Origin of the sequence: Sinorhizobium prairiense, from assembly GCF_029201645.2 — a bacterium.
GTDB classification, from domain to species: Bacteria; Pseudomonadota; Alphaproteobacteria; order Rhizobiales; family Rhizobiaceae; genus Sinorhizobium; species Sinorhizobium meliloti_A.
Window position 1 is genome coordinate 283957 of record NZ_CP104133.1, and the last position, 115343, is coordinate 399299.

97 protein-coding genes and 8 pseudogenes (2 of these 105 only partly in view) are annotated in these 115343 nt (G+C 63.8%); 44 read left to right on the forward strand and 61 right to left on the reverse strand.

The window, feature by feature from the left end; genetic code table 11:
* The 6 genes and pseudogenes from N0Q91_RS24710 to xth all read left to right on the forward strand — a co-directional run.
* Positions 1-474, forward strand: a pseudogene (locus N0Q91_RS24710) (bifunctional allantoicase/(S)-ureidoglycine aminohydrolase); it begins 362 nt to the left of the window's first position.
* Between the two features lie 37 nt (positions 475-511).
* Positions 512-2967, forward strand: a pseudogene (gene ligD / locus N0Q91_RS24715) (DNA ligase D).
* Positions 2968-3057: 90 nt separating this feature from the next.
* On the forward strand, positions 3058-3942 hold the full coding sequence (ku, locus tag N0Q91_RS24720) for a non-homologous end joining protein Ku (RefSeq protein WP_275599386.1): 885 nt from the start codon (positions 3058-3060) through the stop codon (positions 3940-3942).
* Positions 3942-5026: pseudogene (locus tag N0Q91_RS24725) on the forward strand (tetratricopeptide repeat protein). The gene ku and the pseudogene N0Q91_RS24725 overlap by 1 nt, the downstream one beginning before the upstream one ends.
* 1 nt (position 5027) lies before the next feature.
* Positions 5028-5668, forward strand: a pseudogene (locus tag N0Q91_RS24730) (alpha/beta hydrolase family protein).
* Positions 5669-5675: 7 nt separating this feature from the next.
* Positions 5676-6449, forward strand: coding sequence for an exodeoxyribonuclease III (gene xth, locus N0Q91_RS24735; protein ID WP_275599387.1), 774 nt, complete (start codon positions 5676-5678; stop codon positions 6447-6449).
* 1 nt (position 6450) lies between these two features.
* Here xth and N0Q91_RS24740 read toward each other — a convergent pair whose 3' ends face one another.
* The 19 genes from N0Q91_RS24740 to N0Q91_RS24830 form a co-directional block, all read right to left on the reverse strand.
* Positions 6451-7632 (reverse strand): nuclear transport factor 2 family protein, encoded by a 1182-nt coding sequence (locus N0Q91_RS24740; RefSeq protein WP_275599388.1) that lies wholly within the window; start codon positions 7630-7632, stop codon positions 6451-6453.
* Positions 7633-7662: 30 nt separating this feature from the next.
* Positions 7663-8400, reverse strand: coding sequence for an alpha/beta fold hydrolase (locus N0Q91_RS24745; protein ID WP_275599389.1), 738 nt, complete (start codon positions 8398-8400; stop codon positions 7663-7665).
* Between the two features lie 272 nt (positions 8401-8672).
* Positions 8673-10067, reverse strand: a complete 1395-nt coding sequence (locus N0Q91_RS24750) for an amidase (protein ID WP_275599390.1) — start codon at positions 10065-10067, stop codon at positions 8673-8675.
* Positions 10064-10255, reverse strand: coding sequence for a hypothetical protein (locus tag N0Q91_RS24755; protein WP_275599391.1), 192 nt, complete (start codon positions 10253-10255; stop codon positions 10064-10066). The genes N0Q91_RS24750 and N0Q91_RS24755 overlap by 4 nt, the downstream gene beginning before the upstream one ends.
* Before the next feature lie 12 nt (positions 10256-10267).
* Positions 10268-10963 (reverse strand): RraA family protein, encoded by a 696-nt coding sequence (locus tag N0Q91_RS24760; RefSeq protein ID WP_275599392.1) that lies wholly within the window; start codon positions 10961-10963, stop codon positions 10268-10270.
* 79 nt (positions 10964-11042) lie between these two features.
* Positions 11043-12014, reverse strand: a complete 972-nt coding sequence (locus N0Q91_RS24765) for a cupin domain-containing protein (protein ID WP_275599393.1) — start codon at positions 12012-12014, stop codon at positions 11043-11045.
* A 72-nt stretch (positions 12015-12086) separates the two neighbouring features.
* Positions 12087-13115: a LacI family DNA-binding transcriptional regulator gene (locus tag N0Q91_RS24770; protein ID WP_275599394.1), complete on the reverse strand. Its 1029-nt coding sequence runs from the start codon at positions 13113-13115 to the stop codon at positions 12087-12089.
* Positions 13115-13879, reverse strand: a complete 765-nt coding sequence (locus N0Q91_RS24775) for an SDR family NAD(P)-dependent oxidoreductase (protein WP_275599395.1) — start codon at positions 13877-13879, stop codon at positions 13115-13117. The genes N0Q91_RS24770 and N0Q91_RS24775 overlap by 1 nt, the downstream gene beginning before the upstream one ends.
* A gap of 72 nt (positions 13880-13951) precedes the next feature.
* Positions 13952-15268 carry a histidinol dehydrogenase gene (gene hisD / locus N0Q91_RS24780; RefSeq protein ID WP_275599396.1) on the reverse strand — a complete coding sequence of 439 codons (1317 nt, stop codon included), beginning with the start codon at positions 15266-15268 and terminating at the stop codon, positions 13952-13954.
* 57 nt (positions 15269-15325) lie between these two features.
* Positions 15326-16390, reverse strand: coding sequence for an ABC transporter ATP-binding protein (locus tag N0Q91_RS24785; RefSeq protein WP_275599397.1), 1065 nt, complete (start codon positions 16388-16390; stop codon positions 15326-15328).
* Positions 16391-16395: 5 nt separating this feature from the next.
* On the reverse strand, positions 16396-17277 hold the full coding sequence (locus tag N0Q91_RS24790) for a carbohydrate ABC transporter permease (protein ID WP_275599398.1): 882 nt from the start codon (positions 17275-17277) through the stop codon (positions 16396-16398).
* A gap of 12 nt (positions 17278-17289) precedes the next feature.
* The gene (locus tag N0Q91_RS24795) at positions 17290-18318 is read right to left on the reverse strand and encodes a carbohydrate ABC transporter permease (protein WP_275599399.1); all 1029 of its coding nucleotides are present in this window, start codon (positions 18316-18318) and stop codon (positions 17290-17292) included.
* A 99-nt stretch (positions 18319-18417) separates the two neighbouring features.
* The gene (locus tag N0Q91_RS24800) at positions 18418-19665 is read right to left on the reverse strand and encodes an ABC transporter substrate-binding protein (protein ID WP_275599400.1); all 1248 of its coding nucleotides are present in this window, start codon (positions 19663-19665) and stop codon (positions 18418-18420) included.
* Between the two features lie 181 nt (positions 19666-19846).
* Positions 19847-20653 (reverse strand): glucose 1-dehydrogenase, encoded by an 807-nt coding sequence (locus N0Q91_RS24805; protein WP_275599401.1) that lies wholly within the window; start codon positions 20651-20653, stop codon positions 19847-19849.
* Between the two features lie 260 nt (positions 20654-20913).
* A complete protein-coding gene (locus N0Q91_RS24810) occupies positions 20914-22608 on the reverse strand; it encodes a M20/M25/M40 family metallo-hydrolase (RefSeq protein WP_275599402.1) in 1695 nt (564 codons plus the stop codon).
* Positions 22609-22759: 151 nt separating this feature from the next.
* A complete protein-coding gene (locus tag N0Q91_RS24815; protein ID WP_275599403.1) occupies positions 22760-24412 on the reverse strand; it encodes an MFS transporter in 1653 nt (550 codons plus the stop codon).
* Positions 24409-25506, reverse strand: coding sequence for an HlyD family secretion protein (locus N0Q91_RS24820; RefSeq protein ID WP_275599404.1), 1098 nt, complete (start codon positions 25504-25506; stop codon positions 24409-24411). Before N0Q91_RS24820 ends, N0Q91_RS24815 begins: the two co-directional genes overlap by 4 nt.
* 87 nt (positions 25507-25593) lie before the next feature.
* Positions 25594-26007 carry a cupin domain-containing protein gene (locus N0Q91_RS24825; RefSeq protein WP_275599405.1) on the reverse strand — a complete coding sequence of 138 codons (414 nt, stop codon included), beginning with the start codon at positions 26005-26007 and terminating at the stop codon, positions 25594-25596.
* Positions 26008-26083: 76 nt separating this feature from the next.
* Entirely contained in the window at positions 26084-26836 is a 753-nt protein-coding gene (locus N0Q91_RS24830) for an SDR family oxidoreductase (protein WP_275599406.1), read from the reverse strand.
* Positions 26837-27091: 255 nt separating this feature from the next.
* Between N0Q91_RS24830 and N0Q91_RS24835 the strand changes: the two genes are divergently transcribed.
* Entirely contained in the window at positions 27092-28687 is a 1596-nt protein-coding gene (locus N0Q91_RS24835) for a winged helix-turn-helix domain-containing tetratricopeptide repeat protein (protein ID WP_018096219.1), read from the forward strand.
* A gap of 51 nt (positions 28688-28738) precedes the next feature.
* On the opposite strand, the gene N0Q91_RS24840 is transcribed toward N0Q91_RS24835, so the two are convergent.
* Positions 28739-29200, reverse strand: coding sequence for a YbhB/YbcL family Raf kinase inhibitor-like protein (locus N0Q91_RS24840; protein ID WP_275599407.1), 462 nt, complete (start codon positions 29198-29200; stop codon positions 28739-28741).
* 322 nt (positions 29201-29522) lie between these two features.
* Here N0Q91_RS24840 and glgA point away from each other — a divergent pair.
* From glgA to N0Q91_RS24855, 3 genes and pseudogenes are all read left to right on the forward strand, one after another.
* Positions 29523-30982 (forward strand): annotated as a pseudogene (gene glgA / locus N0Q91_RS24845) (glycogen synthase GlgA).
* 313 nt (positions 30983-31295) lie between these two features.
* The gene (locus N0Q91_RS24850; protein WP_026168730.1) at positions 31296-32207 is read left to right on the forward strand and encodes a DMT family transporter; all 912 of its coding nucleotides are present in this window, start codon (positions 31296-31298) and stop codon (positions 32205-32207) included.
* A 133-nt stretch (positions 32208-32340) separates the two neighbouring features.
* The gene (locus N0Q91_RS24855; protein WP_275599408.1) at positions 32341-33117 is read left to right on the forward strand and encodes an ABC transporter substrate-binding protein; all 777 of its coding nucleotides are present in this window, start codon (positions 32341-32343) and stop codon (positions 33115-33117) included.
* Between the two features lie 51 nt (positions 33118-33168).
* Here N0Q91_RS24855 and N0Q91_RS24860 read toward each other — a convergent pair whose 3' ends face one another.
* Positions 33169-34434 carry an adenylate/guanylate cyclase domain-containing protein gene (locus tag N0Q91_RS24860; RefSeq protein ID WP_275599409.1) on the reverse strand — a complete coding sequence of 422 codons (1266 nt, stop codon included), beginning with the start codon at positions 34432-34434 and terminating at the stop codon, positions 33169-33171.
* A 1-nt stretch (position 34435) separates the two neighbouring features.
* Positions 34436-34987, reverse strand: coding sequence for a methylated-DNA--[protein]-cysteine S-methyltransferase (locus N0Q91_RS24865; protein WP_275599410.1), 552 nt, complete (start codon positions 34985-34987; stop codon positions 34436-34438).
* 210 nt (positions 34988-35197) lie between these two features.
* Here N0Q91_RS24865 and N0Q91_RS24870 point away from each other — a divergent pair, with 210 nt between their 5' ends.
* Both N0Q91_RS24870 and N0Q91_RS24875 read left to right on the forward strand, forming a co-directional pair.
* A complete protein-coding gene (locus N0Q91_RS24870; protein ID WP_275599411.1) occupies positions 35198-35755 on the forward strand; it encodes a DNA-3-methyladenine glycosylase in 558 nt (185 codons plus the stop codon).
* A gap of 219 nt (positions 35756-35974) precedes the next feature.
* Entirely contained in the window at positions 35975-37237 is a 1263-nt protein-coding gene (locus tag N0Q91_RS24875) for a DUF2254 domain-containing protein (protein WP_275599412.1), read from the forward strand.
* A 73-nt stretch (positions 37238-37310) separates the two neighbouring features.
* On the opposite strand, the gene N0Q91_RS24880 is transcribed toward N0Q91_RS24875, so the two are convergent.
* The 9 genes from N0Q91_RS24880 to N0Q91_RS24920 form a co-directional block, all read right to left on the reverse strand.
* Positions 37311-38009: an SDR family NAD(P)-dependent oxidoreductase gene (locus N0Q91_RS24880; RefSeq protein WP_345774945.1), complete on the reverse strand. Its 699-nt coding sequence runs from the start codon at positions 38007-38009 to the stop codon at positions 37311-37313.
* Position 38010: 1 nt separating this feature from the next.
* A complete protein-coding gene (locus tag N0Q91_RS24885; RefSeq protein ID WP_275599413.1) occupies positions 38011-39060 on the reverse strand; it encodes a glycerol dehydrogenase in 1050 nt (349 codons plus the stop codon).
* Between the two features lie 4 nt (positions 39061-39064).
* Positions 39065-39907: a carbohydrate ABC transporter permease gene (locus N0Q91_RS24890; protein WP_275599414.1), complete on the reverse strand. Its 843-nt coding sequence runs from the start codon at positions 39905-39907 to the stop codon at positions 39065-39067.
* On the reverse strand, positions 39904-40764 hold the full coding sequence (locus N0Q91_RS24895) for a carbohydrate ABC transporter permease (RefSeq protein ID WP_275599415.1): 861 nt from the start codon (positions 40762-40764) through the stop codon (positions 39904-39906). Before N0Q91_RS24895 ends, N0Q91_RS24890 begins: the two co-directional genes overlap by 4 nt.
* A 57-nt stretch (positions 40765-40821) precedes the next feature.
* Positions 40822-42150, reverse strand: coding sequence for an ABC transporter substrate-binding protein (locus tag N0Q91_RS24900; RefSeq protein WP_275599416.1), 1329 nt, complete (start codon positions 42148-42150; stop codon positions 40822-40824).
* A 54-nt stretch (positions 42151-42204) separates the two neighbouring features.
* Positions 42205-43263, reverse strand: a complete 1059-nt coding sequence (locus N0Q91_RS24905; protein WP_275599417.1) for an ABC transporter ATP-binding protein — start codon at positions 43261-43263, stop codon at positions 42205-42207.
* Positions 43263-44759, reverse strand: coding sequence for a xylulokinase (locus N0Q91_RS24910; RefSeq protein ID WP_275599418.1), 1497 nt, complete (start codon positions 44757-44759; stop codon positions 43263-43265). Before N0Q91_RS24910 ends, N0Q91_RS24905 begins: the two co-directional genes overlap by 1 nt.
* Positions 44752-46212, reverse strand: a complete 1461-nt coding sequence (locus N0Q91_RS24915; protein ID WP_275599419.1) for an FAD-binding oxidoreductase — start codon at positions 46210-46212, stop codon at positions 44752-44754. The genes N0Q91_RS24910 and N0Q91_RS24915 overlap by 8 nt, the downstream gene beginning before the upstream one ends.
* 112 nt (positions 46213-46324) lie before the next feature.
* Entirely contained in the window at positions 46325-47341 is a 1017-nt protein-coding gene (locus N0Q91_RS24920) for a LacI family DNA-binding transcriptional regulator (RefSeq protein WP_275599420.1), read from the reverse strand.
* A gap of 279 nt (positions 47342-47620) precedes the next feature.
* On the opposite strand from N0Q91_RS24920, the gene N0Q91_RS24925 reads away from it, so the two are divergent.
* The 5 genes from N0Q91_RS24925 to N0Q91_RS24945 all read left to right on the forward strand — a co-directional run bounded on the left by N0Q91_RS24925 (position 47621) and on the right by N0Q91_RS24945 (position 53476).
* Positions 47621-48508, forward strand: coding sequence for an NAD(P)-dependent oxidoreductase (locus tag N0Q91_RS24925; RefSeq protein ID WP_275599421.1), 888 nt, complete (start codon positions 47621-47623; stop codon positions 48506-48508).
* A gap of 196 nt (positions 48509-48704) precedes the next feature.
* Positions 48705-49517: a TIM barrel protein gene (locus N0Q91_RS24930; protein ID WP_275599422.1), complete on the forward strand. Its 813-nt coding sequence runs from the start codon at positions 48705-48707 to the stop codon at positions 49515-49517.
* 239 nt (positions 49518-49756) lie between these two features.
* Positions 49757-50686 carry a sugar ABC transporter substrate-binding protein gene (locus tag N0Q91_RS24935; RefSeq protein WP_100671316.1) on the forward strand — a complete coding sequence of 310 codons (930 nt, stop codon included), beginning with the start codon at positions 49757-49759 and terminating at the stop codon, positions 50684-50686.
* Positions 50687-50816: 130 nt separating this feature from the next.
* Positions 50817-52358 (forward strand): sugar ABC transporter ATP-binding protein, encoded by a 1542-nt coding sequence (locus N0Q91_RS24940; protein ID WP_275599423.1) that lies wholly within the window; start codon positions 50817-50819, stop codon positions 52356-52358.
* A 92-nt stretch (positions 52359-52450) separates the two neighbouring features.
* Positions 52451-53476: an ABC transporter permease gene (locus N0Q91_RS24945; RefSeq protein ID WP_018096205.1), complete on the forward strand. Its 1026-nt coding sequence runs from the start codon at positions 52451-52453 to the stop codon at positions 53474-53476.
* A 383-nt stretch (positions 53477-53859) separates the two neighbouring features.
* Here N0Q91_RS24945 and N0Q91_RS24950 read toward each other — a convergent pair whose 3' ends face one another.
* Positions 53860-54348 carry a GNAT family N-acetyltransferase gene (locus N0Q91_RS24950; protein WP_275599424.1) on the reverse strand — a complete coding sequence of 163 codons (489 nt, stop codon included), beginning with the start codon at positions 54346-54348 and terminating at the stop codon, positions 53860-53862.
* A gap of 102 nt (positions 54349-54450) precedes the next feature.
* On the reverse strand, positions 54451-55341 hold the full coding sequence (locus N0Q91_RS24955) for a LysR family transcriptional regulator (RefSeq protein ID WP_275599425.1): 891 nt from the start codon (positions 55339-55341) through the stop codon (positions 54451-54453).
* Positions 55342-55509: 168 nt separating this feature from the next.
* Here N0Q91_RS24955 and N0Q91_RS24960 point away from each other — a divergent pair, with 168 nt between their 5' ends.
* Positions 55510-56406: a DMT family transporter gene (locus N0Q91_RS24960; RefSeq protein WP_100671306.1), complete on the forward strand. Its 897-nt coding sequence runs from the start codon at positions 55510-55512 to the stop codon at positions 56404-56406.
* A gap of 82 nt (positions 56407-56488) precedes the next feature.
* Here N0Q91_RS24960 and N0Q91_RS24965 read toward each other — a convergent pair whose 3' ends face one another.
* The gene (locus N0Q91_RS24965) at positions 56489-57514 is read right to left on the reverse strand and encodes a LacI family DNA-binding transcriptional regulator (RefSeq protein ID WP_018096200.1); all 1026 of its coding nucleotides are present in this window, start codon (positions 57512-57514) and stop codon (positions 56489-56491) included.
* 267 nt (positions 57515-57781) lie between these two features.
* Here N0Q91_RS24965 and N0Q91_RS24970 point away from each other — a divergent pair, with 267 nt between their 5' ends.
* The 3 genes from N0Q91_RS24970 (at position 57782) to N0Q91_RS24980 (ending at position 61412) form a co-directional block, all read left to right on the forward strand.
* Positions 57782-59308, forward strand: a complete 1527-nt coding sequence (locus tag N0Q91_RS24970) for a sugar ABC transporter ATP-binding protein (protein WP_275599731.1) — start codon at positions 57782-57784, stop codon at positions 59306-59308.
* A 76-nt stretch (positions 59309-59384) separates the two neighbouring features.
* On the forward strand, positions 59385-60395 hold the full coding sequence (locus tag N0Q91_RS24975) for an ABC transporter permease (protein ID WP_018096198.1): 1011 nt from the start codon (positions 59385-59387) through the stop codon (positions 60393-60395).
* 66 nt (positions 60396-60461) lie between these two features.
* Positions 60462-61412 (forward strand): substrate-binding domain-containing protein, encoded by a 951-nt coding sequence (locus tag N0Q91_RS24980; protein ID WP_026168723.1) that lies wholly within the window; start codon positions 60462-60464, stop codon positions 61410-61412.
* A gap of 153 nt (positions 61413-61565) precedes the next feature.
* On the opposite strand, the gene N0Q91_RS24985 is transcribed toward N0Q91_RS24980, so the two are convergent.
* Together N0Q91_RS24985 and N0Q91_RS24990 are read right to left on the reverse strand one after the other, a co-directional pair.
* Complete coding sequence (locus N0Q91_RS24985) at positions 61566-62957, reverse strand: sensor histidine kinase (RefSeq protein ID WP_275599426.1); 1392 nt, start codon at positions 62955-62957, stop codon at positions 61566-61568.
* Complete coding sequence (locus tag N0Q91_RS24990) at positions 62954-63631, reverse strand: response regulator transcription factor (RefSeq protein WP_275599427.1); 678 nt, start codon at positions 63629-63631, stop codon at positions 62954-62956. Before N0Q91_RS24990 ends, N0Q91_RS24985 begins: the two co-directional genes overlap by 4 nt.
* Before the next feature lie 77 nt (positions 63632-63708).
* Here N0Q91_RS24990 and N0Q91_RS24995 point away from each other — a divergent pair, with 77 nt between their 5' ends.
* From N0Q91_RS24995 to N0Q91_RS25015, 5 genes are all read left to right on the forward strand, one after another.
* A complete protein-coding gene (locus N0Q91_RS24995; RefSeq protein ID WP_275599428.1) occupies positions 63709-64776 on the forward strand; it encodes an ABC transporter substrate-binding protein in 1068 nt (355 codons plus the stop codon).
* A 234-nt stretch (positions 64777-65010) separates the two neighbouring features.
* On the forward strand, positions 65011-65955 hold the full coding sequence (locus N0Q91_RS25000; protein WP_100671294.1) for a Bug family tripartite tricarboxylate transporter substrate binding protein: 945 nt from the start codon (positions 65011-65013) through the stop codon (positions 65953-65955).
* Entirely contained in the window at positions 65952-66443 is a 492-nt protein-coding gene (locus tag N0Q91_RS25005) for a tripartite tricarboxylate transporter TctB family protein (protein WP_275599429.1), read from the forward strand. Before N0Q91_RS25000 ends, N0Q91_RS25005 begins: the two co-directional genes overlap by 4 nt.
* Positions 66444-66568: 125 nt before the next feature.
* Complete coding sequence (locus N0Q91_RS25010; protein WP_018096191.1) at positions 66569-68086, forward strand: tripartite tricarboxylate transporter permease; 1518 nt, start codon at positions 66569-66571, stop codon at positions 68084-68086.
* A gap of 164 nt (positions 68087-68250) precedes the next feature.
* On the forward strand, positions 68251-68415 hold the full coding sequence (locus N0Q91_RS25015) for a hypothetical protein (protein WP_198516669.1): 165 nt from the start codon (positions 68251-68253) through the stop codon (positions 68413-68415).
* A 114-nt stretch (positions 68416-68529) separates the two neighbouring features.
* On the opposite strand, the gene N0Q91_RS25020 is transcribed toward N0Q91_RS25015, so the two are convergent.
* Together N0Q91_RS25020 and N0Q91_RS25025 are read right to left on the reverse strand one after the other, a co-directional pair.
* Entirely contained in the window at positions 68530-68823 is a 294-nt protein-coding gene (locus tag N0Q91_RS25020) for a DUF6065 family protein (RefSeq protein ID WP_275599732.1), read from the reverse strand.
* Positions 68824-68876: 53 nt separating this feature from the next.
* Positions 68877-69911, reverse strand: coding sequence for a glutamine synthetase beta-grasp domain-containing protein (locus tag N0Q91_RS25025; protein ID WP_018096189.1), 1035 nt, complete (start codon positions 69909-69911; stop codon positions 68877-68879).
* Positions 69912-70471: 560 nt separating this feature from the next.
* Between N0Q91_RS25025 and N0Q91_RS25030 the strand changes: the two genes are divergently transcribed.
* On the forward strand, positions 70472-70657 hold the full coding sequence (locus tag N0Q91_RS25030; protein WP_275599430.1) for a DUF2735 domain-containing protein: 186 nt from the start codon (positions 70472-70474) through the stop codon (positions 70655-70657).
* Between the two features lie 18 nt (positions 70658-70675).
* Here the strand turns inward: N0Q91_RS25030 and N0Q91_RS25035 are convergent, their stop codons facing one another.
* On the reverse strand, positions 70676-71350 hold the full coding sequence (locus N0Q91_RS25035; RefSeq protein ID WP_275599431.1) for an HAD family hydrolase: 675 nt from the start codon (positions 71348-71350) through the stop codon (positions 70676-70678).
* 154 nt (positions 71351-71504) lie between these two features.
* Positions 71505-72569 carry a glycosyltransferase family 2 protein gene (locus N0Q91_RS25040; RefSeq protein ID WP_275599432.1) on the reverse strand — a complete coding sequence of 355 codons (1065 nt, stop codon included), beginning with the start codon at positions 72567-72569 and terminating at the stop codon, positions 71505-71507.
* A gap of 338 nt (positions 72570-72907) precedes the next feature.
* Between N0Q91_RS25040 and N0Q91_RS25045 the strand changes: the two genes are divergently transcribed.
* The 3 genes from N0Q91_RS25045 to N0Q91_RS25055 all read left to right on the forward strand — a co-directional run bounded on the left by N0Q91_RS25045 (position 72908) and on the right by N0Q91_RS25055 (position 75395).
* Positions 72908-73045: a hypothetical protein gene (locus N0Q91_RS25045; RefSeq protein ID WP_275599433.1), complete on the forward strand. Its 138-nt coding sequence runs from the start codon at positions 72908-72910 to the stop codon at positions 73043-73045.
* Positions 73033-74508, forward strand: coding sequence for a mannitol dehydrogenase family protein (locus N0Q91_RS25050; protein WP_275599434.1), 1476 nt, complete (start codon positions 73033-73035; stop codon positions 74506-74508). Before N0Q91_RS25045 ends, N0Q91_RS25050 begins: the two co-directional genes overlap by 13 nt.
* Positions 74509-74645: 137 nt before the next feature.
* Positions 74646-75395, forward strand: a complete 750-nt coding sequence (locus tag N0Q91_RS25055; RefSeq protein WP_275599435.1) for an SDR family oxidoreductase — start codon at positions 74646-74648, stop codon at positions 75393-75395.
* 35 nt (positions 75396-75430) lie between these two features.
* Here the strand turns inward: N0Q91_RS25055 and mmsB are convergent, their stop codons facing one another.
* The 4 genes and pseudogenes from mmsB to N0Q91_RS25075 all read right to left on the reverse strand — a co-directional run bounded on the left by mmsB (position 75431) and on the right by N0Q91_RS25075 (position 80130).
* On the reverse strand, positions 75431-76327 hold the full coding sequence (gene mmsB / locus N0Q91_RS25060; RefSeq protein ID WP_018096180.1) for a 3-hydroxyisobutyrate dehydrogenase: 897 nt from the start codon (positions 76325-76327) through the stop codon (positions 75431-75433).
* A gap of 45 nt (positions 76328-76372) precedes the next feature.
* A pseudogene (locus tag N0Q91_RS25065) lies at positions 76373-77433 on the reverse strand (3-hydroxyisobutyryl-CoA hydrolase).
* Between the two features lie 12 nt (positions 77434-77445).
* Positions 77446-78588, reverse strand: coding sequence for an isobutyryl-CoA dehydrogenase (locus N0Q91_RS25070; RefSeq protein ID WP_275599436.1), 1143 nt, complete (start codon positions 78586-78588; stop codon positions 77446-77448).
* 123 nt (positions 78589-78711) lie between these two features.
* A complete protein-coding gene (locus N0Q91_RS25075) occupies positions 78712-80130 on the reverse strand; it encodes a helix-turn-helix domain-containing protein (protein WP_275599437.1) in 1419 nt (472 codons plus the stop codon).
* Positions 80131-80281: 151 nt separating this feature from the next.
* Here N0Q91_RS25075 and N0Q91_RS25080 point away from each other — a divergent pair, with 151 nt between their 5' ends.
* The 3 genes from N0Q91_RS25080 (at position 80282) to scpA (ending at position 86202) form a co-directional block, all read left to right on the forward strand.
* A complete protein-coding gene (locus tag N0Q91_RS25080; RefSeq protein ID WP_275599438.1) occupies positions 80282-81814 on the forward strand; it encodes an acyl-CoA carboxylase subunit beta in 1533 nt (510 codons plus the stop codon).
* Between the two features lie 12 nt (positions 81815-81826).
* Positions 81827-83839, forward strand: a complete 2013-nt coding sequence (locus tag N0Q91_RS25085) for an acetyl-CoA carboxylase biotin carboxylase subunit (protein WP_275599439.1) — start codon at positions 81827-81829, stop codon at positions 83837-83839.
* Between the two features lie 224 nt (positions 83840-84063).
* Complete coding sequence (gene scpA / locus N0Q91_RS25090) at positions 84064-86202, forward strand: methylmalonyl-CoA mutase (RefSeq protein ID WP_275599440.1); 2139 nt, start codon at positions 84064-84066, stop codon at positions 86200-86202.
* A gap of 19 nt (positions 86203-86221) precedes the next feature.
* Here the strand turns inward: scpA and phnF are convergent, their stop codons facing one another.
* Entirely contained in the window at positions 86222-86956 is a 735-nt protein-coding gene (gene phnF, locus N0Q91_RS25095; protein ID WP_275599441.1) for a phosphonate metabolism transcriptional regulator PhnF, read from the reverse strand.
* Between the two features lie 125 nt (positions 86957-87081).
* Between phnF and phnG the strand changes: the two genes are divergently transcribed.
* The 7 genes from phnG to N0Q91_RS25130 are packed head-to-tail and all read left to right on the forward strand — an operon-like array spanning position 87082 to position 92274.
* Complete coding sequence (phnG, locus tag N0Q91_RS25100; protein WP_198516666.1) at positions 87082-87546, forward strand: phosphonate C-P lyase system protein PhnG; 465 nt, start codon at positions 87082-87084, stop codon at positions 87544-87546.
* Positions 87546-88148 (forward strand): phosphonate C-P lyase system protein PhnH, encoded by a 603-nt coding sequence (gene phnH / locus N0Q91_RS25105; RefSeq protein ID WP_275599442.1) that lies wholly within the window; start codon positions 87546-87548, stop codon positions 88146-88148. The genes phnG and phnH overlap by 1 nt, the downstream gene beginning before the upstream one ends.
* A 4-nt stretch (positions 88149-88152) precedes the next feature.
* On the forward strand, positions 88153-89259 hold the full coding sequence (locus tag N0Q91_RS25110) for a carbon-phosphorus lyase complex subunit (RefSeq protein WP_275599443.1): 1107 nt from the start codon (positions 88153-88155) through the stop codon (positions 89257-89259).
* Positions 89256-90149, forward strand: a complete 894-nt coding sequence (locus N0Q91_RS25115) for an alpha-D-ribose 1-methylphosphonate 5-phosphate C-P-lyase PhnJ (protein ID WP_275599444.1) — start codon at positions 89256-89258, stop codon at positions 90147-90149. Before N0Q91_RS25110 ends, N0Q91_RS25115 begins: the two co-directional genes overlap by 4 nt.
* Positions 90146-90922: a phosphonate C-P lyase system protein PhnK gene (phnK, locus tag N0Q91_RS25120; protein WP_010976255.1), complete on the forward strand. Its 777-nt coding sequence runs from the start codon at positions 90146-90148 to the stop codon at positions 90920-90922. Before N0Q91_RS25115 ends, phnK begins: the two co-directional genes overlap by 4 nt.
* 33 nt (positions 90923-90955) lie before the next feature.
* Positions 90956-91663: a phosphonate C-P lyase system protein PhnL gene (phnL, locus tag N0Q91_RS25125; RefSeq protein WP_275599445.1), complete on the forward strand. Its 708-nt coding sequence runs from the start codon at positions 90956-90958 to the stop codon at positions 91661-91663.
* Positions 91660-92274, forward strand: a complete 615-nt coding sequence (locus N0Q91_RS25130) for a DapH/DapD/GlmU-related protein (RefSeq protein WP_275599446.1) — start codon at positions 91660-91662, stop codon at positions 92272-92274. Before phnL ends, N0Q91_RS25130 begins: the two co-directional genes overlap by 4 nt.
* A gap of 105 nt (positions 92275-92379) precedes the next feature.
* On the opposite strand, the gene N0Q91_RS25135 is transcribed toward N0Q91_RS25130, so the two are convergent.
* From N0Q91_RS25135 to N0Q91_RS25160, 6 genes and pseudogenes are all read right to left on the reverse strand, one after another.
* Complete coding sequence (locus tag N0Q91_RS25135; protein ID WP_275599447.1) at positions 92380-94098, reverse strand: dihydroxyacetone kinase family protein; 1719 nt, start codon at positions 94096-94098, stop codon at positions 92380-92382.
* 16 nt (positions 94099-94114) lie between these two features.
* On the reverse strand, positions 94115-95056 hold the full coding sequence (locus N0Q91_RS25140) for a sugar phosphate isomerase/epimerase family protein (protein WP_275599448.1): 942 nt from the start codon (positions 95054-95056) through the stop codon (positions 94115-94117).
* Between the two features lie 58 nt (positions 95057-95114).
* A pseudogene (locus tag N0Q91_RS25145) lies at positions 95115-96654 on the reverse strand (tripartite tricarboxylate transporter permease).
* A 34-nt stretch (positions 96655-96688) separates the two neighbouring features.
* Positions 96689-97189, reverse strand: coding sequence for a tripartite tricarboxylate transporter TctB family protein (locus N0Q91_RS25150; protein ID WP_100671613.1), 501 nt, complete (start codon positions 97187-97189; stop codon positions 96689-96691).
* A gap of 106 nt (positions 97190-97295) precedes the next feature.
* Positions 97296-98282, reverse strand: coding sequence for a tripartite tricarboxylate transporter substrate binding protein (locus tag N0Q91_RS25155; protein WP_018096162.1), 987 nt, complete (start codon positions 98280-98282; stop codon positions 97296-97298).
* Between the two features lie 75 nt (positions 98283-98357).
* Entirely contained in the window at positions 98358-99404 is a 1047-nt protein-coding gene (locus tag N0Q91_RS25160; RefSeq protein WP_275599449.1) for a 4-hydroxythreonine-4-phosphate dehydrogenase PdxA, read from the reverse strand.
* 197 nt (positions 99405-99601) lie between these two features.
* Between N0Q91_RS25160 and N0Q91_RS25165 the strand changes: the two genes are divergently transcribed.
* Positions 99602-100288 (forward strand): GntR family transcriptional regulator, encoded by a 687-nt coding sequence (locus N0Q91_RS25165; RefSeq protein ID WP_275599450.1) that lies wholly within the window; start codon positions 99602-99604, stop codon positions 100286-100288.
* Positions 100289-100356: 68 nt separating this feature from the next.
* Here N0Q91_RS25165 and N0Q91_RS25170 read toward each other — a convergent pair whose 3' ends face one another.
* Complete coding sequence (locus tag N0Q91_RS25170; RefSeq protein ID WP_275599451.1) at positions 100357-100902, reverse strand: Pycsar system effector family protein; 546 nt, start codon at positions 100900-100902, stop codon at positions 100357-100359.
* A 128-nt stretch (positions 100903-101030) separates the two neighbouring features.
* Between N0Q91_RS25170 and N0Q91_RS25175 the strand changes: the two genes are divergently transcribed.
* The 3 genes from N0Q91_RS25175 to N0Q91_RS25185 all read left to right on the forward strand — a co-directional run bounded on the left by N0Q91_RS25175 (position 101031) and on the right by N0Q91_RS25185 (position 107689).
* A complete protein-coding gene (locus N0Q91_RS25175; protein WP_275599452.1) occupies positions 101031-104651 on the forward strand; it encodes a FecR domain-containing protein in 3621 nt (1206 codons plus the stop codon).
* Positions 104651-106600: a CHASE2 domain-containing protein gene (locus tag N0Q91_RS25180; protein ID WP_275599453.1), complete on the forward strand. Its 1950-nt coding sequence runs from the start codon at positions 104651-104653 to the stop codon at positions 106598-106600. Before N0Q91_RS25175 ends, N0Q91_RS25180 begins: the two co-directional genes overlap by 1 nt.
* A 423-nt stretch (positions 106601-107023) precedes the next feature.
* On the forward strand, positions 107024-107689 hold the full coding sequence (locus tag N0Q91_RS25185; protein ID WP_275599454.1) for a hypothetical protein: 666 nt from the start codon (positions 107024-107026) through the stop codon (positions 107687-107689).
* 42 nt (positions 107690-107731) lie between these two features.
* Here the strand turns inward: N0Q91_RS25185 and N0Q91_RS25190 are convergent, their stop codons facing one another.
* From N0Q91_RS25190 to N0Q91_RS25230, 9 genes and pseudogenes are all read right to left on the reverse strand, one after another.
* A complete protein-coding gene (locus N0Q91_RS25190; protein ID WP_275599455.1) occupies positions 107732-108439 on the reverse strand; it encodes an ABC transporter ATP-binding protein in 708 nt (235 codons plus the stop codon).
* The gene (locus N0Q91_RS25195) at positions 108420-109184 is read right to left on the reverse strand and encodes an ABC transporter ATP-binding protein (protein ID WP_275599456.1); all 765 of its coding nucleotides are present in this window, start codon (positions 109182-109184) and stop codon (positions 108420-108422) included. Before N0Q91_RS25195 ends, N0Q91_RS25190 begins: the two co-directional genes overlap by 20 nt.
* Positions 109181-110182: a branched-chain amino acid ABC transporter permease gene (locus N0Q91_RS25200; RefSeq protein WP_275599733.1), complete on the reverse strand. Its 1002-nt coding sequence runs from the start codon at positions 110180-110182 to the stop codon at positions 109181-109183. Before N0Q91_RS25200 ends, N0Q91_RS25195 begins: the two co-directional genes overlap by 4 nt.
* A 6-nt stretch (positions 110183-110188) precedes the next feature.
* Positions 110189-111052 (reverse strand): branched-chain amino acid ABC transporter permease, encoded by an 864-nt coding sequence (locus tag N0Q91_RS25205; protein ID WP_100671240.1) that lies wholly within the window; start codon positions 111050-111052, stop codon positions 110189-110191.
* A 126-nt stretch (positions 111053-111178) separates the two neighbouring features.
* Positions 111179-112351, reverse strand: coding sequence for an ABC transporter substrate-binding protein (locus N0Q91_RS25210; protein ID WP_275599457.1), 1173 nt, complete (start codon positions 112349-112351; stop codon positions 111179-111181).
* Positions 112352-112529: 178 nt separating this feature from the next.
* Complete coding sequence (locus N0Q91_RS25215) at positions 112530-113300, reverse strand: ABC transporter ATP-binding protein (RefSeq protein ID WP_275599458.1); 771 nt, start codon at positions 113298-113300, stop codon at positions 112530-112532.
* 10 nt (positions 113301-113310) lie between these two features.
* A complete protein-coding gene (locus N0Q91_RS25220) occupies positions 113311-114303 on the reverse strand; it encodes an ABC transporter substrate-binding protein (RefSeq protein WP_275599459.1) in 993 nt (330 codons plus the stop codon).
* Positions 114304-114399: 96 nt separating this feature from the next.
* Positions 114400-115245, reverse strand: a complete 846-nt coding sequence (locus N0Q91_RS25225) for an ABC transporter permease (RefSeq protein WP_100671232.1) — start codon at positions 115243-115245, stop codon at positions 114400-114402.
* Between the two features lie 16 nt (positions 115246-115261).
* Positions 115262-115343, reverse strand: a pseudogene (locus tag N0Q91_RS25230) (LLM class flavin-dependent oxidoreductase); it runs 1267 nt beyond the window's last position.

A 115343-nucleotide genomic window follows, 5' to 3' on the forward strand; every position in this document is an offset into this window, starting at 1 on the left:
GGGCACCGAATGGAGCCTCAGAAACGAATCCGGTGCGCCGACGCGATTCCATTGGATCCGCAAGGCCTATGAGGAAGTCGACGGGGTTCCCCTTCCCGAACCGATCGTCACCAACGAGCGCGACATCCCCCCTCGCCCATGCCGGAAACGGACGGGCGCTGGGCCACCACCCGCTTCGTCGATCCTTCCGACATGCGCCACGACATGCATGTCACGATCGTGACCTTCGAGCCCGGCGGCGTCATCCCGTTCATGGAAACCCATGTAATGGAACACGGACTCTACGTGCTCGAAGGCAAGGCCGTGTACCGCCTCAACAACGACTGGGTGGAGGTGGAAGCCGGCGACTATATGTGGCTCAGGGCCTTCTGCCCGCAGGCCTGCTATGCCGGCGGACCGGGCAAATTCCGCTATCTGCTCTACAAGGACGTGAACCGCCATATGACGCTCGGCAATCCGGGCAGGCTCGCCTGATATTGCAGCCCGCCGTGATCCGCCATAGCTTGGGTGCATGGCGACGCCGAAGCTGGAGGCCTACCGCAAGAAGCGGAATTTTTCGAAGACGCCGGAGCCGGTCGGAAATCTGACCGGCGGCGGCAACCGATTTGTCGTGCACAAGCACCATGCGACCGCCGACCATTACGATTTGCGGCTCGAGGTCGACGGCGTCCTGAAAAGCTGGGCGGTGCCGAAGGGTCCGTCGCTCAACCCGGCTGACAAGCGGCTGGCGGTGGAGACGGAGGACCATCCCCTCGACTATATCGACTTCGAGGGCGTGATCCCCGAAGGCGAATATGGCGGCGGTCCGATGATCGTCTGGGACGAGGGCGTCTGGGCGCCGATGGGCGATGTGGAAGACGACCTGCGCAAGGGCGCCTTCAAATTCCGCCTGGCAGGGGAGAAACTCAACGGCGGATGGATGCTGGCCCGTCTAAAGCCTCGCCCGGGAGAAGAGGATCAGCGCAACTGGCTCCTTTTCAAGGAGCGCGATCCGGCCGCCGACACTTCGATCGACATCCTTGCCGCCCGGCCGGAAAGCGTCAAATCCGGCCGTCGGATCGAGGAACTGGTGGAGAAGCCGAAGGCACCGCCAAAGCCGGTCAAGCTCAATCCCGGCGCGCTGGCCGGTGCGGCCAAGGGCGCACCACCCGAACGCATCGAACCTCAACTCGCAACACAGACGATTCTCCCCCGGAAGCCGAAAAGAACGCGAAAAAGCCCGAGCTCTGGCTGCACGAGATCAAGTTCGACGGCTATCGCACCATGGCCCACATTGCGGAAGGAAAGGTGCGCCTCGTCACTCGCGGCGGGCTCGACTGGACGAAGCGCTACGGAGACCTGCCGGAGGCTTTCCGGCGGCTGCCGTGCCGCGATGCCGTCATCGACGGCGAGATCGTCGTGCTGGACGAGACGGGGGTCAGCCGCTTCGCGCTGCTGCAGGATGCGCTTTCCACCGGCGCCGGCAACAGCCTCGTCTTCTACGCCTTCGACCTCCTGCATCTCAACGGCTGGAATCTTTCGACGTCCCGCTCGAGAAGCGCAAGGCACTGTTGAAGAAATTGCTTGCAGGGCAGATCCCAAGCCGCTCGGCGATCCAGTTCAGCGATCATGTGGTGGGCGAAGGGCGCGCGCTTTACGACCGGGCCTCCGAGATGGGTCTGGAAGGGATCGTCTCCAAACGCATCTCCGCCCCCTGACCGAAGCGGCCGGTCGAAGACCTGGACCAAGACGAAGGCGCTGAAGGCGGAGGATTTCGTGATCGTCGGCTACACCGTTTCGGAGGCGGCCGAGGGCATTGCGTCGCTTGCCCTCGGAGAGTGGGCCGACGGCGAGCTGGAATATCGCGGCAAGGTCGGAACCGGTTTCGACGCGCAGATGCTGAGAGAATTGCTTGTGCGGCTCGAGCCCTTGCGGGCCGGCGCCGCAACGCTCGAAGGGGCGCCCCGGGAGATCATCTGGGTGCGGCCCTTGCTCCGGGCGCATATCCACTATGGCAACCGGACGACCGACAACGTCCTGCGGCACGCCGTCTTCAAGGGGCTGCGCGACGTCGAGCTGTCGACGCCGGTTTCCATGTCGAGAAAGCGCCTGATCTCGGACGCGGACCTCGCAGGCATATCGATCACCAACCCGACCCGGCGGCTCTTCGGCAGGTCCGGCCCGACCAAGCTCGACCTCGCCGTCTACTACGCGATGATCGGGGATTTCATGCTGCCGCATATTCTCGGCCGTCCCGTTTCGCTGGTACGCTGCCCTACCGGCCGGACGCAGGATTGCTTCTTCCAGCGGCATCCCTTTACCGGCATGCCGCCTTCGGTCGCGACGTTCCAGGCAACCAACTCGGAAGGCGAGGCGAAAACATACCTGTCGGTCGAGGACGCGAGAGGATACCTGGCGCTGGCGCAGTTCGGCGTCGTCGAATTCCACAACTGGGGGACGACACGCAAGCTGCTCGGCAAGCCGGATCGCATCGTCTTCGATCTCGATCCCGGCGAGGGCATCGCCTGGCGCGAGGTGGTCGAGGCCGCGATCCACATCAAGGCCGAACTCGAGGCGCTTACCCTCGTGCCCTTCGTAAAGACATCGGGCGGCAGGGGAGTGCACGTCGTCGTACCGGTCGCGCCGAAGCTCGACTGGAAAAAATTCCATCAGGCGGCGAGCGCGCTCGCGACCCGTCTCGCGGCCACCGCTCCGGACACCTTCACCACCACCATGGGCAAGGACAACCGCGTAAGGCGCATTTTCATCGACTTCCATCGCAACGCCCGCAGCCATACCTGGGCGGCCCCCTATTCGCTGCGCGCCCGCACCAATCTGCCCGCTTCGACCCCGCTCAGCTGGGCGGACCTGGAGACTATCGACGCTCCGGCGGATTTGAACTATTCTTCGCTGCCGGGCCTTCTGGCCACGTCCGGCGATCCCTGGGCCGATATCGACGACTTCGCGAGGGATCTGTCTATACTGTAGTCGTTGAGCGCGGGATGCAGGCGGAGACCGCATGCATTTTCCTCATCCCGCTCTGGCAGATGTGATCGTAGTGCCGCGTAGGAGACAACCATGGCACCCAGGGCAAGTTGGAAGGGCTATATCAGACTGAGTCTCGTGAGCTGTCCGGTGAGGCTTTACCCCGCCACCAGCGCAAGCGAGCGCATTTCCTTCAATCAGCTTCACAAGGACACCCATAACCGGATCAACATGAAGCCCGTCGATCCGGAGCTCGGCCTCGTCGAGCGTTCGGACCTCGTGAAGGGCTACGAATACGAAGACAAGAAATACATCATCATCGAAGACTCGGATCTGGAAAGCGTCCGGATCGAATCCAATCACACCATGAACATCGAGGCTTTCGTCGATGCCGATTCCGTCGACGTCATCTACCAGGACGCCCCTTATTATCTGGCGCCGGACGGGGCCATGGCCGAGGAAACCTTCGTCGTCCTGCGTGAAGCTCTGCGCCGAAGCGGGAAGCTCGCGATCGCCCGCCTCGTGCTGTCCAGCCGCGAAAGGGTAGTGACCATCGGTCCGCGCGAGACCGGAATGTTCGTCTGCACCTTGCGCAATCCCAACGAGGTGCGCGGCACGGCGGATTATTTCGGCAACATTCCGGTGGGCAAACCGGATCCCGAGATGCTGCAGCTTGCCGAAGCGCTCATCGAGCAGAAGACGACGACCTTCGATCCGAAGCAGTACGAAGACCGCTACGAGGTCGCGCTGATGCAGATGATCCGCGAGAAGCTCAAGGGTCACAAGCCGATCATCGCGCAGGCGCCCGAACGCGGCAACGTCGTCAATCTCATGGATGCCCTCAAGGCGAGCCTTTCGCAGGCCAAACCGCCGGCCAGGAGCAAGCCCAAGGCGGAGCCCGCAGCAAAGGAGCCCGCTGCCAAAGCCGCGGCGGCGAAACGCGTGACGGCAAAACCCGCGACCAAGAAGAAAGCCTGATGGCGGTTGCCGGTAGGACATTCGGTATCGTGGGCGCGCTCGCCGCCTTTCCGCGGCGGCTGGCGGCGCGCGAGGTCGAGCGCCAGGGCGGACACCTCAGGCGCGGTGTCAACAGGCAGACGAAGTTCGTGGTCTTCGGGCGCGGGCTGCTCGCAAAGGCGTCCGAAGCGGAGATCGAGGCCCGCTTCGACAGCGAAAGCGGGCAGCGTCGGTGCGTGCTCAGCGAGAACGGCTTCCTCCGCCTGCTCGGACTGGCGAGCGCCCCGGAAACATCGGCGCTGACGCGGCAATCGCTCGTCGACCAGTCCGGCATCTCCCCGCGCTACCTCGATCTTCTGTCATTGTTCGACGCTTTCGAGCATGACGGCGAGCCCTATTCCTTCCGCGATCTGATCCTCGCCAGAAAATATGCCGGCCTGATGGCCAGCGGCGCGGGCTGGAGCGCGATCGCGCGCTCGGTCCACCGCTCCGGAAACGTTGCCTCCCTCACGGCGCTCTCGCTGCACCATGAACGCAAGGATGCGATCTATGCGCGACGCGCCGAAGGCCTGAGCGAGCTCGACGGTCAATTGCTGCTCGACATCGGCTCTCCCGACGAGGAGGCGCTCGAAGATCTGTTCGCTCAGGCCGAAGCGGCCGAAGAAGCGGGGAATACGACCAGGCGGCCGCGTTCTACCAGCGCTATCTCGGCATCGACCGCACCGACGAGGTTGCAGCCTTCAACCGAGCCAACTGCCTCAGGGCCGCGGGGCGGGAGGCCGAAGCGGCCCAGGACTATGTCCGCGCCATCAAGCTCGATCCTTGCTTCGTCGAGGCCTGGTTCAACCTGGCCGGGCTGATGGGCGAACGCGGCCGCACGGACACGGCCAGGCGGCATCTGAGGAGAGCGATCGAAATCGATAGCGATTACGCCGATGCCATCTTCAATCTGGCGAAGCTGGAGTTCGATGCCGGCAATCTCGCTGAGGCCCGCCGCTGGTGGACGCGTTACCTCGAGCTCGATCAGCATTCCGAATGGGCACGCGCCGCAGAACGCGGCGTGCAGTTCGTGAACCTGCATCTCCTCTCCAGAACGGCTGGCTGACATGCACGGAAAATTCCTGTTCGATGGGCCGGGCGATGCGGCCGTCACCATTCTCCTCGCGCACGGAGCCGGCGCGCCGATGGATTCGACCTCGATGACCGCGGCCGCCCTGGCGCTTGCAGGGGTGGGCTTTCGCGTCGCCCGCTTCGAGTTCGGCTATATGGCAGCGCGGCGCACTGCCGACGGACGCAAGCCCCCGCCGCGTGCGGAAACCCTCAATCCGGAGTATCGCGCGGCCATTGCCGAACTCGGCGCCCAAGGCACTCTCGTGATCGGCGGCAAGTCCATGGGCGGTCGCGTCGCCAGCATGGTCGCCGACGACCTTCATGCCGAAGGGAAGATCGCCGGGCTCCTTTGCCTCGGCTATCCCTTCCATCCCCCGGAAAACCGGAGCAGTTGCGCACCCGGCATCTCGCCGATCTCAAGACCCCTGCACTGATCTGCCAAGGGACCCGCGACGAATTCGGCACCCGCGACGAGGTTTCGCGATACGCGCTCTCCGACAGGATCGAACTTCTCTGGCTGGAGGACGGCGACCACGACCTGAAGCCACGCAAGAAGGTCTCGGGCTTCTCGACCGCGGATCACCTGAAGACGCTGGCCGAGGCGGTAGCGCGATGGGCGGATCGCCTCGCCCCTTGAGCTCCTCATGAAGATCGCGAACTTCAACATCAACGGGGTGAACAAGCGGCTCGACATCCTCTTGACCTGGCTCGCTGCGGCCGAGCCGGACGTGGTCTGCCTGCAGGAGCTCAAGGCGACGGACGGACAGTTTCCGAAGGCCGCGATCGAAGAAGCCGGCTACGGCGCCGTCTGGCGGGGCCAAGCGGCCTGGAACGGTGTTGCCATTCTCGCTCGCGGTTGCGAGCCGGTGCTCACGCGAACCGGATTGCCCGGCGACCCCTCGGATACGCAGAGCCGCTACATCGAGGCGGCGGTGAACGGCATCCTCATCGCGTCGCTCTATGCGCCCAACGGAAATCCGCAGCCCGGGCCGAAATTCGACTACAAGCTCGCCTGGCACCTGCGCTTCAACCAGCATGCCGCCGCGCTGCTCGAGACGGGGGTGCCGGTGGTGTTCGCCGGCGACTACAACATCGTTCCGGAACCGCGCGACATCTATCCGACCCGCTCCTATGACGACAACGCCCTCGTCCAGCCGGAAAGCCGCGCAGCCTTCCGGAGCCTTATCGATCAGGGCTGGCTCGACGCGCTGCGCAAGATCCACCCGAAAGATCAGCTCTTCACTTTCTGGGACTACCGCCGCAACCGCTGGCAGCGCGACGCCGGCCTTCGCCTCGACCACATTCTCTCGAGTCGCAAGCTCCGGCGCCGCCTGACCGGCGCCGGCATCGACCGGGAGATCCGTGCGCTTGAAGGAGCGAGCGACCACGCGCCGGTATGGGTGTCGCTGCGGGATTAGTCTAGCTGTCCCTGTAAGCCTGCGATGCATCCGCAGCGCCCGACTGGCGAGCCAATGCGGCGAGCTTGACCTGTACCAGCAGCGAAAGCTCGTCATAGACATTCCATTCGTCGACGATCTTCCCGTCCTTGTAGTGGTAATGGGTCATGCCCATGACCTGCAGTCGGGCACCTGTCGGTTCGCCGAGATCCTGAAGAATACCGTAGCCAAGGTGATGACCTTCCATCAGCCAACGCACCGCGACCTTGACGCCGCCTTCCTCGCAGGGGTTTGAGCAGATGTGCTGCGCCGTGTAGGCGGCATCGGGAATCGACCCGATAAGGCCAAGATGCTGGTGGGTGACGGCTGCGACCCCGTAGAGCTCCTTCATCAGCGGGCCGTGATATTGGCAGGTCGGGGCGTAGACATCCTTGATCTTTCCGAACATGCGCCCGTTGAACATCTCGTGGAGCCAGCGCAGCGTATAGGCTTCGATATCGTTATGCGCGAGCGAGACGTCCGCTTCCGCCTCGGGCGGATATTGACCGAGCAGACGGCGGTTCTCGCCGATATCGAGCGAGAGGAGCCCCTTGTCGAACGAGGATCGGGCAAGCTTTTCGGCAAAGGCATGGGGATCGAGACCGAGCTGCTTGATGATAGCCATCGTGTCGGCGACCACCCATTCGCGATAGATCTTGTTGCGGTGGATCATGCAGTCGGCGATCGTGCGCGCCACGAAGGTGCGGCCGGTGGGCGGCCCGAAATGACCAGATTGCGTATGCCGGCCAGAACCGGTGACGAGATGCGACGTGTAGAACCCCTCGACATCGTTGCCGCGCCAGAGCACCTGGGTGGCCATGCCGCGCCGCTCCGGCAGCGACACGAGCCGCTGGATCGTGTCGCGGACAACGTCCTCGCGATTGTAGATGGTGCCGAGGGTGCCGTAGAGGACACAGTTGTGGGTGTAGTGCGTGTAGATCAGACCGATATCGCGCTCGTCCCAGATCCGATGGGTGCATCGTACGATGTAGTCGACGATATCAGTGTATATCTCATCGAAACCGTCGAGCGACTGGCTGCGGGGGCGGTCGACCGGGGCGAGTTCGGTGTAGTCGCGGCGCTCGACCTGCAGAACCTGCTCCACCGGCTCCTTTCGCTGGCTCTGCGCCATGGATTTTGCTGCCTTGGTAGTGTCGTCGCTCATGAGATGTCCTTCCATTGGAATTCCGTAGGGTTACGATAGGGGGGCGGAAACGGCTGCAAGCCAGCGCTTCATGACGAGCGCCACGGGTTCGGGGTTCTCAAGCGGTGCGAAATGGCCGGCATCCGCGATGAGGTGGAGCTCCGCGCCGGCAATGCCGGCGGCGAGCTCCCGTTGCGCATCGAGCGGGCATACTTCCTCGTCCTCTCCGGCAAGCACCAGTGTCGCCTGCGTGATGGAAGCAAGCCTCGGGCGGCTGTCCGCGCGGTTTATGGCGACGTCTGCCTGTTCGGAAAGCCGGTCGGGGCCGCAGTCGCGTGCCATGGCGACGATCGTGTCGCGCAAGCCCGTATCATGGACATTCGCGGGCGCCACCAGCCGCGGCCAGGCATCGAGGATGAAGCCGTCCATGCCCTTTTCGCGCGCATCCGCGACCGCCTTGCGCCGCACCGCCGCATTGGCGGGCGGATCCGGACGCGCCGTCGTGTCCATCAGGGCGAGCTTGCCGATCCGTTTCGGCTGCTGTGCTACCATCTCGAGCGCACAGATACCTCCAAGGGAAAAGCCGGCGAGCAGAAAATAGGGCGGCGCGTCCGCAAGAATGGCCTCGGCCAGCGCCGCCATGGTGCGGGCGCCGCCCATACTGCCTATCAGAACCGGGTAATCGCCAAGCCTTTCGATCAGCGGAGCAAACACCCGGCGGTCGCAGGCTGTGCCCGGCAAAAGCAGGAGCGGCGGTCGCGGATCGTCGATTGACTGAGAAGTCTTCATTGTCGGGTTGCCCGGAGAGATTGCTCGCTTCGCCATCACGATCCGGCCTCCAGGGGTACCCAAGTAAGATTGTGAGGCCGTGCCTGAAAAATGATTGGCAGATTTTGAATACGTATGCAATAGAATTTGTGCTTGGACATTTTCGAACCTCCCGGATGCCTCTTCCTGTGTGACGCAAGCTCGCCACGCATCAGTGCCTGGACGAACGGGGCGTCGCTGGCTGCCCGCTAACCTTCGTGCCGGCAGGCGTCATTTCGGAGCGAGGAAGTGCTCTAAACTCCGGAATTGGACCACAGTCGCGGCGGCTTGGACGCGGCGAAGTCGCTCGCCTCTTCATAGGCATGGCCGATCTGGCAAAGGGTCGCCTCGCCCCCTGCCCGGGCGGCAAGCTGAAGCCCGAGCGGGAGGCCGCCGGCAAAACCACAAGGGACCGAGAGGGCGGGGTGGCCCGTGACATTGAAGGCGATGGTGCGCATGGGTGTCCACCGCGCCGCATCCCCGGTAAAATCGGCAAAGGGTATCGCCGGCGTCAGCGTCGTTGCCGTCAGGATCGCATCGAAGTCCGCGAACGCCGTGCGGTCGATCCGATTGCGCAGGCGCGCGGCAGCCTGACGAGCCCGGGAAATATCCTCCGGCGTCAAGCAGAGGCCCGACACGATGTTCTGGAAGACCTTGCGGCTGTAGCGGTCGCCGGCCTCGGCAAGCTGCCGCCGGTGCGCCTCGAAGGCCTCGGCATGGATGATGACGGCGCCGACGGCCTCGAAATCTGCCGCGGCTGGCAGTGTCACCTCCTCGATCCTCGCGCCGAGTAGCGACAAGAGCGATGCGGCTCCGTCGACGGCCTCGAGAAGCGCCGGCAGGGTCTCCGGATCACCGGCAAACCATTCGCGAGCATAGCCGATGCGCAATCCCGTCAAAGGCCTGCCCAGGCACGCGGCGGCAGGATTACCGTCCCTACCTGGAGGGTCCGCGACAGCGTCGAAGGTGATCGCCGCTTCGGCCACCGAGGCGCTGACGAAACCAACGTGGTCCATGCTCGGCGAAAGCGGAAAGACACCGCGCATGGGTATGCGGCCACAAGTCGGCTTGAAGCCGACAGCGCCGCAATAGGCGGCAGGGCTGCGCACCGAACCTCCCGTATCGGAGGCGACGGACGTGCGCAGCAGGCCGCCGGCGACCGCCGCTGCCGAACCGGATGACGAGCCGCCGGTAAAGCGCCGCACGTCCCAGGGGTTGGCGGCCGGTGGAAAGGACCGGTCGAAGACCGGGCCGACCATCGCGAATTCGTAGGTTTCCAGTTTGCCGATCAGGACGGCACCGCCCAGCCTCAGTCGACGTACCACCTCCGCATCCTCGGCCGGGATTTGCCGGACATATACATCCGAGCCATAAGTCGTCGGCATATCCGCCGTGTCGAAGAGATCCTTGACGGCAACAGGGATGCCGTGCAGCGCACCCCGATCCTCGCCGCGCTCGAAGGCCTCGTCGGCCCGCGCCGCAGCGGCGAGCGCGCTTTCCGCAGCCACATGCAGGAATGCATGATAGGTGCCGTCCCGCTCCACAATTCGGTCGAGATGCGCTTCGGTCAGCGCCACGGAGGTCAAGCTTCCGTCACGAAGCCGCGCGGCAGCCTCCGGGATCGGGAGGTCGGCTGGGTTCTCCGTCATCGGCCGTCAGCCTCCGGCGGCGCTTCGTCATCGTCTGCGATGTGGTCGAGGCGTTGCGCCGCACCATGAAGATGCACCGCACCGGCCAGAACGGGTGCCTCCCGCTCGGCTGCAATCGAGATGCCGAGGACGCGGGCCCGCTTCCGGATGATGGACAGGGTCGGCCGCGTGGATTCGGAATGTGCCATGGCGTGCTCCAGTCAGGTCCGGGCAGCCTCGAACCGCGCCCAGGCTTCCTCGAATTTTGCGAGATTGAAGCCTTCCTGTCGAGCGGGCTCCAGGATCAGCCGCTCAGTGGCGCGGAGCTTCGCGATCGAGGCCGCAAGCACGGGAAGGACGTCCTGCGGCACCACGACTGCGCCGTGGCGGTCCGCGTGAACGAGATCGCCCGGCGCAACCGTCAGGCCGAAGACGGTGACCGGGACGCCGATCGCCTCCACATGCACGAAGGCATGGCTGGGTCCGATCGAGCCGGCGATCATCGGGAAGTCCTCGGGCACGTCTCCAAGATCGCGCATGACGCCATTGGTCAGCACGCCGGAAAGGCCCAGCCCTCGGTGGACGGTCGCGTTGATCTCGCCCCAGAAGGCACCGACGCAATGGGGAAAATCCGTATCCTCGACGACGGCGACGGAAGGCGGACCGCCGCTCGCCATGTGGCGGTAGTAGTCCATGCGCCGCGCCCTTATAATGGCCGGGTCCTCGCTCGGAGGCGCGGCGGCGGCTATCTTCGCTGTGCGCGCATATCCGACGACCGGCGGGGACGCCGGAGCCGAACTGACGACCGTGCCGCGGGTAAAAGCGTCAAAGCCGCGCTTGCCCTGCGCCACCTCGATCGCGTTGCAGACGGTGGGCGTGTCGACCATGCGCAGCAGGGACAGGAGTTCGTCGTCCAAGTCTTTTCCTCCGGTAATCTGGGCCTCGAGCCGTAACCTCAGGGGTAATGAAGGGCGGCCCGCCGCCCTTCACTGGAGATCAGCCGCGCCAGGTCTGGCCGGCCTGGTCGCCGGTCGAGACGACGCGGTAGAGGCTCGCCTCGCCGGTCATCGCGGGCGCGAGGCTGCGCTTGAGGCCCGGCGGAACGGCGCAGGTGTCGCCCGGCGCCAGCACGGATTGGCCGCCGTCCCAGGCGAGCTTCCAATGGCCGCGCATGACCATCAGCACCTCGTGACGTTCGTTCACATAGGCCTCTTCCGGAATCGAGCCGCGCGTGAGCAGTTCGACCTCGAAGCCCGGCTTGTCGCGCAACAGCGCCTTCTCGCCGATCACCTTTGCCGGCGCCTTTTGCGCCAGCGCCATCAGATCCCAGTAACGGGCGACATAGTCGCGTACCACGTCCTGAACCGGCGTTTCCGGGAAGGCCCTCAGCTCTTCCTCCGTCAGAAGCGGCATCGGCCTGATGCCATCGGGCAGCGACTGACCCTTCTTGGTATCGTAGAGCTTGCCGTTTTCGCCGAGAACCAAACCGTGATCCTTGGCATCCTCGATCACCTGCGGCGCCCAGATCACGCCGCCGCCGGCGTCGTCGCCGCCGAGTATGGCCATTATCATTCCATAGTCCGTACCGATATTCTCGAAGCCGCGGAAGATGCCGGTCGGAATGTTGAAGATGTCGCCCTCTTCGAGCACGACCTCGCCGGCCTTGCCCCAGCGCCCCCAAAAGAAGCGCCAGCGACCCTTGAGCACGAAGAAGACTTCGGCCGTGCGGTGCGAATGCAGCGAATTGCGGCACTTCGGCGGCTGGCCGGCAGCCCCGATGTTGAAGCCGGGCGTGTCCTTGATATGGACGTGCTGGTCAGCGCTTTCCGAGACGCCGCCCCCGATTATGGTGAAGTTTTCCTTCTGGTTCGAGCCCGGCGTATGAGCGTCGATGAAGGCGGTCCGGCATGGTTTCAATTCGCCATAGCGAACGATGCGTTTTTCCATTTCCGTCTGGGAGATGTGCATTTGTAATGCCTTTCATACGTATGCAAAATAGATTGCGGTCATGGCTTCGCCCTCAAGAGTCGGGCGATGTGGCTAGCGTGTCTCTCCTGTCTGCGCTTTTGCGCGGGTCGAGCCGCGCAGGACCAGGGCGCCATCAAGGGCGATGCGGCGCGCGGCCCCCTCCCCCTCTTTGATGTTCTGCATGAGCGTGGCCACCGTCTCGGCGACCATGTGGTCGACGTTCTGGCGGATCGTCGTCAGGTCGTAGGCGGGCCAGCGCGCCGGCGGCACGTCGTCGAAGCCGACGACGGAGACATCGTCGGGAACGCGCAGTCCCAGTTCGAAGCGCAGCACGTCCATTACCGCGAAGGCCATATGATCGTTGCAGACGAAGACGGCGTCGGGCCGCTCCGGTCCTGCAAACATGCGTCGGGCCGCCGACTGCGCCTCTTCATAGCGGAAGTTTCCGACCTCGCGTGCAAATAGCGCGAGCCCCGCCGCCTCCAGCCCTTCGCGAAATCCCTGTTCGCGGTCGCGCTGCGTCGAGGCGCCCTCGAAGCCTGCGATGTAGCCGCAGCGTCTGTGGCCAAGTGAAACGAGCAATTCCGCCAGCTGGCGGCCACCGCCGCGGTTGTCCGAAGTGACGGCCGAGAGCCGCTGGTCGTCCTGCAGGCGGTTGAACAGCACGATCGGCACGCCGGAGGCGTGGCAGCGCGCTGCCAGCTCAGAGGACATGTTCGCCGAGGCGAGCACGATGCCGTCCACCTGATAATCGAGGATTTCCTGGGTAATCTGGTCGACGTTCTCAGATGCGATCGAGGAGATGAAGACCAGCACATGATAGCCCTGGTCCTGCAACGCCTTCGACAGACGCTCGACTACCTCCGGATAGAAGTAATTTTCCAGATAGGCGACGACGAGGCCGATGATGCGGCTGCGGCCCGTGATCAGCGATCGGGCGAGCACGTTCGGCCGGTAGCCGAGCTCTTCGGCAGCCGCCCTGATCTTCTCCGCCGTCTTTTTCGAAACAGACGTCCCCGGCGTGAAGTAGCGCGACACGGCCGATTGGCTTACCCCCGCCAGGCGGGCAACATCGTTCGAGGTGACCTTCTCGTTTGCCATCAGTCCGCTGTCCACCCCCCATCAACCATCAGCGCGGTCCCCGTCACCATCGCCGAGGCATCGCTCGCAAGATAGGTGACGGCAGCCATAATGTCTTCCACGCGCCCGAGGCGCCCGAGCTTGATTTTCTCCTTTATCCACTGGACCCGATCGGGTCGGGAAAAGGTCTGCTCCGTCAGCGGCGTGCGAATGAATGTCGGGCAGATCGTATTGACCCGAATGCCCTTCGGGCCCCACTCGATCGCCATTGATTTGGTGAAGCCCTCGACGGCGTGTTTCGTGGCGCTGTAGACGGCCCTGTCGATGCCGCCGACATGGGCCATCTGCGAGGAAATGTTGATGAGCGAGCCCGGCTCGCCGGCGGCAATCAACCCCTTGGCGACAGCCCGCGTGAGGAAATAGGCGCCGCGCACATTGAGCGCGAAGACCGCGTCGAAGTCCGCCGGAGCCGTATCCTCCGCCGGGCCATGGCGGGCGGTGCCCGCACTGTTGACCAGAACATGGAACGCTCCGTGGCGCGCGATTGCAGCCTCGGTCGCCTCGACATTGGCGACATCGAGCACCAGGGTTTCGGCCGAGAACCCCTGGGCGCGGATCGCCGCCACCGCTTCGGCAAGCCTCTCCGGCGAGCGCGCCGATAGTACCACATGGGCGCCCGCCTCCGCGAGCGCGACAGCGCAACCGAAGCCGATGCCCGACGAAGCTCCAGCGATCAGGGCACGCTTGTCGTCCAGGCGGAAGGAAGGCGTGCGGGGCAGGATCAATGCAGAAGCCTCCCTTGCTGCATCGCCGGGGCGGGCACGCGCGGGCCCACGCCGGGGGTTGTGTGAAGCGATCTATTCAAGCGCCGCGCCCTCCCCGTAACCGATGCTGCGCCCGCCATAGCGGCGAACCCGGACATTTGCCTGTTCGGCATGGCCGACGAAGCCTTCCAGAAGGCACAGGCGCGAGCAATAGGCGCCGATCTCCGCTGCGGCTTCGTCCGTCAGTACCCGTTGGTAGGAATGCGTCTTCAGGAATTTTCCGACCCAGAGGCCGCCCGTATAACGGCCGGCCTTCCTGGTCGGCAGAGTGTGATTGGTGCCGATTACCTTGTCGCCATTGGCGACATTGGTTCGGGGTCCAAGGAAGAGCGCACCGTAGGAGTGCATGTTCTCCAGGAACCAATCGTCGCGGTCAGTCATGACCTGCACATGCTCGGAGGCGAGGTCGTTGGCGACATCGAGCATTTCCTCATAGGTATCGCACAGTATGACCTCGCCGTAATCGCGCCAGGAGGCACCTGCGGTTTCCGCCGTCGGCAGGATCGCAAGGATGCGATCGATCTCCGCAATGGTCCGGTGGGCGAGATCGTGCGAGTTGGTAACGAGCACCGCAGGCGAATTGTAGCCGTGTTCGGCCTGGCCAAGCAGGTCGGTTGCGCACAGCTCGGCGTCGACCGTCTCGTCGGCGATTACCATTGTCTCGGTCGGGCCGGCGAAGAGATCGATGCCGACGCGCCCGTACAACTGCCGCTTGGCTTCGGCGACGAAGGCGTTGCCAGGGCCGACCAGCATGTCGACCGGGTCGATCGTCTCGGTGCCGAGTGCCATCGCGCCCACCGCCTGCATGCCTCCCAGCACGTAGATCTCGTGGGCACCGGCCTTGTGCATCGCCGCCACGATCGCCGGGTGCGGCTCACCCTTCTGCGGGGGTGCGGAGGCAACTATGCGTGGCACGCCCGCGACCGCAGCCGTCAGCACCGACATATGGGCGGAGGCGACCATCGGGAACTTGCCGCCGGGCACGTAGCAACCGACCGACTGCACGGGAATGTTGCGATGCCCCAGGATCACGCCCGGGATCGTCTCGACCTCGATGTCCTTCATCGAAGCACGCTGGGCTTCGGCGAAGCGGCGGATCTGTTTCTGGGCGAAATCGATATCAGCCATGTCGCGGGCAGAGACCTTGGACATCGCGGCCTCGATCTCGGAGTGGCTCAGCCGGAAGGACGGCGGCGAAAATCCGTCGAACTTCTCCGAAAGTTCCCGAACCGCTTGATCGCCTCGCGTCTCGATGTCCTTCAGTGTCGCTTCGACGATCGCGCGAACCTTCGCGTCTTCCTCCGATCGCTGGGCCTCGGGCTTGCCGCGCTTGAGGTAGGTCACCGTCATGTTGTTCCTTCCCTTGGGACATGCCGGCCATGCGAAACCGCATGCCGATCGTATGTTTCAGTTTCCGGGTGTCCGCGCGATCCGCACACCCGTATCGGTATCGAACAGGTGGCAGATCGAGGCGGGAATCGCCGCATGCACGACATCGCCGATCTCGGCGCGGTATTCCTTGCCGGATTTGATGGAGACGAGCTGGTCGCCGATTCGGAAGCTTGCCATGGTGGCTTCGCCGAGAAGCTCCATCGAATAGACCTCGGCGCCGAACTCGCCGCCCTCGGAAACGAGCGAGGCGTCCTCGGCGCGGAAGCCGAGCGTCACCGGGCCCCTCACATTCGTCTGCAGACCGCCGACGGTGATGCCCGGCCCTCGGAAAGTGCCGTTGTCGATGTCGCCGGAGACAAGGTTCATCGCCGGCGAGCCTATGAAGGACGCAACGAACGTATTGGCGGGATTGTCATAGATATCCGTCGGAGTGCCCGCCTGCTGGATGACGCCCTTGTTCATCACTACCACCCGATCGGCAAGCGTCATCGCCTCGATCTGGTCATGAGTGACGTAGATCGTCGTGACTTTCAGCGTGTGCTGCAGGTTCTTGATCTGAGCACGCGTCGAGACGCGAAGCTTTGCATCAAGATTCGAGAGCGGTTCGTCCATCAGGAAGGCTGCCGGCTGGCGCACGATGGCGCGCCCGAGCGCGACGCGCTGCCGCTGACCTCCGGAGAGGGCTGCAGGCCGGCGCTCCAGGAAATCCACCAACTCGACCATGCGGGCGGCCTGCATGACCTTCTCGTGGTGCAGTTCCTTCGGGACCTTGCGTACGCGTAGCGGAAAACGAATGTTCTCGTAGACGGTCATGTTGGGATAGAGGCCATAGCTCTGGAAAACCATCGAGATGTCCCGATCCTTTGGCTCCAGATTGTTGACTATGCGGTCGCCGAGCCAGATCTCGCCTTCGCTGATGTCGTCGAGCCCGGCGATCATGCGCATCGTCGTCGTCTTTCCGCAGCCGGACGGCCCGAGCAGCACCAGGAACTCCCGGTCGGCGATGTCGAGATCGAAATTGTTAACACCGACGAAATTGTGCCAACGCTTCGACACGTTCTTCAGGCGGATTTCAGCCATTGCGATTATCCCTTGACTGCGCCCGCGGTAAGCCCGCTGACGATCTGACGTTGGAAGAACATGACCAGCACGAAGAGCGGTGCGGTCGCGGAAACGACGGCTGCGACAGCGAACATGACGTTACCCTCCTGCTGTATCGTCCCGAGGAAGCTCGCGATTTTCGGCACCATCGTTTGGTTGGGCTGCGACAGGAGCATCGCGGTGACGGCGAAATCGTTATAGGCAAGCAGGAAGGAGAACAGGCCCGTTGTGATCACGCCTGGCCACATGACGGGGATCACCACCATGCGGAAAGCCTGAAACCGTGAGCAGCCGTCGACCATCGCGCTTTCGTCGAGATCCTTGGGGATCGACAGGAAAAACGAATGCAGCATCCAGAGGGTGAAAGGCTGGTTGATCGCCACCAGCACGATGATGGCGGTTGGCAGATGGCCCCAGATGTTCATTTCGAAAAAGGGCAGCAGATAGCCAGAGACCAGCGTGATGTGCGGCATGGCGCGGAACACCAGGGCCAGCATCAGCAGCCAGAAGGTATAACGGTAGCCGGAGCGCGCCAGCGCGTAGCCGCCGAGCGTGCCGAAGGTAAGCGAGATGACGACAACGGACACCGTGACGATGATCGTATTGAGGACCGAGGAGAAGAAGTCGCGCAGCACCCAGGCGCCGTAATAGCCGTCGCCGGTAAAGGCGGAACCGGTCTGGGCGATTGTGCGTGTGCCCTCGATGGCAAACCACCAGCTGTCGCGCGAGAAAAAATCCTGCTCGACCTTGAACGATCCCCAGACCGTCCAGATGAAGGGAAAAGCCGCCATCAACACCCAGAGCAGCACGAAAGTGGTGGAAAGGACCGTCAGCGGCAGGGGCCTTCTGCGTTTTTTGACAATCATCGCTGCTGCACCTCATCGACGGTTGAATTCGCGCCGGGTGCGCACGAGCACCGGCGATAGCAGGATCACGACGCCGATTATGGTCAGCATCGAGGTGGCCGCGGCCGAGCCGAAGAGCTGATCGACTTGGCCGCGCAGGTCGTTGAAGATCGACCACGAGAGCGAGGTCGCATTTGCCTCGGCGCTGAAGCCGACGATCGGTTCGAAGACGCGGAAATTGTCCATTAGCTGCACCAGCGCGACGAAGGTGGCGAGCGGCATCAGATGTGGAATGACGACGAAACGGATGCGCTCCCACCGGTTGGCGCCGTCGATCATCGCGGATTCGAGCGTATCGTGCGGCACGGTTTGCAGGCCGGCATAGAAGACGACGAAAGAGAACGGTGCATTGTGCCAGATGCCGTAGACGAGAAGGGTGGCCCAGGTCAGGACCGCCGAGGATTTCAGAGACAATGTCGGATCGTTCAGCAACGATTGCAGCGTCGCGCCGAGGATGCCCTGCGGCGACGACATCCAGTAAAGGATCAGCGCGCCGACGAGCGGAGTCACGATCATGGGTAGCAGCGAGAAGAAGATGACCGGCCCCTTGTAGAACGGCGGAATGGCGTTCACCCCGAGCGCGATGCAGAAGCCGAGCAGCATGGCCAGCGGCGTGACCACGAAGGTGTAGGTCAGGGTGAAGGCGAGTGCCCTGTAAAAAGGCAGGTTGTAGATGCGCGAAGCGATATCGGCGAAGCCCGCATTGTCTGACAGGATCGCGCCGATTTCGGCGGTGGCCAAGTGATTGCGGTCGAGATAGGTGCCGAAGCCGTTGAAGCGGCCGAGCGGCTCGGCATGGCGCAGCTTTTCGGTCGCCTCGGCGTCCACGCGCGTTTCCGTGGTGCAGCCGGCGAAGGGAGCGCAGGTCTCGACTTCGGTCACGACCCGCTCGTGCTGGACGTAGAGCGACTGCACCGCGACCGAGACGATCGGCAAGGCGATGAAGAGCAGCATCGCCAGCAGCGACGGCATGATGAAGGCAAAGAAAGCCTTGTGAGGCATGCGCCCTCTCCTTGCTCATTTTGCGTGTTGCATCTCGTCCCACGAGGCGGGACATTCCGACTGGCCACGGAGCGCGCGCGAAGCGGCGCTCCGTGTGCGTTATTTGAGGAATCCGCCCTCTCTGGCGGCCGCGCTGTAGGATGCCTCTACATCCTTCAGCGCCTCCTCGGCGCTTTCGCGTCCCTGCATGAACTCCGCCAGTTCGGAACCGAGAGCCGAGTGCAGCAGGCCCATATAGGGCAGCATCGGATAGGGCTTCGCGCCGCCATTTGCCGTTGCAAGCACGCCGACCGCATTGGGGCCGGGCTCGTATCCCTTAGTCAACCAGGTCGCAAGAGCCGGATGCTTCTGACCGACCTCCGGTCGGACGCCGTAGACCATGGCACGGAAGGATGCTTCTGCATCCTCGTCGGAGATGTTCTTGGCGATGGAGAAGCCGTCCCACCAGAGCGCTGCCGCAGGGGTCGAGCCGCCTCCAACGGTAGGCGCGGCGGCGAGAACCGTGTTGTCGGCAATCTCCGCCGGGGTCTTTGCCGGGTCGATCACGCCGCCGGCAAGCGACCCCCAACCGTTGATGATTGCCGTCTTTCCGGCCGCATAGCCCTTGACGATCTCGTCGGCATTGTAGGTCATGAAGTCGGGGTTCATGTACTCGGTCATCGCCTTCATGGTCTTCAGCGTGGCGAGGCCCTTTTCGTTGTTGATGGTCGGGGCTGCCGAACCCGCTTCGAAGAGCTCCCCGCCGTAACCGAGATACATGTTGACGAATTCGGCGGCGAGGTCCCAGCCGGCCTTGTTGGAGGCGGCGAGCGGATAGTCCATGAGACCCTTATCCTTGATCGCCTTGGCCGCCGCGAGAATATCCTCGTAGGACTTCGGCTGTTGAAGCCCCGCCTTTTCCAGAATGTCCTTGCGGAAGAAGAGATGCTGGGAGTTGCCCATGAAGGCGACCGCCATGATCTTGCCGTCGAGCTTGATAAGCTGGGTCGGCTGGAGATCCTGGCCGTATTTGGCGACGAGGTCGTCCAGCGGGCGCAGAAGACCCTCATTCAACAGTGGAACGATCGAGTTGTTGGCGATGACGGCGACGGTGTATTGCGCCGGATTCGTCGTCAGCGCGGGCACCTGCAGGTTCTTGTGCTCGCTCGTCTGGTTCTTGCTGACCTTCACGGTCGCAGAGGCGCATTTCTCGGCCTCCGACGCGACAAGACGCAGCGCCTCGAAGTCGTTCGAAAGAATGCGCACCGTGCCTTTCTCTATGCCGCATTCCGCCCTGGCAGGCTGAACTGTGCCAAGGCCTGCCAGAATGATGGCAGCGGTTGACGCGAATAATGCCGGTTTTCTCATGTTCCCACCTTCTTTCTTGACGGCGTTTTCGTTCCAGGCGCCGCGTCTGCTCCCAACATCCTCGGCGTCGTTTAGTGCATCATATGTATTCTGCATACGTATGCAAGCTATTTTGCAGGCGTATGCAAAAATGCTGTGGGATATGGCTGGAAGCACGCTGCTCGCTGCAAAAATGCGCGTTTCAAAGGCAGCTGGTGATGCCACCGTCGACGTAGAGGATGTGACCGGTGACGAAGCTCGATGCGGCCGATGCCAGGAATACGGCGGCCCCTGCCAGCTCGACGGTATCGCCCCAGCGGCCAAGCGGCGTTCTCTGCTCGAGCCATGTCGAGAACTTCTCGTCCGAAACCAGCGCACTGTTCAGTTCCGTCTTGAAGTAGCCCGGGGCAAGCCCGTTGACGCGGATGCCGTAGCGGCCCCAGTCGAGCGCCATGCCTTTGGTCAGCATTTTCAGCCCGCCTTTAGACGCAGCATAGGGCGCGATCGAGGGACGCGCGAGTTCGCTCTGCACCGAACAGATATTGATTATCGTCCCCTCGCGGCGTTCGATCATCCCCTGAACGACCGCCTGGCCGACGAGAAAGGCACTCGTCAAATTGGTTTCGATGACGCGCCTGAAGGCGTCTTCCGGGAATTCGTGAAGCGGCGTGCGGTGCTGTATTCCGGCATTGTTGACCAGAATGTCGATACGGCCTCGCTCGGCGAGAATATCGGCCACCGCTTGGCCGATCTCGGCCGACTTGGTGACGTCGAAGGCCGAGGCTCCCACGGTGAAGCCGCGCTCTTCGAGTTCCGCCCGTGCACCGGCAAGGCGCGCCTCGTCGCGACCGTTGAGGATGACTGACGCCCCCGCCTCGCAAAGAGCGCGCGCCATGGTGAGGCCGAGCCCGCCGCTCGATCCGGTAATAAGGGCGATCCGGCCGCTCAGATCGAAAAGCGCGGGAAGGCCGTTTATCCGCGGCGCGGCGTTTGAGGCACCATCTATCATGTATCGGGCTCCTTGGGCGGGCGTGCCACTCTCGGCACGGGGGGCATGGCGCAGCTTTGGCTCCGCTGCCACCCGGAACATAGGAGCAAACAGGGCGGCGGTACAGTTCCTGACCGGCGGGCCGGCAAAGTCCTCAGGTCGGCCCCAGAGGCCGGCGGGGATGAGCGCGAGAAAGCAGAACATTCCCAAAGGCTTGCTGTCGCGCGGCGGGAATCCTCGCGAGGGTTGGCTGACGATTTCCTGCCGATCTGCGTGCAGCGTCAGTCTCGGTGACCGTGGTCGTCGAGGAAGGTCCTGGCGATTTCGGAGACGATATCCGGGAGAACCCCGAAGGCATAGGGTTCATGGACGCGCTCGAACTTCTGGTGGAACTCCCGTCCCCAAGGCCCGAGATTGACTGTCGGGAACCGCAGCGCGTTCTCGGGTGGCCGATCGACCAGACGCGCGATCGGGGTGTTGTCCGAAACGACCTGGCTGCCGCTTGCGGCAAGCCCGAGGAAACTCATGTCCGAGATTCCGTAGAAATGCGGCTTCCAGACGAGGCTTCGCGCGGGATCGTTGCCAAGACCGGCACGGGCTTTCTCGATCGCCTGATGAAGGGAGCGGTCGTTCCCTTCGGTCAGGCGCAGATGGCTGGGCGGATACTGCAGGCCGGAGAAGCCGATGACGATGGCGGGGCCGGAAAGGCGCGCGAGACCGACCAGCCACTCCGTCAGTTGCCGCGTAGCGACGAGCGGATTGTCGCTCTGAGAGAATTCTCGTTCCTTCTCGGCATAGAGGGCTTCAAAGCCGTCCCCGAAGACGCGTGCTGCCGCCGCCCGCACTTCCTTGAAGGACAGGAGGCGCGGCCTGGCCGGTATGGCGCCCGCACTTCCGCCGACGAGCTTGCCGTATTCCGCCGACTGTGCCGCAAACTTCTCGACGGCCTCGTTCGCCCCGGTCAGCACTTCCTCTCGGAAGCGCGCAAAGAGTGCGTCCGCCGTCATCGAATGGTAGAGCCAGTTGAAAGCTATCCAGAAACGCTCCGGCGTCGTCACTTCGTAACCGTCGCGCAGATCCTTCGCCTCAAGGCAGATCGGCGGCGGCGAGATGTCGTTGTCGTCTCGATCCGCCAGAGAGGCGTTCCCTTCCAGGCGTGCCAGGATCCCAGCCGCGATGGCCTGTGCGCTCACCCCTTCGAACGGATAGCTCGCATGAGAGCTGCAGCCGATCACCAGGGCAAAGGGTAGAAGCTTGCCGATCGTGCCGGCGTAGACGGCCCGTCCTTCGCTGCCGTCGCCCTGATCCGAGGTCACGTCGAGGTTGATGCCCCCGGCGATTTCGATGTCGAAATCCCTGACCAGACCGGGCAACGCATCCCGGAGCGATCGCATTCCCCGGCTTTCGCGTTCCTCGTCGGGGGTGGCGACCAGCATGAGATTGCCCTGTCGGTCCGTGTCGGCCGCGAATTGTTCGAGACAGGCGATGGCCACGGCGAGTCCGCTCTTCATGTCGAGCAGACCGCGGCCGGGGAGGAAGTCGCCACTCGCCAGATCCGCCAAGGCCCGCTCTTCCTGTTCGGATCGGTCGGTGCGCGCCGACAGGCTTTCGATGAGTGCATCCTTGAGCGCCAGGCTGTCGCATGCGAGGGCCTTGAGCTCGTGATAGTTGTCGGTCGAAACCGTGTCGAAGTGGCCGGCCATGACCAGCGTTCGCTTACCCGTGCCGCGAACGAGCGCAACGACATTGCGGGTCAGCGGTTCGCCGTGACTTGCGACGAGGCGCAGGTCCTGCGGATGCGCCCGAAAATAGGGGAGTTCGCCAAGAAGACCATGGAGGCGATCCGCGAAGGATGCTTCACCCCGCGTGCCGGTTTCGCTCGGCCAGGACGTCATGCGCAGAGCTAATTGCCGGACGCGCTTGCTGTCGATCCGGCTTCCAGCCCGAGAGGCAGTCTCTTCTTGTGCACTCGTCATTGCAATTCTCCGTCTTCAGTTCGACAGGTGCCTTTGAAAGAGCCCACGCGTTCGGTCTTCACCAACGGTGCGGGGGACATGATTGCGTTGGAACTGAACGAGCTGATCACGACGGTACGGGTAACTGACGGTGTCTCGAAAAGCGAGACCTTTATGATGCCGGGACGCGCTTGGTCGGAAAGGTCCGGTGACCCGATGGCCTGGCCGCCACACCGGCGCGGCCTTTTTCAGCACGCGCTTTCGCATAGCGCGAGAGGCCGATCTTGATGCCGACCAGCACGGGGGCGGCGATGACGAAGAGGAGGGCGATCGCGCTGAAGGCGGTGTCGAAGGCGATCACGGTAGACTGACCTGCCACGGCCCGGCCGAGGAGGTTCGCCGCCCCGCGGCTTGCGGCAGCCGCGTCCATCCCTTTTGCCGTCAGCATGGCAGCGGTGGTCGTCAGCCGCTCGGCGACCCTGGGGGCTCCTGCGGTGACGCTGGCGCCGAGGACTGCGAGGTTGTGGGAGACGTTGTGCTCGATAAGCGTCTGGAGTGCGCCGACCCCGGCGAGGCCGCCGAGCTGGCGGCCCGTATTGAAGAGGCCGATGCCGGAGGCGAGATTGCGGCTGTTGAGATTGCTGAAGGCGATCAGGGTGATGGACAGGAAAAGGAAGCCAAGGCCGGCACCGCGCAAAAGGAGGGCAGCCATCATGTCGCCCGCGCCGCTTTCGCTGGTCGATCCGGACAGCATCCACATCGCCGCCATGATCATCAGGATGCCGAAGGGCACGGTGGCGACCGGAGGAACACGGCGGAGCTGCATGAGAAAGGCTGCGATGAGGAGCGCGCCGATGAAGAGCGCACCGCTCGGCAACAGGAGCTGCCCGGCGTCTGTCGGCGTGAAGGCAAGGACGGCCACGGCAAAGGAAGGGATCAGGAACGCGCTCCCGAACAATGCGGCGCCGGCGACGAAACTGACGATGAAGGCGAAGCAGAAATCCTCCGTTTCGAACAGGGTAAAGTTCAACAGGCCCTGTCCTTTGGCGAGCACCTGCTGACCGAGAAAGGCCAGAAGCGTGGCTGTACCGATCACGGCCAGCCACAGGATCCGGGGCTCTTCCAACCAGTCCCACCGGCTGCCCTGGCTGAACACGTAGGTGAAGCAGAAGAGCGCAATGGAAATCAGGCAGAAGCCGATCCAGTCGAACGGCCGCCGCCCGCCTCGTGCGGGCATCGGGGCTTGCGCGATCAGCAGAATCCCGGCAGCCGCCAGCGCCAGCGGAACGATGCCGAAGAAGATCCATGTCCAGGACTGGCTATCGAGCAGCCAGCCCTGGAGCGCCGGGGCGATCGTCGCGGGGGCGACGACGGACCCCATCGCGAACAGGGCCTGGAGAACCGGCTGTCGGGACCGCGGAAAAGCGAGAAAGATGATCGCCTGGCCGCCAACGAGCAGGGTGCCGCCGGAAAAGCCCTGAATCATTCGCAGGCCGACGAGAAGGTCCAGCCGGGCCGTCATGGCGGCGATGCCGCACGCCATGCCCATTGCCAGGGTCGAGCCGACGATAAGACTGCGCGGATCGAAGCGGTTCATCAGCCACGAGGCGGCCATGAACCCGATAAGCTTGAAAGCGGTGTAGCCGACATCCAACCAGGCGAACTCGTCGGGCGTCGCATATGTGTCGCCGATGATATCGCCGCGCCCGAGCGAGAGCACGGTGCTGGCGATCGCCTCGGTCAGCGTAGCAAGGACTATGCCGGCGACGAGAAGGCCCCCTGCCACGGATGTGTCGCGGCCCGTCGTGGCGGTGGCGACGGTCATGAACCGCTCTCCAGATCGATCTCGACGCGCGCCGACAGGCCCGGCACGAGGCGGCCCGACAGCGGATTGCCGGCAAACCGGATCTTCACCGGAACGCGCTGGACGACGCGGACGAAGTTGCCCGTGGCGTTGTCTGCGGGCAGCAGGCTGAAGGCAGAGCCGCTGCCGGGCGCAAAACTGTCGACCACGCCTTCAAGCCTTCCGCTCGGGTAACCATCGATGGTGATGCTGGCGCGCTGACCGGGCCGGATATTTTCGAGCTGGGTTTCCTTGAAATTTGCGACGATCCATACATTGTCGAGCGGAACGATGTCGAGCAGCGAAGCGCCCGGCGCGACGAGCCGGCCGACACGGACCTGCCGGTTGCCGATGACGCCGCCGACGGGCGCGCGCACCACGGTGCTCTCGAGATCGATCTGGGCGAGATCGCGCGCGGCCTCCGCCTGCGCCACCGCAGCAACCGCGGCTTCGCGCTGTGCGGCAAGCACGGCGATGCGCTGCTGCTGAGCCTCCACCGTTGCGGAAGCCGCCAACAGGTTCGCCTCGGCGCTCGATTTCGCCGCGTCGCTTTCGTCGACATGTGCCTGGCTGATAGTGTTGCTGCGGATAAGCTCGCGGCGGCGGTCGGAGGCCTTGGTCGCCAGGTTCAGCTCGGCCACGACCGAACGTCGCTGCGCTTCGGCCTGGCGGATCAGGGAATGCTGAAGCGCCATCTCCGCATCGACGTTGGCCAGCCGCGCCTTGGCCGCTTCGACATTGGCCACCGCTTGCGCAAGCTTTGCGCGGTAGTCCCGATCGTCGATCCGGAAGAGCACCTCACCCGCCCGGACCGCCTGGTTGTCCTCGACTTCGACCGCCGTGACGTAGCCCGCGACTTTTGGGGCAAGCGCAGTAACATCCCCCCGCACATAGGCGTTGTCGGTCGACGCCGCTCCGCTCTCGCGGGCCCAGGCCCATCCGGCAACCACGACGACGGCCGCCCCCAGGCACAGCGCCAGGCCGATCATCTTTTTCCTGTCGGGTCGCGCCACGGCGACACCGTTCCCGGACCTTGCGCCGGTGATGATCGCGACCTTGTCCTCGAGCGATTTCATCTTCTCAATTCCTGTTGGTGCCGGTTGCCGCAGCCCCGGCGCAGGGGTCTGCGCCAGAGCTGCAGCGTTGATGAGCGCTCTTCCCGTTCACTCCTTGAGGGGTGTCGTCAGCTCCGTTTCCTCGGTGTCGAGAACGAACACCGCCAGCAGCCGTGCAGGTTCGGTATCGCTGGCATTCGCGCTGACTTGATGTCGGGAGCCCGGATCTTCGTAGAAGTTTTCGCCGGCCTGATAGACCTTTTCCGGGGAGCCGTTGACGCTGCTGCGGATCGCACCTTCGAGCACCGTCGCATAGATGAAGGCGGACTTCGGATGCGTGTGGGCGGGCGACCCGCCGCCCGGTCCGTATTCGACAAGGACGCCCCGCATGCTTTTGCCGGGGACGTTCGGAAGGGCGTGATCGAATACGACGGTCACCTTGCCGGCAGGCCGGTCGCCTGCCGAGGCTGCAGTGAACGAGAGCGCTGCAAGAGCAACGGCCGTGAGGAATCGCGTGAACATTTCAGTTCTCCTTTGAGAGCGCTTGTGGTGTCGGCGGCCCGGTGCCGCGTCGGCTTTTCGATCGTTCGCGGGAGCCTCAGCCCGCGGCCTGGCGGCCGAGCCAATCCTCGAAGCGGATCGCGCCGAGGCGCGGGTTCTTGCCGGGGGTCAGCGATTGATCGTCAAGCACGGCGCCGAAGTAGCGCGCGTGGACATCGGGCAGGACCTTGCGCGGGTCCTCGATCTGCCTCAGGAAGCGCCTGACCAGTTCATCGAGCGGTATCGCCTCAGGCCCGGCGACTTCGAGCGTGCCGTTGACCGGCGGTGCGACCGCAACCTCGGCGAGCGCTGCCACCACGTCGTCGGAGGCGATCGGCTGGATCAGCGCCGGCGACAGGCGTATCTCGTCGCCGACGGCGGCCGACTGGGCAATGCCGCCGACGAACTCGAAGAACTGCGTGGCACGCAGGATGGTGTAGGGAATGCCGGATGCCTTGATGAGGTTTTCCTGCGCGACCTTCGCACGGAAATATCCGTTGTCGGGAAGACGTTCGCTGCCGACGATCGACAGGGCGATGTGGTGGCGGACGCCGGCGGCAGCTTCCGCAGCCAGCAGGTTGCGGCCCGACGTCTCGAAGAATTCGAGGACGGCCTTGTCCTCCCACACCGGTGCATTCGCCACATCGACGACGACATCCGCACCGTCCAGGGCCCCCGCGAGGCCCTCGCGGGTGATGGTGTTCACGCCCGTGTTGGGGGAGGCGGCGAGCACATCGTGGCCGCGCTCGCGAAGGTTCTTCACAAGTTTCGATCCGATGAGGCCGGTGCCTCCGATAACGACGATCTTCATCGCTAGTCTCCGCTTCTCTCGACTGCAACCATTGCCGTCGGTCTGAAGAAAGAGTGCCTGCGCGCGTCGGGGAAGTCCCTGTGGCGGGCTTGAATTGCCCTTCAAGGAAGCTTGAATTTTCGTCCAAAGAACGGTTGCTCGACCGGCATGCCTTGCTGCCGGCGGAGCAGCCAGTTACGCGATGGCGTGCTATCAGATATTATTCGCCGGTTGCCCGGATAGCGAACCGAAGGCAATCGGCCAGGGGATGCCGAAGTGCAATTCATGTTTGGAGACTACGTGCTCGACCAGGAGCGCCGGGAACTCACCCGGCGCGGAGAGGTCGTGTCCGTCGGACCGCAGGTCTTCGACCTCCTGCTGCATCTCGTCGGCACCCGCGACCGCGTCGTGAGCAAGGACGAGTTGCTCCAGGCGGTGTGGGGCGGCCGCATCGTCTCGGAATCGACGATCACCAGCCACATCAATGCGGTTCGCAAAGCCGTGGGCGACACCGGCGGGGAGCAGCGCCTGATCCGGACGGTCGCCCGCAAGGGCTTCCGCTTCGTCGGCGACATCAGGGTCGGCGGGATCGCAGAAGTCCGACAGCCCGTCGGTGCAGGCGTCGCCTTAGAGGCCTCCGGCGGATCGGGAGAAACGCCCTCCGCGCTCGTCCTTCCGGACAAACCCTCCATCACCGTCCTGCCCTTTCAGAATCTCAGCGGCGATCCGGAGCAGGAATATTTCGCCGACGGCATCGTGGAGGACATCATCACCGCCCTTTCGCGCATCCGCTGGCTGTTCGTCATCGCGCGCAATTCGAGCTTTAGGTACAAAGGCCGGGCGGTGGAGGTGAAGGACGTCGGCAGGGAGCTTGGCGTGCGCTACGTGCTGGAAGGCAGCGTGCGCAAATCCGGAAACAGGGTGCGCATAACCGGGCAGCTCATCGACGCGACGACCGGGACGCACCTCTGGGCGGAGCGCTTCGAGGGCACCCTGGACGATATTTTCGAGCTGCAGGACCGGATGGCGGAAAGCGTCGTCGGCGCTATCGCACCGCAGGTCGAGCGGGCGGAAATGGAGCGCGCCAAGCGCAAGCCGACGGAAAGCCTCGACGCCCACGACTATTATCTGCGCGGAATGGCAAAACTGCACAGCGGAACCCATGAAGCAATCGAGGGCGCACTGCCGTTGTTCTATCGGGCGATCGAACTCGATCAGGAATTTGCGTCTGCCTATGCCGGGGCAGCCTGGTGTTACTTCTGGCGCAAATTGAATGGCTGGATGGTCGATCGGGGCGAGGAAATAGCCGAGGGAGCGCGCCTGGCGCGGCGGGCGGTCGAACTCGGCCGGGACGATGCCGTAGCGCTGACGAGAAGCGGGCACGCGCTCGGACATCTCGTCGGAGACCTGGACGGCGGCATCGCGCTCATCGACAGGGCACGGCTGCTCAATCCCAATTTCGCCCCCGCCTGGTTTCTAGGCGGCTTCCTGCGCGTTTTCCGCGGTGAACCGGAGAGTGCGATCGAGCATATCGAGCACGCAGCCCGTCTGAGCCCGTTGGACCAGGAAATGTTCCGGATGCAGGCCGGAACGGCACTCGCGCATTTCTTCGCCGGCCGTTTCGATTCCGCTCTGGTCTGGGCGGAAAGGGCGCTGGGGAACCTGCCCAGCCTGCTGGTCGCGGTCGCCCTGGTGGCGGCGAGCCATGCCCTTGCCGGACGCACGGAGGAAGCGCAACGGGCGATGCAGCGCCTGCGCCGGCTCGACCCGTCGCTGCGCCTTTCCGACCTCCAGGACTGGCTGCCGATCCATCGCCCGGAGGATCTCGCGCGCTTCGCGGACGGACTGCGGCTGGCCGGGTTGCCCGAGTGACCGGATGCGGCGGAAAGCCGCTGGACACCCCGTTTCTGGAAGTGCTTACATCTAGCCTTCGTATGTGCCGACGATCTCCGCTTCTCCAACGAGATGTTTGCGGGCCCTCTCCCAGGCTTCCGCCGCGCCCACGTCGTCGGGGATCGAAAGATTGGCCGCGTCGAGGGCGGCGAGCCTGAACCGGTAACGGTGCACGCCTGTTCCGGAAGGCGGCTGCGGCCCGTCGTAACGGGCGTTACCGAAATCGTTCTTCATGAACTTGATCCCACGTTCGGGGCCGGTGTCGACGGCCTGCGGAAGCTCGGTCCAATTGCCGGGAATGTTGATAATTCCGCAATGGCGGAACAAACCGCTCACCGCATCCGGATCCTCCACGATCAACGCGAAACTCTCAGTTCCCTCGGGCGTGCCCGTCCATTTCAGCGGGGGAAACAGGTTCTCGCCGAAACGGGTGTATTTCTGCGGTATCGGCTGGCCGTCGGCGAATACGGGACTGATCAGACTGAAGGTCATCAGTTGCCTCCTTCCATGTACAAGCAAATGCCGCAGCAATCTTTGCAGGTCCGGCGGGACGCACGGCGCGGCGGCTACGGAAACGAGAGCGCGGGGCATTGCCCATCGGCGCCTCCTCGCGCGAATAGGAGAACCAAGAGCCGCGACTTGTGTTCCCGAAGGCGGCAGGCGCCGCAAATCCGGGCCGCGCGGACGGCGCCCCATAAAGCGGATAAAATTTCGCCGGACGACCGGAACTTTGATGCTCGTGATTGTGTTGATGGAGGGCACATCGGCGGCGAGTGGGCCGGTTGCAGTCAACACGTTTCCCGGAACATGAGCGATGCAGATACTGTCTGTCACGGCCGAAATTTTTCCGCTCGTCAAGACCGGCGGCCTGGCAGATGTAGCGGGATCGCTCCCAAAGCACTCAGGGCTCACGGCATCCACACGCGCAGCTTCGTTCCGGGCTACCCCGGCGTCATGCGCGCGCTCAGCAACGCGACCCCCGTCGCCGCGTTCGAAAACCTGTTCGGCGAACGCGCCACCCTTATCGCGGCCAGGGCTCAGGGGCTGGATCTCTTCGTGCTCGATGCGCCGGCCTTCTATGACCGGGAAGGCGCTCTCTACGTGGACAGGCATGGCCGGGAATATGCGGACAACTGGAAGCGCTTCGCCGCCTTTTCGCTGGTCGCATCGCAAATCGCGGGCGGGCTCGTTCCCAACTGGCGGCCGCATATCATTCACGCACATGACTGGCACGCGGCGATGAGCCTCGTCTATCTGAAATACGCAGGCGACGACATCATTCCTCGCGTCCTGACCGTGCACAACCTCGCGTTCCAAGGGCAATTCCCGGCCCACTACTTCCCCGAGCTCGGCCTGCCGGCGGACGCCTATTCGATCGACGGCGTCGAATATTACGGCGATATCGGGTTCCTCAAGGGCGGCCTGCAGGCAGCCGATGCGATCACGGTCGTCAGCCCCACCTATGCGCGGGAAATCATGTCTCCGGCCTTCGGCATGGGGCTCGAAGGCGTGATGAACGAGCGGCATGCGGATGTCGTGGGCATCGTCAACGGCATAGACCTGGAAGTGTGGGATCCAACCTCGGATCCCTGCATCGAGCATCACTATTCGGCACGCGTGCCGCTGCGCCGCCTGCCCAACCGGCAGGTGTTGCTCCGGCATTTCGGCCTGCCGAACACCTGCGGGCCGGTCTTCGCCAGCGTCAACCGACTGACATGGCAGAAGGGCATGGATATGCTCGCCGCGACCGCCGGCGAGATTGTCAAGAATGGCGGCACCCTGATCATCCATGGGCAAGGCGAGGAGAAGCTGGAGGCCGCATTCATGGATCTCATGCGACGGTACCCGCAAAACATAAGCGTAAGCATCGGTTATGACGAGCAGCTTGCCCACAGGATCCATGCCGGCGCGGATGCGATGCTCGTTCCGTCCCGGTTCGAGCCCTGCGGCCTCACGCAGCTTTACGCTCTGCGCTACGGCTGCGTTCCGGTCGTCGCCCGCACGGGCGGCCTGTCGGAGACCATCATCGATGCCAACGATGCCGCGCTCCATGCCCATGTCGCGACGGGCATCCAGTTTGCGCCCATCGACGAGGACGGGCTACGCCATGCACTGCGCCGCACCTTCCGGCTCTACCGGCTGCGACGCGTCTGGGAGGGACTTCGCCGGCAAGGCATGAAAACCGACTGCTCGTGGCATCGCAGTGCGGCCCGCTATGCGGAGCTTTACAGCGAACTCCTCAATCCCGACATGCGTCTGGTCGGCAGCGCCTGACCTGGAAACTCCAGGAAAACTGCGCAGCGGTTTTCCGTCCGGAGCTTCGAAAGCAAAGGGCTGAGCATTCGGAGGAAAGCGGAAATGCGCCAGCGCGATACCGGGCGCGTGCCCCGCCTTTCCCGCAATCCGCAATTTCGCGGAATGCTATCATTCGCAAAGGTGATGAATTGATAAGCAGTGCGGCATGGATTGCGCCGCCCGAATATGCGAATGGCTGCGGCAGGCCAGAACGCCGGATTCGCTGAAGCCCGAGCTCCTGTCCGCAATGTTCCGCGGAAAACGCGGTCCCGCTCTGAAGGAATTCGCACCCATGGCCGTCGACAGCGTCCCCGGCAACCTTTCCCGTGAAAACGGCGCCGCCCGCGCCGGCGTGGTCGTCATGCTCCTCGGCATGTTGATGTTCTCGGTGAACGACGTCATGGGCAAGTGGCTCGTCGCCACCTACTCGGTCGGGCAGGTGGTGCTGATCCGCAGCATCGCCGCTGCCCTTCTGCTGGCGCCCTTTCTGTGGGTGAGCGGCCCGAGAAAGCTCTTTACCCTCGAGCGGCCCGGCCTTCAGTTTGCCCGCGTCGTCGCCTCGACGGCCGAGGTGGTCGCGTTCTATTTCGCTGTCGTCTACCTGCCGCTGGCCGACGTCATGACCTATTGGCTGGCGGCGCCGATCTATGTCGCGGCCGTTTCGCCGCTGGTGCTGAAGGAACCTGTCGGCTGGCGGCGCTGGACGGCGATCGGCATCGGCTTTGTCGGCGTCGTCGTCGCGCTCGAACCGTCGTCACAGGCCTTCACGCTGCCGGCCGTCATTTCGATTCTCGGCAGCATGACCTTCGCCTTCATGATGATTTCCGGGCGGTCGCTGCGCGGCACTCCGGATACGACGCTTGCCTTCTGGCAGATCGTCGGCGCCGCTGTCGCCGGCCTCGTCTGGGCACCCTTCGACTGGACACCTCTCAAACCGGTCGACACCGCGCTCATCTGCCTGCTGGGCGCCGTCGCGATGATCGCCCATGTGCTCGTCAACCGGGCGCTGAAGCTCGCCGACGCCGCAACGGTCGCCCCGCTGCAGTACACGCTGCTCTTCTGGGCAATCTTCTTCGGCTGGCTGATCTTCGGCGACACGCCGCGGCTGTCGATGGTGATCGGCGCCGCCCTCATCGTCGCTTCGGGCCTCTTCATTTTCTTCCGCGAACAGCAGCTGAAAAGGCAGGGGCGGCTGAAGGGCTGAGTCCCGCCACCGTTCCCCGCCCGCATCAACGCGAAGAATATCGATTATCGCGCCTATCGATTTCGCTTATGTAACATCTGTCCCTAAAGTTCTTTGGAAGCGCCGAACAAAGGCGCAACCGAGGGGAACGAACATGCGAAAGCTCATTCTGGCACTGGCACTCGCCGGCACTGCACTGTCTTCTTCCGCCGTTGCTGCGGAGAAGCTGAAGATCGGAACCGAGGGCGCCTATCCGCCCTTCAACTTCGTCGATTCCAGCGGTAAGATCGGCGGTTTCGACGTGGAAATCGGCCTCGCGCTCTGCGAGCGCATGAAGGTCGAGTGCGAAGTCGTCGCCCAGGATTGGGACGGCATCATTCCGGGCCTGCTTGCCAAGAAGTACGATATGATCATCGCCTCGATGTTCATCACCGAGGAGCGCAAGAAGCAGGTGGCTTTCAGCAATCCCTATTACCTCGCCGCGATGACGCATGCGGCACCGAAGGGTGCCGGCATCACCAACTTCAGCAACGAGGCGCTGAAGGGCAAGGTGATCGGCGCCCAGGCCGGCACGACCCAGGCCGACTATATCGCCGCCGTCTACCCGGATGCCGAGATCAAGCTCTATCCCACCCAGGACGAAGCCAATCTCGACATGGTCAACGGCAGGCTCGACCTGCAGGTCGGCGACATGCTGCCGCTGCTCGATTGGGTCACCAAGAACGACGACGGCAAGGGTTGCTGCGAGCTTATCGGCGAGCCGATCACCGACAAAAAATTCGTCGGCGACGGCGTCGGCATTGCTGTCCGTCAGGAGGACAATGAGCTGCGCGAGAGGCTGAACAAGGCACTTGACGAGATCCGCGCCGACGGGACCTACAAGAAAATCAACGACAAGTATTTCACCATCGACGTCTATACGATGAAGTGACGGCGCATGCCTCTCATCCGGCCTGCCGGCAGGCCGGATGAGAGGCAGAATCTATTTTTTCCCCGAAAACGCGAACACATCGACCGGCTCGTCGAGCCCCCGCAAGACATAGGAACCCAGATTTTCCATCTGGCCTCTACAGCCTGCCTTTTCGACGAAGGCTCTTGAGAGCAGCACCGGACGCTTCAGCTCCTTCGTAAGGGTTTCGAGCCGCGAGGCGATGTTGACCGCCGGTCCGATCACCGTGAAATCGAGACGCCTGCGCGAACCGATATTGCCATACATCACATCGCCGACATGAACGCCGATGCCGTAGCCGAGCGGATCGTGGCCCTTGCGCAGGTTCTCCTCGTTGAGAACGGCAAGAGCGGCCTGCGCCTCGCCGATGGCTCCGAGAAGCTGACTGCAGGCACATGGATTGCTGAGCGGAAAGATCGCCAAAAGCCCGTCGCCCATGAATTTCAGGATCTCCCCGCCGTGCCGTTCGATCGGTTCCGACATGGCATCGAAATAGCCGTTGAGGAGTTCGATGACGTCGTCGCGGGGCCACAGGTCCGACAGCTTCGTGAAGTCGCGCAGATCGCAGATGAGGATCGCGGCACCCACCGTCACGCCGCTGCCCCGCGTGGTCGCTCCGGCAAGGATCTGCTCGCTCGCATGCGGCCCGACATAGGTCTCGAGAAGCGTGCGGGCGAAGCGGTTTTTCAGCCGGATCTCGCTGACAAGCGCCAGGGCCGGCAGAATGTCCTTCAGGAAGGCGAGATCATCGGGGCTAAATCCGCCCGGCCTGTCGCTCGCAAAGGTCACCGCGTGCCGCTTGCCGAGCGTATGGAGCAGCGGCCAGATGATGTATTCGGTCAGTCCCTCCGCGCGCAGTTCATCATAGAGCGGGTAATCCGGACCCGCGGCCATCGGGTCATCAAGGCGTCTGCGCACCTCTTCCGCCCCCTCGTTGAAATCGCGCAAGGGGCTGCTCAGATATTGGGTGGTGTCCTCGACGCCATAGGCATAGGTATCGAGCTCCGCATCCGCCAGGCCCTTTCGCCACAGAATCCGTGCACCGATCCACTGCGGGTGGTGAATTCTGAAATGAAGCGTGGCGCGGGCGACGGGCACGCCCGCCTCCACCAGCCTATCGCACATCTCCACGAAGATGTTGTCGATGAAGCGTTCATCGCGCGTCTCGATGACGAGCCAGTCGATGATCCGGCGCCGCCGCGCCGGCCATGTTCCCTCGCTTTCGCCTGGCAAAGGCGGGTGTGGCTCCGTCGGAGACTGAACCGCGACGTTCGCCTCGCTCGGATTCGTGATGGCCATTTCAAAACCCCAGGGATTGCTGCGCGGGCTCCGGCGGAGCGACCTTGACGCCTTCCATTTCGAGCATTCCGAGCTTCGTGGATGAACCGCCCGGCGCCGAGAAGCCGCCGATCTTGCCGCCGGCCGCGAGAACCCGATGGCACGGGATGATCAGTGCCACGGGATTCTTCGCCATCGCCTGGCCGACATCCCGGGCCGCCTCCGGGCCTGCGCCGAGCTCCTTTGCAAGCGCGCCGTAGGTCGTCGTGCTTCCCCACGGGATCTTTCGCGCGGCCTGATAGACCTTCTCGAAGAAGGCGTCCTGTCCCTGCAGATCGAGATCGAAGCGGGAAAAATCGGTCTCCCTTCCCTCGAAATAGGCCTTCACCGCCGCAACCGCTTCGGCAACCCTCGGCGGTGGCTCTTGCGGGGCTCCGTCCGGCAAACGCCGCAGAAGCAGTCGCTCGGTGGATTCGGCGCTTCGCGTCGGCAGCTGGAAGCGCGTGATGCCCGCATCGCTCCAGGCGATGCCGCAGAAACCGCGCACGGTTTCGAAAATATGGTAGTGGCTCATGAGTTCGCTCTCCTCCAGCACGGCATGGCCGATTGAGCACGCCGGGTCGCTGTAGCGCTTCGAATTCCTTCATGGAGAATCGTGCGCCCGGGCCTTCAATTCAACCCGTTTTCCCTAGGGGGCGGCTAAAAAAGACCATCTGATTTTCGTCATTCGTGCCTTGGCGCTCGCCGGATCTCTTGCGAGGATGCGAATAACTCGAACCGACCGGTGCATCGCTTGACCTCAGATGTCGATTTCTTCGCGCGCAGCGCAGTCCAGGTGGCGGCTGAGTTGATCGGCGCCGCTTTCACCGTTTCCGGTGTCGGCGGCATTATCGTCGAAACGGAGGCCTATCTTCCAGACGACGCGGCGTCACACAGTTTTGCGGGCACCACGGCGCGCAATCGCGCCATGTTCGGTCCGCCGGCGCATGCCTACATCTATCTCTCCTACGGCCTGCACTGGTGCCTAAATTTCGTCTGCCTGCCCGGCAGCGCCGTCCTGATCCGCGCGATCGAACCGAAATGGGGCATAGAAACGATGCGGGCGAGACGTGGCGTCCGCGAAGAGAGGCTGCTGTGTTCCGGGCCGGGACGTGTCGGACAGGCGCTGGCGATCAGCCGGGAGCTGGACGGAATGCCGCTCGGAGAGGATCCGTTCCGCCTCACCCCGCCCTCCACGAAGCCGCCGGTCGCCACCGGCATCCGCGTCGGCATAACCAAGGCGGCAGAACAGCCCTGGCGGTTCGGGCTGGCCGGCTCATCCTTCGTGAGCCGCAAATTCTGAAGCAGCTTCGCCGGTCCGGTGAAGCCGTTCCCCGGTTCCCGTTCAAGTTGACACGGAGACCCGCTTCTGTCCTTAAGCTACACCCCGGCGCGCCTTATCGGACGCGAAATATCGCTGTAGCACTTTGATCTTCTGCATGTCGTTGTCCTCCGATCGGATAGATTAAAGGACAAATGTATCGACGGTTCGATCAGAGCTGATCGTAAGTGGACGAGTTTGATGACATCACGATGGACATGGTTGTTTTCGCAGATCACGCGGCGGATCTGGTTTCGAGCCACGCTTTTCTCCATTCTTGCGATTATAACCGCACTCATCGCAATTTTCCTTGGCCCGTTCATTCCGCGAGACCTTCCGAACCGAATAGGAGCACACGCAGTCGACAACGTGCTGGGGATCATCGCTTCCAGCATGCTGACGGTCTCGACATTTTCGCTAAGCACGATGGTATCGGCCTACTCGGCGGCAACCAATAGCGTTACGCCACGGGCAACGAAGCTTCTCATGGAAGACAGCACGACACAGAACGTGCTCGCGACCTTCATCGGGTCGTTTCTGTTCAGCCTCGTCGGCATCATCGCTCTCAGCACCGGCGCCTACGGCGACCAGGGCCGCCTTATTCTGTTCGTGGTGACGATCGGCGTCATCGTCCTGATCATCGTGACGCTGCTGCGCTGGATCGATCATCTCTCGCGCCTCGGACGCGTTACCGAGACGACGGAACAGGTCGAGGCGGTCACGATCGAGGCAATGCGATCGCGGCGGCTACGACCTTACCTCGGCGGAAACCGGTTGGACGATGCCGCACGCATCCCCGCATCCGCCACGCCGGTCTTTATCGACAGGATCGGTTACATCCAGCATCTCGACGTAAGCGGGCTTTCCGCCATCGCGAGCGATAGGAAGACCTGCATATTCGTCCGATTGATACCCGGCCAGCTTGTCGATCCAAACCGGCCCGTCGCTTCCGTCGACGGCGCACAGGACGAGCATGTCCTTGCCGAGATCGCCAGGTGCTTCTCGGTGGGAGATACGCGTTCGTTCGATCAGGATCCGAGGTTCGGAGCGGCGGTGCTGGCTGAAATAGCGTCGCGCGCCCTGTCGCCGGCCGTCAACGACCCCGGGACCGCAATCGACGTCATCAGCCGTGCGTTGCGCGTGTTGGCCGTCTGGACCGAGCCCGTGGAGAAGGCATTGCAGGACGAGGTGCTCTATCCAAAGGTCTACGTGCCGGCGATCGAGCTCGACGAAGTGTTCGACGATCTGTTCACGCCGATCGCGCGGGACGGCGCTGCTATCGTCGAAATAGGAGTCCGCCTCCAGAAAGCGTTCGGCACGCTCGCCAAGTTCAACCAGGACCGGTTTCGCTATGCAGCCATGCGGCATTCGAAAGAAGCGCTCGAGCGAGCGGAAGCGGCACTTGGCATTGCCAGCGATCTGCAGAGGCTGAGGCGGGAGGCTGACAAGGTCGGGAATGGCTGAATGAAACGCATTCACCCGTAGCGCCACGCGTCATATCGGGCGCACAAGGCCGCTTTGACACGGCTGCATGTGTTCAGGCCGCCAGATAGCCGCCGTCGACCGGCACGATGGCGCCGTGAACATAGGAGGCGTCTTCGGAGAGAAGGAACGCCACCACCCGGGCTATCTCGGCCGTGGCAGCCCAGCGCCCCAAGGGAATGCGCGCATCGATCCGAGCGCGGCGCGCAGCATCCCTCCGCGCTCCCTCCGAAATGCGTGTCTCTACCCAGCCGGGCGCAACCGCATTGACGCGGATTCCGCTCGCGCCCCAGGCCACGGCCAGCGAACGCGTCAGCGCCGCGACCGCGCCCTTGCTGGTGCCGTAGCCGGGTGCGACGGGATTGCCGAACCAGCTCCACATCGAGGCGACGTTGACGACCGAGCCGCCGCCACGCTGGAGCGCGTCGCGGGCCGCGGTGCAAGAGGAAAGGACTCCGGTGACGTTCACTGCCATTACTTTCTCGAAAACCGCTGCGTCCCATTCCTTGCCGTACTGAATGGTTCCTGCGCAAGTCACGAGCCCGCCGAGGGATTCCGAGCCTTCGAAGACGCGAGCAAGGGAGGCGGCGTCGGTGACGTCGCATTCAATGAAACGGGCCGTCTGCGGAAACCCGTCTTCCTGCTCCAGCCCCGCGGCCGTCACCTGCCATCCGCGTTCGGCGAGCACCTGCGTCGTGGCAAGCCCGATGCCCGTACCCCCTCCTGTAACCACCACGTTCCTCATCTCTCCCATATCATCTCCTTTCATCGAGGGACCGCATCGCGCGCACCAGATCGACGACCCCGAGTTTGCGGTAATAGTTGGGGGCATAGGGTGCGCCGAGCGCCACCTCGGCCATACGCTCGAAATCCTCCTGCGCCGCGATGCCGAAGGCCGCAAAGGAGGTGGGCAGGCCGAGGCGGCGGAAGAAGGCGGCAAGCACGCGGATCTCCTCCGCGCTGCCCTGCCCGGCAGCAAGCTGAGTGAGCGTTCCGAGCGCTACCATTTCGCCATGCAGCAGACCGGATAGTGCCGGGATGATGGATAGACCGCGCACCATGGCGTGGGCGATCGAGAGCCCGCCGTTTTCGAAGGCGAGGCCGCTCAGCAGGACCGTCGCCTCGACCACGCGCTCGAAGGCATCGTCGGGCGCGCCTGCCGCCATAGCCGCCTCGCCATCCGCCAGGAGGATTTCCCGGGCGCGTGCGACGATGGCCTGGGTGAGTTCGGTCGGCCGACCGGAAAAGAAGTTGAGTCCGCCGCCGGCAAGCGCGCCCGCCAACTCATAGGGCTTCGACATCGCATCGCCGATACCGGCGGCAAGAAATCGGCGCGGCGCCGCCGCGATGACCGCGGTATCGACCAGTACCAGCGCGGGATTCGTCTTCATATGACGCACGCCCTCGACCGCGTGCTCCGGCGTGTAAACGACGGCGATATGGCTGGTCGGACTGTCGTTGGAGGCGATGGTCGGCACGATGGCGACCGGCACGCCGCGTTCGATCGCAGCGCCCTTGGCCGTGTCGATCGCCTTGCCTCCACCTATGCCTATGAGGAGCCGAGCGTCGCCGGCCTCCCTGGCGCACGCGGCTATTTCCGTCGCGGTGCATTCGCCGCCAAACTCCATGACGCGCGCGTCAGGCAGTTGGCGGGTAATGCGCTCGCCAAGAAGACTGCGGGCGACCGGATCGATCACCACGGCCGCCGGACCAACGCCGACGATCGATACCTCCTCTGCCAACCGGTCGATGGCACCGGGCCCCTGCACATAACGCAGCGGCGCGCCCAGAATACGCATCGTCATGACATCACCCTTTCACTGCGCCGGCCGTCAGACCCTGGACAAAGTAGCGCGACAGCGCAAGGAAAGCGGCGAAAAGAGGCAGGGCGATCAATGTAGAGCCCGCCATCACGTCGCCCCAGCGCAGGTCGAAGGCACCGATCATTGAGGCGAGGCCCAGCGGCACAGTCTTGTTGGTATCCGAGCCGATCATGACGAGAGCGAAGGTATAGTCCGTCCAAGAGAGCAGAAAGGCGAAGATCGCGACCGTTACGAGACCGGGCACCGATAGCGGTAACACCACCCGCAGAAATGCACCGAGCCGGGTGCAGCCGTCGACCATAGCGGCCTCCTCCAGTTCGAAGGGCATGGTCTTGAAGAAGCCCCAGAGGAACCAGACGCCGAGCGGCATGGTGATCGTCAGATGCGAAATGATCAGAGAAAGCAGCGTGTCGTTGAGCCCGATCAGAGAGAACATCGCATAGAGCGGGATGGCAAGCAGCAGCGGCGGGAACATATAGGCATAAAGCATCCCGGCGATGATCATCTGCTTGCCGCGAATGCGCTGACGCGTGACGCCATAGGCGATCATCACCGAAAGGACCATGGTCAGCGCGACCGTAGCGACGGCCACGACCAGGCTGTTCAGGAACTGCCGCGGATAGTCGGTTTGCGCCAGCAGGCTGGTATAGTATTCCAGCGTCCAGCGCTCGGGCATGAGCGACGGATTCATCAGCATTTCCTGTGTCGGCCTCAGGGAAGAGACGATCATCCAGTAGATCGGAAAGGCGCTGTAGACGGCGAGAACAATCGCCGCGAAATAGAGCCCTGCGCGGCCGGCGATCCGCCGGCTTCGGAGTTGCCCGCTCATTTGCCTTCCTCCATCGGAAATACGCGGAAATAGATCGCCACGGCGACCATGAGAACCAAGAAGGAGAGCGTCGCGATGGCCGCCCCGCTTCCGATATCGTAAAGCGCAAAGGCTTCCCGGTAGGACAGAACCGGCAGATGCTCCGTGCCCCCCAGCGGCCCGCCGCCCGTCGTCAGCCAGACGACATCGAACTTGTTGAACATCCAAACGCCGCGAAGCAGGATGATGACCGTCAGGATCGGCCGCAGCGACGGCAGCGTGACGTGGAGGAAGCGCCGGATCGGCCCCGCGCCGTCAACGCGAGCGGCCTCATAGAGCTGGCTCGGCACCGTCTGCAGACCGGCGAGGAAAGTCGTGGTGACGAAGGGCGTCCACAGCCAGACCGATATCAGAATGACGGAAACCATCGAGGCCGTTTCCGTTTCGAACCAGTAGATCGGGGGCAAACCCCAATCGTCCATCAGAATGGTGACGATACCGAGCGAGCCGTCCACCATCCACTTGAATACCAGCACGGCGACGACCGTCGGCAACAGGTAAGGCAGGAAGGCGAGCCCCCGCAGCAGCGAGCGGCCGATGAAATTCTGGTTAAGCAGCAGCGCGAAACCGATGCCGAGCACAACCTGCAGCACAATCGCCAGCCCGGCATAGACGATGCCGTTCCACAGCGCGTTCCAGAACTCGGCACTCGCCAGAACCTCAGAATATTTTGACAAGCCGACCCAGACAGGGTCCGCCGTCAGCGATGGCATGTCGTAGAAGCTGAGAGATACCGCGTAGAGCGCGGGGCCGACGATCAGCAACAGGGTCGCAAGGACCCCGACGCCGAGAAAGCCGGGCAGCAGCCAGCGAGTCATTCGAAAACTCCTGTGGAAACGAGGCCAGGGGAGGCGTTCCCTCCCCTGGCCGTCCCGTCACTCGGTCACGTCACGCATCTTGGCTGCGGCCAGACCCACGGCTTCGTTTGAATCCATCCCGCGCAAAATCTTGTTTTGCAGCATTTCCGGCATCACGAAGGCCTCGAACACCTTGCCCGGCCTGACGTCCGGCGCTGGTCCCTGCGTGTCGATCGAGGTCAGGACGACAGATCCGTCGGTGATCAGGTTGCGCATCTGGTCGATCTCTGCGCCGAACTGCTCGATCAGCGCATTGTCGCGCCAACGTTCGTCATCATAGATGTCGAGGCGCGCCGGCTGGAAGTGCACGGGGGCGGTGTGCAGAAAGTCGACCAGGCGGTCCGTGGTCAGCCAGCGCATGAACTCCATGGCATTGCCGGTGTTGTCGGTCTTCAGCACGACCCATCCGTCATAGCCGTGGCTGACGGCAGTCTGCTTTCCGGCCCTGTCCATGTAGGGCATGATACCGAGACGTGCGCCCATTTCGGGATTGTCCCGCGCCGCCGCCTCGTAAACGCGGCCCGCATAGGCGCCATGGGCAACGGTGCCGGCAACGAGGTTCGAAAGCACGTCCGAATAGCCGGCCTGAAGCGCACCCCGCGGCATGGTCGCATAGAGCCGGGCCATGAAGTCGAGATAGGCAGCGGCCTTCGGCTTCATCTCGTCATTGTCGATGATGACGTTCCACTGGTCGTCGAAGAGCTTGACGCCTTCCGCCCACAGGAAGGCGAAGGACATCCAATTGGCCGCGCCGTTGGAGCCGATCGGGAAGAGGCATCCCTTCTGACGACCCTCGACCAGCGCCTCGCAGTTTCCGGCAAAGGCATCCCACGTTTTCGGCACTGAGAGGCCTTTTGCCTCATAGAGATCCTTGCGATAATAGACGAGCGCGAGGTTGTAGTCGAAGGGATACCAATAGACCTTGCCATCGATGGGAAAGAGGATGTTGTTGCCCCATTTGAACTCATCGGTAAGCTCGTTCAGCGGCACGATCTGCTCCTGTTCGGCCAGCAGAAGAACCTGGCCGATGAAGCCGACATTGGCTACGTCATAGGGCGTTCCGGAGCGGATGCCGTTGGTGATCTTGGTGAATGCCTCGTCGAGCGGCACCGAGTCCACGATGACCTCGAGGCCGGCCTTTTCCTGATACTCCTTGGCCATCTTGGCGAAAAAGGCGAGCGTATCCTTGCCTGTCTCGCAGTTCAGGAAGCGGATGGGGCGTTTTTCCTGCGCCCGCAGCGCAGGCGCCGCCAACCCCGAAACTGCAAGGCCCATGCCGAGAGCGCCTGCCCCCATGAGGGCCTCCCGCCGGGTCCAGACGCCACCTTTCGTTTTTTCGTATGCCATGTCTTCTCCTCCCGTGATCCGTCGTTTGTGCGGACGTTCCCTATGCGTTGGCCGCTAGCGGCCGTTGGAAAGCCTTTCGCCGCTCTCACTGTCGAAAAGATGGAGCGCCGCCTCCGGCACCGTGATTCGCATGCTGCTGCCGAGGTCCATGCCGTCGCGACGTCCGGTCATCACACGAACGCGGCGTTCTGCCAGTTCGCCGATGAACAGGGTCTGCGAACCGAGCTGCTCGATGCCTCGGATAGTAAACGGCAGCCCCTCCTCGGCCGGCGCGATTGCTTCCGGCCGCATGCCGACCGTCACACGCCTCCCGTGCACCAGACCCGACGGAGCAGGAAGTGAAACGCCCTCGCCGAGCACCAGCCGCCCGTCAGACAGTTCCGCTTCGACGAGGTTCATCTCGGGCGAGCCGATAAAGCCGGCAACAAAGGCGTTGGCCGGGCGATCATAGACCTCCAGCGGCGAGCCTATCTGCTGCACCCGCCCGTCCCGCATGATGACGATACGGTCGGCGAGCGTCATAGCCTCGGTCTGATCGTGCGTAACGTAGATCATCGCCTTGCCTATGCGCCTTTGCAGCAGCGCGATCTCCTCCCGCATGCGCGAGCGTAGCTTGGCGTCGAGATTGGACAACGGCTCGTCGAGCAGGAAGACGGCCGGATCGCGCACCAGCGCACGGCCGAGCGCCACGCGCTGCATCTGCCCGCCCGAAAGCTGACCCGGCTTGCGATCGAGCAGATGGATGATGTCCAGCATCTCGGCTGCCGCGTCGACGCGCCGCGCAACCTCCGCCGCCTCGATTCCCCGCATCTTCAAGCCGAAGGACATGTTCCCTCTGATCGTCTTGTGCGGGTAGAGCGCATAGTTCTGGAACACCATCGCGATGTCACGATCCTTCGGTTCCAGAGCCGTAACGTCGCGCCCGCCAATGTACAGTTTGCCGTCGCTGATCGTCTCGAGGCCTGCAACCATCCGTAGCGTCGTCGACTTGCCGCAGCCCGAAGGGCCGAGCAGCACGATCAGTTCGCCCTTGGCGATTTCCAGATCAACCCCTTCCACTGCAACGATCGCGCCATAGGTCTTGCGCAGCTTGCGCAGACTGACTTCCGCCATCATATCGCCTCCCTGATTGCCCGGACCGTCTCATGATTGACCGGGGTCAGCGCCTCCTTCGCCGCGCGGAAGCGTGCAAAGCCCGCATCATAAATCCGGGCAACGCTTGCAGTCGGCGTCAGGGTCTCGGCCACCCGGATGACGCGCGCCGCATCGGTCGTATCTGCGAAGACACCGACGCCAATGCCGGCGATCAGGGCTGCACCATAGGAAGCGTCACCTTGCGCGGGTACCTCGATCGTGAGGCCCGTCACGTCTGCGATGATCTGGCGCCAAAGGGCGCTGCGCGTGCCGCCACCGACCAGGCGCGCGGTATCGAAACCCATGCCGCGGGCGCGCAGGACCGACAAACAATCCCGCAAGGTATAGGCGATGCCTTCGTAGAGCGCGCGGCAGATGTGCGGCGCGCCGTGCTGGAAGCCGAGCCCCACGAAAGAGGCCCTGAGGTCCGGATCCCAGTACGGGCTTCGCTCGCCATTGAGATAGGGATGGAAGAGCAGCCCGGCCGATCCCGCCGGCGCTTCCCGAGCCTTCTCGTCCATGCCGTCGAAGCCGATAGTGGCGAAGAGAGAATCGCGCAGCCAGCGATGGGCAGAGGCACAGGAATTGGTGCCGAGAATTGCGTAGTGGTGGCCCGGAACCAAGTGGGGATAATGAATGACATCATCGGAGAAAACCGGCGCGGCGGTCAGTGTCGAGACCGTTCCTGCCGTCGCCAGCTTCAGCGCGCCGATGCCCGGCCGCGTCATGCCGGCGGCATAGGTTTCCGCATTCGTGTCGGAAGTGCCGCAGACGATGGGCGTGCCTTCCCGCAAACCCGTCTCGGCGGCGGACGCCGCCGTCACCGTTCCGGTCGTCGCGGTCGACCCCACGATCTCCGGCAGCACACGGGTATCAAGCCCGGCAATCGCACACAGCTCGGCCGACCAATCGTCGCTCTGGGCGTCCGCCAGCATCAAGCCCCAGGCGTCCGTCAGGTCCGTGGCATCGCTGCCGTCGAGGCGGCGGCGCAGCCAGTCCTTGGCAGGCCGCAGGTGACGAATGCGCGCATGGATTTCCGGCTCCTCCTCGCGCAGCCAGACGAGTTGCGGCAGGGTCCAGGTCGGGCTGATCCGGTTGCCGGAGAGTTCGAGGACGCGAGCACCGCGGGCGGCCCGTTCCCGCCCGACTTGCGGGCCGGAACGCTGGTCGTTCCACATGATCGCCGGACGCAGAAGCCTGCCCTTTTCGTCCTCCAGCACGTGGGTATGGGCCCCCGCGGTCACGGAGACGGCGACGATGCTGCGCAGGTCGATGCCGGCCTGCCGGATCTTTCGGAGCGATTCCACGAGAGCTAACCACCAGCCTTCCGGATCCTGCTCGCTAAAGCCGGGTTTCGGCGTTAGCGTTTCCACCGGAACGGAGGCCGTTGCGGTGACTTTTCCGTCACCGGCAATAACCGTCGACTTGAGCGATCCTGCGCCGAGGTCGACCCCGAGCAAGAGGACGTCAGACATTGGTACCCCTGTCACGGTAGGGATCGATGGCGCCAGCCCGAGGCGGGAAGCCGAGCTTGCCGGGGTTGAACAGATTCTGCGGATCGACGGATGCTTTGATACTGCGCAGGAGATCCATCCCAACGCCATGCTCGCCGTCCATCCACGGCCCCCGGAAAAGGCCGCTCCCATGATGGTGCGCTATGGAACCGCCATGGGCGAGCGTTTCGCCTGTCGCGATCTCCCACATCTTTTGATGAAGCGGCAGGGCGGATATCTGATCCATCGGCGGCAGGCGCAGGGTCATGTACTGGCAGACGCCTTCGGGGTAGACATGCGACCAGTGGGCGCTGAAATGCGCTTCCGGCAACACTTCCGCCGCGATGCGCGCGGCAATCGTGTCGTAGAGCGCGGCTGCATTGCTCCAGTTCACCGTGACCTCGATCGTATCGTTGTAGTAGCCCCGGTCGAGCCACTGTTTGGTGATCGAGATGTACCGCTTCGCGCGCCAATCGTCGAAGGGGCGCGTCTCGGTCTCGACGGCATCCGCCTCCCGTGCAAAGCCGCGCACAAGCGCCGCTTCCGCCGCCACGATGGCTGGCTCGCCGCAGACGACGATGTTGGCCATGACCGGACGGGTCCGGTAAGCATCGATGCCTTCGGTGCGTGTCGCAGTTTCGTTTTCGTCGTAGAGACGAACGATCCGCGGGTGAAGACCGGCCTGCATGATGCGCTTGGCAAGGCCGAGCGCCGCAGCGCGATGGGGCAGAGCCAGCACTATCGCCTCTTCGGCGGCCGGCAGCGTCCAGATGCGCATGGTCAGTTCCGTGATGACGGCGAGCGTGCCCTCGCTGCCCACGATGACATCGAGCACGGAAGGACCGGAGGCGCGCTTGGGCAGCGGCCGGACTTCCAGCACACGGCCGTCGGGCATGACTGCCTTCAGGCCGACGACGATATTCTCGATCTTGCCGAAGCGGCTCGATTCCTGGCCACCGCCGCGGCAGGCTGCCCAGCCGCCGACTGTCGAGATAGTGAGGGACTGCGGCAGGTGACCCGAGGTGTAGCCCTCGGCATTCAGCGTGTCCTCGAAGACCTCACCGTTCATGCCGGCCTCGACCGTCACGAGATTATTGTCACGGTCAATGCTGAGGATTCTGTTCATGCGCTGCATATCGAGCATCAGCTCTTCACCAAGCGGAATGATCCCGCCAAGGACACCGGAACCGCTGCCGTAGGGAATGAGCGGCTTGTCGGCATCGGCAGCCTTGCGGACGACGGCCGAAACCTCCTCGGTACTGGCCGGGCGCAATATCAGACCTGGCAGCGTTCCGACCAGCGCGCCTTCGCGGGCACGGAAGTTCGCATAGGGCAGACGGTCATGTGCGTAAGCGGCACGCACGGCCTCGTCCATCAGGACGTTTTCCGCGCCGATCAGCTCCGAAAGCTCGGAGACGAGATCACGTTCTTTCAACGGCTTTTCCTCCTCCACGTCCTGCGAAATCTTAGATCCCTCTTGGACAAACGTTTGCTCAACCCATAGACATACGCTTTCGCCCGGATGTCAAGCCCGACTTCCCGATTTTTCAGAGCTCTGCCACTGAGGCCCGAACAATCAACTCGTCTGGGGGAAGGAGGAGATTGCCGGCGGGTTGCGCCCCGTCAGGCGCAACATCCTGGATGAGATCAATCAGCCTGCGCGCGGCCGCACGTCCCATCTCCTGTGATGGAAGTGCGACGGTCGTTACCTGCGGGTAGACGACACGGGCGAGCAGGTCGTCGTGCATCGTGACGACGGACACCTCCTCCGGCACGCGGATGTCCCGTTCGTGCAACCGTGCGATCGCTGCCGCAGCAGTCAGCAGCGTCGCCGCGTGGATGGCCGTCACGCCTACGGCAAGCAGCTTGTCTACGGCCGCCGGCACCTCGTCCGGACTGTAGCCCGCCTGCACGACGAGATGCTCGCCATGATCGAGCCCCGCAGCGATCATGGCCTCCTCCCACCCTCGCCGGCGCATATCACCGTTGAAGCGACCGAGCCGCCCCGCAAGATGCCCGATGCGGCGATGTCCCATCGCGATGAGGTGCTCTACCCCGATCCGCGCGGCATGCTGCGTATCGATGGCGACACAGTTCTCATCTCCGGCCAGGTGTCGGTTCAGAACGACATGCGGCAGATCAGTGCTGTTCAGCACCTGGCGCAGCCGGTTGTCGTCGTCGAAACTGGCAATAATGACGCCTTCAATGATGCTGGAGCGGGAAATATCGGAAATGATTTCGCGCCCATCGCCTTTGTCATAGGAAACGAGCAGGGCAAAACCCCTGCTGCGCGCCTCGATCTCCGCCCCGATGATGGCAGAGGCGAAGATCGGGTTTTCGATCTGCGGCACAACCATGAGGATGGTCGAGGACTTTGCGGTCTTCAGGGCGCGCGCGACCGGGTTGCCGTGATAGCCGAGGCGCTCGGCCGTATCGAGGATGCGCGACCGCGTCTCATCCGAAACGCGCCCTTTGTTCTGCAGTACACGCGAGATGGTCGAGACGTCCACTCCCGTCGCGGCAGCGACGTCACGCAGAGTGACGGCAGGATTCTTGTTATTCATGTGACCTCCTGCATTCATTCTACCCTTCAACAAGGGCAGAATGGAATTGCGGAAAGCTACGGCCCCGGTGAGTGACCTGAGAAATGGATGATGTGGAAGAAAAGGCTCGTGATCTATAGCATTTACAGGAAGAGTGCGTAACGGTTCCCGTCCGGAAATGATCGTTTCAGAAGGTTAGCGAGGGAAAAGCGTACGCGATCTCTTGAGTATCCAGCTCTGACCTTCCCTTCGGCCTTGACCCGTTCACCGATCATAGCATGCATCAGAGGAGGCGATTAGATGACGAAATCGAACATAGGCTTCATCGGGCTCGGATTGATGGGCCAAGGGATGGCGGCAAATATTCTGAAAAAGGGTTGGCCGCTCCAGGTGATGGCGCATCGCAATCGGGCGCCGGTGGAGACGCTCGTTGCCGAGGGCGCACGCGAAGCCAGGACGCCGCGCGAGATGGCGGAGCAATGCGACGTCATCGTCCTCTGCGTTACCGGCTCGCCTGAGGTCCTTTCGGTCATCGGTGGCCCGGAGGGCATTGCGAGCGCGGGCAGGCCGGTCACCATCGTCGATTGTTCCACATCCGATCCCTCCGTCACGACGAAGCTTGCAGCCGATCTCGCGGCAAGCGGCCTTACGCTTGTCGATGCGCCGCTCAGCCGTACGCCGGCCGATGCCGCCGCGGGCACGCTCGATGTGATGGTCGGCGGCGCGGAGTCAGACGTGCAGCGCGTGTGGCCGGTACTCGAATGTTTCGCCGGTCGGATCATTCACACGGGACCGACCGGCTCCGGTCACACGATGAAGCTGCTCAACAACTTCCTGTCGATGGGCTACGCGGCGCTCTATTCCGAAGCGCTGATGCTCGGACGCAAGGCCGGGCTGACGCCCGAGGTCTTCGACAGCGTCATTCGCGGCGGCCGGATGGATTGCCCCTTCTATCAGACCTTCTTCCGCTGGGTCCTGGAACGCGACCCGAACGCCCATAAATTCGCGATCCGCAACGGCTTCAAGGACATGAGCTATCTTGCCGGCTACGCCATTGCCGCCGGCGCCGCCAATCCGGTAGGGGCGGCCGTCCGGAACTCATTTGCACAGGCGGTCGGCGCGGGCCGCGGCGAGGACTATGTGCCGATGCTGTCGGATTTCATCGCCGAGGCGAACGGTCTCGAGTGAAAGCGGGGAGAGCGCCTCTCGCCGGGCGCCATGACAGAATTCCATCAGCGGTGAAATGCAATCTTGCAGGGATGCAACATTGCCGCTGCTCTGCGCCTTTGACTGAGTCTCGCGGAATGGTGAATGTGGCTGCGCCGGCAAATGGAACAAACGTTCCGGCATCACCGCATCACTATTCCCCCAGGAGACTTCCGGCATGACCGCCCTCCCCTTCGCCCTCAACCATATGGCCGCTCCGGGCCTCCCGGTCGACGCGTTCTTCTCGCTTGCGAGATCGCTCGGCATTTCCCTGGTCGAAATCCGCAACGACCTGACCGCCAACGCAATTGCCGACGGGACGCCTCCGGAGGAGGTGAAAGCCCTTGCGGAGAAGCACGGCCTGACGATCGTCTCGATCAACGCCTTGCAGCGCTTCAACGAATGGAGCGAGGAACGGGCAGCGGAAGCGCGCGAACTCATCTCCTATGCACGCGACTGCGGTGCGAAGGCTCTGGTGCTGGTGCCCGTCAATGACGGCAGCGGCAAGGAGGACGGCCTGCGGCAAACCAACCTTCGGCAGGCGCTTGCGGCGCTGAAGCCGATGCTCGACGCGGCCGGCGTCACCGGTCTCGTGGAGCCGCTCGGCTTCGAGGTCTGTTCGCTGCGCTCCAAGGCGGAGGCCGCCGAAGCGATCCGGGCAGTCTCCGGTCAATCGAGCTTCCGCCTGGTGCACGACACGTTCCACCATCACCTTGCTGGCGAAGACCAGTTTTTTGCGGATCTCACCGGCCTCGTACACATCTCCGGCGTCATCGACGAAAACCTGGCCGTCTCGGATATGCGCGATCCGCATCGCGTTCTCGTCGACGCCGCCGACAGGCTGGACAATCAAGGCCAGATTCGCCGGCTGCGGGACGAGGGCTATGCTGGCCCCTTTTCCTTCGAGCCCTTTGCCCCTTCGGTGCACGGACTTGCGGACCCGGCGGACGCCCTGCGAGAGAGCATGGACTACCTCCGGTCGCGGAGCTGATCGCCACCGGCAGTGGAAAGAGCTGGATTCCAAACCGGCGCGCCCAGGCGCTCTTGACGGCATCCCGATAAAATGGAATACATATTCCGTAATGCCAAAACACTGGTTTTTTTATTCCGTTTTGATCGGAAGCGTAGCGGGAGTGCCGCTTCCGGTCGAAGTCTGAACGCGATCTCGGGAAGAAGGTCGCGTTCCCGGCCGAAGAAGGTGTGGCCGGCACCAAGTGGAGGAGAAGAACAATGAAGAAATTTTTCATAGGCACTGCGATGGCCGTCGTGATGTCGACGGCCGCGCATGCGGAGACCATCGGCGTGTCGATGGCACTCTTCGACGACAACTTCCTGACGGTGCTGCGCACCGGCATGCAGGATTACGCCAAGACGCTCGACGGCGTCGAGCTGCAGGTCGAAGACGCGCAGAACGACGTCGCCAAACAGCAGAGCCAGATCCAGAATTTCATCGCCGCCGGGGTCGATGCCATCATCGTCAACCCGGTCGACACCGATGCGACCGCCGCAATGTCGAAGATCGCCGCGGATGCCGGCATTCCGCTGGTCTATGTCAACCGCGAGCCGGTGAACGTCGATACGCTTCCGGACAAGCAGGCCTTCGTCGCGTCTAACGAACAGGAATCCGGCACGCTGCAGACAAAGGAAATCTGCAAGATGCTGGGCGGCAAGGGCAAGGCCGTGGTCATGATGGGCGAACTCTCCAACCAGGCTGCCCGCATGCGCACCAAGGACATCCACGACGTGATCGCGACCGACGAATGCAAGGGCATCGAGATCGTCGAGGAGCAGACCGCGAACTGGTCGCGCACCCAGGGCTCGGACCTCATGACGAACTGGCTCTCCGCCGGCCTCGAATTCGACGCCGTCATCTCCAACAACGACGAAATGGCGATCGGCGCGATCCAGGCGCTGAAGGCGGCCGGCCGCTCGATGGATTCCGTCGTCATCGGCGGCATCGACGCAACCCAGGACGCGCTCGCGGCCATGGCGGCCGGCGACCTCGACGTTACCGTTTTCCAGAATGCAGCCGGCCAGGGCAAGGGCTCGGTAGACGCCGCGCTGAAGCTCGCCAAGGGCGAGCCGGTGGAGAAAAAGGTCTATATTCCCTTCGAACTCGTCACGAAGGAGAACCTGGAGCAATATCAGGCGAAGAACTGACCGGCGCTGCCGGGGGCGCGGCAATGCCGCGCTCCCGAACGCCACGCCTGCTTCGGGTTCGCACCGAGGAAGGCATGCTCCGCCACCGCGTGGACATTCCGGTTGAACCGGAACATGGGAGGCAACGAGAATGACACTCAGTCCCACGACAATGGCAGCCGTGCGCGCCAGCGGCGCCGTTCCGAAATCCGAATACCTTCTGACTGCAGAAGGCGTTCGCAAGGAGTTTCCGGGTGTCGTCGCACTCGACGACGTGGAGTTCAAGCTGAAGCGCGGCACCGTGCATGCGCTCATGGGCGAGAACGGAGCCGGCAAGTCGACCTTGATGAAGATCCTCGCCGGGATCTATCATCCCGATCAGGGCGAGGTGAAACTCAGGGGCGCAGGCATCCGGCTGAAGTCGCCGCTCGACGCGCTCGAGAACGGCATCGCCATGATCCATCAGGAACTGAACCTGATGCCTTTCATGACCGTCGCCGAGAATATCTGGATCCGCCGGGAACCCAAGAACCGCTTCGGCTTCGTCGACCATGGCGAGATGCGCCGCATGACGGCAAAGCTTTTCGAGCGGCTCAAGATCGATCTTGATCCGGAGATCGAGGTCCGTCACCTATCGGTCGCCAACCGCCAGATGGTCGAGATCGCCAAGGCGGTCTCCTACGAGTCCGACGTGCTGATCATGGACGAGCCCACCTCGGCGCTCACCGAACGCGAGGTGGCGCATCTGTTCGAGATCATCCGTGACCTGCGCTCGCAGGGTATCGGCATCGTCTACATCACCCACAAGATGAACGAGCTGTTCGAGATCGCCGACGAGTTCTCGGTTTTCCGCGACGGCAAATATATCGGCACCCACCTCTCGAACGAGGTCACCCGCGACGACATCATCCGCATGATGGTTGGACGTGAAATCACCCAGATGTTCCCGAAGGAGGAGGTGCCGATCGGCGACGTGGTGCTGTCGGTGAAGAACCTGACCCTCGACGGCGTCTTCCGCGACGTCTCCTTCGATGTGCGCGCCGGCGAGATCCTCGGCGTCGCAGGCCTCGTCGGATCCGGTCGCTCCAACGTCGCCGAGACGCTCTTCGGGGTCACGCCGGCCAGCTCGGGCACGATCGCGATCGACGGGAAAGAGGTCGTGATCGACAGCGCCAACAAGGCGATCCGCCACCGGATGGCGTTTCTGACCGAGGATCGCAAGGACACCGGCTGTCTGCTCATCCTCGACATTCTCGAAAACATGCAGATCGCCGTGCTGCAGGACAAATTCGTCAAGCGCGGCTTCGTCAGCGAGAGGGAGGTCACCGCCGCCTGCGAGGAGATGAGCCGCAAGCTTCGGGTCAAGACGCCGAACCTGCAGGAGCGCGTCGAGAATCTCTCGGGCGGCAACCAGCAGAAAGTGCTGATCGGCCGCTGGCTGCTCACCAATCCGCGCATCCTGATCCTCGACGAGCCGACGCGCGGCATCGATGTCGGCGCCAAGGCGGAGATCCACCGGCTGGTGACCGAGCTCGCCCGCAACGGCGTCGCGGTCATCATGATCTCGTCGGAAATGCCGGAAGTGCTCGGCATGAGCGACCGGATCATGGTGATGCACGAGGGCCGGGTCACCGGATTTCTCGACAGGGCGGAAGCCACCCAAATCAAGGTCATGGAGCTTGCGGCGCGATAGAGCGGGATGAGTGCGTGCGGCCTTCCGCACGCATTCCGCTCCGACCTTTGGAACCGATCAAGGCGAACTGCCGACCGCAGGGAGGAAAGAAGATGAATACCAATGTCGCAGCACAGGGCACGAGCTCATCCCTCGCCCGCTCGAGACGGCGCGTGCCGCCCGAGCTCAACATCTTCCTGGTGCTGATCGGTATCGCGCTCGTCTACGAGGTTCTCGGCTGGCTCTTCGTCGGCCAGAGCTTCCTGATGAATTCGCAACGCCTGACGATCATGATCCTGCAGGTATCGGTGATCGGCATCATCGCCGTCGGCGTCACGCAGGTTATCATCACGGGCGGCATCGACCTCTCGTCAGGTTCGGTCGTCGGCATGACCGCGATGATCTCGGCGAGCGTTGCGCAGGCCTCCACCTGGCCGCGGGCGCTTTATCCGTCCCTGACCGACCTGCCGGCCATCGTGCCGATCTGCCTTGGCGTCGGGATCGGTCTTCTCGCCGGCTTCATCAACGGCCAGCTCATCGCCAGGACCAAGATCCCGCCCTTCATCGCCACGCTCGGCATGATGGTTTCGGCCCGCGGCGTCTCCAAGTGGTACACGAAGGGCCAGCCGGTCTCGGGCCTCACCGAGCAGTTCAACTTCATCGGCACGGGCATCTGGCCGGTGATCGTGTTCCTCGTCGTGGCGCTGATATTCCACATCGCGCTGCGCTACACCCGCTACGGCAAGTTCACTTACGCGATCGGCGCCAATGTCCAGGCCGCGCGCGTCTCCGGCATCAATGTCGAAGCGCACCTGGTGAAGGTCTATGCGATCGCCGGCATGCTTGCGGGCCTCGCAGGCGTGGTCACCGCCGCCCGCGCCCAGACGGCACAGGCCGGCATGGGCGTCATGTACGAACTCGACGCGATCGCCGCGACCGTCATCGGCGGCACGTCGCTCACCGGCGGCGTCGGCCGCATCACCGGCACGGTGATCGGCACGGTGATCCTCGGCGTGATGACGTCCGGCTTCACCTTCCTCCGGGTCGACGCCTACTACCAGGAGATCGTCAAGGGCATCATCATCGTCGCCGCGGTTGTCGTCGACGTTTATCGCCAGAAAGGCCGCAAAAAAGCATAAAAATACTGCTCCTCCTCGAAAGAACTGGCCGGGACGAAGTCATTCATCCCGGCCCTTTTCTTTTCTCGTCATGGTACTGGGCCGCTATATTGTCGCGAATGACATATGCTCGTCTTGCAAGGCAGCCCCTTTGGCTGCCCTATGGCTTCCGCTGCGCCGATAGACTATATCGCCGAAATGAAAAACTATCGGAGAATTACCATGTCCTCGCAGCGCCAGCTTGCGAAACACGCCCGGACCAGCTTCCTCCTCCAGCTCTGGAGCGCGATGATGCGGGTCCAGACCCGCGAAACGGCGGCCCTCTTCAGCTCCCGCCAACGTTAGGACAGGTACTGCGCTGCCGGCCATGTCTCAGCGGTCGAGGGCGATTGATGGTGTGCCGCTCACTGCCTCGCAGTCATTGGCAAAATCAAGCCCCACTGCGTCTCTTGAGGTGGTCCGAACGGCTCGAAACCCAGTTTCCTGTAGACGGCAATCGCCCGTTCATTGGCCGGGTGCGGATCGGTGCCGATAACCGGTACCCCCGCATCGAAGAGAGCCCTCATTCTCGCCCCGATAAATGCTGTCCCGTGCCCGACCCCGATCATTTCGGGGTCTCCTATGTATTGATCGATCCCCCGCGATCCCTTGGGAAGCTTGGCGAAATGGTGATTTTCCCAGCCGTGGACGGTATAGTCCTGCATGAACGCAAAGGGGCGTTCGGCGGTTGAAACAATCCAACGCGCCACGCGAGGATCAGCCAGGTCTGCTGCATCGTGCGACCCGTCCGAGCCCCACCATGCGCGGACATGCGGGTTCGATCGCCATGCGGCGAGCAAAGGGAGATCATTCACCGTCGCTTTGCGAAAACTGTATCGGTCGGCCGCCGTCATTCAACGAACTTAGCACGTCGCTGGCCGGTAGAAACAGGCCCTACCTCGCTTCCGTCAGGCTCGCAGCCATCCGACTCTGGCTGAGCGCTTATGAGCCACCACCTAGCTCGCCAGGACGAGCCCTCCGTAACGACTGATTTCCTTCTCGATTTCGGCGACGAGCGTTTCGAGCGCGGAATTTCTCGCCTTCCTGGCGCGGCGCACGACATAGGCCAAGGCAGGCGGCGCCGGCAGGTGCTCGGAGACGATCTGCATCTCGGGGCGCAGGTGGCGGCCGCTCAGAAGCGCTACGCCCATGGCCGAATTTACCGCGGCCACGATGCCGGCCGCGCTTGCACATTCGAACACGGTTTCAAGAACCACCCCTCCATCCTGTCCGATATCGAGCGCCCATCTTCGGTAGAAGCATTCGTCATCGAAGGACAGGAAGGGTATCGGGCCTTGCTGCGGCAGCGATAATTCCGGATGCTTGACCCAGTGGAGCTCCTCGCGGAACAGGACGACGTCGGTCGGTCGGACCTCATGAGCGAAGATCTGCAGGATCGCAGCCTCCAATTCGCCCCGATCCAGCATTGCCCGCAGGACCAGACTCATGCGGACCTTGGTGCGGACGGCGACGTGAGGATGCAGGCGGCGAAATCTCGCTAATATGCGCGCAAGATCGCTGCAGGCGGTGTCTTCGGTCAGGCCGAGAGCGATGCGCCCCTTGAGCGACGTTTTCGACAAACTCAGAAGCGCCTCGTCATGCAGCCCGAGGATTCGCCCGGCATAGTCCAGCAAATCCTCCCCGGCCGCGGTGAACATCGCTCCCCCCGGCTTGCGGCCGAGCAGGTCGCAATCGAGGCTCGTCTCGAGCCGTTTGACCTTGTGGCTAACGGCTGACTGCGACAAACCCAGGGCCTCGGCCGCGCGCGTGATCCCCCCGTGATGGCGGATCGCCCACAAGGCGCGCAGCGCATCGATTTCCAAACGTCGGCCGTTGAGCTCTTTCATCGCGATCCCCGTCATGAATATTGCGTGAATTATGCGGACCAAGTGCCAATTTGGCAATTTCACATTGCCGATCCGGCTGCGATGTCATGTTGCTATCGAAATTTGTCATGTGCAAAAGGGATCACCGCCACCTAAGGCTGGGAAACGAACGACACGCCCGAGAGCGCCATGACCCACCAGCCCATCTCGCTGCCCGCAGCGAAACAGCATCGTCTCCTCTGGCCCCTCATGGCGACGCTACTGGTCGTCGGCTGGAGTTCCGGCTTCGTCGGCATTCGCTATGCAAGCGAAGAGGCGAGCGTAATGCTGGTTCTGTTCTGGCGCACGCTTTTGTCGGGGGTGATCCTGCTGCCCTTCGCGCTGATCATCGGTCCGCGGCTGCGGATGCGCGGCGTCGTGGAACAGATGCTGTTCGGCGTCATGTCGGTCTTCCTTTATCTCGGTGGCTTCGCACTGGCCATCGAACAGCGGGTTCCGACGGGACTGGTCGCACTCATCTCGGACCTCTTGCCGTTGGCGATTGCCGCCCTGTCGCAACCGGTTTTGGGCGAGCGCCTGAGCGCGCGGCAATGGTTCGGAACGGCAATCGCCGTTCTCGGCGTGCTGATCGTCTCGTTCGACAGCCTCAGCTTCGGCACGGCCCCGTTGTGGGCTTATGGATTGACGGTGGGCTCCATGCTTGTTTTTGCGCTCGCCTCGGTTCTGCACAAGCGACGGCGCACCCGGCACATGCCCGTGCACCAAAGCCTTTGCATCCATACCCTGACCGGTTCGGTGCTGTTCGGGCTGTGCGCTATGATGCAAGGGAACCTCGCCCCGCCGTTGACGCCCGCTTTCGGCGTGGGGATGGTCTGGTTGGTTCTGTTCGCAACCTTTGCCGCCTATTCGGTCTACTACACGAGCTTGCGTCTCTTCCCGGTGGCCCAGGTCAGCGCTGCGATCTATCTCAGTCCGCCTGTCACCATGCTGTGGGCCTGGGCGCTGTTTTCCGAGCCGCTGACCCCAGCTGTCTTGGTGGGGCTGACGGTGACGCTGGTCGGCGTTTGGATGACCTCGCGCGGCTGAGCGTGGCTGAGCCCTCGAGAATCTTTGATGGGGAACTGCGTGTTTCCACAGGCTGAAGCGGGGCAGCGGCAGTGAAGCCTTCTCAAGCCCACCGTGCGGATGGCGAGGATACGGAGTTTCGCACCACGAGATCGGGCCTGAGGAAGATCTCGGTCTCTGCCGGGCTGCGGTCGGAGAGAAGCTCCAAGAGAAGCGCCATGGCGTGTTTGCCGATCAGCGTGCGCGGCTGGCGGATCGTGGTCAAAGCCGGCGTCATGAATGTCGCCTGCGGCACGTCGTCGAAGCCTGTCACCGAGAAATCGCGCGGTATGTCATAGCCGCGTGCCTTCAGCCCGATCATCACGCCGAGTGCCGTCTGATCGTTGACGCACATGAATGCCGTCGGCAGCGTGTCGCGCACGAAGAGCCGCTCGACGGCAGCCCTGCCGCTCTCGAGCGTGCCGTCGCCCTCCTGGACCAGCCGAAGTTCCGCCGGCACCCCCGCCGCATCGAGGCCCGCATCATAGCCGGCGCGGCGCCGCTTATAGGCAAGGCGGGTCCGCGAATCGCCGATGAAAGCGATCTTGCGATGACCTTCGGCGATGAGGAGGTCGACCACCTTGCGGGCGCCCTCGACATCGTCGACACCCACATAGGGTATGCCGCCGTTGAAGACGGGCTCGAATATGCCGACGCTCGGCGGCAGCCGCGCTGCTATCGTCTCGTGACCGAAGGGCAGGATGCCGGTAAAGAGGATCAGACCCGCCGCCTGGTTGGAGTTGAGAAACTTCAGATATTCGACCGCGCGCTGGGCGTCGTTTTGGGTATGGCCGATCAGCACGCCGTATCCGTGCGACCGTGCCTCGTTTTCGAGGCCGACCAGGATGCTCGAAAAGTTCGGATCGCCGATATCCGGGGCGACGACCAGGATCATGTTCGAGCGGCCGAGGCGCAGGCTGCGAGCCATGGCATTGGTCGTATAACCGGTGATCGCGATCGCCTGGTTGACCTTCAGCCGCGTGGATTTAGCGACCTTCTCCGGGTTGTGGATTGCCCGCGATACCGTCGCGATCGAAACTTCAGCGATCCTGGCGACGTCTTCGATGGTTGCGGGCGTGGAATCCGACACTGCGCTCTGCCTTGCGTCTCCCTACTGCGTGTTTCCCTAAATCCCGATTTAGAGATAAAACAAGCAGCTAATCAATTGCTACGGCGGACTTTGCGTGTCTGACAAGAACGCGCGGCGCTGTACACGGCGGGACACTACACACACCGCGGGCAACGTCAAAGGCGGTCCGGCAAATTCCTGTGCATGCCGTTATGTAAACCTTTACATCGGGAGTGTAAAGGTTTACATAACATCAATGGGCGGTCGGGAGCCGCAATGGGGGAATCGATGAATCCGGAGACGGTAGACGCCGCGCGCGTCGTGCTGGAGGCGCGGCGGATCAACAAGTCATTCAGCGGCGTGCAGGTGCTCTTCAGTGTCAATTTCGAGCTTCGCGCCGGCGAGATCCATGCCCTGATGGGCGAGAACGGCGCCGGCAAGTCGACCCTCGTCAAGATTCTTTCAGGGTTCGAGCAACCGTCCTCGGGCGAGGTCCTGCTCGATGGCCAGCCGGTAACGCTTCCTGCAAACGGCGCGGCCGAAGCGCTGGGCATCGTTATCATCCACCAGGAATTCAATCTCGCCGAACATCTGACCGTTGCCGAAAGCCTGTTTCTCGGTCGCGAGGTGACGCGTTTCGGCGTGCTCGACCGCAAATATATGCGCGCGGAGGCGCGCCGGGTTCTCGATCTGCTCGGCTGCCACGTGGACGCGAACGCGCTGATCGGCAGTCTTTCAATCGCCGAAAAACAGATGGTCGAGATCGCCAAGGCCATCAGCCGCGACGCGCGGATCGTCTTCATGGACGAACCGACGGCCGTTCTCTCCCGCGAGGAGACCAACTTCCTTTTCCGGCAGGTGCGCAAGCTGCGCGATAGAGGCACGAGCTTCGTCTTCGTGTCGCACAAGCTCGACGAAGTCATCGAACTGACCGACCGGGTGACGGTGCTGCGCGACGGGCAGTGGGTGAAGACCGCCGCGACATCGATGCTCGACGGCGAGTCGATTGCGCAGCTCATGGTCGGCCGCGAAATGTCGAGTCTCTATCCCGCCAAGAATGAGCCGAACGTCGACGAAGAGGTCGTGCTGCGAGTCGACGCCGTCTCGACCGACTATGTGAAGGACGCCAGCTTCGAGGTGCGCAAAGGCGAAATACTGGGCTTTTCGGGCATGATCGGCTCCGGCCGCACCGAACTCATGGAAGCGGTCGCCGGCCTCAGGCCCCGCCTGTCGGGCGAGGTGACGATCCGTGGAGAGACCGCGCCTTCAGGCGACGTGCACGCGGCCAACCGGCGCGGTCTTGCCTACATGACCAAGGACCGCAAGGCGAAAGGCCTGCTGCTCAACTCCGGCATGACGACGAACCTGACCTTGCAGTCGCTCGGCCGGCATGCCCGCATCGGCTATCTCAGCCCGGCAAGCGAGGCGGCTGCGCTCGAAAGGGCCCGCCGCCGCTTCGACATCCGCGTGCGCGACGGCAATGTCGTCGCCAGGCGCATGTCCGGCGGCAACCAGCAGAAGCTGCTGCTCGCCAAGGTGATGGAAACGGAACCGGACATCATCATCATCGACGAGCCGACACGCGGCATCGACGTCGGCACCAAGCAGCAGATCTATCATTTCATCTCGGCGCTCGCGCGCGACGGCCGCTCGATCATCGTCGTCTCTTCCGAAATGCCCGAGGTCATCGGGCTTTGCACCAGGGTCGCGGTGATGCGCGAGGGACGCATCGTCGGCATGCTCGAAGGAGACGAGATCTCCGAACAGGAGATCATGCGCTACGCAGCCGGACTGAAGAAAATGGCTGCCGCCTGACCGCTTGGACGCGCGGCGAAGGCAGGCACAGGAAAAGGAATTCCCCGGCTCGGGGGCGGGAGAGGTTGATCTGGACATGAGCGTGAACGAGGAAAGCATCCAAAGCACAACGCACCGCCGGACGTGGCGGGACGTCGATCTCAGGGCGGTGGCGCCGTTTGCCGCCCTTGCACTGCTGTTGATCGTCGGTGCCATGGTCAACCCCAACTTCATCAGTCTCAACAACCTCGCCAACGTCGCCACCCGCAGCGCCTTCATCGCCATCATCGCTGTTGGCGCCACCTTCGTCATTTCCGCAGGCGACCTCGACCTTTCGGTCGGCTCGATGGTCGCCTTCGTCGCAAGCCTCATGATCCTGTTCATGAATTCCGGCGTGATTGCCGATCCGGCACTGATGCTCACGGCCGCGGTCCTCTTTGCGGTCGTCGCCGGTAGCGCCTGCGGGCTCGCCAACGGGCTGATCACCACGGTCGGCAGGATCGAGCCCTTCATCGCGACGCTCGGCACGATGGGCATCTATCGCGGCCTTACCACCTGGCTTTCGCAAGGCGGCGCGATCACCCTGCGCGAGCCGGAAATACAGGAGCTCTATCGCCCGGCCTATTTCGGCAGCATTCTCGGCGTGCCGGTGCCGATCGCGATCATCCTCGCGGTCACCGCCGTCGCCGCCTTCATCCTTTATCGCACGCGTTACGGCCGGCACGTGGTCGCGGTCGGCTCCAACAGCGACGTGGCTCGCTATTCCGGCATCGCCGTCAACCGCGTTCGCACCATCGCCTTCGTCATCCAGGGACTCTGCGTCGCCGTCGCCGTGCTGCTCTACGTGCCGCGGCTCGGATCCACCTCGGCCACGACCGGTATCCTCTGGGAACTGCAGGCCATCACCGCCGTCGTCGTCGGCGGAACGGCGCTCAAGGGCGGCGCCGGCCGCGTCTGGGGCACGATCTGCGGTGCCTTCATTCTCGAATTGGTCGGAAACATCATGCTCCTGTCGAACTTCATCAGCGAATACCTGATCGGCGCGATGCAGGGTGCGATCATCATCATCGCGATGCTCGTCCAGCGCTCGCTGGTACGCAAATCGTGACCAAGCCGGATCGAGCGCGATCCGGCCACATGCAACCAAGACCTAGAATCATTGGGAGGAAGAAGCATGCGAAAGGGATTAATGGGCATTGCCGCCGTGACCATGATGGCACTGACGGGTGCAGCCCATGCACAAGACAAGAACGTCACGATCGGCGTGTCGATCCCGGCGGCCGACCATGGCTGGACCGCCGGCGTCGTGTTCCACGCCGAGCGCGTTGCCAAGCTGCTCATGGAGCAGCATCCGGGCCTCAACGTCATCGTCAAGACCTCGCCGGATCCGGCGAGCCAGGCCAACGCCGTGCAGGACCTCGAAACCCAGGGGATCGACGCCCTCGTGATCCTGCCGACCGACCCCGATCCGCTGGTCAATGCGATCAAGGAAATCAAGGGCAAGGGCACCTTCGTGGCGCTGGTGGACCGCGCGCCCTCGACCAACGACAACAGCGTGCGTGACCTCTATGTCGCCGGCAACAACCCGGCACTCGGCCAGGTCGCCGGCGAATACATCAAGGCCACGACGCCGGAAGCCAAGGTGGTCGTCATTCGCGGCCTGCCGATCCCGATCGACCAGCAGCGTCAGGACGGCTTCGACAAGGGCATCGCCGGCTCCAAGGTCGAAATCCTGGACCGCCAGTACGGCAACTGGAATCGCGACGACGCCTTCAAGGTCATGCAGGACTACCTGACCAAGTATCCGCAGATCGACGTCGTTTGGTGTCAGGATGACGACATGGCCGTCGGCGTGCTGCAGGCGATCGACCAGGCCAAGCGCACCGACATCCAGTATGTGGTCGCCGGAGCCGGTTCGAAGGACATGATCAAGCGGGTCATGGACGGCGACAAGATGATCCCGGTCGACGTGCTCTACCCGCCGGCGATGGTCGGCACGGCACTCGAAATGACCGTTGCCAACTTCTACGGCCAGGTCCCGGTTCGCGGCACCTACACGATCGACGCGACGCTGGTGACCAAGGAAAACGCCAAGGACTTCTATTTCCCCGATTCGCCGTTCTGACCGGACGTCGGAGCTAATCAAGACACGGCCTGCCTGAGGCTTTCTCCTCGGGCGGGTCTTTTTCTTTGGCGTTTATGCAACGGGCTACCCCCTCTGCCCTGCCGGGCAGAGGGGGTAGCCCGTGGGCGCCTTCGCGGCCGCCTGTAATCAGCCTCACCCCGCCGGAAACGCCGCCACCACCTTCAACCCTCGACCGGCGTCACCCTCGTCCAGCCGCATGGTCCCGCCGTAAAGCCCGACGATTTCCTCGACGATCGGGAGGCCCAGTCCGGTACCGGGGGCTTCCTCGCCGCCGCGCCGGAAACGCTTGAGCGCCGCCTCGCGCAGCTCCGCCGGAATGCCCGGGCCATTGTCCTCCACTTCCAGCAGGACCGCGTGGTCCCCGCTCCCGACGCGCACGGTCACCTCCGCCCCGCGGCCGGCATAAAGCAACGCGTTGCCGATCAGGTTCTTCAGGAGTTCGCCGATAAGCAGGGGCTCGGCGCGGATCCAGTGCTCGCCCTCGCCGGCAAAGCCGAGATCGATGCCGGCTTCGCCCGCCGCCGGTACGTGGTCCGCCGTGACGGCGCGGGCAAGCCCGACGAGTTCGACCCGCTCCAATCCCCGCGCCTCGTCTCGGCCCGCGGCATCGATCTTGGCCATCAGCAGCAGCTGCGCGAGAATGCGCTCGGCATTGGCGACGGCCTCGTCCGCCTTCATCGCCGCCGCCCGGGTTTCCTCGGTCGTCGTCGCCCGCTGCGCAAGCGCAAGCTGCGTGCGGATGATAGCAAGGGGGGTTCTGAGCTGATGGCTGGCATTGCCGGTGAAGTGCCGCAGGGCATCGAGGGCCGATTGCAGGCGGACCATGAAAGAGTTCACGGTATCGACGAGCCCCTGGACTTCGTTCGGCACCTGCTCGCGGATCGGATGCAGATCGTCGGGGCTGCGCTCGGCGATCGCATCGCCAAGCCGATAGAGCGGCCTCAGGGAAAAGGTGACGGCGACCCAGACGATCATCGCCGCCCCGGCGATTATCAGCCCGAGGCGCAGGGCCGAGCGGATGATGATGGTCTGCGCGAGCTGGCGCCGGGCGATCGTCGTCTCCGCGACGGTGACGACGAAGGGAACGGAATTGACCCCGGTCGAGGCGGAGCGTCTGAGTGCCGCGACGCGGATAGGTTCGCCGCGAAAGACGGCATCTGCGAAGCTCGTCGATTGACCGGTGCTTTCGGAAAGCGAAGGCAGGGTCTGGTAACCGGTGATGAACTCGCCGGGCGGGCCGTCCACCCGGTAAAAGACCCGGTCCTGCGCCGCCGATGTCAGCATCTCGAGCGCAACATAGGGGATGTCGACCTGCAACGAGCCGTCTTCGGCGACGACCACGCGCTCGGCGATCGCCAGCGCCGATCCGGCAAGCACCCGGTCCGAGACGGCATTTGCCGTCTTGACGGCTTCCCGGTAGGTATCCGCCAGCGCGACGACGCCGATCACGGCTGTCGAGATCAGCAGCCAGCCGAGCAGCCTGCGCCGCAGCGAATAGACGACCTTTCCGGGGGCGGCTGTCATTCGGGACCGGCCGTCTTGTCGAGATAATAGCCGATGCCGCGGGCGGTCCGTACGGTCAGCCCGAAGGGCGCCAGCCGCTTGCGCAGCCGGCTCACATATTGCTCGATCGCATTGGGGCTCAGATCGTCGTCAAGGCCCGTCAGCGATTGCACGATGGCGTCCTTGGCGACGACCTTACCGGCGCGCATGAACAGAAGCTCGAGAAGACCGAGCTCGCGCGCCGGAATTTCGATCGGTATGCCTGCCGAGGAGAAACTGCGCGAGGTGAGATCGAGCGAGACATTGCCATAGCTGACGACGGAGGCGCGCAACCCGGCCTGCCGGCGCAGGAGGACGCGCACGCGCGCCTCGAACTCGCCGATATCGAAAGGCTTGATCAGGTAATCGTCGGCGCCGAGGTCGAGTCCCTTGATCCTCTCTTCCGGCGTACCGCGCGCCGTCAGGATGAGAACCGCCGCGCGGTTCTGCCGTGCCCGCATGGCACGCAGCACGTCCAGTCCATCCATCTCCGGCAGGTTCAAATCGAGGATCACCAGATCGAAGCTCTCGGCCGCAGCAACCGCATGCGCGGATGCGCCGTCGCTCACGACGTCGACGGCATAGCCGCTGCCCCGCAGAAGCGTCGAAAGGCCCTCCGCCAGGGCCCGATTGTCCTCAACCAGCAAGATACGCAATATCGCCTCTCCCCGGGATCACTCTATCGCTCGCGAGCTTGCTTGTGAACGGCAGCGCTCTCAGGCATTGTGAATTCATGCGGTTCTTGATTTCTCTCGGTTTTTTGATCCTGTCGGCCCCGGTCGCCGAGGCCGCGCCGACATTCTTCCCGGCTCTCTCCGGTGACGGCGCCGCACCGGTCCTGACCGTCTATTCCTCGCTCGACGAACCCTTGGCGAGACCGATGATCGACGGCTTCCAGAAGGCCAATCCCGATGTCGCGGTCCGCTACGAGGACATGCTGACCGGCGAGATCTACGACAGGATCGTCAAGGAGACCGATGCCGGCGAGAAGACTGCCGATTTCGCCTTTTCCTCCGCCATGGACCTGCAGGTCAAGCTCAGCAATGACGGTTATGCGCAACGCAGCGACCTGCCTATGAGCGGACGCTGGCCGGCCTGGGCGAACTGGCGCAACACGGCTTACGCTCTCACCTTCGAGCCGGCCGTCTTCGTCTACCACAAGCCGAGCTTCCGGCACGAGCAGCCGCCGGCGACGCGCGCCGAATTCGTCGATTACCTCAAGCGGAAAGGAAACGCCGTCTTCGGCCGCATCGGCACCTACGACATCGAACGTTCCGGCGTCGGCTTCCTCTTCATGTCGCGCGACCAGGAGCAGTTCGGCGACATCTGGACGGTGATCCGCACCATGGGGTCGGCCGGCGTGAAGCTCTATTCGACCAGTCAGGCGATCCTGGAGAGAATTTCCGACGGACGCTTCGTGCTCGGCTACAACATCCTCGGCTCCTACGCGGCCGACTGGGCATCGCGGCATCCGGATGTCGGCATCGTGCTGCCGAAGGACTATACGGTCGTCATGTCGCGCATCGGGCTGGTGCCGCAGGCCGCAGCCGCCCCCGAACTTGGCCGCCGCTATCTCGAATTCTTCATGTCGAAGGAGGGCCAGACGATCATGGCGCGGGAGCTGCAGATCCCGGCGGTCAGCCCCGAAGTCGCCGGCGAGAACACCGCGAACACCATGCGGGAAATGCTCGGAGGTCAGTTGAAACCCGTACCGGTCAGTCCCGGGCTGATGGTCTATCTCGACCAGGTCAAGCGGGCGCGGCTGATTGCCCGCTGGAACGAGATGCTGCGCCTGCAGTGAATAATAAGCAGGCAAACAAGTCATTTACGCGAAACGGACTTGATGTCAGGTTAATGTCAGCTTTCTATGTTGCTTAAGGTCGCCGGCGAACCGTGGAGGCGGACCGCCGGCAGCGTATCGGGAGGATTCACCAGTCCGGTCTAAGGTCGCCGTCGATGTCGACCAGCCGCTTCTCCCCGACGCGAACGATAATCAATGTGCGCGTGACGAAGCGCGCCTCACGGAGGACCGACCTTGAAACACTTCTTCCTCGCATCCATTCTTGCCGGCGCAATTGCTCTGCCGGCCTATGCCGCCGACTACACGATCATCGCGCCGGCCAATCCCGGCGGCGGCTGGGACCAGACCGCCCGTTCGCTGCAGACTGTCATGCAGCAGGAGGGCATTTCCGGCAACGTGCAGGTCCAGAACGTTCCGGGCGCCGGCGGCACGATCGGCCTTGCCCAGTTCGCAAGCCAGCAGAAGGGCAACCCGAACGCGCTCCTCGTCGGCGGTTACGTCATGGTCGGCGCCATCCTCACCAACAACTCGCCGGTCACCCTCAAGGACGTGACGCCGATCGCGCGGCTTACGGGCGAATACGAAGCGATCGTCGTTCCCGCCGCCTCCGAGATCCAGACGATGAAAGACCTCGTCGAGGCGCTGAAGAAGGATCCGGGCGCGGTTTCCTGGGCAGGCGGCTCGGCCGGCGGTACCGACCATATCGCGGTAGGCCTGATCGCCAAGGCCGCTGGTGTCGATCCGACCAAGATCAACTACATCGCCTATTCCGGCGGCGGCGAGGCGCTTGCCGCGATCCTCGGCAGCCAGGTAACCGCCGGCATTTCCGGTTACGGTGAATTCGAGTCCCAGGTGAAGGCCGGAACGCTCCGCCTGCTCGCCGTCTCCAGCGCCGAGCGCCTCGAGGGTATCGACGCGCCGACGCTGAAGGAATCCGGCGTCGACGTCGTGGTCGAAAACTGGCGCATGGTCGCCGCTGCCCCGGGCCTCACGGAAGAACAGAAGGCCGCAGTCTCCGCCGACATCGAGAAGCTTGCCAAATCCGCAGGCTGGCAGGAAGTGCTGAAGACCAAAGGCTGGCAGGACACCTATCTCGCCGGCGCCGCCTTCGACGAGCAGCTCGCCAAGGACATTTCCGCCACGGAAACCGTCCTGAAGGACATCGGACTGGTCAAATGAACAAGGGGAACAACCCTTCCGTCGAAACGCGCCGCCCCGACCGGGCGGCGCTGGTCATCGCCGCCGTTCTGGCAGCAATCGCCGGTGTGATCTTCTGGGACGTGTCGCGCCTGAGCGGCCTTGCCGGCTACTCGCAAGTCGGGCCGATGACCGTGCCCTACGCGATCGCCTGCTGTCTCATCGCGCTTGCGGTCTGGACGGCGGTCGAAGCCTGGCGGGGCGACTTTCCCGAACGCGAGCACCAGCAGGCGGGTCCGGTTGTCTGGATCGTCGCCGGACTTGCAGCGCAGATGCTGCTCTTGAACACGCTCGGCTTCTCGATCGCGACCGGCATTCTCTTCGCCCTCACGGCCCGCGGCTTCGGCAAACGCAAATTGTGGCTGACCGTGCCGGTCGGCGTCGTGTTCAGTTTCATCGTCTGGGCTGTTTTCGCCAAGCTGCTGCAATTGTCGCTGCCCGCAGGGCCGCTGGAACGCCTGTTCTTCTAGAGCGGGATCAGGAAAAGTGTGTGCGGTCTTCCGCCCGCATCCCGCTCTTAACCTATCAGATCGATCACGTTCATGATTTCAGGTTCGATCCTGGAATCACCGTGATCTAAAGAAGGCCGACGACCATGGGTACTTTCGATTTCCTGCTGCAGGGGCTGCTGGTCGCTGCCCAGCCGATGAACCTTCTCTACGCACTCATCGGCGTAACGCTCGGCACCGCCGTCGGCGTGCTGCCCGGCATCGGTCCCGCATTGACCGTCGCACTGCTCCTGCCGGTCACCTATCAGCTCGATCCGGCCGGGTCGCTCATCATGTTCGCCGGCATATATTATGGCGGCATGTATGGGGGTTCGACGACGTCGATCCTTCTCAACACGCCCGGCGAGAGCGCCTCGATCGTCACCGCCCTCGAGGGCAACAAGATGGCGCGTGCCGGCCGCGGCGGTCCGGCGCTTGCCACGGCAGCCATCGGCTCCTTCGTCGCCGGCCTCATCGCCACGCTCGGACTGGCCTTCATTGCTCCCTATATCGTCAAGCTGGCGCTCGTCTTCGGCCCGCGCGAATATTTCGCGCTGATGGTGCTCGCCTTCGTCACCGTCTCCTCCGCCTTCGGCGACTCGACGCTGCGGGGGCTCACCTCGCTCTTCGTCGGCCTGACCCTTGCCTGCATCGGCATCGACCAGCTGACCGGCCAGGCGCGCCTTTCTTTCGGCGTGCCCGACCTCCTCGACGGCATCGAGGTGACGACTCTCGCCGTCGCCATGTTCGCGATCGGCGAGACGCTGTTCATCGCCGCGCAAGGCGACCGCGGCCCGGACAAGGTGGAAGCGGTCAAGGGCTCGGTCTGGATGAGCGCCACGGATTGGGCGCGCTCCTGGAAGCCGTGGCTGCGCGGCACCTTCATCGGCTTTCCCATCGGCGCCATGCCGGCCGGGGGCGCCGAGATCGGCACTTTCCTCTCCTATGCCGCGGAGAAGCGCCTGACCAAACATCCGGAGGAATTCGGCAACGGCGCCATCGAGGGCGTGGCGGGCCCGGAGGCCGCCAACAACGCATCCGCTGCAGGCACGCTGGTGCCGCTCCTCACGCTCGGCCTGCCCACCACGGCGACGGCCGCGATCATGCTCGCCGGCTTCCAGCAATACGGGCTGCAGCCGGGGCCGCTGCTCTTCGCCACCAATCCGCAGCTCGTCTGGGGTCTGATCGCCAGCCTCCTCATCGCCAATTTCATGCTGCTTGTCCTCAACCTGCCGCTGATCGGCCTCTGGGTGAGGCTATTGACGATCCCGAAGCCGTGGCTCTATGCGGGCATCCTGCTCTTCGCAACGCTCGGCACCATCGGCGCCAATCCCTCGGTCTTCGAACTCGGCATGCTGCTGGCCTTCGGCCTGCTGGGCTACGTCATGCGCGTCTTCGGCTATCCGATCGCGCCGGTGGTCGTCGGCCTGATCCTCGGGCCGCTCGCCGAACAGCAGCTCCGCAGGGCGCTCTCGATCAGCCAGGGCGACATCACCGTGCTCTTCACGTCGCCGATCGCGGCCGTGCTCCTGGTGATCGCCGCGCTCGCGCTGGTCGTGCCGCTGATCCTCAGGGCTCGCGGCCGCGGCGAAGTGCTCGCACAACTCGCCGCCAGCGAAGACTGAGCGGCTTCCGACGATCAGGCAGGCCCGATCGGCTGCCGCCCCTATTGCTGGACGCGTGCGGGCCTGCTTTCGCTGCATGGCTGGGCTGAGGTTTTGTGCATTGCAAAACAACCCCGCCGGACCCATCTTTTGCTCATCGAATAGAAAACGAAAGCGAGCAAGAGATGACCAGCAAGAACCGCATGGGCTTCATCGGCCGCGCCTTCGCCGTACTCGGCGCCGCAACCGCTGCTGCCGCCGCCGTCGAAGGCCATCGCCGCCCCAAAGCACAGGATCTCCGCACCCTCGGCATCGATCCCGCAGCCTTCCCGGGCAATCGCCGGGGCTGACCTGCCCGACGTCCAGGCCCCAGCCTGAAACAGGATCGCGTCGCCATCAGGCGACGCGATCCTGTTTCAGGGAACTGCCCTCCCATTGCGACCGTCGTCCGAACGGCTTCAACCTCAACCGGACGCGATGATCCTCCGGCCCGTGACGGCGAGCCCCCCGCACGAAACCGGAAAGATGTGACAGGTCGGCTCGCCGCTTCGAACGACCCCCTGCCCTGCCCGGGTGAACTGCCATTTCATGGTGAATGTGCAGGGCGACCAATCCGTCCCGATGATATCCGTCAGCGCTGTGATGCCGCCTTCGGCCTGTTCAACGGTCCCCGTCACGAACTGGCAGGGAATGTGAAAAGGCGCCGGAATGGGAAGATCTTCAAATAAAAATGGCGCCGGCAAACTGGCCGGCGCCACCAAGATTTTACAGTCCCGCACGCTTTGAGCTCATGCGGGCATCCAACAAGAGATCAAGCGACCTTGGCAACCGCCGTCGGCACGCTCGCGATCGTCTTCAGGATGACCGAAGCGATCTGGTAGGGGTCGCCCTGGGAGTTCGGGCGGCGATCTTCGAGATAGCCGCGGTAGCCGTTGTTGACGAAGCTGTGCGGAACGCGAATGGAGGCGCCGCGGTCGGCCACGCCGTAGCTGAACTTGTCCCACGGCGCCGTCTCGTGCTTGCCGGTCAGGCGCAAGTGGTTGTCCGGGCCGTAGACGTTGATGTGGTCGTGCAGGTTCTTCTCGAAGGCGGCCATCAGCGCTTCGAAATAATCCTTGCCGCCGACTTCGCGCAGATAGGCAGTCGAGAAGTTGGCGTGCATGCCGGAGCCGTTCCAGTCCGTGTCGCCGAGCGGCTTGCAGTGGAACTCGACGTCGATGCCGTATTTCTCCGTCAGGCGCAGCAGAAGGTAGCGCGCCAGCCAGACTTCATCGGCAGCCTTCTTGGAGCCCTTGCCGAAAACCTGGAATTCCCATTGGCCCTTGGCCACTTCGGCGTTGATGCCTTCGTGGTTGATGCCCGCGGCCAGGCAGATGTCGAGATGCTCTTCGACGATCTGGCGCGCGATGTCGCCGACATTCTTGTAGCCGACGCCGGTGTAGTACGGGCCCTGCGGCGCCGGATAGCCCTGCTCCGGGAAGCCCAGCGGGCGGCCGTTCTTGTAGAAGAAATATTCCTGCTCGAAGCCGAACCAGGCGCTTTCATCGTCCAGGACCGTTGCACGGGTATTCGACGGATGCGGCGTCTTGCCGTCCGGCATCATGACCTCGCACATGACCAATGCGCCATTCGTGCGGACCGGGTCGGGATAGACCGCAACCGGCTTCAGCACGCAATCGGAGCTGCGCCCTTCGGCCTGCTGCGTCGAGCTGCCGTCGAAGCCCCAGAGAGGAAGCTGTTCGAGCGTCGGAAACGCGTCGAATTCCTTGATCTGCGTCTTCCCGCGGAGATTTGGAACGGGCGTGTAGCCATCGAGCCAGATGTACTCGAGCTTATACTTGGTCATTAGCGAATCTCTCTAACGTGGTGCTGCATGGTTTGAGCAAATCCTGACAGCTTCAGCGCTACACAACGCCCAACCGCCAGGGATCGGATACCATGAAGCATCAAGCGTGCCAGTTGGGCGCCGGAGAGACTTTTTCCGCCGGCGGCACCGCGGCGGGGCGAATCGGCGCGGACGCGCCCCGCGGACGCAGCCGGAAAAGATCCTCGGCGGGACCCGCAAAGCCCGGCATTTTTACGCGGTTCGGGGCCGGCCTGGGTAGAAAAACAAGCAGCAATTCAAATCGATACCGCGGTCTCCTCACTCGCGGAAAGGTGCCTGGAGCCGCTTCTCCTGCTCATCCTTATCGGCGTCCGCGGCCCGAACATTTCTGCCCAAAAATTATTTGGCAGGCGCCGCTGCCTAAAAAATCGCACTTGCGCCCGTTGCATCCGTGAATGCTCCGGACAATGCTCGCAATTCCGGCACGGAATTGAACGAAATTTCGGCAATTCGCGTAAATCATGTGCAAATCCTGCCTGGTTGCACTATGTTTCTCCCCAGAACTCACGGGAGACCAGAGCATGGCCACGAGTCTTTACGGCAAGTCTGCGACGATCCTGAAGTTTCCGGCCGCTGTGTCACGGAAGGCCGAGGAACGGCGCTCCGAAGCCCAGCGCAAACTGGACCTCGTACCGTCGGACGTGTGCGCCGCCGTCGATGGCTGCTGGTATCACGAAGAAGCCCTGAGCGACGATACGAAGCACTGAAGCGTGCGGTCTTCCCGCTCACCGCCGCCCGCCGACCTCGTCGATATGGTGCAGCATATCGGCCGGGTCGTCGAAGATGCGGTAAGCACCGGCTTGCCGCAGTTCCTCATGTCCGTAGCCTCCGCTCAGCAAGCCGATGGCCAAGGCACGGCAGCGCACCGCCGCCAGCATATCCCAGATACTGTCGCCGACCACCACTGCCGTCTCGATCGGGGCGCCGAGCTGTTCGGCGGCGGCGAGAAAGAGATCCGGATCGGGCTTGGCATATTTGACGAGGTCTCGCGTCACGACCGGCACGACCGCCGGATCGACGCCGAGAGCGGCGAGATTGACGGCGGCCGTCTCCATCCGCCCGCTCGTGGCGATCGCATAGGAGATCTTCGCATCGGTGAGCCACGTTAGAAGCTCGCGCGCGCCGGGCAACGGTCGTATGCTGTCTGCCTGCCGCCTGTAAGCGTCGGCGTGGCGCTGACGCAATCGCGCAACCCTGTCACCGCTGATTTCCATGCTCGTTTCGCGCAGGAGCTGGTCGGCGAAGAGCCCGCCGCTCATGCCGATCTTGCGATGGATGCGCCAGACCGAAAGGTCGATCCCTTCCGCGTCGAGCGCTTCCTTCCAGGCAAGCACGTGCTGGTAGACGCTGTCGACGAGTGTGCCGTCCAGATCGAACAGGAAGACGGGTTCGATGCGCATGCTCTTTCTCCCGGTAACGGCCTTTGCGCGTCCGATCGGACGCACGGGCCATGGCGCCGTCACCTGCGAAAATATGGGTCAGGTTTCGCAGCCGAACAGACAGTCTGTCTACTTTTCCTTTGTGAACCCTGATCGCGTCTGCGTGCAAGTGCAACTACCCCATCGCATGGCGAATGGTTCTCGAAATCCGGGTCAGGAAGGCCGGCCGTGAGGAAGCGACGAGCTTCCATGAAAGGACCGCCTGCGCCATGCGCCGCGGCAGCAGCCCGACGGAGACGAACCAGGCTGCCAGCATGGCACGACGGCGCAGCGAGACGTTCATCTGCATGCTGGCGACGGCACCGTGAGCGGCGAGACCGAGCCTCGAATCCGCAGCCACCGGATGGCGTGCGCCGTCCACGCAGAGCGATGCAAGACGCTCCTCCAGATGCACCGGGTCGCGCAGGTTCGCTTTCGGCGAAACCGATAGACCGACATCGGCCGCCTGTTCGTTGAGGGCATGCAGTCGGTGAAAATCATGCTCCACCCTCCAGCGCGCCCTCTGCCCGAGTTTTTCGGCGAAAACAGAATGATTGCTGCCGTGCATTCGGTAGGCGCCGAGGCAGGCTTCGAGCGACGTCACCTTCCCGTAGAGCGGGGCGAGCGTGACAAGGTAGCCGTCTGCACCCTGCCGGAACTCGGCTTCCGGAACCGGCATGATGACATCGAGAGCCGAGCGTGCAAAAGCCAGTCCGCTGGTGACCGTCGTCTGGTATCGTGCGCGGCGCGCCAGTTGCGGCGTTACGTCACCGGAGTCGAACGGGACCTCGGGGGGCGGGAAGATGTCCTTGACGCGCAGATCCTCGTCCACCAGATGCAGCCGGAACTGCATCTGGGCCGTGTCGTCGCTCCACTGGGCAAGCAATTCGGAAACGGCAGCCGGGTAGAGATAGTCGTCGGCGTCGAGGAAGAGAACGATCGCCCCTCGACTTGCCGCAAAGCCGGTGTTGAAAGCGGCTGCGTGACCGCCATTTTCCTCCCGCAGGCGGGCCTTGATCCGTCCGCCGTAGGACGCGATCACCTCCGCCGACCCGTCGGTCGACGCATCGTCTACGACGATGACCTCGACCTGCGCGTGGTCCTGGTCGAGGGCGCTGTCGATCGCGCGGCTCAGGAACCGCGCATAATTGTAATTCGCTATGATGATGGAGACAGGAAGATGGTCTCGGATGGAATGCATCGCAGTGAACCTCGCTTTTCGGCTTTGGTCGCGGCGAACCTTCTCATGCAGGTCCTTGAGGGTGATGCCCGTCCCGAAAGCACAGCCTCTCGGGCTGCGGTGAAGACAACGGCGCGGTTGCGCCGGGCGGGCGGCGAAGATCGTGCTCGATCCTGCGTGAGCCTCCCCAGTTTTGTGGCATTTGAGTGACCGCTGCAGCGGCGGCACGCCGGTCTGCAGCCTTGCCGTGCCGATGATCGAGCGTATGCCCGGATAGGCAGCAAAGTGACCTCGGTTGACGCCCCTCCGGCGGCTGATATACCAATTTTGCAGCCAAAACGACGCAGGGAGGAAGCCGCGTGGATGCCAGACACCCCGACACCATGAAGGTGATCGCCATGCGATTGACGGCGCCAGGCGCGACATTGCAGCCCGCGAACGCGATGCCGGTCGCAGGCACCGGACAAGCGGGTACCGGAAACGGATGGGCCTTCTGATGCGGCTTTCGAGAAAGACGATCGACCGCCTGCCACACACCGTCAAAAGGCCCGATTATGACCTCGGGCCAGTTACCGTCGGCATCGTACACCTCGGTATCGGTGCCTTTCATCGCGCGCATCAGGCCGCGTACACCGATGCGCTGCTCTCCGAGAATCCGTCCTGGGGCATCTGCGGCGTCTCGCTGCGCAGCCCGGAAACGCGCGACGCGCTTCAACCGCAGGACGGGCTCTACACCCTCGCCGTCCAGGACGGCGAAGGCTCCGATCTCAGCGTGATCGGCAGTGTCGTCGAGCTCCTTTGCGCGCCGGAGGACCCGGAAGCCGTCCTTCGCCGCATGGCGGACCCCGCCACGCGTATCGTGTCGCTGACGATCACCGAGAAGGGCTATTGCCACAATCCGGCAACCGGCACGCTCGACGAAGGCCATCCGGACATCGTTCACGATCTCGCAAACCCCGCGCGGCCGCGATCGGCAATCGGCTTCATCGTCGAGGCGATTTCGCGTCGCGTCAGCGCCGGTATCGCCCCCTTCACGCTGCTCTCCTGCGACAATCTTCCGGGGAACGGCCATGTTCTGAAGCGTATCGTCATGCAGTTCGCGGAACTGCGCGATCCGGCCCTCGCCGCCGTCATCCGCAACGTCGCGTCGCCTTCGACCATGGTGGACCGCATCGTTCCGGCCACCACCGACGGCGACCGGAGTGCGGTCGCAGCGGCAATGGGGCTCGAAGATGCCTGGCCGATCATGACCGAACCCTTCCGGCAATGGGTGATCGAGGAGGATTTCCCGCTCGGCCGCCCGGCATGGGAAAAGGCGGGAGCGCTCTTCGTCCAAGACGTCTCCGCCTTCGAGTTCATGAAGCTCCGGCTTCTGAACGGAAGCCATTCCACACTCGCCTATCTCGGCTATCTCGCCGGTGCCGAGACGGTGGCGGATGCCATGTCCCTTCCGGGCATGGAAGCTTTGGTCGAAGGGTTGATGCGCCACGAGGTGAGCCCCACCCTTCCGGAACTGCCCGGCTTCGACCTTCCGGCCTATCGGGCCGAACTCCTTCAGCGCTTTCGCAATCCGGCGCTTCGCCACCGCACCTGGCAGATCGCAATGGATGGCTCGCAGAAGCTGCCGCAGCGCCTCCTCGGCTCGATCAGGGACCGGCTGCACGCCGAGGCCGGCTATGACCGGCTCGCGCTCGGGGTCGCCGCCTGGATGCGCTATGCGCGCGGCCTGGACGAGGCGGGGCGTCCCATCGACGTGCGCGATCCGCATGCTGCCCGGATTGCCGGGCTTGCGCAGGGAATTGACGAGCCGGATCGCATCGTCGATGCCTTTCTGACGATGACGGACGTCTTCGGCACGGACCTTCCGGCGAGCGCTCCGTTTCGCGCCGCGCTGATCAAGGCGCTGGATGGACTCCTCCGGAACGGGTCGGCGGCGACGCTTCGAAGCTACGGGGCTTAGAGCGGGACGAGGCAAAAAAGTGTATGCGGTTTTCAACCCGCATCCCGCGTCTCAACTTCTTGGAACCGATCACGGTCCTGTTTTTAGGTCGACCCGACCTTAAAACATCGTGATCTAAGAACGGGCGAAGGAAGGCCATGTTCGATCTCAGCGGCAGGACGGCTCTGGTTACCGGCGGCGGACGCGGCCTCGGCCTCGAGATGGCGAAGGCGCTCGCCAGGGCCGGCGCCTGGACGGTGATCAACGGCCGCAACGGCCAAGGCCTGGAAGATGCGCGCAAGCGGCTCCAAGGCGACGGCATCGAGATCGGGATTGCGGCCGGCGACATAACCCGCGATGCGCCGGCGATCATCGCCGCCACGGTCGAAAAGACGGGCGGGCTCGACATTCTCATCCACGCTGTCGGCGAACGCGACCGCCGCGGGACGGAAGCGATGGAACCGCACGAATTTGCGGCTCTGTTGAACACCGACCTGACCGCGGCCTACGCCATGGCAAAGACTGCCCTTCCCTATCTCAGGCGCTCCGCGGCCGGTCGGCTGATCTTCGTGACCTCGATCGCCGCCTTCGCGGCGCGGGCAGGCGATCCCGCCTATACGGCGGCGAAGGGCGGGCTCGCCGCACTGACGCGCTCGCTCGCGGTCGAACTCGGCGCCGACAATCTCACCGTCAACGCGATCGCGCCCGGCTGGTTTGCGACCGAGACCAATGCGCATCTCGCAGCCGATCCGGCGCTCAAAGCCTTCGTCGACGTCCGCATTCCGCTGAAGCGCTGGGGGCGGCCGGAAGAGATCGCCCCCGCCGCCGTCTTCCTCGCCTCGCCGGCCGCGAGCTTCGTCAACGGAATCATGCTCACCGTCGACGGCGGAATGACCGTGCAGATGTGAGGATTGGTGGATGCCGGCAGGCCAGAGGGGGCAAGCTACCCCTCCTTCGCCTCCTCGTTCCCCCTGAGCAGATGGATCAGCGCGGAGAAATCCTCTGCCCCGTGACCGAGCTTCTCGAAAAGGCTGTAAAGCTGTGTCGCCTGTGCCCCCATCGGCGTCGCCGCACCGCTGGCGCTGGCCGCCTGCTGCGAGAGTTTCAGATCCTTGAGCATGAGGCTCGCGGCGAAACCGGGCTTGTAGCCACCATTGGCAGGCGAGGTCGGAACCGGGCCGGGCACCGGGCAATAGGTCGTCAGCGACCAGCACTGGCCCGACGAGGTAGAGGCCACGTCGAAGAGCGCCTGATGCGAGAGGCCGAGCCGTTCGGCGAGCACGAAGGCCTCGCAGACCGCCGCCATGGAAACGCCGAGGATCATATTGTTGCAGATCTTCGCCGCCTGGCCGGCGCCGGCGTCGCCGCAATGGACGATCTTCTTGCCCATGGCTTCGAGCAGGTGCTTGCCGCGCGAGAAGGCGCCCTCGCTCCCTCCGACCATGAAGGTCAGCGTAGCGGCCGCCGCCCCCGCCGTGCCGCCGGAAACAGGCGCGTCGAGCGAAGGGCAGCCAGCCCTTTCGGCAAGGCCGTGAACCTTGCGCGCGCTTTCGACGTCGATCGTCGAGCTGTCGATCAGAAGCGTGCCGGGATCGACGAAGCCGAGCAGTTCGTCCCACACATAAAGGACATGCGCGCTCGCCGGCAACATGGTGATGACGCATTCCATCTCACGCACGGCCTGCGCGATCGAGCCGGCGACCGAGACGCCCGTCTTGGCGGCGGCATTGCGCGAGGCTTCCGACAGATCGAAGCCGGCGACCGCGTGGCCCGCCTTCACCAGATTGGCGGCCATAGGTCCGCCCATGTTGCCAAGCCCGATAAAGGCGATCTTCGTCATCTTGCCTCTCCTCCTCAACTGAACCTGTCGCGAACTGCCCGCGCCTTATGCCTTTCCGGCGAAGAGCGGCGCGCCGTCATTCCTCCCGAAGCGGGCGAGCATCTCGGGGTAGCTTCCGAAAGCACGACCGACCATTTCGGATTCCTGTCCTTGTCGATCACCGCGGCCCTGACGCCCTCGTAGAAATCCGGGTTGGAAAGCATGGCGAGGGTGGCGGCATATTCCCGCTCGAGGCATTCGTTGAGCGTTGCGCTGGAGCGCCCTGCCCTTAGGAGCGACAGCGTCAGTTTGAGGCTGATCGCCGATCGGGTCTTCAGGAGTTCGAGCGTCTCGCGCGCGAAATCCGACCCGTCCTTTTCCAGTGCCGCGAGGATCTCCTCCACGGCATCGAAGGCGAAGCAGCGGTCGATGACGGACAGATGGTCGAGCAGGGCCGATGCCGGGGGCTCGCTCGAAACGGCGCGGATCGCCGCCGAAACGTCATCAGCCGTGGCCGAGGCAGAGAGCGAGGCGATGAGCTCGCCGATCCTCTCGGAGGGAACGAAACTGTCGGCGAGCCGCGCATGGATGACCGCCGCCGCACCGATATCGCGGCCCGTCAGCCCGAGATAGGTACCGAACTCGCCGGGCGCGCGCGGCAGGAGCCAGGTCGCGCCGACATCGGTGAAATAGCCGATCCCCGTTTCCGGCATCGCGAAGCGCGTCCTCTCGGTCACGATCCGATGGCTGCCATGGGAGGAAACGCCGACGCCGCCGCCCATCACGATCCCGTCCATGATCGCGATATAGGGCTTGGAATAGGCTGAAATTCGGCTGTTGACGACGAACTCCTCGCGCCAGAACTGCGCGCCCTCCTCAGGCCGTTCACGGCCGCTTTCGTAGATCATCCGGATGTCGCCGCCGGCGCAGAGGCCCCGTTCGCCCTCGCCCGTGACAAGCACTGCGGCAATCTCCGGGTCGCGCTCGAACTCGGTCAGCGCCGCAGCGATCGCGCGGATCATCGTGCGATTGAGGCTGTTCAGTGCGCGGGGACGGTTGAGCCGCAGCCTGCCGATCGCGCCCTGGCGCTCGACAATGACCTCCGGAAGCGTGGTCTGCATCTCCATCGAAAATCCTTCCTAGTTCCGTCCCATGATCGCACGCGACACGATCAGCCGCATGATCTCGTTCGTACCTTCGAGTATCTGGTGCACCCTCAGGTCGCGGACAATCTTCTCGACGCCGTAGTCGGCGAGATAGCCGTAGCCGCCATGCAATTGCAGTGCGTCATTGGCGACAGCAAAGCAGCAATCTGTGACAAAACGTTTGGCCATCGCGCAGAGCTTCGGCGCCTCCGGGTCCGCCGCATCGAGGGCGCAGGCCGCCCGCCAGAGGAAGGTCCGAGCGATTTCCAGATCCGTCGCCATATCGGCGAGGCGGAACTGCAGCGCCTGGAATTCGCCGATCGCCTTCCCGAAGGCCCGGCGCTCCTGGACATAGGCAAGCGCCTTGTCGAAAGCGGATTGCGCGCCGCCGAGCGAGGCGGCGGCGATGTTGAGCCTGCCCCCGTCGAGACCGGCCATGGCGATCCTGAAGCCCTCGCCCTCGGCACCCAGCCGGTTCTCGACGGGAACGCGAACATTGTCGAGCATCACCGCCCGCGTGGGCTGGGCATGCCAGCCCATCTTCTTCTCATTGGCGCCGAAGGTGAGCCCAGGAGCGTCCTTCTCGACGACAAAGGCGGAGATCCCCTTCGGCCCTTCCTCGCCCGTGCGCGCCATGACGATATAAAGGCCGGACTCGCCGGCACCGGAAATGAACTGTTTCTGGCCGGTAAGCAGATAGGCGTCACCCTCGGGCACCGCCTTTGTCTTGAGCGCGGCCGCGTCCGAGCCGGAGCCGGGCTCCGTCAGGCAATAGCTCGCCAGGACGTCCATCGTGAGAAGCGGCGGAAGCAGGCGCCGGCGCTGCGCGTCCGTGCCGTAGCGATCGATCATGCCGGCGCACATATTGTGGATCGAAACGAAGGAGGCGATCGCGGGGCAGCCGGTCGCGAGCGCCTCGATGATCATTGCCGCGTCGAGACGGGTAAGTCCCGTTCCGCCGACGTCGTCGCGGACATAGATGCCGGCCATTCCGAGCGCGGCCGCCGCGCGCAAAGTCTCCACCGGAAAATGCTTCTGCTGGTCCCAGTCGATTGCGTGGGGCGCGATCTCGTCCCGGGCAAAATCGAGCGCCATCGTGCGGATGGCCTGCTGTTCCTCGGAAAGGCGAAAATCCATATGCATGTCCTCCCTGACCCGCATATCGCTGCTGCAATGCTTAGTTACAGCAAAACCCGCACAGGCACAGACGCAAATGCACACAGTATCTGTTCAGAAACGAACAGGACGCTGGGCGCGGCTCTACGTCTCGCTAAGACGATACGGCAGAGCGCCGCGCATGTCATGATCGACGATGAGCTTGCGCTTCAGCGGCGGCACGGCACGGCTCGCACATCTGGTGCGCTCGCAGATGCGGCAGGAAATGCCGATCGGATCGTAGGCGGCGCGGTTCCCGAGATCCATGTCGTCGGCATAAACGAAGGCATCGGCGTAGGAGATTTCGCAGCCCAGCGCCAAGGCATAGCGGGGATGCGCGGCCCGGTAACCGCCGCCGCCCTTGGTGATCTGGGTCGCGAGACAGAGGTAGCGCACGCCGTCCGGCGTCTCGGCAAGCTGGCGGATGATGCTTCCCGGTGTCTCGAAGGCCTGATGCACGTTCCAGAGCGGGCAGGCTGCGCCGAAGCGGGCGAATTGCAGCTTGGCGGCACTGTGGCGCTTGGTGATGTTGCCGGCCCGGTCGATCCGCGCGAAGAAGATCGGAATACCCTTCTGCCCCGGCCGCTGCAGCGTCGAAAGCCGGTGGCAGACCTGCTCCAGCGAGGCACCGAAACGGGCAGCAAGAAGCTCGACATCGTGGCGCAGGTCGCGTGCGGCTTTCGAGAACGGCTGGTAGGGGAGGATCAAGGCGCCCGCAAAATAGTTCTGCAGACCGATGCGGCAGATCTCATAGGCTTCCTCCGTTCGGAAGCCGGCGCTTCCCGCCACCCGGTCGATCTCCTCGCGGGCGTGCATCTGTGCGATCTGCAATGCGAGCTGGAAGTCGCGTGTCGCCGCCGGCGCGTAAGGATTGAGCGTGAGTAGGCGGGCGCGGGGATCGAAACGGCGGATCGCCTCGTCGCCCGCTGCCCCGCGCACGACACGTATTCCGTGGCGCGCCTCCAGATAGGCGGCGAGGGCCGCATGGTTGTCGCCATCGCCGAGGCCGAGCTCGCCCGCAAGCCTCTCGGCGAGCGTATCGATTTCATGAATATAGTTGTCGACGAAATGGAAGAAGTCGCGCACCTCTTCATAGGGCGTCGTCTCCACCAGGGACGCACCACGGCCGATCGTGTCGTCGATGCTGGCGAGCTGCTCGCTGTTGCGCCTATAGGCCTGATGACAGGAGATCAGCGCATGGGCGAGCCCCGGCGCATTCTGGGCGACGAGCTTCAGCTCCTGCAGGCTCGGCGAATAGGTTTCGAAGAGCGGGTCGCTCAAAGCTTCCGACAGTGCCGAGAGCAATCGGTCGCTTTCGCCCGAGGATAGTTCGGCGATGTCGATCTGGAACTTCTCCGCCAGTGCGAGCAGCACCGCCGCGGACACGGGACGCTGATTGTTCTCGATCTGATTGAGATAGCTCGTCGAAATTCCAATGCGCTCGGCGAACTGCCCCTGCGTCAGTCGCTTGCCATCCCTGAGATCCCTGACCTTGCGGCCGATATAGAGCTTCCCGATCGCCATCTTTGCACTCGTATTCGCAACTTTGCAGTTTGCGCTTAGCAATTTTATATGTTCCACATTTGCACATCATCGGCGGTTTTTCCATCAGGCCTTCGGCGCTATTGCGAAGGCAGGCAAGCCTCTGCACAATCAGCAAAAATGGAGGAGAGCGATGCGCGCCGTACTTGAACAGGTGGAAGCCCGCCGGGCCGAAGCGAGGGCGGGCGGCGGTGAACGCCGGGTCGCCGCGCAGCACGGCAAGGGCAAGCTGACGGCACGCGAGCGCATCGACGTGCTTCTCGACGAGGGCTCCTTCGAAGAATACGACATGTATGTGACGCATCGCAGCGTCGATTTCGGCATGGCTGGCCAGAAGATCCCCGGCGACGGCGTCGTCACCGGCTGGGGCACCATCAACGGCCGCCAGGTCTATGTCTTCAGCCAGGACTTCACGGTTCTCGGCGGCTCCCTCTCCGAGACCCATGCCCAGAAGATCTGCAAGATCATGGACATGGCCGCGCGCAACGGTGCGCCGGTGATCGGCCTCAACGATTCCGGCGGCGCGCGCATCCAGGAGGGCGTGGCGTCGCTTGCCGGCTATGCCGAGGTCTTCCGCCGCAATGCGGAGGTGTCAGGCGTCATTCCGCAGATCTCGGTGATCATGGGCCCCTGCGCCGGTGGTGCGGTCTACTCGCCTGCGATGACCGACTTCATCTTCATGGTCCGCGACAGTTCCTACATGTTCGTGACCGGTCCCGACGTCGTGAAGACGGTCACCAATGAGATCGTCACCGCGGAAGAGCTCGGTGGCGCCCGCACGCACACGACGAAATCCTCGGTCGCCGACGGCGCCTATGAAAACGATGTCGAGGCGCTCGAGCACGTCCGCCTGCTCTTCGATTTCCTGCCGCTGAACAACCGCGAGAAGCCGCCGGTGCGGCCGTTCCATGACGATCCCTCACGTATCGAAATGCGGCTCGACAGCCTGATCCCGGACAGTGCCGCCAAGCCATACGACATGAAGGAATTAATCCTCGCCATTGCCGACGAGGGCGATTTCTTTGAACTCCAGGCAAGCTTCGCCCGCAACGTCATAACCGGGTTCATCCGCATCGAAGGCCAGACCGTCGGCGTCGTCGCCAACCAGCCGATGGTTCTCGCCGGCTGCCTCGACATCGACTCCTCGCGCAAGGCCGCGCGTTTCGTCCGCTTCTGCGACGCCTTCTCGATCCCGATTCTGACGCTCGTCGACGTGCCCGGCTTCCTGCCCGGCACCGCCCAGGAATATGGCGGCGTCATCAAGCACGGCGCCAAGCTGCTCTTCGCCTATAGCCAGGCGACGGTCCCCATGGTGACGCTGATCACGCGCAAGGCCTATGGCGGCGCCTATGACGTCATGGCATCCAAACACATCGGCGCCGACGTGAACTACGCCTGGCCGACGGCCGAGATCGCCGTGATGGGCGCCAAGGGCGCGACCGAGATCCTCTACCGTTCCGAACTCGGCGACCCCGAGAAGATCGCAGCCCGGACGAAGGAATACGAAGAGCGCTTCGCCAATCCCTTCGTCGCCGCCGAGAGAGGCTTCATCGACGAGGTGATCATGCCGCACTCCTCCCGCCGCCGCATCGCCCGCGCCTTCGCCTCCTTGCGCAACAAGCAGGTCGAGACCCGCTGGCGCAAGCACGACACGATCCCGCTTTGACGGGAGAACCCGATGGGAAACATGTTCAAGAAGATCCTCATCGCCAATCGTGGTGAAATCGCCTGCCGCGTCATCCGGACCGCGAAGAGGCTCGGCATAGCGACAGCTGCCGTCTATTCGGATGCCGACCGCGACGCAATGCATGTACGCATGGCGGACGAGGCCGTCCATATCGGCCCCTCCCCCTCCAGCCAGTCCTACATCGTCATCGAGAATATCCTCTCGGCGATCCGCAGGAGCGGGGCCGATGCCGTTCACCCCGGCTACGGCTTCCTCTCCGAAAACGCCGCCTTCGCCGAGGCTCTGGAGAAGGAAGGCGTGACCTTCATCGGTCCGCCGGTCGGGGCGATCGAGGCGATGGGCGACAAGATCACCTCGAAGAAGCTCGCCGCGGAAGCGGGCGTCTCCACCGTTCCCGGCCATATGGGGCTGATCGAGGATGCGGACGAGGCCGCGCGCATCGCCGCTGAGATCGGCTTTCCGGTGATGATCAAGGCTTCCGCCGGCGGCGGCGGCAAGGGCATGCGGATCGCCTGGAACGAGCGCGAGGCACGAGAGGGTTTCCAGTCGTCGAAGAACGAGGCGAAAAGCTCCTTCGGCGACGACCGCATCTTCATCGAGAAATTCGTGACCGAGCCCCGCCACATCGAGATCCAGGTGCTCGGCGACAAACATGGCAATATCGTCTATCTCGGCGAGCGCGAATGCTCGATCCAGCGGCGGAACCAGAAGGTCATCGAGGAGGCGCCCTCGCCCTTCCTCGACGAGAAGACACGCCGCGCCATGGGCGAGCAGGCGGTCGCGCTGGCAAAGGCCGTCGGCTATCACTCGGCCGGCACGGTCGAGTTCATCGTGGACGCCGGCCGCAACTTCTACTTTCTCGAGATGAACACCCGGCTGCAGGTCGAGCATCCCGTGACGGAACTCGTTACCGGGCTCGATCTGGTCGAGCAGATGATCCGCGTCGCGGCCGGCGAGAAGTTGGCTTTCACCCAGAAAGACGTGAAGCTCGACGGCTGGGCGATCGAAAGCCGGCTCTATGCGGAAGACCCCTATCGCAACTTCCTCCCCTCGATCGGCCGGCTGACGCGCTATCGTCCGCCGGAGGAAGGCGTGCAGGCCGACGGTACCGTCATCCGCAACGACACCGGCGTCTGCGAGGGCGGCGAGATCTCGATGTATTACGATCCGATGATCGCCAAGCTCTGCACCTGGGGACCGGACCGACCGACGGCCGTGCGCGCGATGGCGGATGCACTCGACGCGTTCGAAGTCGAAGGGATCGGCCATAACCTGCCCTTCCTCTCGGCCGTGATGCAGCAGGACCGTTTCCGCGAGGGACGGCTGACCACCGCCTATATCGCCGAGGAATTCAAGGACGGGTTTCAAGGGGTGGCGCCGGACGAGACTTCGGCACGCAAGCTCGCCGCCGTCGCGGCTACGGTCAACCAGACGCTCCAGGAGCGCGCCAGCCGGATCTCCGGCACCATCGGCAACCACCGCCGGATCGTCGGTCATGAATGGGTGGCGAGCCTCGACGGGCACGACATTCAGATCGCATGCGAGGCATCCGCCGACGGCACCTATGTCCGCTTTGCCGACGGGACATCCGTTTCGGTCGCGACCGACTGGGCGCCCGGCCGCACCCGCGCCGCTTTCAACATCGACAATCAGCCCATGAGCGTGAAGGTCGAGCTCGCCGGCCCGGGCATAAGGTTGCGTTGGCGAGGGATCGACGTCGTCGCAAGGGTCAGAAGCCCTCGCGTCGCCGAGCTCGCCCGCCTGATGCCGAAGAAGCTTCCGCCCGACACGTCCAAGATGCTGCTCTGCCCGATGCCCGGGGTGGTTACCTCGATCAGCGTCAAGCCCGGCGACACGGTCGAGGCCGGACAGGCGATTGCCGTCGTCGAGGCGATGAAGATGGAGAATATACTGCGGGCGGAAAAGCGTGCGATCGTGAAGCGCGTGGCGATCGAAGCCGGCGCGAGCCTCGCGGTGGACGAGTTGATCATGGAGTTCGAGTGATGGTGCAGCGTTGAGGATGCGCTGAGATGCCGCCGTGAGGAGCGGCAGCTTTGCCCCTCACCTAGCACTCTCCCCGCACGCAGGGAGAGTGGACTTAAGACTGCGCCGCGAGTCTCCTTCGCCCCGCCTGCGGGGAGAAGGTGCCGGCAGGCGGATGAGGGGCTTGCGGTTTCATCGGTACCGACGAGTGCCAAGCCCCGGCCAAAGCTATTCGGAGTGAAACAATGACCGAAAAGACCATCAAGGACTGGGAAGCCCTTGCCGAAAAAGAACTCAAGGCCTCCCCCGAAAGCCTCGTCTGGCACACGCCGGAGGGCATCGACGTCAAGCCGCTCTATACGAACGACGACATCTCCGGCATCGGTCATCTGAACGCGCTCCCCGGCTTCGAACCCTTTGCGCGCGGTCCGCGGGCCACCATGTATGCCGGCCGGCCCTGGACGATCCGGCAATATGCCGGCTTCTCGACGGCCGAGGCGTCCAACGCCTTCTATCGCAGGAACCTCGCCGCCGGCCAGCAGGGCGTCTCTGTCGCCTTCGATCTCGCCACGCACCGCGGCTATGACAGCGACCATCCGCGCGTCGAAGGGGATGTCGGCAAGGCCGGGGTCGCGATCGACTCGGTGGAGGACATGAAGATCCTGTTCGACGGCATCCCGCTCGACAGGATTTCCGTGTCCATGACCATGAACGGTGCGGTGATCCCGATCCTCGCCTCCTTCATCGTTGCCGGCGAGGAACAGGGCGTCAGCCGCGACAAGCTCTCCGGGACCATTCAGAACGACATCCTCAAGGAGTTCATGGTCCGCAACACCTACATCTATCCGCCGGAACCCTCGATGCGGATCGTCGCCGACATCATCGAATATACCGCGAAGGAGATGCCGAAGTTCAATTCGATCTCGATCTCCGGCTATCACATGCAGGAGGCCGGCGCGACGCTCGTGCAGGAACTCGCCTTCACCCTTGCCGACGGGCGCGAATATGTGCGCGCGGCACTCGCCAAGGGGCTCAACGTCGACGACTTCGCCGGCCGGCTCTCCTTCTTCTTCGCAATCGGCATGAACTTCTTCATGGAGGCAGCGAAGCTGCGCGCGGCACGGCTCCTCTGGACGCGGATCATGAAGGAGTTCAAGCCCGAGAAGACGTCCTCCCTGATGCTGCGGACCCATTGCCAGACGTCGGGCGTGTCGCTTCAGGAACAGGACCCCTATAACAACATCGTCCGCACCGCGTTCGAGGCGATGTCGGCCGTGCTCGGCGGCACGCAATCGCTTCACACCAATTCCTTCGACGAGGCGATGGCGCTTCCGACGGATTTTTCGGCCCGCATCGCCCGCAACACGCAATTGATCCTGCAGCACGAAACCGGCGTGACGAAGGTCGTCGACCCGCTTGCCGGCTCCTATTACGTAGAGAGCCTGACGAACGAGCTTGCCGAAAAGGCCTGGGCCCTGATCGAGGAAGTGGAGGCGCTGGGCGGCATGACGAAGGCAGTCAATGCCGGCCTGCCGAAGCGGCTGATCGAGGAGGCCGCGACCCGGCGCCAGGCGGCCGTAGACCGGGGCGAGGAGGTCATCGTCGGCGTCAACCGGTACCGGCTCGATAACGAGCAGCCGATCGACATTCTCCAGATCGACAATGCCGCGGTTCGGGCGGCTCAGATCAAGCGGATCGAGGAGACGAGGCGCCGGCGGGACTCACGGAAGATGAAGGAAGCGCTGGACGCGCTGGCCGACGTGGCGCGCAGCGGCAAGGGCAATCTGCTCGCCGCCGCCGTCGAAGCCGCCCGGGCGCGCGCCACCGTCGGCGAAATCACCGATGCCATGCGGGAGGCTTTCGGCGATTACACCGCCATTCCGGAAGTCGTCACCGACATCTACGGCAAGGCTTATGAAGGAGATCCGGAACTCGGCGTACTCGCCGGGCGGCTCGGGGAAGCGACGAAGCGGCTCGGCCACACGCCGAAGATCATGGTAGCAAAGCTCGGCCAGGACGGACACGACCGCGGCGCCAAGGTGATCGCATCCGCCTTCGGCGATATCGGCTTCGATGTCGTCGCGGGCCCCTTGTTCCAGACGCCGGAAGAAGCCGCCGATCTGGCGCTCGCCGAAGAGGTCACCGTTATCGGCGTTTCATCGCTTGCCGCCGGCCACAGGACGCTGATGCCGCAACTCGCAGAGGCACTGAAGAAGCGCGGCGGCGAGGACATTATCGTCGTCTGCGGCGGTGTCATTCCCCGGCAGGACTATGATTATCTGATGGAGAACGGCGTCGCCGCCGTCTTCGGACCCGGCACCCAGGTGCTCGACGCCGCGCGCGCCGTGCTGGATCTGATCGAAGGCAGGCGGCGAAACGTGTAGTCCGCGCGTCCGGCCGAGTTCAAGTCTCGATCCGGAGCTTCATCCGGTCGGCGGCAAAGCGTGTTCGCGAATATTCGACCGGGCGGCCTCCGAGATCCGCATTGATCGATTGCGTCTCCATGACGATCGCCCCCGGCGAGAGTTTCAGAAGCGAGAGTTCCTCTGCGTCCGCGTGCCGCGCGACGATCTCCGTCGAGACCCGGACGTAGTCGTCGAGCCCATGCACGGCAAAGGCCTTGGTGACCGATCCGAGCCGCGCATATTCCTCCGCCATCCTCGCAAAGCGCTCGGCGGGGTAGTAGCTGACCGCCGTCGAAAGCGGCCGCCCGTCGCCGCTGCTGACGGTGCTGAGCTCGATGAGAGGGGTGCCCGGGGGAACGCCAAGCGCAGCGGCGATTTCGCCGCTTGCCGACACTTGGCGATGCCCCCGGAGCTCGGTTCCGATTTCCTTCACCTGGCGGCCGAGGCCTTGCGAGAAGCGAGTGCGCCGCGAGATCGGATAGCTCACACGATCCTTGCGCTCGATCATCGTGCCGCGCCCCTGCACCGCGCGCACCAGACCTTCTTCCGCGAGTGCTGCCAGCGCGCTGCGCACGGTGTGGCGATTGACGCCGAATTCCGCTGCAAGGGCCGTCTCCGGCGGCACCATGCCGGTCGCGTCATAGTCGCCGTTGCTGATCGCCAGCCGTATCCTGTCGGCAATCTGCCGCCATAGCGCCACGCCCATCTGCCGTTCGACGACCTTCGCCACCATCTTCTTCGCCCCACTTCTTCGCCGCCGGTTTCTTGGCAAATGTCACAAGCCTGTCATTTGCGAAGGCTATGGAAAGGTATAAGATGTATAGTTGTCTAGATCAATAGACATTTTGGAGTGAGATGATGGATGCAGCGAAGACAAGTGATGAAGGCATCGCTCAGCGCCGGGAAGGCATGCGGCTTCTGGCGCGCGCCACGCTCGGCGAACTTTCCATGGCCTGGGACGCGATCGAGGACAAGCCGGAGGTCGCGCCGGTGCGCGGTCCGGAAACCGGGCTCGTCATGGTGCGCGGCAAGATCGGCGGCGGCGGCGATCCTTTCAACCTCGGCGAGGCCACCGTTTCACGCGCCACCGTGCGGCTTTCGACCGGAGAGATCGGCCATGGGCAGCTGCTCGGCACCGACAAGGCACGCGCCCGCTTTGCCGCGATCTTCGACGCGCTTTTTCAGAGCGCTGCGCATCGCGCAAGCGTCGAGGCGCTGCACGAGCAGGTGGCCGCTCGCCTTGATGCGGAAGACCGTCGCAAGGCCGAGGAAACGGCTGCGACCCGCGTCGACTTCTTCACCATGGTCCGCGGAGAGGATTGATGAAGGCCAAATCGCAAATCTATAGCGGCGCCTTCGCCGATCCTGTCTTCGAGGCGCAGTCCGTGTTCCGCAGCCTGATGGACTGCTTCGCCCGCCCGGGTACCGTCGGCCGGCTTTCCACTGCTGCAGCCCCTCCGGCGCCACTCGGAGAGGCAAGCGGAGCTGTCGCGCTCACGCTCTGCGACCACGACACGCCGGTCTGGCTATCGCCGGCGCTCTCCAAATCCTCCGCGCCGAAGTGGATCGCGTTTCACACCGGCGCGGGCGTCACCGAGGCGAAGGACGAAGCCCGCTTTGCCTTCTTCGAGAAGGACGCGGCTGTGCCGGGCTTCGACCAGTTCTCCCTCGGCACGCAGGAATATCCCGACCGTTCCACCACGCTCGTCGTCGAGGTGGAAGCGCTCGAGGGCGGGCAGCCGCTGATCGGCCGGGGACCGGGAATCAAGAACGGGATCGTCATCGCACCGAAGGGCCTGCCCGACGTGTTCCTCGACCTCTGGGCCGCCAACCGGGCGATCTTTCCACGCGGCATCGATCTCGTCCTGACGGCGCGCGAGGCAGTGCTTTGCCTGCCGCGCACCACCAAACTCGAGCGGGAGTAAGCGCATGTATGTAGCCGTCAAGGGCGGAGAAGCCGCCATTGCCAATGCTCACCGGCTGCTGGCCGATCGCCGGCGCGGCGACCGGGCGCTGCCCGCGATCACCATAGAACAGGTCGTCGAGCAGCTCGGGCTCGCGGTCGACCGCGTGATGGCCGAGGCCTCGCTTTACGACCGTGCGCTTGCGGCGCTTGCCGTGCGCCAGGCGCGCGGCGACATGATCGAGGCGATCTTCATCCTGCGCGCCTACCGCACGACCCTTCCGCGATTCGGCTATTCCCAACCGGTCGACACCGCAAAAATGAAGGTCGAACGGCGCGTCTCGGCCACCTACAAGGATCTCCCCGGCGGCCAACTGCTCGGCCCCACCTTCGACTATACACACCGACTTCTCGACCCGTCGCTCATCGGCGAACAGCCGGTCGATGAGCCGGCGCTCAAGGAGCCGGGCGAACATGTCATGCGCGTCTCCGACATTCTCGACGGCGAAGGCCTGATCGAGGGCGACGGCCAGATGCCGGAAGCTCACGTGGCGGGGGACCTGACGCGCGAGCCGATGGAATTTCCGATGGCGCGCGATCTCCGCCTGCAGGCGCTTGCCCGTGGCGACGAGGGATTCCTGCTGGCGCTCGCCTACTCCACGCAGCGCGGCTATGGCCGCACGCATCCCTTCGTCGGCGAGGTCAGGATCGGCGAGGTCGAGGTCGAACTGGAGCTGCCGGAGCTGGGCTTTGCCGTTTCACTTGGGGTCATCCGCGTTACCGAATGCCAGATGGTCAACCAGTTCAAGGGCTCGGCCAAGCAGCCGCCGCAATTCACCCGCGGCTACGGACTCGTCTTCGGCCAGAGCGAGCGCAAGGCGATGTCGATGTCGCTGGTCGATCGGGCTCTCCGGACCGACGAATTCGACGAGGACATCGTCGCCCCCGCCCAGGATCAGGAATTCGTCATCTCGCATGCCGACAACGTCCAGGCGACCGGCTTCGTCGAACATCTGAAGCTGCCGCATTACGTTGATTTTCAGGCCGAGCTCGACCTGGTCAGGCGCATGCGCCGGGAACACGACGCCGCCCAGGCCGGCGGCAGGGACGGCATTAAGGAGGCCGCCGAATGAACGACCTCGCAACTTACAACTTCGCCTATCTGGACGAGCAGACGAAGCGGATGATCCGCCGCGCGATCCTGAAGGCGATCGCCATCCCGGGCTATCAGGTGCCCTTCGCCTCCCGCGAAATGCCCATGCCCTATGGCTGGGGCACCGGCGGCGTGCAGGTGACCGCCTCCATCCTCGGGCCCGACGACGTGCTCAAGGTGATCGATCAGGGCGCCGACGACACGACGAACGCCGTTTCGATCCGCGCCTTCTTCCAGAAGGTCGCCGATGTCGCCGTCACCACGAGGACGACGGAGGCGACGATCATCCAGACGCGGCACCGCATTCCCGAGGAGCAACTGAGAGAGGGGCAGACGCTCGTCTACCAGGTGCCCATTCCGGAACCGCTGCGCTTCCTCGAACCGCGCGAAACCGAGACGCGCAAGATGCATGCGCTCGAGGAATACGGGCTCATGCATGTGAAGCTCTACGAGGACATCGCCCGCAACGGCCATATCGCCACGACCTACGCCTATCCTGTGAAGGTCGAGGACCGTTACGTGATGGACCCCTCGCCGACGCCGAAATTCGACAATCCGAAGATGCATATGTCGGAGGCCCTCCAGCTCTTCGGCGCCGGCCGGGAGAAGCGCATCTATGCGGTGCCACCCCATACCGAGGTCGTCAGCCTCGATTTCGAGGATCACCCCTTCGAGGTTCAGAAATTCGACAAGCCCTGCGCCCTTTGCGGCGCCGAGAACGTCTATCTCGACGAGGTCGTGCTCGACGACAAGGGCGGGCGCATGTTCGTCTGCTCCGACACCGACCATTGCGAGGATCGCCGGGCGCACGGCCATGCCGGTGCCATGCTCGCCCCCGCCGCGAAAGAAAGCCAGGAGGCTGCAGTATGAGCGCCGTGCCGCTTCTGAAAGTCAGTGACGTTTCGAAATTTTATGGAAGTCGCATCGGCTGCCGCAACGTCTCCTTCGAGCTCTATCCGGGCGAGGTGCTCGCCATCGTCGGCGAATCCGGCTCGGGGAAGACCACGCTGCTCTCCTGCCTCTCGACCCGGCTGATGCCGACATCCGGCATCGTCGAATATCACATGCGCGACGGCCAGTACCGGGATCTTGCGCGCATGAGCGAGGCCGAGCGTCGCTTTCTGATGCGCACCGACTGGGGCTTCGTGCATCAGAACCCGGCAGACGGGCTGAGGATGACGGTGTCGGCCGGTGCCAATGTCGGCGAGCGCTTGATGGCGGTCGGCGACCGGCACTACGGAAATATCCGCGCGGCGGCAGGCGACTGGCTGAGGCGCGTGGAAATCGAAGAGGACCGGATCGACGATCAGCCGCGCGCCTTCTCCGGCGGCATGCGCCAGCGCCTGCAGATCGCCCGCAATCTGGTCACCTCGCCCCGCCTCGTCTTTATGGACGAGCCGACCGGCGGCCTCGACGTCTCGGTGCAGGCACGCCTGCTCGATCTGGTTCGCGGCCTCGTCCACGACCTCGGCCTTGCGGCGGTCATCGTCACCCACGACCTCGCCGTGGCGCGCCTCCTTTCGCACCGGATGATGGTGATGAAGGACGGCGCCGTCATCGAACAGGGTCTGACCGACCGGGTGCTCGACGATCCGCGCGAGCCCTACACGCAACTCCTCGTTTCCTCGATTCTTCAGGTGTGACGCATTGACAATGCGCAACGGAAAGTAAAGACCATGCCAACTCCCCTCGTTGTCTCGGAAGTCGCGAAAAGCTTCACCATGCACCTTCGCGACGGCGTGCGCCTGCCGGTGGTCGCGAACGTCTCCTTCTCGGTGAAGGCCGGCGAATGCGTCGTGCTCGGCGGCCCCTCCGGCGTCGGCAAGAGCTCGATCCTCAAGATGCTCTACGGAAATTACGGCGTCGACGAAGGCCAGATCCTGGTGGAGCATGACGGCCGCCTGGTGAACCTCGCAACGGCCGAGCCGCGCACCGTGCTCGAGGTGCGCCGCACGACGCTCGGCTATGTTAGCCAGTTTCTGCGTGTCGTGCCGCGCGTCTCCGCCCTCGACATCGTCGCCGAGCCCTTGCAGGCGCGCGGTGTGACGGCCGCCGAAGCGCGGGAGCGTGCGGCCGAACTGCTTTCGAGGCTCAACCTGCCGAGGGAACTCTGGGCCCTGCCGCCGGCCACCTTCTCCGGCGGCGAACAGCAGCGGGTCAATATCGCCCGCGGCTTCATCACCGACCATCAGATCCTGCTCCTCGACGAACCGACGGCCTCGCTCGATGCAAAGAACCGCGCAGTGGTGGTGGAAATGATCGCGGGGAAGAAGGCGACCGGCACGGCCCTGATCGGTATTTTTCATGACGAGGAGGTACGCGAGGCGGTCGCCGACCGCATCATCGACGTATCGGAATTCTCGCCAAGGAAATACGCCGCATGAGCCAGAAACTCGACCTCGAACCCACTATCCATCCGACAGCGAGCGTCGTGAACTCGACGCTCGGCCGCTACACCGAAATCCGGGAACGCTCGCGCCTCGACGAGGTGGAGTTCGGTGATTATTCCTACATCATGCAGGATGGTTCGATCTGGTGCGCGACGGTTGGCAAATTCGTCAACATCGCCGCAGCCGTGCGCATCAACGCCACCAACCATCCCACCTGGCGGGCGACGCTGCATCACTTCACCTATCGCGCCCCGATGTATTGGGACGATGCGGAGCCCGACCACGATCTCTTCGCCTGGCGCCGGCAGAACCGGGTGACGATCGGCCATGACGTCTGGATCGGCCATGGCGCGACGATCCTGCCCGGCGTGAGTGTCGGCAATGGAGCCGTGATCGGCGCCGGCGCCGTCGTCTCCAAGGACGTCGCACCATACACGATCGTCGGCGGGGTACCTGCGAGACTCATCCGAGATCGCTTCACGGCCCGGGTCGGCGAAGCCATGGATCAGCTCGCCTGGTGGGACTGGGACCACACCAAGCTACGCCATGCGCTGGACGATTTCCGGGAACTGACGGCGGAGGAGTTTCTTGTGCGGTATAGCTAGGCGCCGCGCGTATGATGCCCTCATCCCGCTGCCGCGATCTTCTCCCGTTTCGACGGGGAGAAGGGACAAGCCGGGGAGAGGGGCAAATCCGCCGCCGCAAGCGTATCAGGCGGCCGCAGCTTCCATCAAAAACGCACCCGCGACCCGAGCCACCAGCGCCAGCGAAACGGCACCCGCATCCGGGTGGCCGATGCTCTTTTCGGCCAGCGGCCGGGCGCGGCCGAGTTTCGGGGTCAGCGCGGAGGTCGCATCGGCGGCCTCTTGAGCGGCCTTGGCCGCCGCGTTCCAGGCTTCCACAAGCGGCCTGCCGGCGGCGGATTCCCTTTCCAGCGTCTCCACGAAAGGCACCAGCGCGTCGACCAGCGTCTTGTCGCCCACGCGCGCGCGGCCGAGACGCGTGACGCCGTCGAGTGCGAGGCGGGAGCCCTTCGCGATCGCCGCGTCGCTCACCTTATCCTCATCACTGAAGGCATTGCTCCAGGAGCGCAGGGCCAGGCCCCAGATCGCGCCCGAGGTGCCGCCGGCGCGGTCCGCCCAGGCGTCGCCCGCGGCAGCAAGCACGCTTGCGGCCCCTGCCCCAGCCGCGGCCGCCGCCTTTGCTGCGTCGAATGCGGCGGCCGAACCGCGGCGCATCCCCTGGCCGTGATCGCCGTCGCCGGCAAAGGCGTCGATGCGGCCAAGTTCCTCCTCCGCGTCCTTCAGCGCCTCGGCAATGTTGCCGATCAGCCGGGCTATGCATTTGCCGCTTTCCTTCGAGGCTTCCGCTGCGGGGCCGAAAGACTGCGGGCCGTCGGCGTCTACGATCTCGTCGGTCGCGGGTTCGGCGGCAATGATCACACCCTTTCGCAGCACCGGCGCATCCGTGGGCGCGCGCCAGAGCGCCTCCAACTCTTCGTCCAGCCAGAGAAGGGTGAGCGAGCAGCCCTGCATGTCGAGGCTGGTGACGAATTCGCCGCATTCGGGGTCGACGATTTCGAGGCCCGCATCGCTGAGCTGTCTTGCGATCGCCGTCCAAAGCACGAAAAGTTCTTCATATTTGGTCGAGCCGAGACCGTTCAGCACGGCCGCCACCTTCCTGGAGCCTGCGGGGCGCTCGGCAAGAAGCTTGCCGGTTAGAAGCTTCGCGAGATCGCTCGCCGTCGCGATCGTCTCCTCGCTGACGCCCGGTTCCCCGTGAATGCCGAGTCCGAGCGCCATCTGGCCCTTCGGCACGGTGAAAAGCGGACCGGTGGCGCCCGGAAGCGTGCAGCCGCCGAAAGCGACGCCGAAGGATACCGTCCGGTCATTGGCGTGACGCGCGAGCCGCTCGACCTCGTCGAGCGATTTGCCAGCTTCCGCTGCCGCGCCGGCGATCTTGAAGACGACGAGGTCGCCGGCAATCCCGCGGCGCTTGGCCGACGTCTCCGCGGGCGCACTCGCCACGTCATCGGTCACGGGCAGGATGCGCACGTCGATGCCTTCGGAGCGAAGCCGTTCGGCCGCAACCCCGAAATTCAGAACGTCGCCCGCATAGTTGCCGAAGCCGAGCAATACACCGCCGCCCTGGTCGGCATGGCGGCAGACGCGGGCTACCGCCGCAGTCGAGGGCGAGGCGAAGACATCGCCGGCGACCGCCGCGTCGGCGAGCCCCGGCCCGACATAACCCGCAAAGGCCGGGTAATGTCCCGAGCCGCCGCCGACCACGACGGCGACCTTGCCCTTCGGCACCTTGGTCGAGCGCACGACGCCGCCCTTCACCAGGCGGACGTTGCGCTGATAGATCGCTGCAAAACCTGCGAGTGCGGTCGTGGCGAAATCTTCCGGAGCGTCAAAGATCGTGGTCATCGCTTCAATGTCCCCTTCAATGTCCTTCTTGTCGAGGCAGGATGCGCCTCAGATAGTCCCGATTGGCGGCGCTGACGGAAAGGCCGTCACCGCCGTAATGCTCGCAGAGGAAGGGACTGTCGAAGCCATGCGCCAGCGCCATGCGAATTGCCGCCCGATAGTTGATAAGGCCGAATTCGAGCGGGGCCGGATGGGTGACGATGACGCCGGATGCCGGATCTTCCGTGCGGTTGTAGTTCTTGACGTGCCAGTATTTGGCAAAAGGCGCAACCTTCGCCATCATTTCCTGCCAATGTTCCACGGGCCGGTGCAGGCGGATGAGATTGCCGAGATCCGCATTGATGCCGACATTGGCGAGGCCTACCTCCTGAACGAAGCGCACGGAACTGTCGGCCGTGCCCAGATAGGTATCCTCATACATCTCCAGAGAGACTTCGATGCCGAGTTCTTCGGCATGGCGGCCGAGTTCGCGAACACGCGAAACCGCCAACTGCCAGGTTCCCGCATCGTCGGGGTTCTTCACGCCGTCAACCGTCCAGAACCAGAGGACTTTCTTCTGCGCCTCCGTCAGCGGACCGAAGAAGCCGAAGGACACGGAGCCCGCGCCTACGGCGGCAGCCGCCTCGACGACCCGGTGTCCGTAAGCGAGGTATTCCTCGCCATGTTCCGGGTCTATGAGGCTGCGCCGGGAGGTGGAGATCGCCGGTATCGTGAGGCCGAGAGACCGTGTCAGGCCCACGAACTGATCAAGACGCTCCACCGAAAGATCGGCCAGCCGTATCCAGCTGTCGGTCGGATCCAGTTCGGTGAAGCCGGCATCCACCACGTCGGCGAGCGTCGCCGCCCACTCCTCGACCGGCTGGTCCTGCACCGAACGGCCGTCCGGCAAAAGGTTGGGATACTGGATCATCGCGGCCGCAATCGGCCAGTTGTCACGGTTCCATTTGCGCGGCGCCATGGCGGACTCCTCGGGATTTGAAGAAATTGGATCTAGGGGTACGGGACGAGGCGGCCGGTCAGGCCGCCGCGTTGCCGTCGCCGCTCGAAGCGGCAACCTCGTTCTTGCGCCTGCGCAACGTGCCGATCAGCCAGAAGAAGAGCGGGGAGAGAAGCAGCGCAAGAGCAACGGCCATCAGGGCAGAGACAAGGCCGTTCGACCAGAAGATGTTGAGGCTGCCGCCCGACATCAGCATCGACTGGCGGAACGCGTCTTCCGCCTTGTCCCCGAGCACCATGGCGAGAACCAGCGGCGCCAGCGGGTAGTCCAGCTTCTTGAAGATATAACCCAGGAGACCGAAGCCGATCACCATGAAGATGTCCGAGACGGAGTTCGCGACCTGGTAGGCCCCCGAGAAGATGACCGCGACGATGATCGGTCCGATGATCGAGAACGGCACGCGCAGAATCGAGGCGTAAAGCGGCACCGTCGCGATCACGAGGAAGACGGCGACGACATTGCCGAGATACATGGAGGCGATCAGACCCCAGACGAAGTCCGGGCGATCGGTGAAGAGCATCGGGCCGGGCGTCAGGCCCCAGATCATCAACCCGCCCATCATCACCGCGGCGGTGGCGGAACCCGGGACGCCGAGCGCCAGCATCGGCAGCAGGGCCGATGTGCCGGCGGAATGGTCGGCAGTCTCGGGCGCGACGATGCCGCGCGGATCGCCCTTGCCGAACATCGATTTGTCGCGCGCCGAGCGCCGGGCAACGCCATAGCTCATGAAGGAGGCGGCGGTCGGGCCGGCCGGCGTGATCCCCATCCAGATGCCGATGATCGTCGAGCGGGCGATCGTCAGCCAGTAACGCGGGATCTCGATCAGCGTCCTGCCGATCTCGGAGAGGCGCACCCGCGCCTTGATGCCTTCGAAGCGCAGCCCCTCTTCCGTCGTCAGCAGGAGTTCGCCGATGCCGAAGAGTTCCCATGACGGCAATCAGGAAGCTCACGCCCTTGATCAGTTCGGGAATGTCGAAGGTGAGCCTTAGATTGCCCGAGATCGTATCCATGCCGATCGAGGCGAGCGCGAAGCCGAGCATCATCGAGACGAGCGTCTTGAAGGGTGACTGCGCGCCCATGGAGATGAAGCTCGCAAAAGCGAGGAAATAGACGGCGAAATATTCGGGCGAGGAGAATTTGAGCGCAAAGTTCGCCACCCAGCCCGAAAGCAGCGTGATCATGACGACGCCCGCAAGCGCGCCGAGGCCGGCCGAAACGAAGGCAAGCGTGAGCGCCCGGCTCGCATGACCGGCTTTCGCCATGGGATAGCCGTCGAACGTCGTGGCGACCGAGGAGGGCTCGCCCGGAATGTTGAAGAGGATCGACGTCGTCGAGCCGCCGAAAAGCGCGCCCCAATACATGCAGGACAAGAGGATGATCGCCGAGATCGGGTCCATGGAGAAGGTAAGCGGCAGAAGCAGCGACACGCCGTTCGGCGCACCGAGGCCCGGCAGCACGCCGACGAGGATGCCGAGCGTCACGCCGACGATCATCAGCAGGATGTGGTTCCAGCTGAGGATGTGGCCGAAGCCATCGATCAGAAGACCGATATTTTCCATGTCATTCCTCCCGCAAGCACTGCACCCTTGCGGGTCAGTAAATTCCGAACCAGGCTTCGACCGGTCCCTTCAGCAACGGAACCTGGAAGCCGATTTCGAAAACGATGAAAAAGAAGATCGAGACGCCGAGTCCTGCGGGGATCGCGATCCACCATTTGTAACGCCCCTGGAAGAGCATGGTCGCGGCGATGTAGAGTGCCGTCCCGACATAGAGGCCCAGCCAGGCGGAAACGGCGGCGAAGGCCGCAACCGGCAGCAGGAAAGAGGCGACCACCCTGGCGCGGGCGCCGTCGAGGAAGATCTCGCCTGTACCGCGATGCTTGAAGAATGCATGCGCGATATTGGCGAGGCTGCCGAGAACGATGAGCAGACCGATATAGAAGGGGAAATAGCCCGCATCCGGACCCATGTCGGTCCAGCCCGCACCGATGTCGAGGGAGCCGTAGCAGACAGCGATGCCGAAGGCACCCGTCAGCGCGGCGACGCCGAGTTCCACCGCAAAGCGGCTGATCCCATTCGCACTGTTCTCACTCATGATCGTGACCTTTCCAAGCGGAGAATGGGCGTCCTGAGAGGCCGAGGATGGATGCGGTTCTGCCCGCATCCTCATCCCCCGGGCCCAGGCGCCCATCGACCGGTCCTTAGTTGGCGAGCCAGCCTTCGCGCTTCAGCACTTCGCCGATCGTCGCGCCATCCTTTTCGATGACGGCTTTGAGTTCGTCGCCGGTCATATAGCCAGGAGACTGCGAGCTGTCGGCGAGATATTTCGCCCATTCCGGGGTCTCGGAGACCTTGCGCAGCACATCCGCATAGAACTGGACGACCTCAGGCTCGACTCCGGCCGGTAGCCAGACGGTGCGCGGCATCGAGTAGTTCTCGATCGGAATGCCGGCTTCCTTGCAGGTCGGGATATCGCTCCAGGCCTTGTCGCCGGCGACCTTGGCGTCGCTCGTGAACTTCGCGCTCTTGAAGACGCAGAGTGGCTTGATCATGCCGGCCTGCCATTGACCGAGGTTCTCGCTCGGATTGTTGACATTGGCGTCGAGGTGCTCGCCGGCAAGCTGAACGGCCGCCTCGCCGCCGCTCTTGAAGGGGATGTAGTTGATCTTGGCGCCGGTCGCGTCGTTGATCATCGAAGTCAGGATCTGGTCGGCGTCCTTGGACTGGCTGCCGCCGATCTTCAGGCCGCCTTCCTTCGCCTTGGCCACGAAATCGGCAGCCGTCGCGTAGTCCGCCTTGCCATTGACCCAAAGCACGAACTCGTCGGACGCGAGCGAGGCCACCGGCGTCAGGTCCTCGGACGTATAGGGCACCTTGGCGCGGACCGGCAGCAGATAGGCATTGTTGGTACCGAAGGCGAGCTTGTAGGGATCACCCTTGTAGCCAGCCGTGTAGACGAAGCCTTCCGCGCCGCCGGCGCTGCCCTTGTTGGTGACGACGACCGGTGCCTTCATCAGCTCGTACTTGCCGATGATCGCCTGGATGGTGCGCGCGAAGATATCGGTGCCGCCGCCCGGGCCGGCGGTGACGACGAATTCGACCGGACGGTTCGGCTCGAAGGCCGATGCCGGCGCGGCAAGGCCGAATGCGGCGGCCGCGATTACTGCGATGGAGACGGATTTTTTCATGCGTGGTCCTCCCTTTGAGCTGGATTGCGGCGCGAGACCTCCCCTCACGCCGGTATTCATCGAAAGCGTGCGAATTCAGGCAGCAGCCGAAAGCGCCCTCTTTTTCTTCGCCATGCGGGCCGCAAGCAGGATCGCCTCGCGTGTTGCGCCTATATCGGCGATCCCCTTGCCGGCGATGTCGTATGCGGTGCCGTGGGCGGGCGTACAGAGCGGGAACGGCAGTCCGCCCATCATCGTCACACCCTTGTCGAAGCCGATGATCTTCATGGCGATCTGACCCTGGTCGTGATACATGGTCATCACCGCGTTGAAGCCTTCCTTCAGCGCCCGGAGGAAGACCGTATCGGCCGGGAACGGCCCCTCGACGTTGAAGCCGAGCGCCTTGGCCTTTGCGACCGCCGGCTCGATGATGTCGATCTCTTCCATGCCGAAGCTGCCGCCGTCGCCGGCATGCGGATTGAGTTCCGCAACCGCGATCTTCGCCTCCTCGTAGCCGGCATCCTTGAGGCAGGCCTGCGTCAGTTTGAGTTCGGCCAGGATCGCCTCCACCGACAGGTGCGACGCCACGTCCTTGAGCGGGATATGCGACGTCACCCGCGCGTTCCACACCTTTTCGAGAACATTGAATTCACGAACTTTTCCGGTGAAGGAAAGCACATCGGCGACGAAGCGGATCTCGTCGTCATAGCCGGGATAGGCAAAGCGCATCGCCTTCTTGTTGAAGGGGGTGAAGCAGACGGCATCGGCCTTGCCCGCATGGGCGAGTTCGAGGGCGGTGCGGAAATTACGCGTGGCGAAGGTGCCGCCGGCAAGCGTCGCCTCGCCGCGAACCACATCGGCCGGATCGAGATGGGCGAGATCCACGAAGACGTGGCGGACGGTGCCGGCGTCGTCGAGCGCATCGAGCGAAGCGGCTTCCAGATCCAGCGTGACGCCGGCCACCCGGGCGCCCTCGTCGAGGATGCGGCGATCGCCGATGGCGATGATGTGCGCCGCGTCGCGGATGTCGGAAAGAGCCAGAAGCTGCGCCGTCAGTTCCGGGCTGATTCCCGCGGGGTCGCCCATGGCCAGCGCAATCACAGGGCGCCGCTCCTTCGTTCCGTCCGCTCCAGATGTCGTCATTCGAGATGTCCTCCGCTTCATGCTTGAATGTCTCATACGTCATTCAAAATTCTGCATCAAGTCTTTTGTATTCTGTATGCAGCATTTTCTGTTGACGACTTCCGGGGCAGTCTCCATGCTTGAATGAACGGCGCTGATTCAATCGCGCACACTCAAGGGGAAGGGCCGCGCGGCGGGCCCAAGGTTCAGACGAGAAAATGAACGAACTCAAATCACTGGAGCAGCGACCCATAGGCGGCCCGGGCCCCATCCGGCGCACCGCACTCCACGACACGCTGGTCAGTCATCTGCGCGACATGATCATCGAGGGCGACCTTCCGCCCGGAACCCGTCTGCACGAGGGGCAACTGGGCGAACAGCTCGGCGTATCGCGCACGCCGCTGCGCGAGGCGATCAAGTATCTTGCGAGCGAAGGCCTGGTGGAGCTCGTCCCGAGCCGCGGCGCCGTCGTCAAGCGCTTCAGCGCCAAGGACGTTCAGGACATGCTCACCGTGCTGCAGACCCTGGAGGAGCTCGCTGGCAGGCTTGCCTGCGAGGCCGCGACGGATGCGGAGATCGCCGAAGTGCGGGCGCTCCACGACGAAATGGTGCGCCGCTACGAGGCGGGCGACCGGATGCAATATTACAAGCTCAACCAGGACATTCACACCGCCATCGCCCGGCTTTCGGGCAATGCGGCCCTCGCCGACATGCATGCCATGCTGCAGACGCGGCTGAAGCGCATCCGCTTCATCGGCCATGAAGGCCCGGAGAAATGGGCCGCCGCGGTCGCCGAACATCAGGAAATGATCGCCGCGCTCGAAGCGCGCGACAAGGCCAGGCTATCGAAAGTGCTGGGGCTTCATCTGACGAAGGCCTGGGAACGGGTACGCGACGCGGTCTAGAGCGTCGACGCAAAAGCGAAATACGCCCTCTGGCCTGCCGGCCAGGGGGCATCACCGCTCGGCGCCGATCACTTCACCGCCAGCAGGCAGATATAGGCAAGCACCGTTACCAGCAGGCCACGGAAAGCGAAGCTGACACAGCGGTATTTGCCGCAGGCGATCGCCGCAAGCGCGTCCGCATTCTCGGCATATTGGCGGAAGAGATAGGCCTGATCGCCGGTCTCCGCCGCTCGGATGAAGCTGTCGCGATGACGGGACCAGGCGCCCCAGAACAGCGTCGTGGAGGTGGTGCTCTTCCTCGGCAGCACCACGAGTATAGCCGACACGATGGAGAAGACCGAAGCAAGCGCAAGCATTGCCGACAGGGCCAGCGCCATGCCGCCGCCTTCGGCGTAACGCTGCCAGGAAAAGACGCTCCGCCCTTCTTGCGAAGTGACGAGAAAGGCGAACATGAAGGTGAAGATATAGGCCGCCTTCTGGTCCGACGTCTTTATCTGATCGGCGAAGACATCGTTGATCTTCCTGATGTGATCGTAATAGGCGCCGAGTGCCACTTCCGGCCCGGCTCCTTCACTTGGCAGATCGAGTTTGTACAGATTACCCCCGGCTTCCATTCGCCACTCCCCTTTATTCGTCTCCTCTTTATTACACTCGACGAGTAAAAACATCCGCCCAAAACTGGGCTCTTGACATTTCTCCCTCTAAATTCACTGGATTCAGTATAACGAGGGGTGACACGAGAATGCGGGGAAGAAGAACGGGAGCATTGCTTGCCGCGGCGACGTTTTTTGCGCCCTTGTCTGCGCAAGCCGAGCCCGTTCCGCGCCCCTCGCCGGCCGCCGGCTCCGTTATCGCCCGCAAGTCCGGCGAGGAGGTGCGTTTCGTCGACGTTTCCAACTGGCGGGTCGTCGACCTCGCTCAGGATCTCATTCCCGGCGATGTGCTGCGCACCAATGCCACCGGCGCGCTCGCGGTCCTCTTCAGAGATCACACGCAGATAAGACTGGGGCGCAATACCGCGCTGCGCGTTAAGGAAATCGGCGCGGGCGACACGAAATTCGGGCTGGAATCAGGGACGATCTGGGCCCGGGCCGAGCGCGGCGGCGAGGGCCTGGTCATCGACACGCCGGCCGCGGCCGCCGCCATTCGCGGCACCGATTGGACGCTGACGGTCGGCCCCGACGGCAAGACCTCGCTCGTCGTCCTCGAAGGTGTCGTCGAACTCAGCAATGCCTATGGCAGCGTGACTGTGAAGCAGGGCGAAGGCGCCGTTGCGGCGATCGGCAGCGCACCGACGAAGATCGTGATCGTCACCCCGAAGGACCGCGAGCAGATGCTCTTTCATCTGTCGCTCCGCAACGCCTTCGTCTGGATGCCGGCCACGCCCTTCAGCGTTCCCGAAATGCGTCGGGAGCGCGCGCGCGTCGAAGCGAAACCCGCAGGCTTGCGCACGACCGAGGAGTGGCTGACGCTTGCGGAAATTTATCTTTCGCTCGATGGCCGCCACAAGGCTCAGGCCGCGCTCGCGGAAGCGGCGGGACGGGGCCTGAGCCGGTCCCAGGCAGCGCGTGCCGATCTCGTGCGCGCATTGATCGCCGGCTCGTCCAACCGGTATGAAGAGGCGGCGCGCTTGTTCGCCAGGGCCGAACGCGGCCTCGACCCGAGCCGCCGCACGATCGCGGCCTATGGCGGCTATTTCTCGCGCGGGCTCGCGAACCCCGAACGCGTCGAGGAGCCGCCGCGCAATGCCAGCGGCCGCTATGCGGGCATGGTCAGGGCCTGGACCGCCGGCTTCCGCGAAGACATTCCGGCGGCGATCGCAGTGATCAAGAGGGCCGAGCAGCAATATCCCGACGACCCGACCCTGCCTGCGGCACGCGCGCAGCTCGCCCTGCTGCTGGACGATCGCGACGAGCTTCGCGACGGCGTCGAGCGGGCGCTTGCGATCGACCCTGAAGACCCGACGGCGCTCGAGGCGCGCGCACATTACCGCTCTTACATCGAGAACGATCTCGATGCCGCCCTTGCCGACCTGAACAGGGCGCTCGAGACTGCCCCAGGCTCCTCGTCGATCTGGAACGCCCTCGGGCTGGTCCAGGGCGCGCGCGGCGACAACCGTGCCGCCGAGGCCGCCTTCAAGCAGGCGATCGCGCTCGATCCGCTCGATCCCGTCTCGCACGCAAACCTTGCAATACAATACATGGACGAGATGCGGATGGCCGAGGCGAAGCGCGAGATCGACGCCGCGCTTTCCGTCGATCCCTCCTTCGACGTGGCGCTCGTGGCGCGCGGCCGCTACCACATGCAGAACGGCGAGGCCGACAAGGCGGTGGAAGACCTGCTCGCCGGCTCGACGGCCAACCCGGCCTATTCGAACGCACAGCTGCTGCTCGCAGCCGCGCATTACGAGAAGGGCGACCGCGTTCCGGCAGCTCAGGCGCTCGACAATGCCGACCGGCTCGACCCGAACGATCCCGTCGTGGCGACGGTCAGAACCGCGATCGCGATCGATGCCGATGATGCCGACGCGGCCATTCGCAATGCTCAGGAAGCCCTGCGCCGCACCCGCGCCAAGGGCGGCGACACGGCGGCACTCGGCGCCAACCAGGAGCAAGGTTCGACGCTCAACGACGCCTTCCGCCTGCAGGGGTTGGATGCCTGGGGTCAATATTACGGCGACGCCGTCTTCGATCCCTTCACCGGCGCCAGCTATGTCGACCAGGCGGTGCGCGGCAGCGTCAACCCCTTCTTCAACGCTTACGATTTCACCGCCAACGCCGTCACCAGCACGGTCAATACCGCAAGCTTTTCCGCTCTCATCCAGGGGCTTCTGATCGAGCCGCATATGTTGGCCAGCCGCGAGCGAACGGTCAACCTGCTGCGTTCGCCCTTTTTCGAGACGGAGCTCGGCGGCGGGTTCACGGCAAATGAAGATCAGGTGGGCTGGATCAGCGAGACAGCCGTTCGAGGATTTACGGCCTCGCCATTCCCGATGAGCATCTACGGTACCTTCCAATGGGAAGAACCGCGCGACACGGTCGAGCGTGACGCAGGTCCGGCTATTGACCGCGAACTGCGCCTGATCGGCGGAAACGGCTACCTCACCGCGACGCCATCTCCTGATGACCGTATCGTCGCGTATCTGAATTTGGCCGACACCGAAGACAGCCAGAACATTTTCGACGAATTTGATTCGAGATTGTCCGCATATACTGACCGGCTGACAGATAACGAGTCCTCGAACCTTATTTCGGGGGTCGCCTGGAGTCACACCTTCGGCTATCGAAGTGTCGCCAACGCAGCCTTCTTCTTTAGCGACAGGGAGATCGTTGACCTCTCGCGCGCCGTTTTGTCTGACCTCCCGTTCCCCGATCTGGTTCGCATTAGGAGTGAGCAGAACGAAACGAGCTACATCGGTGCGTTGAATCACTTGTATGGCAATGGAGATCTGACATGGCGCTACGGCATCGAGGCGGGCCAAGTCGATTCGGATTTCAGGACAGACATCAGCCTTGTGTCAGTGCCACTGCCGCCCGAACTCGAATCCTCGACCAGGTCTGTAGCAAAAGCATATGTCGACGGCCTCTACGAAATCACCCCTGATCTCAAGGTCGAAGGCGCGCTGTTCGCCCGTTACATAGAGGACGTTAATGACAACAATATCCGGCTCGAACCCAAGTTCGGCTTAGCTTGGGCGCCGGCAGAGGGGCATTGGCTGCGCGCCGCCGTCCAGCGCGAGGGCTATAATTTCGGCTCTGCCACGCTCGCGCCGGTCGGCATCGTCGGGCTGCAGCCCAATCAGTTCCTGATCGGCACTGACGGCTATGCCGACACGCTGGCTCTGCGCTGGGATGCCGAATGGACCGACTGGCTCTTCACCGCCGTCGACTATCAGCATCAGGAAATCCGAAACGGTTCGATTGACTTTCCGTTCTCGCTGGATGACTTTCACTTCGACAAAGGCAGGGTCGACCGCGTGGCGCTGACCACGAATCTGGCGCTCGGACACGGCTTCGGTCTTTCGGCAACCGTGGCCCGGACGGAAAGCGACGACCTCTCGGCCGGCAGCAATGGCGACCTTCCGTTCCTGCCGGAAAATTCCGGCCAGGTAGCGCTCACCTATGTCAGCACCGCCAACATCAAAACGACGGTCGCAGCAAACTATGTCGGCGAGCGTACCGAAGGCACCACGACACTCGACGATTTCTGGACGCTCGACGCCGCTCTCCAATGGGAGCCCTTCGACAAGCGGTTCGAAGTCGAGCTCGCCGGCTTCAACCTTCTGGACGAAGAGTTCGAGGTGCGCGACGGGCTGCCCGGCTGGGGACCCACGGTCAAGGGCACCGTCAAAGTGCGGTTCTGATGAACGACTTTCGCGAGCTTCGCCTTTCCTCCCGGCGGGTAAAGCTTGCCGCCCTGACAGCTTTCGTGGCCGCCCTCGTCTCGGCTGTCTCGCTGACCGGTACGTGGTCGCTGGTGGACCTGCGCGCCTATGACTATCTCTCGATCGTCGGCCGGCCATCGCTACCGGAAGACGGCCCGGTCATCGTCGCCATCGACGAACCCTCGATGGCCGAGATCGGCAGCCAATGGCCCTGGCCGCGCGCGCTGCACGCTCGCCTGATCGAAGCCCTGAGGGCCGCCGGCGCCCGGGCGATCGGCCTCGACGTGATCTTCGCCGAACCGGCCGCCGCGCCGGAGAACGATCAGGCGCTTGCCGAAGTTCTCGGGCCGGATGTGGTGCTTGCCGGCGACGAGACGCTGATCCGCACGCCGCAGGCCGAGCAATTCGTGCGCATCGAGCCGCTACCCGCCTTTCTGGCACGGGGCGCGAAGGTCGGCATCGCCTCGGTCGGCCTCAGCGGCGACGGAACGCTCCGGCAGATCCCCGCCTATCCGGACGGTTTCGCCGCAACGCTCGCGACCGTCGCCGGCGCCGAGCCGGCGGTGCCGCCGAGAAGGGCGCTGATGCAGACCTTCGGCCCGGCCCGGACCTATCCGACCGTTTCCTATTATCAGGCGCTCGATCCCGAGAATTTCCTGCCGGAGGGCACCTTCCGCGACAGGGTCGTCATCGTGGGCCTGAGCCTGCAGAACGCGCCCACCATCGCGGGTGGTGGCGTCGATGCCTTCCCCACCTCCGACACGGTCTTCTCACGCGGCCGCGTCGCCGGTGCCGAAATCCAGGCGACCATTTACGACAATCTCGTGCACCGGCTGTTCGTCAGGCAGGCGGGCGCGGGCATTGCCATCGCGGCGATCATCCTCGCCAGCCTGGCCGCAGCCCTTGCCGTCCTCAGGTCAACGAGCTGGAAGACGCTTGGTTACGGCGCCCTCGCCCTTACTCTGATCTTTCTTGCGAGCTACGGCCTGATGCGCCTCGGCCATGCGTTCGTCTCGCCCCTCGCCCCGGCACTCGCCTTTCTCGCCGTGGCGGTGGGGCAGGCGGGCCTCGACTACGCGGATGAACGGCGGCGGCGGCGGGAAATCACCCGTGCCTTCGCGCAGTATCTCTCGCCGGCCCTCGTCGAGCGGCTGGCAAGTGACCCATCGCAGCTGAAGCTCGGCGGCGAAAGACGGACGCTCACGGTCCTCTTCTGCGACGTTCGCGGCTTCACCACCATATCGGAGGACATGAAGGACGATCCGGAAGGACTGACGACGCTCGTCAACCGGCTCCTGACCCCTCTTTCGGAGGCGGTGCTCAACCGACGCGGCACGATCGACAAATATATCGGCGACTGCCTGATGGCCTTCTGGAACGCTCCCCTCGACGATCCGGACCATGCCGTCCATGCCGTTCAGGCGGCGCGCGACATGCTTGCCGCCCTCGGTGGTCTCAACGCAGAGCTGGAAGCCGAGGCGAAAGCGGCGGGGCGTCCGCCGAAGGCGCTGAGGATCGGCATCGGCATCAACACGGGCGAATGCGTCGTCGGCAATATGGGCTCGGCCCGCCGCTTCGATTATTCGGCGCTGGGCGATGCGGTCAATCTCGCCTCCCGCCTCGAAGGTGCCTCCAAGGACTACGGTGTGCCGCTGCTCCTCGGCGAACGTACTGCAACACTCGCCGCCCGGAAATTTGCGGTTGCCGAGCTCGACCGCATCACCGTCAAGGGACGCAGCACGGTCTCCCCCGTCTTCACCCTGGTCGACGGGGCTTCGGAACCGGCGCTCGCACGCCACCGCGCCTACCTCGCCGGGAAATACAGCGGCGAGATCGCTTCCGATGACGGTTTGTTCGATGAACTCAAGGCGGCGCTGCCGCCGCTCGCGCGCTATTACGAGCGCGAGCGGGAACGGCTGCTGAAATAGCGGATGAGGGCAAATCACGGGCTTGGCGCTCAATGCAAGCCGCCGAAGCCGGCCGCGAAAACCCTCCAGGTCAGAAAGGATCAACCGAAAAAGAAGGGGCTTTACTGATGCGGCTCAGCGCCCGCAGAAAGGCGTCTCACCTCAACGGCTTTTCGGTGGTGAAGAGCGCGGCGATGCTCATGCCATGCACCTCCGCGGGGACGCTTTCATCGAGCGGGAAGCGAGCCTTGTGGTGAGTAGAATGTTCTCTACTTGGGGACGCTATGACCTGCTGTCTACCCCAGAAAAAACTTGCCCCGGCGGTGTGCGGAGCAGTGACCAGCCGGGGGATACGTGCTCTATATGGCACGGAGACCGTCTCGTTACAAGACCCACACCTAGTTTAGCAGCTATCCTTCAGCAACCAGACCGCAATCCCTCCACATGCCCCTTGCCGACATTCTCTCTGCGGATCGCTTCTCCACCTACTTGGGGTGGGCTCAGGGTGACGTGGTCTTGGGCGAGCGCCTGTATAGCTATAACGTTCGACTATCCGCCGACTTCTACGCCTCTCTTCATATGATGGAGGTTGCCTTGCGGAACAAGGTGGACGGTGCCTTGACCGCTATCCATGGTGCAGCGTGGCTCCATGACCCCGCCGTATTGACTGATAAGTACCAGCAGGATTGCGTGGCGAAGGCCGAGCAGACGCTTCTCCGCGACGGCAAGGCCGCCACCCACAGCCAGATGATCGCGGAACTGAATTTCGGGTTCTGGAGTTCGGTGTTCGGTCGCTCCTCGAACCACCTCTGGGGAACGCTTCGCCCGATCTTTCAGACCGCCGGCCTCAAGCGCGCGATCATTGCGCAAAAGCTGCGCGACCTTCGCCGGCTGCGTAATCGGATCGCCCACTATGAGCCCATTCTCGCTCAACCGATTCCGATATTGCACCAAGACATCCTGAACCTCACCGCATGGATGTCTCCGGTCGCGTCCGCGTGGATCACGACCCATGCGCTTGCCGCCTACCCTGCCACCCCGGTAATCATCAAAGACGGTGCCGGCGTTTCCATATTCGATCAGGCCCTTGCGGGCCATCTCCCCGTGTAGGTGCTCACGGGCAACTCGAGACGAGCGCCGGAGCGGTCGAGATCAAGAGACCCCCAGCAGCCGCTCGACCGTGGCCTGCTCCTTCGCCAGCGCCTCCGGCGTTCCGCTCCAGGCGAGCCTGCCGCGCTCCAGGATGATCACCCGGTCGGCGAAATCGAGGGCGCTCTGGATGCGCTGCTCCACCAGCAGGATGGTCATGTCGCCGGTCTTCGCGAGCTCGGCGAAAGCCTTCATCAGTTCCTCGCAGATGACCGGCGCCAGTCCTTCGAGCGGCTCGTCGAGCAGCAGGACCGAGGGGCGGCCGAGGATCGAGCGGGCGGTTGACAACATCTGCTGCTCGCCGCCGGAAAGCTGCAAGCCGAGGTTTCGGCGCCGCTCGTAGAGGCGCGGGAACATCTCATAGGCCTCGCTCAGCGCCGTCTTCGGCCGGCCCTTGAGACCGACGAAGAGATTTTCCTCAACCGTCAGGGACGGGAAGACGCAGCGCGCCTGCGGCACGAAGCCGAGGCCTTTCAGCGCGCGTGATGCGCTCGGCAGCATGGTGACGTCGACCTCGCCGATACGGATGCGTCCGTCGTATCGGCGCGTCTGGCCGGCGAGCGTAGCGAGCAGCGTCGTCTTTCCCATGCCGTTGCGGCCGAGAACCGCAAGCCGCGCGCCGGCAGGCACCGAAAAGGAAATCCCCTCCAGCACCCGCGTCGGCCCATAGCCGGCGGAGAGATTGTCGACCTTAAGCGGCGCTGCCGGCATCGGCATAGCTCCCGAGATAGGCTTCGCGCACACGCGGATCTTTGGTGACGTCGGCTGGAGAGCCGTCGAAGATGACCATGCCGGCAGCAAGCACGATCACGCGCTTGGCGAAGCGGAAGACGAGATCCATGTCGTGCTCGATCATCAGGACTGCAAGGTCATCGGGAAGTTCGGCGAGCGCCTGCTCGATGCGGCCCGTGTCGCTCTGCGGCACGCCGGCTGCCGGCTCGTCGAGCAGCAGCACCTTAGGTTTGAGCGCCAGCGCCACCGCGATCTCCAGCAGCCGCTGCTGGCCGTAGGCGATCTGGCGCACCGGCCGGTGTGCCAGATCGCGCAGGCCAAGCTTGCCAAGCAGGCTACCGGCCTCTGCCATCACCCCGGGCATCGCCAGGAAATTGCCGAACATGCGGCCCGCCCGACCGTCGCGCTGCAGGATCGTGAGCGCCACGTGCTCGGCGGGCGTCATGTCCTGGAAAAGGCGCGTCACCTGGAACGAACGCACGAGGCCGCGGCGGACGCGGCCGATCGCGCCGATATGGGTGACGGTTTCGCCGCCGATCCGCACCTCTCCGGCATCCGGTTTCAGATTACCGGTGACGAGATTGACGAAGGTCGTCTTGCCGGCACCGTTGGGGCCGATCAGGGCGACGCGGTCGCCCGGTGCCATGGAAAGGCTGACATTGTTGGTGACGGCGAGACCGCCGAAGGAGCGCTTGAGATTTCTGGCTTCGAATATGGCGCTCATCGGCCCGCCCCCCGTCGCCGCGCGAGGATTTCTGCAACCGTGCCGTAAAGCCCTTTCGGCGCAAAGAGCACGACCGCGATCAACAGGGCCCCGACCATGGTCAGCCAATGGAACGGGTTGGCCGCCGAGACGAGATCTTCGAAGAACATGAAGACGATCGTGCCGGTAAGCGCCCCGAAGAGCGAGCCGGTACCGCCGAGCACGAGCATGACCAGACTTTCGGCCGAGAGCGTGAAGGAGAGGCTGTCGAGACCGACGACCTGCGTCGAGACGGCGTTGAGCGACCCGCCGACGCCGGCGACCGCGCCGGAAATCACATACATCTTGAGGAGGGCGATCGTCGGCGACGCGCCCATCGCCCGAATGCGGATCGGGTCCTCCTTGATGCCGCGGCAGAGCATGCCGAAGGGCGAGCGCACGACGAGGCGCAGGAGCACGAAGACGATTGCGAGCAGCACGACGCCGAAGACATAGGCCGTGCGGCCCCAGAGGTCGAAGGCGAAGAGACCGATGAGCGGATCGGGCGCGATGCCGGCCAGTCCGTCGCTTCCCCCCGTCCAGGACGAGGCCTTGTTGGCGAATTCATGGAAGAGATGGATGAGCGCTATCGAGAGCACGAGCTGCGGCAGACCGTGCGCCCGAAGGATCACGACCCCGCAGGCGAGCCCCGCCACCGCACCGCCGAGAATACCGGCGGCGACCATGAGGAGCGGATCGGTAATGCCGAAATGCACGGCCGCGATCCCGGCGGCATAGGCGCCGCTGCCGAACAGCGCGGCATGGCCGAGGGTCGCGACGCCGCAATAGCCGGTGACGAGATCGAGCGAGAGGACCAGCAGCGCGATCGCTATGATGCGGGTGAGCAGCGCGAGATTGTTCGGAAAGAGGAGGTAGCCGATGGCGGCCAGCACGAGGATCACGGCGAGGCCGGCAAGATCGCGGCCGAGCCCCCGCCTGCCCGCAGAAAGTGCCGTGGCTGCTTCGTTCATCGTTGCCATGGTCACCTACTTCATCCTCCCGGCAAGGCCGCGCGGAAACACGCAGACGATGGCGATGACGGCGAGATAGAAGAAGAACTCTCCGAATTCCGGCATCAGATACCGCCCCGTCGTATCGATGCCGCCAAGCAGGAGGCAGGCGGCAAGTGCACCCGGGATCGACCCCGCACCGCCGACGGAAACGACCACCAGGAAGGTGACCATGTATCTGAGCGCATAATAGGGCTCGACCGGCAGCAGTTCCGCGCCGACGACGCCGCCGAACGCGGCAAGCCCCACAGCCACGGCGAAACTCACGGCATAGACGACCTCCGTGCGCACTCCGAGTGCCGCCGCCATCGCCGCATCGTCGACGGCGGCGCGGAGCTTGACCCCGAAAGCGGTTTTCTCGATGGCAAACCAGAGGGCTCCGGCAACGGTGAGGCCGCAGACGATCGCGAAGATCCGGTGCACGGCGATCGAGCGGAAGCCGAGATCGGCGGAGCCCTCGAGGCTCGGCGGCAGCGGGATCGTCTTGAGAGTCGGGCCGAAGACGTAGTTGGCAATGCCGATGATGCAGAAGGTGATACCGATCGTCATCAGCACCTGAGTCAGCTCCGGCTGACCGTAGATGCGGCGGTAGAGCAGGCGCTCGATCGGGATGGCGATGACGATCGTGCCGAAGACCGCGATCAGCACCGCGACTCCGTAGCCGAGCCCGAGATCACGCGCCGCATAGGATGCGATATAGCCGCCGATCATCGCAAAGGCGCCGTGGGCAAGATTGACGACGCGCATGAGGCCGAGCGTGACCGAAAGGCCGATCGAGATCACGAACAGCACCATGCCATAGGCGAGCGCATCGACGGCTATGCTGGAGATGGTTTGCATGAGCGCATCCTAACGGTGTGGCAAGGCTTCACCCTCGGTCCTCATTCCGGAAGGCTTCCGCCAAACCAGCAGTGCAGCCGTCGCATACGGCGGCTCCTATGAACCGGTCGAGATGATGGCCGCCGATCATTTCACCGCGGCAAGACCCGGATCGCCCTGTTTCTCGAAGGTCTGGATCTCCTTGTTGTAATAGGTGCCGTCATCGGCCTTGGCGACCTCGCGCAGATAGATGTTCTGAGTGATATGGCGCGATTCGGGATCGATCGACACCGGCCCGCGCGGGCTTGTCCAGGAGAGCCCCTTCACGGCATCGACCGCCTTCTGAGCATCCTGCTCGCCGCCCGTCGCCTCTATCATCTTGTAGATGACATGCAAGCCGTCATAGGCCCCGACCGCGGGGAAGGAGAGCTCGGCCGGATTGCCGATCGCCTTGGCGGCCGCCTCGACAAAGGCCTTGTTTTCCGGCGAGTCATGCGAAACGGCGTAGTGAAAGGTCGTCTGCAGGCCGAGCGCGGCGTCGCCCAGCGCCGGCAGGTCGGACTCCTGGGTGAGGTCGCCCGGCGCGAAGAACTTGATGCCGCCATCCTTGAGGCCGTTTTCGTTGAACGCCTTGACGAAGCCGAGCGTCGTCGGGCCGGACGGCAGGAAGGCGAAGACGCCTTCGGCACCGGAATCCTTGATGCGCTGCATGATCGGCGAGAAATCGTTGGTCGACAGCGGCATGCGGATCGCCTCCACGATCTCGCCGCCCACCGCCTCGAAGCCGGCCTTGAATGCGTTCTCCGCATCGACACCCGGGCCGTAATCGCTGACCACGGAGATGATCTTCGAGACGCCGGCATCCTTCGCCACCTTGGCGATCGGCGTGGATGTCTGCCAGAGCGTGAAGGAGGTGCGCACCACGAGCGGGCTCTTGGTGACGATCGCCGACGTGGCGGCATTCATGATCACCAGCGGCACGTTCGCCTGCTCGAGCAGCGGCGTGACGGCCATCGCGTCGGGCGTGAAATAGAAGCCGGCGAGATATTGCACGCCTTCCTTTACGACCAGCTCCTGCGCCAGCGCCTTGGACTGGGCCGGGTCCGCCTGCGGCACGTCGCGGTATAGGATTTCGATGTCGTTGTCGCCGACCTTGGCGCCGTTCACCGCCATATAGGCGTCGATGCCCGCCTTGAAGTTCTTGCCCTGCAGCGCAAAGGGACCGGAAAACGGTCCGACGACGCCGACCTTGATCGTATCCGCCTGCGCCGCGACGCTCGTTGCCAGAGCCGCGAGCGCGGCCAGAATGAGCCTTGTCATATTTCCTCCCCCGCGACGTCCGCTACTCCCGGCCGGCATCGCTTCCTTTTACATCAATCGCAATCGACAGCGGGCAGTCTGCCATGTCAAACGGTGATGCAAAAATGAAATATGGGCGGAAATCCATAATCCCCCGGTTATTGTTTTGTCCGGGGGTTATGGAGGAAGCGCGCGTGCGTCAGTGCAGCCCGAATTCCCGAAGCAGTTCCTGCCTGTAGCGCACGAAGCGTGCGCCGCTGCGATCGCGCGGCCGGGGCAGGTCGATGTCGATCACTCTCGGCGCTCCGTCCTGTTGCTTCGGCAGTACCAGGACACGATCCGCCAGATAGATGGCCTCCTCGAGATCATGCGTGACCAGAACCATCGTCACGTTCTCCTCCCGCCAGATGCGCTCGAGCTCCTGCTGCATCGTCAGTTTCGTCATCGCATCGAGGGCGCCCAGCGGCTCGTCCAGCAGCAGGATCTCGGGCTTTACCGTCAGCGCTCGCGCAAGCCCGACCCGCTGCGCCATTCCACCGGAAAGCTGCTTCGGATAGGCATCCTGGAAATCGGCAAGGCCGACAAGCGAAATGTAGTGACGTGCAAGCTCCTCGGCGCGTCCGGAATCCTCGCCTCGCACCTTCAGGCCGAAGGCCACATTGCCGAGAACCGTCAGCCAGGGAAGCAGCCGCGGCTCCTGGAAAATGACGGCGCGCTCCTTGCCGACACCGGCAACCGGCCGGCCGTCGATCAATACCCGGCCCGCATCGGCCGTTTCGAGACCCGCGAGAACCCGCAGCAATGTCGTCTTGCCCGATCCGCTCGCCCCGACGATTGCAAGGCATTCCCCGGACCGGATGTCCAGATTGAGGTTCCTGAGGACGCTGAGCCGCCGCCCGTTGATCCGGAAGGATTTCGAGAGATCGCGCAACGCCACCTCCCCTTTGCGCAGGCTTCTGACTTCAGCCATTTTCACCCCCTCAATTCGCCGCGGCGGACGTCGCGTCCGGCCGGAACAGAAGATCGGAAGCCTTATATTTGCCCTGCGGCAGGCTGCCCTCGCGTTCGAGAACGCCGATCCAGAAATCCAGATCGCGCTCGGTCGCTTGCGCGCCCTTTCGTAGACCGAATCCCGTCCAATGCCTCGCGAGATCGCCGTTTTCGCCGCGCTCGGTCAGAATACGGGCGAGCACGGCGCGCGCTTCTTCCGGATGCTCGCGTGACCAGTCGGCGGCGCGCGCGGATTGTTCAACGAAGTTTTTGGCGGCCTCCGGATTCTTTTCGACGAAATCCCGCCTGAGAACCGCAAAACCGCCGGCAATTTCGCCGAGCACATCCGTGTCGTCGAAGACCGCGCGCACCCCGCCGTGATCCAATATCTGGCCGTTGAAGGTCGCCTGCCAGTATCCCACGGCGGCGATGTCGACCTGGTTCGACCGGAGCGTCTGCTCGAGCTGCGGCCCGGGTACGACGACGAGGTTTGCTGCGTTTTCGGGCAAACCCTTGGTGTGCAGCGCCTCGCGTACCGCATAGTCGAGATGCGCCCCGAGCGTATTCACCGCAATCGTCTTACCTGCGATATCCCCGATGGACCTGATCGGGCTGTCTTCGAGCACGTAGAATATGCTCTTGACCTGCTCGTTGATGCCGTTGGTCGGAAAGGCCGCGACGAAATCGTTTCCGCCGGCGATCGAGTTGATGACGGCTGCGGTCGCCGCCGAGCCGATGTCGACGCTGCCGGAGGCAAGCGCGAACAGGGATGCGGGCCCGCCTCCCGCATAACCGACATTCTCAAGCCTGATGCCGAGGCTGTCGAAATAGCCGAGCTCATAGGCGAGTTCGTGCGGCGACAGGCTGCCCTGGCTCGCGAGGAACCGCAGCGTCACCGGTTCCGGAGCTTCTGCTGCTGCAAGGCTGGAAAGCCCGATCGAGAACAGGCTGCCGAATGCGAGGGCACGAATGGAAATCGTCATATGTCACCTTTTCCATGATCTGGAAGTTTCGAATGTCGAGGCCGTTTTGCCGCAGTTCCGGGCGGAAGGCCGCTGCGCACTTTTTCTGGAATTGCTCTAGTTCGAGGCGTCGCTCCAGCGGCAGAGGCGGCGCTGCGCAAAGACCAGCGCGTAGTTGGAGACGAGCCCCAGCCCGGCGAGAATGAAGATCGCCGCGAACATCAGGGGAATCTGGAAATTGTACTGGGCGTTCATGACCTGGAACCCGATGCCCTTATTGGCCCCGATCATCTCGGATGCGATAAGCAGCAGCAGGGCAGTCGTCGCACTCAGGCGCAGGCCGACGAAGATCGAAGGAACGGCGCCCGGAAGAACCACGCGACGGAACACAGTGAGACGCGACGCGCCATAGACGCGCGCCATCTCGATCAGCTTCGAATCCACTTCCTTGACCCCGTTGATGGTATTCAGAAGCAACGGGAAGAGCGTCGCCCAGAAGATGACGAAGACTTTCGACGCCTCTCCGAGTCCGAGAAGCAGAATGAAAACCGGATAGAGAGCGAGCGCGGACGTCTGGCGGAAAAGCTGGAGGACGGGATCGAGCGCGTTCTCGATCGGACGCACCTGCCCCATCAAGAGACCGAGCGGTATGGCCAGGACCACCGCCCCGACGAAGGCGGTTCCGGAGCGCTGAAGACTGATCGCGATGTCGTCGAGCAAGGCTCCGCCGGAAATTCCCGTCCACAGGGCGGAAAGGATGGCACCGACGGACGGAAACACGGCCGGATTGATCCAGCCGGCGGTGCTGGCCGCCTGCCAGAGCGCAAGAAAGGCGATGAGCAGTCCGTAGCGCGACAGCCAGCTGCCGGCGGCGGCGCCTGACCGGCGGAGATACTCGTCCGCTTTTGCGCTGACGCTGCCGCCTTCGTGGAGGATCGACCTGTCGAGTTCCTGCAAGCTCATTTTCGTGTCTCCCCTCTTACTCGGCCGCCTGAACGGTCGCGCGCGCCAAAGTCCACGGGTTCGCCGGACGGGGAAGTCCGAGATTCTCCCGCAGCGTC

Coding starts and splice junctions, on each gene's coding strand:
- ku (WP_275599386.1), top strand. CDS start 3,058: ATGGCACCCAGGGCAAGTTGGAAGGGCTATATCAGACTGAGTCTCGTG.
- xth (WP_275599387.1), top strand. CDS start 5,676: ATGAAGATCGCGAACTTCAACATCAACGGGGTGAACAAGCGGCTCGAC.
- N0Q91_RS24740 (WP_275599388.1), bottom strand. CDS start 7,632: ATGAGCGACGACACTACCAAGGCAGCAAAATCCATGGCGCAGAGCCAG.
- N0Q91_RS24745 (WP_275599389.1), bottom strand. CDS start 8,400: ATGAAGACTTCTCAGTCAATCGACGATCCGCGACCGCCGCTCCTGCTT.
- N0Q91_RS24750 (WP_275599390.1), bottom strand. CDS start 10,067: ATGACGGAGAACCCAGCCGACCTCCCGATCCCGGAGGCTGCCGCGCGG.
- N0Q91_RS24755 (WP_275599391.1), bottom strand. CDS start 10,255: ATGGCACATTCCGAATCCACGCGGCCGACCCTGTCCATCATCCGGAAG.
- N0Q91_RS24765 (WP_275599393.1), bottom strand. CDS start 12,014: ATGCACATCTCCCAGACGGAAATGGAAAAACGCATCGTTCGCTATGGC.
- N0Q91_RS24770 (WP_275599394.1), bottom strand. CDS start 13,115: ATGGCAAACGAGAAGGTCACCTCGAACGATGTTGCCCGCCTGGCGGGG.
- hisD (WP_275599396.1), bottom strand. CDS start 15,268: ATGACGGTGACCTACCTCAAGCGCGGCAAGCCCGAGGCCCAGCGATCG.
- N0Q91_RS24785 (WP_275599397.1), bottom strand. CDS start 16,390: ATGGCTGAAATCCGCCTGAAGAACGTGTCGAAGCGTTGGCACAATTTC.
- N0Q91_RS24790 (WP_275599398.1), bottom strand. CDS start 17,277: ATGATTGTCAAAAAACGCAGAAGGCCCCTGCCGCTGACGGTCCTTTCC.
- N0Q91_RS24795 (WP_275599399.1), bottom strand. CDS start 18,318: ATGCCTCACAAGGCTTTCTTTGCCTTCATCATGCCGTCGCTGCTGGCG.
- N0Q91_RS24800 (WP_275599400.1), bottom strand. CDS start 19,665: ATGAGAAAACCGGCATTATTCGCGTCAACCGCTGCCATCATTCTGGCA.
- N0Q91_RS24805 (WP_275599401.1), bottom strand. CDS start 20,653: ATGATAGATGGTGCCTCAAACGCCGCGCCGCGGATAAACGGCCTTCCC.
- N0Q91_RS24810 (WP_275599402.1), bottom strand. CDS start 22,608: ATGACGAGTGCACAAGAAGAGACTGCCTCTCGGGCTGGAAGCCGGATC.
- N0Q91_RS24815 (WP_275599403.1), bottom strand. CDS start 24,412: ATGACCGTCGCCACCGCCACGACGGGCCGCGACACATCCGTGGCAGGG.
- N0Q91_RS24820 (WP_275599404.1), bottom strand. CDS start 25,506: ATGAAATCGCTCGAGGACAAGGTCGCGATCATCACCGGCGCAAGGTCC.
- N0Q91_RS24825 (WP_275599405.1), bottom strand. CDS start 26,007: ATGTTCACGCGATTCCTCACGGCCGTTGCTCTTGCAGCGCTCTCGTTC.
- N0Q91_RS24830 (WP_275599406.1), bottom strand. CDS start 26,836: ATGAAGATCGTCGTTATCGGAGGCACCGGCCTCATCGGATCGAAACTT.
- N0Q91_RS24840 (WP_275599407.1), bottom strand. CDS start 29,200: ATGACCTTCAGTCTGATCAGTCCCGTATTCGCCGACGGCCAGCCGATA.
- N0Q91_RS24850 (WP_026168730.1), top strand. CDS start 31,296: ATGGCCGTCGACAGCGTCCCCGGCAACCTTTCCCGTGAAAACGGCGCC.
- N0Q91_RS24855 (WP_275599408.1), top strand. CDS start 32,341: ATGCGAAAGCTCATTCTGGCACTGGCACTCGCCGGCACTGCACTGTCT.
- N0Q91_RS24860 (WP_275599409.1), bottom strand. CDS start 34,434: ATGGCCATCACGAATCCGAGCGAGGCGAACGTCGCGGTTCAGTCTCCG.
- N0Q91_RS24865 (WP_275599410.1), bottom strand. CDS start 34,987: ATGAGCCACTACCATATTTTCGAAACCGTGCGCGGTTTCTGCGGCATC.
- N0Q91_RS24875 (WP_275599412.1), top strand. CDS start 35,975: ATGACATCACGATGGACATGGTTGTTTTCGCAGATCACGCGGCGGATC.
- N0Q91_RS24880 (WP_345774945.1), bottom strand. CDS start 38,009: ATGGGAGAGATGAGGAACGTGGTGGTTACAGGAGGGGGTACGGGCATC.
- N0Q91_RS24885 (WP_275599413.1), bottom strand. CDS start 39,060: ATGACGATGCGTATTCTGGGCGCGCCGCTGCGTTATGTGCAGGGGCCC.
- N0Q91_RS24890 (WP_275599414.1), bottom strand. CDS start 39,907: ATGAGCGGGCAACTCCGAAGCCGGCGGATCGCCGGCCGCGCAGGGCTC.
- N0Q91_RS24895 (WP_275599415.1), bottom strand. CDS start 40,764: ATGACTCGCTGGCTGCTGCCCGGCTTTCTCGGCGTCGGGGTCCTTGCG.
- N0Q91_RS24900 (WP_275599416.1), bottom strand. CDS start 42,150: ATGGCATACGAAAAAACGAAAGGTGGCGTCTGGACCCGGCGGGAGGCC.
- N0Q91_RS24905 (WP_275599417.1), bottom strand. CDS start 43,263: ATGGCGGAAGTCAGTCTGCGCAAGCTGCGCAAGACCTATGGCGCGATC.
- N0Q91_RS24910 (WP_275599418.1), bottom strand. CDS start 44,759: ATGTCTGACGTCCTCTTGCTCGGGGTCGACCTCGGCGCAGGATCGCTC.
- N0Q91_RS24920 (WP_275599420.1), bottom strand. CDS start 47,341: ATGAATAACAAGAATCCTGCCGTCACTCTGCGTGACGTCGCTGCCGCG.
- N0Q91_RS24925 (WP_275599421.1), top strand. CDS start 47,621: ATGACGAAATCGAACATAGGCTTCATCGGGCTCGGATTGATGGGCCAA.
- N0Q91_RS24930 (WP_275599422.1), top strand. CDS start 48,705: ATGACCGCCCTCCCCTTCGCCCTCAACCATATGGCCGCTCCGGGCCTC.
- N0Q91_RS24935 (WP_100671316.1), top strand. CDS start 49,757: ATGAAGAAATTTTTCATAGGCACTGCGATGGCCGTCGTGATGTCGACG.
- N0Q91_RS24940 (WP_275599423.1), top strand. CDS start 50,817: ATGACACTCAGTCCCACGACAATGGCAGCCGTGCGCGCCAGCGGCGCC.
- N0Q91_RS24945 (WP_018096205.1), top strand. CDS start 52,451: ATGAATACCAATGTCGCAGCACAGGGCACGAGCTCATCCCTCGCCCGC.
- N0Q91_RS24950 (WP_275599424.1), bottom strand. CDS start 54,348: ATGACGGCGGCCGACCGATACAGTTTTCGCAAAGCGACGGTGAATGAT.
- N0Q91_RS24955 (WP_275599425.1), bottom strand. CDS start 55,341: ATGAAAGAGCTCAACGGCCGACGTTTGGAAATCGATGCGCTGCGCGCC.
- N0Q91_RS24960 (WP_100671306.1), top strand. CDS start 55,510: ATGACCCACCAGCCCATCTCGCTGCCCGCAGCGAAACAGCATCGTCTC.
- N0Q91_RS24970 (WP_275599731.1), top strand. CDS start 57,782: ATGAATCCGGAGACGGTAGACGCCGCGCGCGTCGTGCTGGAGGCGCGG.
- N0Q91_RS24975 (WP_018096198.1), top strand. CDS start 59,385: ATGAGCGTGAACGAGGAAAGCATCCAAAGCACAACGCACCGCCGGACG.
- N0Q91_RS24980 (WP_026168723.1), top strand. CDS start 60,462: ATGCGAAAGGGATTAATGGGCATTGCCGCCGTGACCATGATGGCACTG.
- N0Q91_RS24985 (WP_275599426.1), bottom strand. CDS start 62,957: ATGACAGCCGCCCCCGGAAAGGTCGTCTATTCGCTGCGGCGCAGGCTG.
- N0Q91_RS24995 (WP_275599428.1), top strand. CDS start 63,709: ATGCGGTTCTTGATTTCTCTCGGTTTTTTGATCCTGTCGGCCCCGGTC.
- N0Q91_RS25005 (WP_275599429.1), top strand. CDS start 65,952: ATGAACAAGGGGAACAACCCTTCCGTCGAAACGCGCCGCCCCGACCGG.
- N0Q91_RS25010 (WP_018096191.1), top strand. CDS start 66,569: ATGGGTACTTTCGATTTCCTGCTGCAGGGGCTGCTGGTCGCTGCCCAG.
- N0Q91_RS25015 (WP_198516669.1), top strand. CDS start 68,251: ATGACCAGCAAGAACCGCATGGGCTTCATCGGCCGCGCCTTCGCCGTA.
- N0Q91_RS25025 (WP_018096189.1), bottom strand. CDS start 69,911: ATGACCAAGTATAAGCTCGAGTACATCTGGCTCGATGGCTACACGCCC.
- N0Q91_RS25030 (WP_275599430.1), top strand. CDS start 70,472: ATGGCCACGAGTCTTTACGGCAAGTCTGCGACGATCCTGAAGTTTCCG.
- N0Q91_RS25035 (WP_275599431.1), bottom strand. CDS start 71,350: ATGCGCATCGAACCCGTCTTCCTGTTCGATCTGGACGGCACACTCGTC.
- N0Q91_RS25040 (WP_275599432.1), bottom strand. CDS start 72,569: ATGCATTCCATCCGAGACCATCTTCCTGTCTCCATCATCATAGCGAAT.
- N0Q91_RS25050 (WP_275599434.1), top strand. CDS start 73,033: ATGGGCCTTCTGATGCGGCTTTCGAGAAAGACGATCGACCGCCTGCCA.
- N0Q91_RS25055 (WP_275599435.1), top strand. CDS start 74,646: ATGTTCGATCTCAGCGGCAGGACGGCTCTGGTTACCGGCGGCGGACGC.
- mmsB (WP_018096180.1), bottom strand. CDS start 76,327: ATGACGAAGATCGCCTTTATCGGGCTTGGCAACATGGGCGGACCTATG.
- N0Q91_RS25070 (WP_275599436.1), bottom strand. CDS start 78,588: ATGGATTTTCGCCTTTCCGAGGAACAGCAGGCCATCCGCACGATGGCG.
- N0Q91_RS25075 (WP_275599437.1), bottom strand. CDS start 80,130: ATGGCGATCGGGAAGCTCTATATCGGCCGCAAGGTCAGGGATCTCAGG.
- N0Q91_RS25080 (WP_275599438.1), top strand. CDS start 80,282: ATGCGCGCCGTACTTGAACAGGTGGAAGCCCGCCGGGCCGAAGCGAGG.
- N0Q91_RS25085 (WP_275599439.1), top strand. CDS start 81,827: ATGGGAAACATGTTCAAGAAGATCCTCATCGCCAATCGTGGTGAAATC.
- scpA (WP_275599440.1), top strand. CDS start 84,064: ATGACCGAAAAGACCATCAAGGACTGGGAAGCCCTTGCCGAAAAAGAA.
- phnF (WP_275599441.1), bottom strand. CDS start 86,956: ATGGTGGCGAAGGTCGTCGAACGGCAGATGGGCGTGGCGCTATGGCGG.
- phnG (WP_198516666.1), top strand. CDS start 87,082: ATGGATGCAGCGAAGACAAGTGATGAAGGCATCGCTCAGCGCCGGGAA.
- phnH (WP_275599442.1), top strand. CDS start 87,546: ATGAAGGCCAAATCGCAAATCTATAGCGGCGCCTTCGCCGATCCTGTC.
- N0Q91_RS25110 (WP_275599443.1), top strand. CDS start 88,153: ATGTATGTAGCCGTCAAGGGCGGAGAAGCCGCCATTGCCAATGCTCAC.
- N0Q91_RS25115 (WP_275599444.1), top strand. CDS start 89,256: ATGAACGACCTCGCAACTTACAACTTCGCCTATCTGGACGAGCAGACG.
- phnK (WP_010976255.1), top strand. CDS start 90,146: ATGAGCGCCGTGCCGCTTCTGAAAGTCAGTGACGTTTCGAAATTTTAT.
- phnL (WP_275599445.1), top strand. CDS start 90,956: ATGCCAACTCCCCTCGTTGTCTCGGAAGTCGCGAAAAGCTTCACCATG.
- N0Q91_RS25130 (WP_275599446.1), top strand. CDS start 91,660: ATGAGCCAGAAACTCGACCTCGAACCCACTATCCATCCGACAGCGAGC.
- N0Q91_RS25135 (WP_275599447.1), bottom strand. CDS start 94,098: ATGACCACGATCTTTGACGCTCCGGAAGATTTCGCCACGACCGCACTC.
- N0Q91_RS25140 (WP_275599448.1), bottom strand. CDS start 95,056: ATGGCGCCGCGCAAATGGAACCGTGACAACTGGCCGATTGCGGCCGCG.
- N0Q91_RS25150 (WP_100671613.1), bottom strand. CDS start 97,189: ATGAGTGAGAACAGTGCGAATGGGATCAGCCGCTTTGCGGTGGAACTC.
- N0Q91_RS25155 (WP_018096162.1), bottom strand. CDS start 98,282: ATGAAAAAATCCGTCTCCATCGCAGTAATCGCGGCCGCCGCATTCGGC.
- N0Q91_RS25160 (WP_275599449.1), bottom strand. CDS start 99,404: ATGACGACATCTGGAGCGGACGGAACGAAGGAGCGGCGCCCTGTGATT.
- N0Q91_RS25165 (WP_275599450.1), top strand. CDS start 99,602: ATGAACGAACTCAAATCACTGGAGCAGCGACCCATAGGCGGCCCGGGC.
- N0Q91_RS25170 (WP_275599451.1), bottom strand. CDS start 100,902: ATGGAAGCCGGGGGTAATCTGTACAAACTCGATCTGCCAAGTGAAGGA.
- N0Q91_RS25175 (WP_275599452.1), top strand. CDS start 101,031: ATGCGGGGAAGAAGAACGGGAGCATTGCTTGCCGCGGCGACGTTTTTT.
- N0Q91_RS25180 (WP_275599453.1), top strand. CDS start 104,651: ATGAACGACTTTCGCGAGCTTCGCCTTTCCTCCCGGCGGGTAAAGCTT.
- N0Q91_RS25185 (WP_275599454.1), top strand. CDS start 107,024: ATGCCCCTTGCCGACATTCTCTCTGCGGATCGCTTCTCCACCTACTTG.
- N0Q91_RS25190 (WP_275599455.1), bottom strand. CDS start 108,439: ATGCCGGCAGCGCCGCTTAAGGTCGACAATCTCTCCGCCGGCTATGGG.
- N0Q91_RS25195 (WP_275599456.1), bottom strand. CDS start 109,184: ATGAGCGCCATATTCGAAGCCAGAAATCTCAAGCGCTCCTTCGGCGGT.
- N0Q91_RS25200 (WP_275599733.1), bottom strand. CDS start 110,182: ATGGCAACGATGAACGAAGCAGCCACGGCACTTTCTGCGGGCAGGCGG.
- N0Q91_RS25205 (WP_100671240.1), bottom strand. CDS start 111,052: ATGCAAACCATCTCCAGCATAGCCGTCGATGCGCTCGCCTATGGCATG.
- N0Q91_RS25210 (WP_275599457.1), bottom strand. CDS start 112,351: ATGACAAGGCTCATTCTGGCCGCGCTCGCGGCTCTGGCAACGAGCGTC.
- N0Q91_RS25215 (WP_275599458.1), bottom strand. CDS start 113,300: ATGGCTGAAGTCAGAAGCCTGCGCAAAGGGGAGGTGGCGTTGCGCGAT.
- N0Q91_RS25220 (WP_275599459.1), bottom strand. CDS start 114,303: ATGACGATTTCCATTCGTGCCCTCGCATTCGGCAGCCTGTTCTCGATC.
- N0Q91_RS25225 (WP_100671232.1), bottom strand. CDS start 115,245: ATGAGCTTGCAGGAACTCGACAGGTCGATCCTCCACGAAGGCGGCAGC.